Origin of the sequence: Aquabacter albus (genome assembly GCF_040049275.1) — a bacterium.
Taxonomy (GTDB): domain Bacteria; phylum Pseudomonadota; class Alphaproteobacteria; order Rhizobiales; family Xanthobacteraceae; genus Aquabacter.
The window spans coordinates 503,554-602,959 of the sequence record NZ_JBDZDT010000005.1 but is presented as its reverse complement, the minus strand read 5'-3'; the positions used below and the strand labels follow the sequence as shown (position 1 = coordinate 602,959).

The window sequence follows — 99,406 nt, the reverse complement described above, 5'->3', positions numbered from 1 at the left end:
GCCCCGGTCCTTCACCAATCTTACAGCCTCAAGCTTGAACTCGCGGCTGAACCTCCGTCGTTGCATTCCAGCTCTCCAGTCCCGTTGAACACCTTATCTCGGTGTCCACGAAACCGGCAGCAGGCCACCCACCTTCGCGCGCGGATCGGAAAGATGTTCGGGCTTTCCGCGGCGGTGATCGACGAGGTGGTGCGGCAGTCGCCTTATGCGCCTAAGCCGGCCGGGATGGTGCGCAACGACCGAGCAGAAGCAGATGGGGCGCTGTATGCGGTCTATTGGAAAAAGGACGTGACGGCCACGTTTGGCCGCTTCGTCGAAGAATGCGTCTCCGTTACGCCGACCATGTTCACCCATCCCTTCATCGAGGGGCGCTTCCGCTGTTCGGGAAAGGGCTCGGCATGACCTGCGTCACCGAGCCCCCGTCCGCCGGCCGCGATAGCCTCGAGGAGCGCGCCCGCCGCCTTGAAGCCCTGGAAGGCTTCGAGACCGAGCTCTACGACCTCGTGAACATGGCTGGAATCGCGGTCGCCCTCGCGGAACACGCCTTCTGCGATGTGACCTCTCACCGAGAGCTCAGCGGCGGGCAGCGCGATGTCTACCATCTCGGGCGGCAGGAGGTGGATCGCCTGCTGTTCGCCGGCTCGCACACCCTCCGCATGATGTCGGGCTTCAAGGACCGATATCTCGCGGCGATGGGGCTGGGCGGCTGACCGCAGCCCGATTTGTGGGCGCATGCTTTGCACAAGCTAAGCGCGGATAGCATCGGATTGGCGCCAGCCCCCCGAAACACGACTGCTGGCACTGCCATGCGCCCCGCTGGGCACAATCTCAGCGGGGCGCAATTGCAAAGGCAGAAAGCGGAAGGCGGGGAGCCACCAAAAAGGTCGTATTGGTGGTTATTTTGGTGGTTTGTACCAAGGTGGTGCCGGATAACTCATTGAAAAGATTGGTGGGCCCGGCAGGACTCGAACCTGCAACCAGACCGTTATGAGCGGCCGGCTCTAACCATTGAGCTACAGGCCCCACCTCCGGCGCGGCGACGCGATGCGGGCGCCGGCCATATGGCGCTCTAGCAATTCCGGAGGCGGGGAACAACCGCGCGTCGTCATTGCGCCCCATTGGCGCCGCGTTCGCGGGGTGGTGTGGCGGCCCCATCCCGTCCGAGCGGAGACCTCCATGATTGTCCGAAGGCTGCACCAGCAGGCCGCTGCCGTGCTCCTGATGTCCCTGTCGCTGGCGCTTTCCGCAGCCGCGCCGGCCCGTGCCCAGGAGGCGGGGCGCACGACGCTCAGTGTCGTTGGCGCAGGCGAGGCGAGCGCCGTGCCGGATATGGCGACGTTTTCCACAGGCGTCGTCGCGGCGGCCAAGACGGCGGAGGAGGCGCTGGCCGCCAATTCCAAATCCATGGCGGACCTCATCGCGGCCATCAAGGAGACGGGGATCGAGGCCAGGGACATCGCCACCTCGGGCTTTTCCATCCAGCCGCAATATTCCCAGCCGCCGCAGAACTCCCGCGAGGCACCGCGCGTGACGGGCTACGAGGTGCGCAACACGGTGACGGTGAAGGTGCGCGACCTCGCCCGGCTCGGCGCGCTGCTGGACCGCATGGTGCAGGCGGGGGCCAACCAGGCGGGCGGGCTGCGTTTCGGCGTTGCCGACAGCGGTGCGCTGGAGGAGAAGGCGCGCGTCGCCGCCTTGCAGGACGGCATGGCGCAGGCGAAGGTCCTGGCCGAGGCGGCGGGCATGCGCCTCGTCCGGCTGCGCCGCATCGCTCCGGCGGAGCGCGGCGGCATCGTCTCGCCCGCGCCCATGATGATGAAGGCGGATGCCCGCGCTGTGCCCATGGAGGCGGGCGAACTCTCCGCCTCGGCGCGCATCAGCCTCGTCTATGACGTGGAGCCGCTCTGAGCCTCAGCCGGCGCCGCGCTCCAGGCCCTTCGCCTCGACCCACAGGGCCTCCATCTCGTCCAGGCTGGCGTCTGCCGGCTTGCGCGCGGCGGCGGCGAGGCGGTCCTCCACATAAGCGAAGCGGCGGGTGAACTTGTCGTTGGTCCCCCTGAGCGCCGCCTCGGGGTCGACGCCTGCATGGCGGGCAAGGTTCACCACCGCGAAGAGAAGGTCGCCGATCTCGTCCTTGATGGCCTCCGTGCCGCCTTCGTCCAGGGCTTCTCCCACCTCCTCGGTCTCCTCGCGGATCTTGGCGAGCACCTGGCGGGCATCACGCCAGTCGAAGCCCACCTTGCCGGCCTTCTCCTGGAGCTTGAGGGCGCGGGTGAGGGCGGGCAGGGGGACGGGCACGCCGTCCAGCACGCGGCCATTCCCGTCCGGCGGCAGCCCGGCCTCGGTGCGGCGCTGCGCGCGCTCGGCCTTCTCCTGCGCCTTGATCTCTCCCCAGAGCGCCTTCACCGCATCGGGGGCGAGGTCCCGGGTGTCGCCGAACACATGGGGGTGGCGGCGGATCAGCTTTCCGGTGATGGCCTCCACCACGTCGCCGAAATCGAAGAGGCCCGCCTCCTCGCCCATGCGGGCGTGGAACACCACCTGGAGGAGGAGGTCGCCCAGTTCCTCGGTGAGGTCACCCATGTCGCCGCGCGCGATGGCGTCGGCCACCTCATAGGCTTCCTCGATGGTGTAGGGCGCGATGGTGGAGAAATCCTGCTCCAGGTCCCAGGGGCAGCCGGTGTTCGGCGTGCGCAGCGCGGCCATGATGTGGAGGAGGCGCGCGATGTCGCGGGAGGGCTGCATGGGAATCTCCGGTCGTGGGGGCGGCGTCCGCTCCTTTCCTCTATGATGGGTGCATGGCGGAGTGCAAAGCATGCGTGCGGTGGCGGTGCCGGATATGACCGATCTTCGGCCGGGCGAGGTGGGCGTGGACCTGCCGGGCGGCTACGATGCGGGCCTCTATTTCATCGGCCGCATCCGCACGCCCTGGGCGCGGCGGGAGGATTGCCCGCGCCGGGGCGCGCCCGACGGGCCAGTTTGCCGGCTGGAGATTGATCCGCGCTGGGCGCAGGCGCTGGAAGGCGTTTCGGACGCGCCGCGCCTCCAGGTGCTCTATTGGATGGACCGGGCGCGTCGCGATCTCGTGCTCCAGAGCCCGAAGCGGGACGGGGCCACCCGCGGCACCTTCTCCATCCGCTCGCCCGTGCGGCCGAACCCCATCGCCTCCTCCGTGGTGGAACTGGTGGGGGTGGAGGGGCTGGTGGTGTCGGTGCGCGGCCTTGACTGCGTGGATGGCACGCCGCTGCTGGATCTGAAGCCGGAATATTGCGCTTTCGCGCCGGAGGTGCCTTAAGGGCAGCCTCCTCGTTTGCGGACCCATGGCATGAGCGAAATCGAAGCATCGACCGAAGCGGACGGCCTCGTCTATGCCGCGCGCCCGAAGATGATGGGTCCCGGCTCGCGCTTCCGCCTGCATGACGGGGTGCTCGACTGGACGGTCGGCCCGCGCTCCGGCCGTCTGGCGCTGGCGGATGTGGCCTCCGTGCGCCTCTCCTACCATCCGGGGCAGCTTGCTTCACCCAATTACGAGATGCGGCTGAAGGGGCGGGGCGGCGAGGATCTGAAGATCGGCTCGCTCTCGCGCACATCCGTCACCGGCATCGAGGACAATCGCCGGGCCTATGCGGCGTTCGTGCGCGCGGTCCATGGCGCCCTGCCGCCCGCGGCTTCCATCCGCTTCGACGGCGGCCTGCCGTCCTGGCGGTGGGGGCTGATGAGCGTGCTCGGCGCGATCACCGCGTGCGGGCTCCTCGCGGTGTTGGCGAGCGCGGTCCTCAGCGGGCAATGGCCGGTGGCGGCGCTCATGGCGGTGCTCACTCCGCTGCTCGGCTGGCCGCTGGCGGAGACGCTGTGGCGCAACAAGCCGGCGCCTTATTCGCCGAACGACTTGCCCACGCGCTTGATCCCCGGCTGAAGCCCGGTTTCCTCATTCTCCGCCGAGCGCACCAGGCCCGTCGCCACATCGGTGATGCGCGGCGCCGGCAAAGCGGCGAAGGGCAAAGGCCGCGTCACGGCAATGGCGGCGAGGCCGAGGCGAGCGGTGAGGAGGCCGTTCACTACGCCCTCGCCCAGCCGGGCGGAAAGCCGGGCGGCGATGCCGTGGCCCACCAGCTGCTGGACGATGCTGTCGCCCGCCGCCATGCCGCCGGTGACAGCGAGATGGCTCACCACATGCCGGATCAGCCGCACGGTGCCCAGCGCGCCGGGCCGGCCGCCATATAATTGAGACAGGCGTCTCATGAGATTGAGGGCCGTGTAGAACACGAACAGCAGATCCACCGCCGCCCGGGGCGACACCGCCGTCACCACTGAGACACGCTTTGCGGCATCCGACACCATCTGGCGCGCCTTGGCGTCCAGCGGCGCCATCAGGGTGCGCTCGGTGAGGCGGATGAGGTCCGCGCCGTCGATGATGGCGCCGAGATGGGAGGAGAGCTCGGTCCGCGCCCGTGCCAGGGTCGGCGTGCCCGCGGCGAGGCGGAGAAGGTCCCGCGCGACGCCTTCGGCTTCCGGCCGGTCGTCCGCCTCGAGCGCGGCCATGGCGCGGGTTCGGATGGCATCGAGGCTGGAGAGGCGTGCCAAAGCGAGGATTTCCCGCCCGGCAATGGCCAGCCCGGCGACGGCGAAGAGGCCGGCCAAGGCAAGGCCGAGATAGCCGAGCCATTCCGCCCGCGCGAACAAATCCTCCACCAGCTTGGAGACCGCAAGGCCGACACCGAGGCTCACAAGCCCGCCCAAGGCGGACCAGAACACCGCGCCGAGCCCGATCCCCCGGCGCGGCGGCGCAGGCTCCACCGGTACGGGGACGGTGCCGCCAAGCGCGTCCGGCGCTTCCTTCTCAGGTTCCGCCTCGGTGAAGGTGATGCCGGCCTCGTCCAGGCGGAACACCTGCGGGCGCGAGGTGTCCATGGGGGCTGTGCGCGTCTTGGTGGCTTTCGCCATCTCGCCTCCTTAACCGAGCCGGTCGGCCAGCAGGAACTGAAGCGCCCGGTCCAGGCGGATATGGGGCAGGGGGGCATCCGTGCCAATGCCCGCAGGCGGCCGGAAGCGCAGGAAGCGGAAATCCGCATCCCCGCTGGAAAGGCCGCGGAAGCCCGCCGCGCCCGTCTCGAACAGCACGTCGGGGGAGGAGGGCAACTCGCCGGGGAACAGCGCCACTTCCTCTATGCCGTCGAACACGTGCTTTCCGGCCTGCTGGCCCTTTTCCGGCGTGCCGACGATGGCGGCGAGGCGCTTTCCGTCCCGCGTCACCTCCGCCTCGCGCGTGGCGCGCACGGCGGCGAGGGCCGCCACATCGATATGCGCGCCGCTCTGGCGGGCGCGGGCATGGGCCCGCTCAACGAGGCGCCGCAGGATCGCTTCCAGCCGGTCGTGGCTGGTGCGGTGCAGATGGTCGGCCTTGGTGGCGGCGAACAGCACCTTCTCGATGCGCGGGCGCCAGAGCGAGGAGAGGAGGCTGTTCCGCCCCACCCGGAAGGCGAGGAGGATGGAATCGAGCGCCCGCTCCAGGTCGGCCAAGGCGTCCGGCCCCGCATTGAGGGCGGCCAGCACATCCACCAGCACGATCTGCCGGTCGAGCCGGGCGAAGTGCTCGCGGAAGAAGGGGCGGACCACGGCGCTCTTATAGGATTCGAACCGCCGCTCCATCATGGCGCCGAGCGAGCCGGAGGGCGCAGGCTCCGTGCCCGGGTCGAGGGGGGCGAAGGTGAGGGCGGGGGAGCCGTCCAGGTCGCCGGGCAGGAGGAAGCGACCCGGAGGCAGGAGGCTCATGGCCACCCGCTCGCTGCGGCAGGCGGCGAGATAATCCTTGAACCGCGCCGCAAGGCCGCGCGCGATGGTCTCATCGGCGGGCGCAAGCGGGTCGACGCCCGCGAGCCCCTCCAGCATCTGCGCCGCCTCCGCCGCCCGTGCCGGGGCGCGGGCCAGGGTGAGGCTTTCGCGGCTGAAATCGGCGTAGCTCATCTCCAAGAGCGGCAGGTCCAGCAGCCATTCGCCGGGATAGTCCACGAGGTCGAGGGTGAGCGAGCGCATGCCGCCGCGCTTCGGCGCGTAGCGCATGCCGAGGCGCAGCTCGCTCACGCGCGAGGTGGAGGCCGGCCATTCCCGCGCCTCCGCGAGAGTGCGGAAATGGTCCTCGAAGGGGAAGCGGGGCACCGCGTCATCGGGCTGCGGCTCCAGGGTCGCGGACCCGATGCGCCCCGAATTCAGCGGCTCGAACACCGGCATTCGCCCGCCCTGCGTCAGGGCCTGGACCAATGCGGTGGTGAAGACGGTCTTGCCGGAGCGGGCGAGGCCCGTCACGCCGAGGCGCAGGGTCGGGTGCGCAAGGTCTTCGAAGCGGTCGGCAACGGCGCGCAGGCCGATCCGCGCCTCGTCCAGCAGGCGCGTGGTGGTGGACATGGCTTTAGGTTTCGTCCGCGAGCGTGCGCGGCGTCACGAAACGGTCGAGCCGCCCGCTCTCGGGGGCGATGGCGGACCAGTCGTCCACCGGCAGGTCGATCACCGCCACGGCGCCGGTGGGGAATTTCTCGTCCATGGCGTCGCGCGCGGCGGAGGAGCCGTGCTGCACCAGGGTCTCGGCCAGGTCTTCCAGGCCGGGATTGTGACCCACGAGCATGAGCGTATGGATCTCGGCCGGCTGGTCCCGCAGCACGGCGAGGAGGCGGGTCGCGCCCGCCTCATAGATGCGTGGCTCGCTCATGCCGGCGGGCACGCCCGGCATCTGGGCCGAGACCAGCTCCCAGGTCTCGCGGGTGCGCCGGGCGGGGGAAACGAGAATGCGGCCGGGGATGAGGCCTTCCGCGGCCAGATACCGGCCGATGCGCGGTGCCGCCTGGCGCCCGCGGGGGGCCAGGGGCCGCTCGGGATCGGCGATGCCCTCGGGCCAGTCGGACTTCGCGTGGCGGAGCAGGATGAGGCGGCGCATCACACCATCGGTGACATGAGAGCGACTCACATTTTAGAGGGCGGGGCCGCCTGAGGGAAGCGAAGGCCGAATCCCGTGTGGCCGCTTCATTTTCGCTTCTGGCGCAAAGACGAAGCTTCTGCCAATGAAGAAGCCTGCGACAAGAGGCGCCATGAGCTTCAGCAAGGGACAATCCGTACCTCCGGGCGGCAGCCGGCGTGGCCCGCAGGAGGATCTCGATTGCGACGTCTGCGTGGTGGGCGCCACGCTGGCGGGGCTGTGGGCGGCTGTGTCTCTGGCCCTGCGCGGCCGCAGCGTCGTGCTGCTGGATGCGGGCGGGATCGAGCCTTACCGGGGCAGCGGGCTGGTGCGGCCGGGGCTCGGCCTCTCCGCGGTCCGGCTCTGCGCCCGCAGTGACCGCGCCTCGGTGCGGCGCCTTTATGATCTCTCCGCGGGCGCGGCCCGCAGCGCCACCCGGCTGCTGGACGTGCTCGGCATGGAGGCGCGGGCGACGGGCCTCCTCCAGCTGCCGGGGCCTTTGGGAAAGCCGGATGTGCTTGAGGAAGCCGCCGCCCGGGACGTGCTCGGCCTCCACGAACTCGTCCGCCTCAGCCCGGCCGACATGTCGGATGCCCTTGGCATCGAATCCTTCGCCGGCGGGCTCTATGATGCCGAGCCCAGTACATACGACGCCGAGGACCTCCCCCTCGTCCTGACCTCCGCCGCACGCGCCGCGGGGGTCCGCATCTTCGAGCATGCGCCCCTCGTGGATACCGATCTCGACGGGGTGCGCAAATATCTCCACACGGCGACGCATCGCGTGCGGGCGGAGCATGTGGTGTTCTCCACCGACCGCGGCCTCGGAACGGCCGCGCCCTGGATTGCCCGCGCCCTCGGAGAAGCCTGTTTCGTGTCGGGCTCTTTCTCTCTCGGCGGGGGGCGGGCCATGCCGTCTGAAACGGTGGTGGAGGGGGGCGCACGGGGCGTCCGGTTCGCCTGGGACGGCACCACCCTTGCCTTCACCGCGCCCACCGCCTCGCTCGTGCGGGGGGAAGTGGCGGCGGCTTGCGCCCTGCGCCGGCACGCCGCCCGCTTTTATCCCAAGCTGCGGCACGCCGTGGCCGGGCATGCCCGTGGATTTCGCGTCCGCACGTCACGCCATGGCCTGCCGCTCATCGGCGCGTTCCGGCCCGGTGTCTGGTACGGCATCGCGCTCGGCGCCGAGCCGCTCGCCAATGCCAGCCTCGCGGCCGACCTCATCGGCGATGCCATCATCGAGCGGGACGACCGCATCGAGGCCTTCGCGCCCTTCGGCCCTTCATTCGCCTGGGGTTTTGCGGGCCGCCTTGCCGGCCGCGCCGCCTATTGGGCCGGCCGGCTCATGGATTCCTCCGACCGGAGCACGGCGGAGCGGGAAGCGCGGGCGGAAGCCATTTTGCCGGCTGAGCCTGCAGGCCGGACCGCGGAAACATAAGGCAGCTGCCGCTGCGTCGGCACTGTGGCGATCCGGCGGCAATTGTGGCTTCCGTGCAACCAAGTTTAAAGGCAGACGCGCTAGGATGCAGGCTGATTGCGGCTGGGGCGTATTGTGATGGGTGGTCGGATACTGATGCGGCTTTGCGCCGGCACCGTGTTGGCGCTTACCGCCGCGTGCCCGGCTTTCGCCCAGGAAAACAACCTTTTCCCCGGCTTCAAGGCGCCCGATTTCATCTTCGTGGAAGACAATTGGTATCTGACCCTGGGCCTCGGCGTCCGGGTCGAGCCCTCCTATCCCGGCAGCAATGAATACCGGGGCATGCCCTTTCCGGTGATCAGCCTCAGCAAAGGGCGCGAGCTGTACGATTTCCAGAGCGTGGACGACAGCTCCTCCATCGGCCTGTTCGACAATGGGTTTTTCTCCGGCGGCCTCGCCTGGAGCCTGAACTGGGGTCGGGAGGAGGACGACGCCTCCAAGCTCGTCGGCCTCGGCAATGTGGATCCGACCATAGAAATCGGCGGCTTCCTGCAATGGTTTCCGGTTTCCTGGTTCCGCATGCGGGGCGAGATGAGATACGGCGTCGGCGGCTTCAGCGGCTGGGTCGGCGATGCGGGCGCGGACTTCATCGCCCCCTACGGCCCGTGGCGCTTCGCGCTCGGCCCGCGCGTCTCCTTCTCCGGCTCGGGCTATATGGATGCCTTCTACGGCATCTCGCCCACCCAGTCGGCGGTCTCGTCCTATTTCATCAATCCGCTGCCGGTCTACCAGCCGGGCGGCGGCATCGAATCCTGGGGCGTCACCGCCCAAATGACCCGTAACCTGGGCAACGGCTTCATGTGGGGCATGTACGGCACCTACAGCCGCCTCGTGGGCGATGCCGGCAGCTCGCCGCTGACCACCAACGAGAATCAGTTCGAGGCCGGCATGTCGCTGAGCTATTCGTTCAACCTCGGCAAGGCGTGGTGGTGATGCCGCGCGGCGGGGAATTCACCGCCGCGTGACCACGTCCGGCGCCCATTCTCTGCCGCCAATCGGTTCAGCTCCCGCATATTTTGCGTGCAATCCGCCCATTGTATCGCCGCGCGGCCGCTTCGTGGCCGGAGCCCTGTTGTCGACGGGCGAGGGGATGGCTATAAGCGCGGCGACCTGACGGGATCAGCGACGGCGTATCGAGGACATTGCTGATGTCGATCCAAATCGACGAGGACTACCGCCCCCGCGAGGACGAGGCCTTCATGAACGACAGGCAGCGGGAGTATTTCCGCGTGAAGCTGTTGAACTGGAAGGACGACATCCTGAAGGAGGCTCGCGAGACCCTGCAGCACCTTCAAGACGAGAACCAGAACCACCCGGATCTTGCGGATCGCGCCTCCTCGGAGACCGACCGCTCCATCGAGCTGCGGGCCCGCGATCGCCAGCGCAAGCTCATCGCCAAGATCGATGCCGCCCTTCAGCGCATCGAGGATGGCAGCTACGGCTATTGCGAGGATACGGGAGAGCCAATCTCCCTGAAGCGGCTGGAGGCTCGCCCCATCGCGACCCTCTCCGTGGAGGCCCAGGAGCGCCACGAGCGGCGCGAGCGGGTCTATCGCGACGATTGACGCAAATCGCCCACGCGGCCCGGCCCCTGCGGCATCCGCCGCGTTGCCAGTTGCGTGGGCGCTAAGCTAGAACGATTGAAGTTCGAATTTTGATGGCGCCGGACGAGCGGTCCGGCGCGCGAGCGGGGATGGGTCGAGCGATGGTGGCACGCATCTTCAGGCCGGCGCGCAATGCGATGCAGTCCGGCGTCGCCAAGACCAAGCTTTGGGTGCTGGAATACGAGCCCGAGCAGCCGCGCTCCGTGGAGCCGCTGATGGGCTATACCTCTTCCGGCGACATGCGCAGCCAGGTGAAGCTGCATTTCGAGACCAAGGACGAGGCGATCGCCTATGCCGAGCGGCATAACATCGCCTACCAGGTGTTCGAGCCTCACGAGCCGGTCCGCCGCCGCATGGCCTATTCCGACAATTTCACCTATCGCCGCGCCGGGCAGTGGACCCACTGAGCCCGTTCCGTGCTGTGGGTTGCGGGCTTTCGGCGTTTTGATCCCGCCCCGTGGGTGGGGTAAAAGCGGTGCATCGGCCCCGTAGCTCAGCTGGATAGAGCAGCCGCCTTCTAAGCGGCAGGTCGCAGGTTCGAGCCCTGCCGGGGTCGCCAGCAATATCAATGATCTAGCGATAATAATGTCGCGAAACTTGTTGATGAGCCGGCTAGGCGCGGGTGGGGCGCGCGCACCCCGGTGACCATCGCAATGCCATCGCTCGAGATGATTCGTGGAGGGGAAGCTGGCGAACAACCCACAGGATCTGAAGGCCCGGGCCGAGGCGGCGTTTAGCCGGCCAGCGGCCTCTTCCACCATTCCAGAGGTGGACGCAGTTCAAGCGAAGACGGCGCGCCTGAAGGCCCTCCGGGAGGCCAGGGAAAAGGCCGAGGCGGAGCGGGCGGACATCGCGCAGGAGAAGGCGCGCAGGGCACGGGAACTGCGGAAGAAGTGAAGGCCGCGCCGCCGCGGGATATGGCTGCCATCTCCAATGGCCGGTGCTATATGCGCCAGCGCGGCACGCGCCGCGTCCTTCCAGTTTCGCCCGCAGCGCCTTCGCGGGCCTTCAGCAGGAAACGAAGATGACTATTGTCCGCCTCGATAAAGGCCCCCGCATGAGCGAGGCCGTCATTCACGGCAACACCGTGTATCTCGCCGGCCAGGTGGCTGACGGCCCGGACGTGGCGACGCAGACCCGTGGCGTTCTCGCCTCCATCGACGATCTGCTCCAGCGTGCCGGAAGCAGCAAGGCGAACATTCTCTCCGCCACCATCTGGCTCGCGGACATCAATGATTTTGCTGAGATGAACAGCGTGTGGGACGCCTGGGTGGACAAGGAGAATCCCCCGGCGCGCGCCACCAGTGAGGGCAAGCTGGCTGCGCCCAAGTTCAAGGTCGAGATCATCATCGTCGCCGCCAAGGCCGGCTAGAGCGCGCCGAGACCGCCATGCACCAGGACCTCGCGCGGGCGAGCCTCTCTCCCGTCGAGGTTTTGGTATGGTGAGGTCGCTGCGGCGGAAGCTCTCCGCCGATCGGGGCGCTCCTGTTTCCGTACGAAGCGCCCCATCCCCTCTCCGTTCAAATAGTCGATGCTCACCTCTTCCACGGGCGCCGCGCCGTTCTGCTTGAACGTCACCGCGGTGCGGGAGCCGCTCGCTTCGTTCTCGCCGAAGGGGGAGAAAGCGAACACATTCCCGTCCCAGTGGGAAAGGGTCTGGTGCACCTTCGCCGGGCCCACGGTCAGCTCCAGGCGGCCATCCTTCACCGAGATGTCGAGCGGACCGAAATAATCGTTGGCATAAGTGCCGGCATAGGTGGAGAGGGCGGCGGCGGGCTTGGGGTCCTTGGGCGGCGTTTTCCCGGAGAGCTCGCCGCTGGGGGTCATCAGCCCGGCCATGACGGCCCCATAAGCATCAAACCAATCGCGCGAGGATCGTCCGAGTTCGACGCGGTCAAAGAAGTCGGCGCCCACGGCCTCGGCGGCGCCCACGGGCATTGCGTTGGTCAGCACCGCAATGCCGAGACCGAGTGCGGGCAGCATCCGGTAATGGGTGCCCGCGCCGAGGGTGAAGGCGCCGGAATGGCTGAGCATGACCCGCCCCGTGGAGGTGATGCCGACCCCTATTCCGTATCCATAGAAGCCAGGTCGCGTATCTGCCGTGGCTGAATGCGAGGAAATCACCTCCGCCCGCACGGCGGGCAGCAGGGCCGCGGCGGGAATGATCTCGCGGCCCTCGAACGTGCCGTTCTGGAGCACCAGGGTCATCCAGCGGGCGAGGTCGTTGACGGAGGAGCTTGCGCCCCCGGCCGGCGACTGGGCGTCCGGCTCGCGCTGGAACTTCGCCACATAGGCCCCGTCGATCTTCACGTGCGGCGTGGCGCGGTTCGCCTGCTTCATGAAATCCGAAAAGCGGGAGCTGGTGGATGCCATGCCGAGCGGCCGGTAGAGGGCATCCTCGGAAAGCGTCGCCCAATCCTTTCCGGAGGCGACGGCGACGGCTTCCGCGCCCGCCGTCAGACCGAAATTCGTATAGTCATAGGTGTCCCGGAAGCTGCTCAGGGGCAGGAGGCGCAGGCGCTCCAGGATGGCGCGGCGGTCAAAGCCGAAATCCTCCAAATGATCGCCCGCATGGTCCGGCAGGCCCGAGCGATGGCTGAACATGTCGGCCACAGTCACATGGGTCGAGACCCAGGGGTCCTTCAACTGGAACCAGGGCAGGTGCTTGACGAGCGGCGTATCCCATTGCACGGCGCCGGCGCCCACCTGTTGGGCCACCACCGTTCCCGCCAGGGATTTCGACAAGGACGCGAGCTGGAACACCGTATCGGCACCGACGGGCTCGTTTCCGCCCGCCTTCCGGACACCAAAGCCTTTCGCGTAGACCGTCTTTCCGTCCCTGACGACGGCGACCGCCATGCCGGGGATCCCGCTGCGCTTCATGATGGTCGCGGCAATGTCGTCGAGCTCGGCGAGCGCCTTGTCGATCTGCTCGGGCGGAACGGCCATCGCCACGACCTGGGCGGGGGACGTATCGGCAAGGGCGCAGCGAAGCCCCGGAGCCATGCAGAGCCCGATGACCGGCATGGTGAGCACGAGGCGCCTCAAGGCCCAGGGCGTGCGGACAGGTGCGGGCATGGTGGATTGCTCCGGCTGCGGGGGAGGAGGCGACAAGAGATGCGCTTTAGCTTAGCAGCTAAATGACATGCACGCGCAGCGCCGATGGGCAGCCTTGGCAGCAGAGGACACCGGCACTCAGCCGCTCAACACGTTGATGGTGAAGGCGAGAACGCCGAGGTTGAACACGAAGGCGGCGAGGCAATGGAGCGTCACCACGCCGCGGAAATGGGTGCTCGTTATGTTGACGTCGGAGGTCTGGAAGGTCATGCCCAGACAGAAGGCGAAATAGATGAAGTCCCAGTAGTTCGGCTCTTTGGTCTCCGGAAATACGAGGCCGCCGGTGTCGCTCTTTTCCTCGTCCGCCGTGTAGTACATGTGCGCGTAGTGGATGGCGTAAACCGTGTTGGCGAACAGCCACGCGGCGACCAGCGTCACGACGATCACCACGATCATGGCCGAGCTGGCTTCCCCCTTGTCCATCAGCACGTTGGCCACCACCGCAAGGATCACTAGGACGACCAGGACGGTGATTGCCAGCAGCCCTGCGCGGTTCGCATCGTTCCGCGTGGCGGTCTCGCGCATGTCGTTGGGATTGTCGTCGAACAGCGAATGGCAGGATGCGAGGAATACGAGGCTCGCCACGTCGAACCCGATCATCAGCCCCAGCCGCCAGCCCCAAAGCCACACTGCGGCGGCGCTGGCGGGCAAGAGCACGCATGCGAACAGGATGAAGCGCGGCGGTGCGATGACGTTGCCGATGCCGCGCGGCCGGGAAGAAAGAGCGTTCGCTTCCATCTGCTGAACCCCTCGCTCGCAGCGGACGTCCAGCTAAACCCACCGGAGCCGGCTTTTGTTCGCTCGCCCCGGCCCTGGCGTGCGGCGGCGGGGTTTGCTTTGATGGCGGCATTCCGCAGCGAAAGTCCGCTCATGACCGCCCTTCGCGCCCTTGCCGCACTCGTTCTCTGCCTCCTCGCGCCGGCGGCGATGGCGCAGCAGATCCGCGTGCCGGGACAGGACCTTGCCATGGTTGGCCGCGCCGCGGTGATCGACGGCGGCACCATCGAGATCGGCGGCAACAGCATCCGCCTCGCCAATCTGGAGGCGCCGCCGAGCAGCCAGACCTGCACGGAGAAGAACGGCAAGGCCACATGGCGGTGCGGGGATCGCGCCTCGATCTTTCTGAACACGTTCGTGGGGATCGCCACCGTCACCTGCTTCCCCCACGGGATCGACGCCTATACGCGGGAAGTGGCGCACTGCTTCGTGAACGGCCAGGATATCGGCGCCGCCTTGGTGCGGGCCGGCTGGGCGCTGCCGCGATTTTCCGATGAATATGCCGCCGAGGCGGCGCAGGCGAAGGCCGCCGGGGCCGGTCTCTGGGCCTTCGACTTCGTCCCGCCGTGGGAATGGTCGAAGCGCAGGGGTTCGTGAGGCGCGGGCGGGCATCATGGAAGAGGCGTGGGCAAACTTCTTCAGTGCTCAGGTGGGCGCTTCGTCCGCGCTGCTGGGCCTCCTGTTCGTGGGCGTCTCGCTGAACCTGCCGAAGATCCTGGCCTCGCCGGGCCTGCCCAACCGGGCGCTGCTGGCCCTCATCCTTCTGCTGATCGTGTTGATCCTCTCGCTGATCTTCCTGGTCCCGAACCAGGGACTTCGCCTGCTGGCGGTCGAGGTGCTGTTCTTCGCCGTCCTGATGCTCGCCGTCGGCACGGCCATCGAGATCTCGCTGACCAAGGCGGCCAGGGTTCTTCGCAAGGCCTATTTGCTCAATTTCGTCCTGTTTGAGCTCTCCGCGCTTCCCTATCTCGTGGCCGGCGTGCTGCTCGCCATGGGCGATGCTGCCGGCGTCTACTGGCTCGCGGCGGGGATGATCCTCTCCATCGTCAAGGCGGTGACGGAGGCCTGGGTCCTTCTGGTGGAGATCAACAGATAAGCCACTTCAGGGCCGCGTCCCGCAGGCGTCCGGCGGGCATCTTTATGCATTCCTTATGCTGGTTCCCCCAAGGCCATATCGCACCTTTAGAGGGTCGGGACTAACTGCTGAGGCCTCGATGAGAGGTTTCAAACCATGCTCGACATTCTCTACCTGGCCCTTGGCCTTTTCTTCTTCGCGCTGATGGCGCTCTACGCCCGCTGGGCGGCTCAGGCGTGAAGGCGACGCCATGATCGATCTCATCCTCGCGGCGGCCGTCTCGCTGGGCCTTGCGGCCTACCTCCTGGCCGCGCTGCTGCAGCCTGAGCGCTTCTGAGCGCCCCTTCACACAACAACACACCTGGAACCAACTGCCATGACCTCCAACGGCTGGCTTCAAATCGCATTGCTCTTCGTGGTGGTGATCGGCACCGCCGCGCCGCTCGGCGCCTTCATGGCACGGGTCTATGCGGGTGAACGCACCTTCCTCCATCCCATTCTCGGTCCCGTCGAGCGGCTCGTCTACCGTGTCGCCGGGGTCAATCCGACCTCCGAACAGGGATGGGTCGCCTATACGCTCGGCATGCTGGCGTTCAACGCCGCCGGCTTCGTGCTGCTCTATGCGATCCTGCGCCTGCAGGACCTGCTGCCGCTGAACCCCCAGGGCTTTGCCGGCACCACGCCGGACCTCGCCTTCAACACGGCGGTCTCGTTCGTGGCCAACACGAACTGGCAGTCCTATGTGGGCGAAGCCACCATGAGCAACTTCACCCAGATGTTCGGGCTCGCGGTGCAGAACTTCCTCTCCGCCGCCACAGGGCTTGCCCTGGCGGTCGCGCTGGTGCGGGGCTTCGCTCGGTCCAATGCCACGGGCATCGGCAATTTCTGGGTGGATATGACCCGTTCCACCCTCTACGTGCTGCTGCCGCTGGCCTTCGTCACGGCCATCGCGCTCATCGCCCTCGGCATCCCGCAGACCCTGGACGCCTCCGCGACCGCGACCACGCTCGATGGCGCGCAGCAGACCATCTCCCTCGGCCCGGTGGCCTCCCAGATCGCCATCAAGCAGCTCGGCACCAATGGCGGCGGCTTCTTCAACGCCAACGCCGCGCACCCGTTCGAGAATCCGAACGCCCTCGCGAACATGCTCGAGATCTGGCAGATGCTGGTGATCGCGGTGGCCCTCGTCTTCGCCTTCGGCCGGCTCATCGGCTCGAAGCGCCAGGGCTATGCCCTCCTCGGCGTCATGATGATCCTGCTCGTGGCGGGCGTCGCGGCCTGCTACTGGGCCGAGGCCACCGGCACGCCGGTGCTCCAGGCCGCCGGGCTCGATCCGGCCGGCGGCAACATGGAGGGCAAGGAGGTGCGTTTCGGCATCGCTCTGTCCTCCCTGTGGGCGACCGTGACCACGGGCCTGTCCACCGGCGCGGTGAACTCCATGCACGGCTCGTTCACGCCGCTCGGCGGTATGGTGCCGCTCGTCATGATGAAGCTGGGCGAGATCCTGCCCGGCGGCGTCGGCTCCGGCCTCTATGGCATGCTGGTGATGGCGATCATCGCCGTGTTCGTGGCGGGCCTCATGGTGGGCCGCACCCCGGAATATCTCGGCAAGAAGATCGAGGCCAAGGAAGTGAAGATGGCGGTGCTCGCCAGCCTCGTCCTGCCGGTCTCGGTGCTCGGCTTCTCCTCGCTGGCGGCGGTGCTGCCCGGGCCCCTCGCGGGCCTTGGCAATGCCGGCCCCCACGGCCTGACGGAGATCCTCTATGCCTATGCCTCCGGCACCGGCAATAACGGCTCCGCCTTCGCCTCGCTCTCGGCGAACACGCCCTGGTGGAACACCACCATCGGCTTCGCCATGCTGCTGGGGCGCTTCGCCTACATCGTGCCCATGATGGCCATCGCCGGCTCGCTGGCGGCCAAGACGCGGCTCGCGCCTTCGAGCGGGACGTTCCCCACCGACGGCCCGCTGTTCGTCGCCCTCCTGATCGGCGTCATCCTGATCCTGGGCGGCCTTCAATTCTTCCCGGCGCTCGCCCTCGGCCCCATCGCCGAGCAGGTGCAGATGCTCGCCGGCCAGACCTTCTGATCCCTCGGGAGCTTAGTCCCATGTCCCCAAAAACCGTCGCCTCCGTCGCGACACCTGAAATCTTCTCCCGCGCGGCCTTGGACGCCCTGAAGAAGCTCGATCCGCGCCTCCTGGTGAAGAACCCCGTGATCTTCGTCACCGAGGTGGTGGCGGCCCTCGTCACCGTGCTGTTCCTCCGCGATCTCGCGCAGGGGGCACCAGTGGCCTTCACCGGGCAGATCATGGCCTGGCTGTGGTTTACCGTCCTGTTCGCCAATTTCGCGGAAGCGGTGGCGGAAGGGCGGGGCCGCGCCCAGGCGGAGAGCCTGAAGCGCGCCCGCGTCGATGCGGTCGCCAAGCGCCTCGCGGTGCCCGGCGACCTCAACGGCTTTACCCGTGTCTCCGCCCTCGATCTGAAGGTGGGCGATCATGTGCTGGTGGAAGCCGGCGATCTGATCCCCGGTGACGGCGAGATTGTGGAGGGCATTGCCTCCGTGAACGAGGCGGCCATCACGGGTGAATCCGCCCCGGTGATCCGCGAGAGCGGCGGCGATCGCTCGGCGGTCACCGGCGGCACCACTGTTGTCTCCGACCATATCGTGGTGCGCATCACCGCCGCGCCCGGCTCCTCCTTCATCGACCGCATGATCGCCCTCGTCGAAGGCGCCGAGCGGCAGAAGACGCCGAACGAGATCGCCCTCACCATCCTTCTGGTGGGCATGACGCTGATCTTCCTGATCGCCGTCGTGACCCTCTACGGCCTCGGCCTTTATGGAGGCACGGCGCTCGCCATCCCGGTTCTGGTCGCGCTGCTGGTGACGCTCATCCCCACCACCATCGGCGGCCTGCTCTCGGCCATCGGCATCGCCGGCATGGACCGCCTCGTGCGCCACAACGTGCTCGCCATGTCCGGCCGCGCGGTGGAGGCGGCGGGCGACATCGACACGCTGCTTTTGGACAAGACCGGCACCATCACCTTCGGCAACCGCATGGCGACCGAGATCATCCCGGTGCCGGGCGTGTCCGAGCGGGAGGCCGCCGAGGCCGCCATGCTCGCCTCGCTGGCGGACGAGACGGCGGAGGGCCGCTCCATCCTCGCGCTCGTGCGGGAGAAGAACGGGCTCGACGTCACCCGCATGCCTGAGAATGCGAGCTTCATCCCCTTCTCGGCCCAGACCCGGCTTTCGGGCGTGGACCTTGAGGGACGCAAGCTCCGCAAGGGCGCCATCGACGCGGTGCGCCGCTTCGCCTCCGAGACGGCCGGCGGCCGGAAGGTGGCGGAGGCGTCCGAGTTCGCCGCGGCGGTGGAGCGCATCGCCCGGTCCGGTGGTACGCCGCTGGGTCTTGCGGAGAATGGCAAGCTTTTGGGTGTCATCCACCTGAAGGACGTGGTGAAGCCGGATATCAAGGACCGCTTCGCCGAGCTTCGCCGCATGGGCATCCGCACGGTGATGGTGACGGGCGACAACCCCATCACCGCCGCCGCCATCGCCTCCGAGGCGGGCGTCGACGATTTCATCGCCGAGGCCACCCCGCAGGACAAGCTCTCCTACATCCGCAACGAGCAGCGTCAGGGCCGTCTCGTGGCGATGTGCGGTGACGGCACCAACGACGCGCCTGCCTTGGCGCAGGCCGACGTTGGTGTCGCCATGCAGACCGGCACCCAGGCGGCGCGCGAGGCGGGCAACATGGTGGATCTCGACAGCGATCCCACCAAGCTCATCGAGATCGTCGGCATCGGCAAGCAATTGCTGATGACGCGCGGCGCGCTCACCACCTTCTCCATCGCCAACGACGTGGCGAAATACTTCGCCATCATCCCGGCGCTGTTCATCGCCGCCATTCCCGAGCTGGGGGTGCTCAACATCATGGGGCTCTCCACGCCCCAGAGCGCCATCCTCTCGGCGGTGATCTTCAACGCGCTCATCATCATTGCGCTGATCCCGCTCGCTTTGCGCGGCGTCAGCTACACCCCGGCGAGCGCCTCGGCGGTGCTCACCCGCAATCTCATCATCTACGGCTTCGGCGGCGTGGTGGTGCCCTTCATCGGCATCAAGCTCGTCGACATGGTCGTGACCGCACTCGGCCTCGCCTGAAGGAGGAGGCACACATGCTCAACCAATTGCGCCCCGCACTCGTGGCCCTGGTCGCCCTGTCGGCCATCACGGGCCTCGCTTACCCCCTCGCTCTGACCGGCATCGCCCAGGCGGTGATGCCGGGAAAGGCGAACGGCAGCCTCATCGTCCGCGACGGCAAGGTGGTGGGCTCCGCGCTCATCGGCCAGGCGAATGCGGGGGAGGGGTATTTCCATCCTCGCCCGTCCGCCGCCGGCAACGGCTATGATGCGGCCGCCTCCTCGGGCTCCAACCTCGCCCCCACCAGCGCCAAGCTGAAGGACCGCATCGTCGCCGACGTGGCGACCCTTCGGGAGGGCGGGGCTGCCGGCCCGATCCCGGCGGATGCCGTCACCACCTCCGGCAGCGGCCTCGACCCGGACATCTCGCCGGACTTCGCTCTGCTACAGGTGGCCCGCGTCGCCAAGGCGCGGGGCCTGCCCGAGGCGCGGGTGCGGACCCTGGTGGCCCAGCAGACGCAGGACCGGGACCTCGGCGTGTTCGGCGAGCCCCGCGTGAACGTGCTGAAGCTCAATTTGGCGCTCGATGCGCTGAAGTGAGCGGTACTTGTCCGAGGTCGCTGCTAGACTCCCTCTCCCGCTTGCGGGGGAGGGCTGGGGAGGGGGCAGAGGCGACCTCTCCTATTTCCCAGCGTCCTCCGGCCTGCGGCCGGCCCCCTCCCTAACCCTCCCCCGCAAGCGGGAGAGGGGATAGCGTAGCGCCCGGCCGGGATCCTGTCCCCGCTTGGCAACCGCATGTAAAACCGCAAAGGTCGATCAGGAAGGATCGCTCGGACACCCATGAACCTGGAGGACAAACCGCGCGCCTCGCCCGATGCCCTGCTCGCCATGGCGGAGCGGGAGGGCAGGGGGAAGCTGCGCGTCTTCCTCGGCGCGGCGCCCGGCGTCGGCAAGACCTTCGCCATGCTCCAGGCCGCCCGCGCCGCCAAGGCCGGCGGCGGGGACGTGGTGGTGGGCATCGTCGAGACCCACGGGCGCCAGGAGACCGAGGCGGCCATGGAGGGCCTCGAACTCCTGCCGCGCCGCTCCATTCCCTATCGCGGCCATCTGGTGCCGGAATTCGACCTGGAAGGCGCTCTGGCACGGCGTCCCCGCCTGCTGCTGGTGGACGAATACGCTCATTCCAATGTGCCCGGCAGCCGCCATCCCAAGCGCTGGCAGGATGTGCGGGACCTGCTGGACGCAGGCATCGACGTCTGGACCACGCTCAACATCCAGCATCTGGAAAGCCTCAACGAGGTGGTGCAGCGCATCACCGGCGTCCGGGTCCGCGAGACCGTGCCGGACACCGCGCTTCAGGATGCGGACGAAGTGCTCCTCGTGGACCTGCCCCCCGAAGAACTGCTGAAGCGGCTTGGCGAGGGCAAGGTCTATGTGCAGGACACGGCAGCCCGCGCCATCGAGCGCTTCTTCAAGCCGTCCAACCTCACCGCCCTGCGCGAGCTGGCGCTGCGCCGCGTCGCCGCGCGGGTGGACAGCGACCTTGTGGAGCACATGCAGGGCGGCGCCATCGAGGGGCCGTGGGCGGCGGGCGAGCGCATCCTGGTCTGCGTCGGCCCCGACATCTCAGGGGAACGGGTCGTGCGCGAGGCGAAGCGCCTTGCGGATCTGGCCGACGCGCCCTGGTTCGCCGTGACCGTGGAGCGCCCCGGCGCCACCATGGACGCCGCCGGCCGCCAGCGCGTGGACGCGGCGCTGCGCCTCGCGGAGAGCCTGGGCGCCGAGACGCGCTCCCTCGTGGGGTCCGACCTCGTGGACGAACTGCTGCGCATGGCGCGGTTCGAGAATGTCACGCAGATCGTGGTGGCGCAGGCCCGGCCTTCTCGCCTCAAGCGGACTTTCGTCCGCACCCTCGCCGATGCCCTGGTGCGCAAGGCGAGCGGCATCGCGGTCCATGTGGTGACCTTCTCCGCCGAGCCGGGCGAGGGGGCCTCCCCGCGCCGCCTGCCGCCGATCGGGCTGCCGTCCGCATACTTCGCAGCCACCCTGAGCGTCGCCATCGCGACCGTGGTGGGGGAGAAGCTCACCGAGCTCGTGCCGCTGCCCAACGTCTCCATGGTCTATCTGCTGGCGGTGGTGGTGCCGGCCATCATGTACGGCGTCTGGCCGGCCATCTTCTCGTCCGTGCTCTCGGCGCTGGCCTACAATTTCTTCTTCATCGAGCCGATCTACACCTTCACCGTGGCGAAGCCCTACGAGGTGCTGGCGCTCATCGCCTTCCTCGTCATCGCGGTGCTCATGTCGGCGGTGGCCGGGCGGGCGCGGGAGCAGGCCAAGGCGGCGATCCAGCGGGTGCGGGCGTCCCGGCGCCTGTTCGAGTTTACCCGCAAGCTGTCCGCCCTGGCGGACACTCATTCCATCGCCGACGGGGCGGCGTCCGAGGTGCACGCCATCCTCGGCCGCCCGGCCACTGTCCTGGTGGCGCGGGACGGCAACCTCCAGCTCGCCGCCGCGTGGCCGCCGGAAGACCGGCTCGACACCGCATCGCTCAGCGCCGCCCGCTGGGCATTCGAGCGCGGCGAGCCGGCCGGTGCGCGCACCGGCACGCTGCCGAGCGTGCCCTGGCTGTTCCTGCCGCTGCGGGGCCAGCAGGGAAACGTTGGCGTGCTCGGCATCGAGCATCTGGCGAGCCGCCCCGGGCTCGATCCCGAGGAGCGCGTGCTTCTCGACACGCTCGCGGACCAGACCGCCTCGGCCTTGGTGCGCGCGGCGCTGGCGGACGAGATGGCGGGGGTGAAGAGCGCGGCGGAGGCGGAGCGGGTGCGCAACATTCTTCTCGCCTCCATCAGCCATGATTTCCGCACCCCGCTCTCCTCCATCCTGGGGGCGGCCTCCAGCCTCTCCGACTATGGCGACCGCATCGATCCCGAGCAGCGGCGCGATTTGCTGCTCCAGGTGCGCGAGGAGGCGGAGCATCTGGACGGCATGGTGCGCAACCTCCTCGCCATCACCCGCCTTGAGGCCGGCGCCCTGGACCTGCGCCGCGACTGGACTGATCTTTCCGAAGTGGTCCATCAGGTGGTCGCCGCCGCGCGCCGCCGCTGGGGGCGTCCCGACATCTCGGTGGAACAGGAGCCTGATTTGCCCTTGATCGTCGCCGACCCCATCCTGCTGGGCCAGGCCTTGTCGAACGTGGTGGGGAATGCGGTGGTGCATGCGGGGGAGGGGGCGGCGATCAATGTGGCGACCCGGCGCGAGGGCGCGCACATGGTGCTCTCCGTGACCGATACCGGCGTCGGCATCGCGCCCGAGCTGCTGGATCATGTGTTCGAGAAGTTCGTCCGCGCCGCCCGCGAGGGGGCCGATGGCGGGGAGGGGGCGGGGCTCGGCCTCGCCATCGCCAAGGGGATCATCGAGGCCCATGGGGGCACGGTGCGCGCCGAGAGCCCGGTGCCCGGGCAGGGGCGCGGCCTGCGCATTTCCTTCCTGCTGCCCGTCGCGGAGGAGGCGCCATGAGCGACCCCCTGGTCCTGGTGGTGGACGACGAGGCGGCCATCCACCGTTTCCTCGCGCCCGCGCTGTCCGCCGCCGGCTATCGCGTGGCGCGGGCGGATGACGGGACGAGCGGCCTGCGCGAGATCGCCACCCACCCGCCCGAAGTGGTGCTGCTGGATCTGGGCCTGCCTGACATGGACGGCAAGGAGGTGATCCGCCGCCTCAGGGAATGGTCGCGCATCCCCGTCATCGTCCTCTCGGCGCGGGACAGGGAGGCGGAGAAGATCGAGGCGCTGGACCTCGGCGCCGACGACTTCGTCAACAAGCCCTTCTCCGTGGGCGAGCTGATGGCCCGCATCCGGGTGGCCCTGCGCACCGCGTCCGGCGGCACCCACGAGGAGCCGGTGCTGCATGTGGGCAGCGTGGAGATCGACCGCGCCCGCCATCGCGTGACCCGCGACGGGGTGGAGGTGAAGCTGACGCCCAAGGAGTTCGACCTGCTCTCCTTCCTCGCCCGCCATGCGGGGCGCGTGCTCACCCACCGCCAGATCCTCCAGGCGGTGTGGGGGCCGGCCCACGTGCACGACACGCAATATCTGCGCGTCTATGTGGGACAGCTGCGCCAGCGGCTGGAGAGCGACCCCGCCGCCCCGTCCCTCATCCTCACCGAGCCGGGCATCGGCTACCGCATCGGCGAATGAGCCAGCCTCATTGCGGGCGTTATTGGCGGAGACATATGCGCCATGCTTTGCGCTGAATGCCCCCGTTGCCGCCGCCGCTCCATCATCGGCCTGAACAAGGACCGCCTTCCGCTCGACGACGGGTCCGATCCCGCCGCCGTCAAGCTGAGGTGCGATATCTGCGGCAGCAAGAGCGTGCGTGTCCTGCGCTTCCGCTCAGCCATCGAGGCCATGCGGTACGCGAACGGGCGCGGCTGAGGTCCCGCCAGCGCGAGATGCGCTCCCTCTCCCGCTTGCGGGGGAGGGCTGGGGAGGGGGCTCTTCAAGCAGAACCCGCGCCGGAAAACCTGAGAGACAGCCCTTCCCCTCCTTAAACCCTCCCCCGCAAGCGGGAGAGGGAATAAGGTTGAACCACTCAGGAGAGGGTAATCTGGCCTTCAAGCAACCGCAGCGTGTGGGTATTGCATCGCCGTGGAGACTGCCAGCGGCACCGGCATGCCATGGCTCACCAGCGGGAAATCGGCCAGCAGGCCCCCATCCACGCCCAGAGCATAGACCGCAAGCCCGGCAGCATAGGTGCGGTCGGTTTCGGCAATTTCCAAAGCCAGATCAAGATCAAAGCAGACTGTGTCGGGTTCCGGCAGAAGCGCACCGGATGAGGTAAGCAAGTAAGCTTTTACCAAATAAGCATAGGCGGAGGAATCCATGGACATGGCTTCGTTTCCCCACCCAATCATGGCGGCGCTCCCCCCGGAACGACTTTCAAGCGCATGACAGGGTCGCGGGCACCATACGCTTCATAAAGCGGAGCGGCTACTGTCGAATCCCCGTAATGTTTGGTCGGATGTCTCGGTCCGGGGGTGATGCCGTAGATGGATGCCGTTTTCCTGTCCAACCTGGTTCTGCTGGTGTGCGCGGCCCTGGTGGTGGCGGGTACGGTGTCGAGCCTCGTCGCCGCGCGGTTCGGGGCGCCGATCCTCCTGGTCTTCCTCTTGGTCGGCATGGTGGCGGGCGAGGACGGACCGGGCGGCATCCATTTCGCTGATTACTGGCTCACCTACATGGTGGGCTCCGCCGCCTTGGCGGTGATCCTGTTCGACGGCGGGCTGCGCATGCGCCTTTCCAGCATGCGCGGCGCCATCGGGCCGGCGGCGCTGCTTTCGACGGTCGGGGTGGTGGCGACGGCGGGGCTCGTGGCGCTCGCCGCCATCCCGCTGCTCGGCCTCTCTTTGCTCCAGGGCCTTCTGGTGGGCGCCATCGTCGCCTCCACCGATGCGGCGGCCGTGCTGTTCCTGGTGCGCGCGCAGGGCCTCAAGCTCGGTCGCCGGCTCGACGCGGTCATCGAGATCGAATCTGCCACCAATGACCCGGCCGCCGTGTTTCTCGTGGTGCTGCTGGTGGAGCTGATCACCGAGGGCACGGGCGACCTCGGCTGGGCCATCGTCGCCGGCGCCGTCACCGAGATGGCGGTGGGCGCGGTCATGGGCGTGGTCGCCGGCCTTGTGCTCGCCGTCTTCCTCAACCGCGTGGACCTTCCCGGCGGGCTGCAGCCGGTGCTGGTGGTGGCCTTCGCCGTGCTCACCTTCGCCTTCACCTCGCTGCTGCACGGCTCCGGCTTTCTCGCCGTCTATCTGGCGGGCATCGTGCTCGGCAACCGGCCGGTGCGCGGCATCGCAGGCATCACCAGCTTCCACGACACGGTGACATGGCTCTGCCAGATCGTGATGTTCACCATGTTGGGCCTTTTGGTGACGCCGCACCGCCTCATGGTGATGGTGCCGGCCGGGCTCGCCATTGCGGCCTTCCTGATCCTGGTGGCGCGCCCAGCCGTGGTGTTCGCCTGCCTGACCCGATTCGGCTTCTCGGTCCGCGAGAAGATCTTCGTGTCCTGGGCGGGGCTGCGCGGGGCGGTCTCCATCTTCCTCGCCACCATCCCCATGCTCGCCCACGTGGAGATGGCGGACGTTTTCTTCAACATCGCCTTCATCGTGGTGCTGGTGTCGCTGCTGCTGCACGGCACCACGCTGGTATTCGCCGCGCGCCGGCTCGACGTGGCCCTGTCCGAGCCCATGCGCGAGCCGCAGCGCTTCGAGATCGACCTGCCCGGCCAGAGCGAGCACGAACTGGTGGGCTATCCCGTGGCGTTGGACATGCCGCCCATCACCCCCGGCCTGCTGCCGGCCTGGGCCCGGCCCGTCCTGGTGGTGCGGGGCGGCCACATCCTCGACGCCACTGAAGCGGGGACGCTGGTGGCGCGGGACTATGTCTATCTGCTGGTGCCGCCGAAGCGTGTTCCGCAGCTCGACCGGGTGTTCATGACCGCGCCGCAGGTCTGGGCGGATGCCGCCGCCTTTCCCTTCTCCGGCGACGTGCGCATCGGCGATGTGGCCGATCTCTACGGCCTGCCCGCATCCGAGGCCGAACGGCACCTCACCATTGCCGACGTGTTCGCCGACCGCACCGACGACCGTCCCCTTCCCGGCATGCGGTTTCCGCTGGGCCACGCCACCATCGAGGTGCGCGCTGTCGACGCGGGGCGGGTGACGCAGGTGGCCCTGCGCTTCGAGCAGGCCGCTGGGGAAAACGGCGGGGGCAAGGTGGGGCGCTTCATGCGGCGTGCCCGGCGCATCGCTTCCCGGGCCTCAGATCGCATCGACGGGGGGTGAGGCCGCGCCTATCTTCCGTTATCCTTCGGGGCCGGGGCGTTCGGAGGAGCGTATGGTGCGTTTGTTCATGCGGGGCCGTGCTGACGGGCAGGGCGCCCGCACCGCGGCGCGGGATGCCGCCCGCGACCTTGCGGACAAGGTCCGCCATGTGCTCGGCCTGGATGAAGAGGCCACCGTCTCCGTTACCGAGATCGCCTGCGGCGACCCGGCCTGCGGCGGCGCGGAAACCGTGATCCTGGTGATGCGTGCCGGCCGGCGCACCGAGGCGGCGAAGCTGATGAAGCCGCTCTCCACCGTCACCGAGGACGAACTCGTCGCCGCTTTGGAGCCACTTGGGGCGCCGCAGGTGCGTTCCGCCTAGTGGATTGAGGTCGACTGAGAGTCCGTGTCCGTCTGGCGAGACGCGCGATCAAGCAGGAACGTACGTCAGCCTCATCACGCCCTCGCCAACGGGATCGATGGAAACAAAGCGGAGTGGTGGCCGTGGGCCGGCGAAGAATGGCTTGCCGCGACCAAGCACGACGGGGTGAAAATAGAGCCGATACTCATCAATAAGACCAAGGTCGGTCAGACTTTGCGCCAGGTCCGGTCCGGAAACTGTAATCTCCCCGGTAAGCCTGTCCTTCAGGCCACGTATCACCGCCTCGATGTCGTCTTCGATAAGTGTGGCGTTGGGGCCCACCGACTTCAACGAGCGCGACACGACCCATTTCGGCTGGCGCCGCCACGCTGCCGCGAACTCGCGTTGCTCCGCACTCCACTCAGGACGATCTTCGTCCCAATAACGCATGGTCTCGTACATGCGGCGACCGTACACACTGCCCGCCAGGCCGCGCACATGCTCTATCCAGTGACGAAAGAGGGCGGGGCCTGTCGACATTTCCTGGTGGTCGACGTAGCCGTCCAGGGACTGGTTCATTCCAAAGACGAGCTTCGCCATGCTGCAAAATCCTCACCGCAGGGGATTCAGAATAGCTTGAGGCCGCATGAAGTCGCAATTTTACCGCCTGTATGCGACCCGGCGTCCCCATCCGCTTTGCGTGCTTGCCCTTCAGGATTCGCGAACTTCCCCGCACCCTGCAAACCAGTTAAACATCCCCCGCCATGACCCTCGCTGCTGCCTCGCGCCAGAGCGCGCGCACCTTCAATCCGGTGTTCGCCGACCTTCCCACCACCGTGTTCGAAGTGATGTCGGCGCTGGCGCGCGAGCATCAGGCCATCAATCTCGGCCAGGGTTTCCCGGACGATCCCGGCCCCGCCGACGTGCGCGCCAAGGCGGCCGAGGCGGTGGTGGACGGCTGGAACCAGTATCCGCCCATGATGGGCCTTCCCGAGCTGCGCCGGGCGGCGGCGGCGCATTATCGCCACTGGCAAGGCGTGGAGCTCGACCCGGACAGCGAGGTGATGGTCACGTCAGGCGCCACCGAAGCCTTGGCGGGCGCGCTGTTCTCGCTCATCGAGCCGGGCGACGAGGTGGTGCTGTTCCAGCCCCTCTACGATGCCTATCTGCCCCTCGTCCTGCGCGCCGGCGGCGTGCCGCGCCTGATCCGGCTGGAGCCGCCGCATTGGCGCATCACACCCGCGGCGCTGGAGGCGGCATTCTCCCCGCGCACCAAGCTGGTCCTGTTCAACAATCCGCAGAACCCCACCGGCATCGTCCATAGCCGGGAGGAAATGCAGCTCCTCGCGGATGCCTGCATCGCCTTTGATGCGTTTGCCGTGTGCGACGAGGTCTGGGAGCACGTCATTTTCGACGGCCGGCGCCATGTGCCCATGATGTCCCTTCCCGGCATGCGGGAGCGCACGGTGAAGATCGGCTCCGCCGGCAAGATCTTCGGCATGACGGGCTGGAAGGTGGGCCTCGTCTGCGCCGCCCCGCCCCTCATGAAGGTGCTGAGCAAGGCCCACCAATTCCTCACCTTCACCACCCCGCCGAACCTCCAGGCGGCGGTGGCCTATGGGCTCGGCAAGGAAGATGCCTATTTCGAGGGCATGCGGACCGAGCTCCAGCGGGCGCGCGACCGGCTTGCCGACGGGCTGAAGGCGCTGGGCTTCCCGGTGCTGCCCAGCGCGGGCACCTATTTCCTCTCCGTCGATCTTGCCGCCATCGACTCCAAGCTGGACGACGAGGCGTTCTGCCTCGACCTCGTGAAGCGGTATGGCGTGGCCGCAATCCCCGTTTCCGCCTTTTATGCGCAGGACGCCGTGCGCTCCGTTGTGCGCTTCTGCTTCGCCAAACGCGACGCCACCTTGGACGGTGCGCTGGAGCGGTTGGCGGGCGCGTTCAAGGGCTTAGGCTGACGTTGCGGCACGCGGCGGGCTTGGAATTTATATCAAAAGTGACAAGAATGCGGCCGGCCACGAACAATATCGTGATCGCGTATACACTCGTGCGCGTGTAAATTCGAAGCTGGGGGCGTGCCTGCTGTGCGGGGCGGGCCAAAGAGGGGGTCGGAGACCTTATGGCAGCGGGGACACGATCGCGGGGTTTGAGGGTCATCCTCACCCTTTGCATCCTGGCGGCATTCGGCGCCGCGGGCTGGGCTTGGTCTAACGGGATGCTGGGGGGCAAAAATCCCACCGCAGCCAACGCACAGACATCACCCTCACAGAACGGCGTCCCAGTGATGGTGGCGACCGCCGTGCGCAAGGCCATGCCACTGCGCGTGGAGGCGCTGGGTACCGTCGAGCCGCTGGTGACCGTGACGATCCGCACCCGCGTTGCGGGCCGCGTCGATCAGGTGAAGTTCGAGGACGGATCGGCGGTCAAGGAGGGCGACGTCCTGTTCGTCCTCGACGCGCGCGAGATCGACGCCCAGATCCTCAACTCCAAGGCCACCCTTTCCAAGGACAAGACCCAGCTTGAAAAGGCCCTGCGCGACGTGGACCGCTATACCGGCCTGCTGGCGCGCAGCGCGGTCTCCCAGGTGCAGGTGGAGGACGCCAAGACCACGGCGGACATGCAGAAGGCCACCGTCCAGCAGGACGAGGCCAATCTCCAGAACCTCGAGGTGCAGCGCACCTATTATGAGATCAAGGCGCCGGTCACCGGGCGCATGGGCGTCTCGGGCGTGCGGCCCGGCGCGGTGATCCGGGTGGACGACACCCTCGCCACCATCCGCCAGATCAAGCCCATCTACATCGCCTTCGGCGTGCCCGAGCGCTATCTCGCCGAACTGCGCACCAATATGAGCCAGGCCGGCGTCCAGTTCCGCCTCCAGGGCAGCAACGAGCGCGTCAGCGGCGGCAAGGTGGTGGCCCTCGACAACACCATCGACCCGCAGACCGGCACCCTGATGGTGCGGGCCATGTTCGAGAATGCCGACGAGCGGCTCTGGCCCGGCACGCTGGGCGACGTCACCGTGACGCTCCGCATGGAGCCCAACATGGTTGCGGTGCCGGCCGAGGCGATCCAGAGCGGGCAGACCGGCACCTTCGTCTTCGCCGTGGAGAACGGCGCCGCCAAGGTGAAGCAGGTCACCGTCAACCGCACGGTGGACGGCGAGGCGGTGATCACGGCCGGCCTCTCGGGCGGCGAGGTGGTCGTGACCCAGGGCCAGCTTGCCCTGCGCAACGGCGCCAAGGTGGACATCAAGAGTCAAACCGGGACGGCAACCGCCGGGAGCTGACGTCATGTTCTCGGAAATGTGCATCCGCCGCCCGGTCATGACGAGCCTCATGATGCTCTCGCTGATCGTGGCGGGCCTGTTCGCCTATCGGCTCCTGCCCGTGGCGGCGCTGCCGCGGGTGGACTTTCCCACCATCAACATCACCGCGACCCTTCCCGGCGCGAGCCCGGAGACCATGGCTTCGGCGGTCGCCACCGTCATCGAGCGCCAGCTCTCCACCATTTCGGGCATCACCTCGCTCACCTCGTCGAGCACCCAGGGCTCGACCTCCATCACCATCCAGTTCGACCTGTCCCGCAACATCGACGATGCGGCGCTCGACGTGCAGTCGGCCCTGTCGGTGGCGCAGCGGCAATTGCCTGACGAGATGACCACGCCGCCGAGCTTCCGCAAGGTCAATCCGGCGGACGCGCCAGTGATCCTTCTGGCGGTCTCCTCGGACACGCTGCCGCTCTCGTCGGTGAACGAATATGCCGACACCATCATCGGCCAGCAGATCTCCCAGCTTCCGGGCGTCGCCCAGGTGCAGATCTTCGGCACCCAGAAATATGCCGTGCGCGTCCGGGTGGATCCGGCGGCGGCTGGCGTGCGCAACATTTCGGCGGCGGATATCCGCACCGCCATCGAGGCGGCCGCTTCCAACACCCCCATCGGCCAGCTTTCCGGCCCGAAGCAGAACCTCACCATCGACATGGGAACGGCGAAGGCCTCCGCCGAGCCCTTTCGCCGAATTGTCGTGGCGTGGCGCAATGGCGCTCCGGTGCGCCTCGACGAGATCGCGCGGGTAACCGACGGCGTCGAGAACGAGCGCGTGGCGAGCTGGTTCAATGACGACCGCTCCATCGTGCTCGCCGTGGTGCGCCAGCCCGACGCCAATACGGTGGCGGTGGTGGACGAGGTGCGCGCTCATCTCGCCCAGTACCGCGCCCAGGTGCCCGGCGCGGTGAACATCGAGGTGCTGAACGACCGCTCCGTCTCCATTCGCGACGCGGTTCACGACGTCCAGAAGACGCTGATGGAAGCCATCGTCCTCGTGGTGATGGTGATCTTCCTGTTCCTGCGCAACGTGCGGGCGACGCTGATCCCGTCTTTGGCGCTGCCCTTATCCATCGTGGCCACCTTCGCGGCCATGTGGGTGCTGAACTTCTCCATCAACAACATGACGCTGCTGGCGCTCACCTTGTGCGTCGGCTTCGTGGTGGACGACGCCATCGTGGTGCTGGAGAACATCTACCGGCACATCGAGATGGGCGTGAAGCCGTTCAAGGCGGCCATCATTGGCGCGCGGGAGATCGGCTTCACCATCATCTCCATGACCCTGTCGCTGGTGGCGGTGTTCATCCCCGTCCTGTTCATGGGCGGCGTGGTGGGGCGCGTGTTCCGCGAATTCGCGGTCACCATCTCCGTCGCGATCCTGGTGTCCGGCTTCGTCTCGCTGACGCTCACGCCCATGCTGTGCGCGCGCTTGCTGAAGCCGGTGGACCACCACAAGAAGCCCAATGTCTTCTTCCGCGCCAGCGAGCGCATGTTCGACCTGTGGCTCGCCGGCTATCGCAACAGCCTGGACTTCGTGCTCCGGCACCGGCCGATCATGCTGGTGGTGACGTTCATCACCGTCGGCCTTGCCGGCTATCTCTATGTGGTGGTGCCCAAGGGCTTCTTCCCCGTCGAGGACACCGGCTTCATCACCGGCACGGTGGAAGCGGCAACGGACATCTCGTTCGACGCCATGGTGGAGCGCCAGAAGGAAGTGGCGGCGGCCGTGCGCGGCGATCCCAACGTTGCCTATGTGGTGTCCACCGCCGGCGCCACCGGCAGCAGCCGGACCACCAATAGCGGCCGCCTGTTCGTCGCGCTGAAGCCCCAGGACGAGCGCGACCAGAGCGCCTTCCAGATCATCCAGGAATTGCGCAAGCGGGTGTCCAGGCTTCCCGGCGTGAAGGTCTTCTTCCAGCCGGTGCAGAACATCAATATCGGCGGCGTCGCCTCCAAGAGCCAGTACCAGTACACACTCCAGAGCTCCGATTCCGCCGCGCTCTACCCCGCCGCATCGAAGATGGAGGAGATCCTCTCCCATCTGCCCGGCCTGCGCGACGTGACCTCCGACCTGCAGATCACCAACCCGCAGCTCACCATCGACCTCGAGAAGGACAAGGCGGCGGCGCTGGGCATCACCGAGGACCAGCTGCGCAACGCGCTCTACACCCAGTTCGGCACCCGGCAGGTGGCGACCCTCTACACGCCCACCAACCAGTACGCCGTCATCGTGGAGGCCCAGCCGCGCTTCCAGCAGGATGCCGCCGACCTCGGCCGGGTCTATCTGCGCACGTCGAGCGGCGCGGTGGTGCCGCTGGAGACCGTGGCAGACATCCGGCGCACGGTGGGCCCGCTCCAGATCGCCCATCAGCAGCAGCAGCCGGCGGTGACCATCTCCTTCAACCTCGCCCCCGGCGTCTCGCTGGGCCAGGCGGTGGAGGCGATCGGCGTGGCCCAGCGCGACGCGAACCTGCCGGCGACCGTCTCCACCGGCTTCCAGGGCACCGCCCAGGTGTTCCAGGATTCGCTGTCGAACCAGCCCTTGCTGATCCTCGCGGCGGTGGTGGTGATCTATATCGTGCTCGGCATCCTGTATGAGAGCTTCGTCCACCCCATCACCATCCTCTCCGGCCTGCCGTCCGCCGGCATCGGCGCGCTGCTCACCTTGATGCTGTTCAAGGTGGAGCTGTCGGTGATCGCCCTCATCGGCATCGTCATGCTGGTGGGCATCGTGAAGAAGAACGCGATCATGATGATCGACTTCGCGCTGGAGCGACGACGCCAGGGCGCTGACGCGGTGGAGGCGATCCGCGAGGCGTGCCTGCTGCGCTTCCGTCCCATCATGATGACGACGCTCGCCGCCATCTTCGGCGTGCTGCCCATCGCGCTGGGGGGCGGGGCGGGCGCCGAGCTACGCCAGCCGCTGGGCATCGCCGTGGTGGGCGGCCTCCTGGTTTCGCAACTCCTTACCCTCTACATCACGCCGGTCATCTACGTGTATCTCGACCGCTTCGACCGCATCGTCTCCCGCGCGGTCTCGGGCGATGAGAAGGGCGGCGAGGCGCCGACCCCGGCGCCGCATCCCGCGGAATAGCGGGACCGCATTGACGCAGAACGCCATTTGAACGGGCGCCGGCGGTCTTCGCCGGCGCCCGCTTCGTTTCGGCTCGCGTGATCGGGGATTTTCTCCACCGTAGAGGATGCCGTCCGGCTGCGTTGATTTTTACAGTCGTGTGTATTAATTCATGTTCATGGCAAGAACAGACAATATTGAACTGTTCTAAACAAGGTCGAGAGCTTGGCGAAGCGGATGTTTCTGGCCTTTTTAATTTGGAGTCGTTCAAATGACCAAGCATGAACACAGAGCCCCGGCATGGTCATCGCACAGCAAGGCCCGCGTCATCCCCATGGTCGAGGAGCAGATGGACAGCCGCGACCTGTTCGCCTCCTCGCGGGTCATCACCATTGCCCACGGTTCCCAGGTCTATCAGCTGCGGCTGACCGCGCAGGACAAGCTCATTTTGACGAAGTGAGGGGCGCCTGAGCGCCTCTGTGCTTTTCATTTTCGTCGGTTGTCGTCTCCGTCGCTGTGACCCCCGCGCCTGACCCGGGGGATTTCTCTTTCATGCTCGCCTTCTCCGCCAACACCACCGTCAAGGACGGGCTTGTTCCGTCCATCCACGCTGCTCTGCTGGGTGGCGCTTAAAGGAGAGGCGTGGATGCCCGGGACAAGCCCGGCCATGACGGACTGTGTGAGCGGGGACGGGCCGCTGCGAGCCGTTATCCCTTCATTGGCTGTCATCTCCGGGTTTGACGCCCCGGGGATCCCGCTTTCGTGCCCAGCCCCTCCGCCAACACCACCGTCATGGCCGGGCTTGACCCGGCCATCCACGGGGCTCCGCCGAGTGGGTGCTTAAGGGAGAGGCGTGGATGCCCGGGACAAGCCCGGGCATGACGGCTGAGAAGAAGCGGAGAGGTTGAGAGAAAATAATCCTAAGGACTATATTCCTTTCTGTGTGAACCCCTTGCTATGATCCCCTCACCTTGCACCAAGGAGGGGCGCGTCCGGAGCGGCCTGACGGGTGGTGCAGGGCAGCGGGTGTCCGACCCGGTGGGGAGTAACGCACTCCGCCGGGCGAGAAAGGAGGCCGAAGGGGTCTGCGCACCGATCCGGAACTGGTTCGTCCGGTCGTGATGGGAGAACCGTAATCCACCCACGCGGCGCAGCCGACACGCCATAAATCCCCGCGCGGGAGCGGACGGAGCACCGGCTCCGACGTCACCTGTACTCCCAAGGCATGCCTGCCGGCGTGCCGACCGCTCCCGCATCCCTCCACCCCGCCGGGAACGGCGGGGGTAGGGGCGCTGGCCAAATCCAGGCCCTCCGCCATCTTTCCGCCCAGCTCCATCGCCAGTTGTCCCGTCCCGCCGGGAGCGGAGCGGGCCGTTCCGGGAAGGCATCTATCCGCGCGGGGCGTTTCTGCTATTGTCCCGCGCCCAAAACAGACCGGACCCGAACTTACGCATGGCCCTTTCCGAGCCCGCCGGCAGTGGACGCACGGCATCAAGCCTGTCCTTGCCGGATCACGTCGTGCGCGGCTTGGACCTTGCCAGCGCCAGCCACGCCCGTGCGAGCTTCCTGCTTGTTGTGGTTGCGCTCATCGCCTTCCTGCCCGGCATCTTCACCCTCTCGCCCATCGACCGCGACGAGGCCCGCTTCTCGCAGGCCACCAAGCAGATGCTCGAAAGCAGGAACTTCGTGGACATCCGCTATAAGGAGCAGGCGCGGCACAAGAAGCCCGTGGGCATCTATTGGCTGCAATCGGCCAGCGTCGCCTCCGCAGAGGCCGTGGTCGGCCCGTCCGCGCTGACCACCATCTTCTTCTATCGCATCCCCTCGCTGCTCGCGGCCATCGGCGCCGTGCTGCTCACCTATTGGACCGCGCTCTCCTTCGTTTCCCGGCGCGGCGCCCTGCTGGCCGGGCTGATGATGGCGAGCTGCGTCCTCTTGGGCGTCGAGGCGCGCCTCGCCAAGACCGATGCGGTCCTTCTCTTCACCACGCTCGCCTCCATGGGTGCGCTGGCGCGGGCCTATATGTCCCGCCCGCTGCCCGCAAAGGGCGAGATCGGCCTTGCCGCTCTGTTCTGGACCGCCATGGCCGCCGGTATCCTGGTGAAGGGGCCGCTGGCACCCATGTTCGTGGGCTTGCCCATCCTCGTCCTCGCCATCGCCGACCGCTCCGCCGCCTTCATGCGCGTGCTGATGCCGCTGCCGGGGCTTCTGTGGTGCGCGCTGCTCTGCCTGCCCTGGTTCATCGCCATCTATTACGTCACCGGCGGCGCCTTCTATGAGCATGCGGTGGGCGTGGACATGCTGGGCAAGGTGGCAGAAGGGGCGGAGGGCCATTGGGGGCCGCCGGGCACCTATCTCCTGGCCGCCTGGGGCACCTTCTGGCCGGCGATTGTACTGGTGGCCATGGCCGTGCCGTTCGCCTGGCGCAACCGGCGGGAGCGGGGGGTGAAATTCCTCCTGGCGCTGGTCGTGCCGAGCTGGCTGGTGTTCGAGATCGCCGTCACCAAGCTCCCGCATTACGTTTTGCCGCTTTATCCGGGCCTCGCCATCCTCACCGCTCTGGCGGTGGAGCGCGGCGCCGTCGCGGCCGTCGGCCGCCGGCTCGGCGACCTGCGCGGGCTGTGGTTCTTCCTCGGCCTGGCGATCATGGGCGTGATGGCGGCCGGGTTCGTCTGGTTCGGCGGGCCGTGGGCCTATGGGGTGGCGGCCGTGCCGTTCCTCGCCGCGTCCTTGTACGTCCTCTTCATCGCGGCAATTCGCTTCCGCGCCGTGGGGCCGGAGGCGGCATTCGTCACCGCCGTGTGCGGCGCGCTGCTGCTTTATATCGGCGTCTACCAGTTCCTGCTGCCGCAGATGCGCTCCGTGTGGATCTCGCAGCGTCTGGCGGAAATCGCCCGGGAAAGCGGCTGCCCCGCCTCCAATATCGCCACCGTTCCCTATCAGGAGCCGAGCCTTGCCTTCCTAGTGGGCACGGACCTGCGCTTCACCGATCCCGTCCAGGCCGCCGACCTCCTGAAGCAGGGCGGCTGCACCATGGCCTTTGTCGGCTCCAGTTTCGTGCCCCTGTTCGAGCAGCGCGCGCGGGAGATCGGCCTGCGGTATAAGGCGACATCGAGCATTTCTGGCTTCACCTATAATGGCGGGCGAAATGTCGTGATCACCGTGTTCCGGCCGCAGGAGGCGACCCGTTGACGAGCCGCGCCGCCAGCATCGGTGCCAGTGTGACCGCCGCGCTCACGGGGCTTGCGGCGGCGTGGGCCTATCTGTGGCGGCGCCCCGCGCGCGGCGTGCGTCCGCGCATCGGCATGGCGGGCGTGGTCGAGTTCCTCTCGCTCTCCATCCTGATTGCGAGCCTCGTCGCCGCCTCCATGATCCTGCTGGATCCCCTGGTGCCGGGCCTCCGGCTCTCGCTGCCGCTCGGCGTGGTGCACTTCTTCGAGCGCATCACCGATCTCGGGCTCGGCGGCGTGGTGCTCTGGCCCGTCGGCCTCTGCCTTCTTTTGGTGCTGGGCCTGACGCCCCGGCTCGATGACATGGGCCGCCGCATCGCCGCTGCCACCGCGGCCCGGCTCGGCTTCCTGTTCATCTCCGTTGCCGGCGCGGGCCTTCTCGTCCTGGTGATGAAGTACGTGCTGGGCCGGGCGCGCCCTTATGTAATGGTGCATCTTTCCGGCCCGAACGCGCAGCTCACCTTCGACTGGCTCGCCATGAAGTCCGGCTATGCCAGTTTTCCCTCCGGCCACAGCGCCATCGTCTTCGCCAGCGCGGTCGCCTTTGCGGCGCTGTTCCCACGCGCGCGGGCCATCCTCATCGCGCTTGCGGTCCTGGTCGCCTCCTCGCGCGTCGTGCTCGGCTCCCATTATCCCAGCGACGTGCTGGCCGGCGGCGCCATCGCGGCCGGCTTCACGCTCGCCATGGTGAAGGTGTTCGCGGCGCGGCGCCTTGTTTTCTCGGTGGCCGCCGACGGCGCCATCTCCCCCAAGCCCGGGCCGACGCCCCGGCGCCTTGCGCGCCTCGTCCCGCCGTCCGCTCCGGAGCACGCCCTTAAAGAGGCTAGACCTTGAACCTTGCTGCTCCCGGCGCACCCGTTGCGGCGCGCCTTTCCGTCGTCATCGCGGTGCGGGACGAAGCCGAGAATATTGCGCCCCTGATCGAGGAGATCGACCAGGCTCTGCCGGCCGGGTCGTTCGAGCTGATCTTCGTGGATGACGGCTCCAGCGACGGCACCGCCGAGGAACTGGTGAAGGCGGCAGCGCGCCGTCCCTATATGCGCGTCCTCACCCACGGCCAGTCCTGTGGGAAATCGGCGGCGGTCGCCACCGGCGCCTGGGCGGCGGAGGGCGAGATCCTGCTGCTGCTGGACGGCGACGGCCAGAACAACCCGGCCTATCTGCCGCCCATGGTGCGCCTTTTGGATGAAGGCGGGGTCTCCGCCGGCATGGTCCAGGGCGAGCGCCAGGGCCGCAAGGACACGACCTTCAAGCGCTTCCAGTCGCGCCTTGCCAATGCGGTGCGCGGCTTCATGCTGCGCGACGGCACGAAGGATACGGGCTGCGGCCTGAAGGTGGTGAAGCGCGACGTCTATCTTCGCCTGCCGCATTTCGATGCGGTCCACCGCTTCACGCCTGCTCTCGTGGGCCGCGAGGGCTACGAGGTGCTCACCTTTCCGGTGGTCGACCGGGCGCGCTGGCACGGCACGTCGAAATACGGTTTCTGGAATCGGCTCTGGGTCGGCATCGGCGACATGCTGGGCGTGTGGTGGCTGACGCGGCGGCGCAATGTTCCCAAGGTGGTGAAGGTCTATCCGGATGCTCGTTGATCTCGCCCATCTCGTCGGGGATTATCTCCACGACGTCTTCATCAACCAGCTCGACTGGTGGGTGATCCTGGGCTTCGTCGCACAGATCGCCTTCACCATGCGCTTCGTGGTGCAATGGATCGCGAGCGAGCGGGCGGGCAAGACCGTGATTCCCTTCGCTTTCTGGACCTTCTCCCTGGGCGGCGGCACGCTGCTCCTGGTCTATGCGCTCTACCGGCGCGACCCGGTCTTCATTGCCGGGCAGGCCCTCTCCACCTTCATCTATATCCGCAACCTGCAGTTCGCTCTCCGGGAGCGCAGGCGCGAGAAGGAAGCGGCATAGCTCACCTCAACCTCCTGGCCGGGCCCGAGCCCGGCCAGGAGGGAGTAGGGCATCAGGCGGCCGCGCCCATCCTCTCGAATCCGCGTGCGAGGTCGGCGATCAGGTCCTCCGGCTCCTCCAGCCCCACATGCAGGCGGATGGCCGGGCCTTCCACATTCCACGTGGTCGCCGTGCGGTAGTCCGTGCAGTCGAAGGGGATGATGAGGCTTTCGAAGCCGCCCCACGAATAGCCCATGCCGAACAGCGCGAGGGAATCGAAGAAGGCGGCCACCGCGCGCTCCGGCACCGGCTTCAGGATGGCGCCGAACAGGCCGCAGGCACCGGAAAAGTCGCGCCTCCAGATGTCGTAGCCCGGATCCCCGTCCATGGCCGGGTGCAGCACGCGCGAGACCTGGGGCTGGTTCCGCAGCCATTGCGCCACCGCCAGCCCCGAGCGCCAGTGCCGCTCCAGCCGCACCACCAGCGTGCGCAGGCCGCGCGCGCCGAGCGCCGCATCGTCCGGGCTCACGCACAGGCCGAGGTCGCCGTGGGTCTCCAGCACCTTCTTCCAGGCCGGGCCCCTGGCGGCGATGGTGCCGATATTGAGATCGGCATGGCCGGAGAGATATTTCGTCCCCGCCATGATGGAGATGTCGATGCCGTGGTCCAGCGGCTTGAAATAGATAGGCGTCGCCCAGGTGTTGTCGATGAGCGTGGTGATGCCGCGTTCGCGGGCGACGCGGGCGATGGCCGGCACGTCCTGCATCTCGAAGGATTGCGAGCCGGGCGATTCCAGGAAGATCGCTTTGGTGTTCTCCTTCAGGAGACCGGCGATCTGCGCGCCCACCAGAGGATCGTAATAGGTCACCTCGATGCCGAGCCGGGAGAGCACCGTGTCGCAGATGCGCCGGGTGGGACGGTAGGCGGTATCCACCATAAGCAGATGATCGCCGGCCTTCAGCACGGAGAGCAAAGCGGTGGAAACGGCGGACAGGCCGGAGGGGGTGAGCACGGTGCCGTCGGCGCCCTCAAGGGCGGAGAGGGCGCCCTCCAGCGCCTCGCTCGTGGGATTGCCCCGGCGCCCGTAGCTGTAGCGGCCGGTATGGCCGACGAGGTCTTCATAAGTCGGTGAAAGCACGGTGGAGCCGCGTACCACCGGGGGGTTCACGAAGCCATCGAAGCGGAACGGGTCGCGGCCCAGACGCACCACTTCGGTGGCCGGCGCGAAACTTGCTTCGGGGGAGGGGGATTTCATCCTGAGCTCCGGGTAACGATGGTTGTATGCCCAAACGTTGGGCGAGCTATTGACCACCCGCCCGCAACGGACTGAGATACATCCATACGACGTCCCGGATGACGGCGTCGATCCCGCCACGGGATCGGGTTGGGGGTTCGTCCGGACTGGCCTGGGAGCGAAGACAGATGGGACCTTCCTTCAAACGCATCCTGCTTGCTGCCGGAATGCTCGCGCTGGGCGTCGGCGCGGCCGGCGCCGGCACCCTCGACGACGTAAAAGCCAGGGGCGCGCTCAATTGCGGCGTTTCCCAGGGCCTGCCCGGCTTCTCCAACCCTGACGACAAGGGCAATTGGACCGGGCTCGACGTGGATTTCTGCCGCGCCGTCGCGGCCGCGATCTTCAACGATGCCAGCAAAGTGAAGTTCTCGCCGCTCTCGGCGAAGGACCGCTTCACCGCGCTCCAGTCGGGCGCCATCGACGTGCTCTCGCGCAACACCACCTGGACCATGTCGCGCGACACGACGCTCGGCTTCAACTTCATCGGCGTCATGTATTATGACGGCCAAGGCTTCATGGTGCGCAAGTCGCTCAACCTGAAGTCGGTGTCGGAGCTCAACGGCGCCTCCATCTGCGTTCAGACCGGCACCACCAACGAGCTGAATGTCGGCGACTACTTCCGCACCAACAATCTGAAGTACGAGCTGATCGCGTTCGCCACCATCGACGAGACCATCAAGGCCTATGATTCCGGCCGGTGCGACGCCTTCACCTCCGACCAGTCGCAGCTTTATGCCGTGCGTCTGAAACTCACCAATGCCTCCGACCACGTGGTTCTGCCCGACGTCATCTCCAAGGAGCCCCTCGGCCCGTTGGTGCGCCATGGCGACGACCAGTGGTTCGACCTCGTGAAGTGGACCTATTTCGCGCTGCTCGACGCGGAAGAGCTGGGCGTCAACTCCAAGAATGTCGACCAGATGGCCTCCTCTCCCAACCCGGAGATCAAGCGCCTGCTCGGCACCGACGGCAAGTTCGGCGAGGCCGTCGGCATCTCCAACGACTGGGTTGCCCGCATCGTCAAGCTGGTGGGCAATTACGGCGAGGTGTTCGACCGCAATCTCGGCCCCTCGACCCCGCTCAATATCGACCGCGGCCTGAACAAGCTGTGGAACAAGGGTGGCGTGCAATACGGCATGCCGGTCCGCTGACGTGACCGGGCCCGGCGCCTCATGGCGCCGGGCCTTTTTTCTGGCGTATCGGCCGGCCGCGGGGGCACCGTTCGTATTCGCGTAACGAAAAAGGGCCGCAAGAGCCCTGTGGGATTGAGGGGCTTATGACAGACGCTCGTTGGTCGGAGCCTGCTCCGGCGCGCCGATGGTCGTGGACCGACCCGGCCCTGAGGTCCGCGGTGATCCAGATCACCCTTGCCATCGCGCTCGTCTGGATGGCGTGGTCGTTCTTCGCCAACGCGCAGGCCAACCTCGCCCGCCAGGGCATCGCCTCGGGCTTCGGCTTCCTCGACAATTCCGCCGGCTTCGGCATCACCCAGACGCTCATTCCCTATTCGGAATCCATGAGCTATGGCCGCGCCTTCCTGGTGGGGCTGCTGAACACGCTCCTCGTGGCGGTGCTGGGCATCATCCTCGCCACCATCATCGGCTTCCTGGTGGGCGTGGCGCGGCTCTCCAAGAATGTGGTGATCAAGCTGCTCGCCTCCGCCTATGTGGAGGTTACGCGCAACCTGCCGCCGCTGTTCCAGATCCTGTTCTGGTACCTCGCCGTGCTCTCCACCATGCCGAACCCGCGCCAGAGCTGGGGCTTCGGCCTCCAGCCGCTCCTGACCTGGCTGTCGAACGCGGCGGCGGGCCTCGGCCTCGCGCCCCTGGCGGACATGCTCAAGTCGCTGGCGGGGGATGTCTCCGGGCCTAGCGTCTTCCTCTCAAATCGCGGCCTCGTGGTGCCGCGCCCGCTGTTCGAGGCGGATTTCTCCATCGTCTTCGGCATCTTCGTCGCCGGCATCGTCGCTGCCTTCCTCGTCTCGCGCTGGGCGCGGCGGCGGCAGGAGAAGACCGGACAGCAATTCCCCTCCTTCTGGGTGGGGCTCGGCCTCATCGTCGTGCCGGCGGTCATCGCCGGCTTCGTGCTAGGCTGGCCGGTGAGCTTCGAGAAGCCGGAACTGCGCGGCTTCAACTTCGCGGGCGGCATCCGGGTGATCCCCGAATTCGTCTCGCTCGTGGTGGCGCTGTCCATCTATACGGCGGGCTTCATCGCCGAGATCGTGCGCGCCGGCATCCTGGCGGTTTCGAAGGGGCAGACGGAGGCGGCGCATTCCCTTGGGCTCAGGTCCGGGCCGACCTTGCGGCTGGTGGTCATTCCCCAGGCCATGCGGGTGATCGTGCCGCCGCTCACCAGCCAGTATCTGAACATCACCAAGAACTCGACGCTGGGCGTCGCGGTGGGCTACCCGGACCTGTTCGCGGTGTTCGCCGGCACCACGCTGAACCAGACCGGCCAGGCCATCGAGATCATCGCCCTCACCATGGCGGTCTACCTCGCCATCTCGATTTTCACCTCGATCGTCATGAGCTGGTACAACAAGCGCGTCGCGCTTGTGGAACGGTGAGGAGGCAATGATGGACGCCCGCACCGTTTCCTACGTCGCCCCCAAGGACCTGCGCCCGCAGGAGCCGGCGCCCGTCTCCACCCGCGGCATCTTCGGCTGGGCCCGCGCGCACCTGTTCGGCTCGGTCGGCCAGGTGCTTCTCACTGTGTTCGGCATCCTGGTGGTCTGGGCGGTGGTGCCGCCCATGGTGAAGTTCTTCATCACCGACGCGGTCTGGACCGGCAGCGGCCGCGAGGCCTGCCTGCCGGAGAATGTGGGGCGCCCCGTCGGCGCCTGCTGGCCCTTCATCGCCGCCAAGTTCAACCAGATCCTCTATGGCTTCTATCCGGCCGAAGAGCGCTGGCGGGTGAACATCGTCTACATCCTCGGCATCGTCCTGCTGGTGCCGCTGCTGTTTCCCCGCGTGCCGTACAAGCGCACGAACGCGCTCGCCTTCTTCGGCCTCTATCCGCTGCTGTCCTTCGTGCTGCTGACCGGCGGCGACCTGGACATGCGCAACTTCCTTCTGGGCTCGTTCGGCCTCGATTTCGGCATCACCGGAGCGGCCGGCGGGCTCCGGGGAACGTTCTGGCTGCAATTCCTCATCGTCGCGGCCATCTGCGTGGGCATCGCCATGCTGGTCTGCCCATTCTTCGGCGGGGAGCGCAGGGGCGTGGCGCTCGGCATCGCGAAGACGTTCGCCGTGCTGGGCGGCGTGCTGCTGTTCGTGGATATCGATTTCGGCCTCCGGCAGGTGGAGACCCGGCAATGGGGCGGGCTTCTGGTGACGCTGGTGATCGCGGTCACCGGCATCGTCGCCTCCCTGCCGCTGGGCATCCTCCTGGCGCTCGGGCGGCGCTCCGAGCTGCCGCTGGTGAAATATTCCTCCATCATCTTCATCGAGTTCTGGCGCGGCGTGCCGCTCATCACGGTGCTGTTCTTCGCCACCTACATGCTGCCGCTGTTCCTGCCCGGCCGTTTCACCATAGACGGGCTGCTGCGGGCGCTGGTGGGCGTCGCACTGTTCGCGTCCGCCTACATGGCGGAAGTGGTGCGCGGTGGGCTCCAGGCGATCCCGAAGGGGCAGTATGAGGGGGCGCAGGCATTGGGGCTGAGGTCCGGCCTGATGATGCGCCTCGTGGTGCTGCCCCAGGCGCTGAAGCTGGTGATCCCCGGCATCGTCAACAACTTCATCGGCTTGTTCAAGGATACGACCCTGGTGCTGATCGTCTCGATCTTCGACCTGCTCGGCATCCTGCGGGCCTCCTTCACCGACCCGGCCTGGGCGACGCCCACCACGCTCTTCACCGGCTTCGGCTTTGCCGGCATCGTCTATTTCGTCTTCTGCTACGGCATGTCCCGTTACTCGATGGCGCTGGAAAAGCGCCTCGACCGCAGCAACCGTCATTGAGGGAGCGACCCATGACCCCGCAAACCCAGACACAGGCCGCAAGCTCCCCCGGCGCCGAATATGCGGTCGAGCTGATCAGCGTGAACAAGTGGTACGGCGACTTCCACGTGCTGCGCGACATCAACCTCTCGGTGAAGCGCGGCGAGCGCATCGTGGTGTGCGGGCCGTCCGGCTCCGGCAAATCCACCATGATCCGCTGCATCAACCGGCTGGAGGAGCACCAGAAGGGCCGGATCATCGTCGACAATATCGAGCTCACCAACGACCTGAAGCGCATCGACGAGGTGCGCCGCGAGGTGGGCATGGTGTTCCAGCACTTCAACCTGTTCCCGCACCTCACCATCCTGGAGAACTGCACGCTCGCGCCCATGTGGGTGCGCAAGATGCCCAAGAAGGAGGCGGAGGAGGTGGCCATGCACTTCCTCACCAAGGTGAAGATCCCCGAGCAGGCGCTCAAATATCCCGGCCAGCTCTCGGGCGGTCAGCAGCAGCGCGTCGCCATCGCCCGCGCGCTCTGCATGCGCCCGCGCATCATGCTGTTCGACGAGCCCACCTCCGCCCTCGACCCGGAAATGGTGAAGGAGGTGCTCGACACCATGGTCTCGCTCGCCCACGAGGGCATGACCATGCTGTGCGTGACCCACGAGATGGGCTTCGCCCGTCAGGTGGCGGACCGGGTGATCTTCATGGATGCGGGCCAGATCATCGAGATGAACGAGCCCGAGGCCTTCTTCTCGAACCCCCAGCACGAGCGCACGCGCCTGTTCCTCTCGCAGATTCTGCATTGATCCCAAGTGGACTCCCTCTCCCGGTTGCGGGGGAGGGGACGGCGATGGCGCCTGCGATGCGCCCCGCCCTCACAGAGGGAGATGCGGCAGCAGCCGGCGCTGCTCCTGGACGACGGCCTGGAGTTCGGCCGCGGGCAGGGAGGTCGAGAACAGGAAGCCCTGTCCCGAGCGGCACCCCATGGACATGAGCGCCTGCCGCTGCTCCTCCGTCTCGATGCCTTCCGCCGTCACCGAGACGTTGAGCGTGCGGGCAAGGCCCAGGGTCATCTCGACGATGGACCGGGAGACGATGTCGGACGTGATCTTCCGCACGAACGAGCCATCCACCTTCAGCTCGTCGAAATTCATCAGGTTCAGGTAGCTCAGCGAGGAATAGCCGGTGCCGAAATCGTCCAGCGAGACGCGCACGCCCGTCTCGCGGATGCGGTTGATCTTGGCGACGGTCTCCTCAAGGTGAAGGCTGAACACGGATTCCGTGAGCTCGATCACCACGAGGTCCGGCTTTATTCCATAGCGCCGCAGATGGTCCGCGAGCGCGATATCTACATTCTCCCGGTCGAACTGGGCGGGCGAGACATTGATGGAGATGGGGACCGGGCCTTCGCCCGTCTGAGGCCAGGAGGCCAGCATCCGCATCACATCGCGCATCACCCAGTCGCCGATGGGCACGATGAGCCCGCTCTCCTCCGCCATGGGGATGAAGCTGGATGGCGGCTGGAGGCCGAAGATGGGATGGCGCCACCGCACCAGCGCCTCGGCACCGACCACCGCGCCGGTGGCGAGGTCCACCTTGGGCTGGAACTCCAGCTCGAATTCCTGGTCGGCGATGCCCTTCTGGAGCGACTCGTAGAGGCGGACCCGCTCGTGGGCGTCCGCCTCGATCTTGGCGTTGAAGAAGGCGGAGGAGGCTGGCCCCCGGCGACGCGCGAGGCCGTGCGCGATCTCGGCCGCCTGGACGAGCTTCTCCGCATCCTGCCCCACATCCGCGACCCGGGCGCCGCCGACCGTCATGCGCACGTTGAAGGTGTGCCCGCTGAGGCGATACTCGTGGGCGACATGCCGCACCAGGTTCTGGAGGCGCTCTGCCGGGGTGGCGCCATTTGCGGCGCCGGGCATGAAGACACAGAATTTCTCGCTGTCGATGCGCCCGGCGATGCAGCCGAGGTCCGCCAGCGCTCCCACCTTCGCGCCCACCGCGGAGAAGGCTTCGTCGCTGACGTCGAAGCCGCGGATCTCCTTCAGCTCCGCAAGGCCCACAATGTCGAACACGAACAGGCAATCCTCGCCGACGGCATTGGGGATCAGGGCCGCGAGGGCGGCAAGGAAGCCTTCGCGATTGGCGAGCCCGGTCTGGGAATCCATCACAAGCTGGGAGCGCAGGCGCAGCTCCAGCGCCCGCTGCTTGGAGATGTCCACCACGAGGACGGCAAAGCCCCTGGCCTCGCGGCCGGCGACGAGGGCGAAGCGGCTGATATTGACGGTGAAGTAGCGGTCGGCGTCCTCGTGGACGCATCGCAGCTCCAGCACCCCGTTGTCCTTGGCGCCCGCCGTGACCGCGTTGATGTCGTGCAGCGCCTTCTTGCGGCCCTTGGTCAGCCCGCTGTCGCCGCTTTGCCGGACCGCATGCCGGAGCGTCTGGAAGACGTCGCCGCGGATGTCGGCAGGGACGTCGAACAGGTCGTTCAATGCGGTCCAATTGTCGTTGCACTTGATGAGGGTGCCGCCGCTGCCGGCGAGGGCGATGCAGGCCGGGGTCTGGGTGAACATGGTGTCGAGGAGGGAGGACGTCTCCTCCTGCCGGCGGATGCTGCGTGCGCCCGCGACCCCGGCAAAGACGATGAAGGCACTCATCCCGCCCGCGAGCGATAGCAGCAGGCGGCTATGCGCGCTCCATTGCGCATAGAGACGCTCGGTTGGCACCGAGACCGTGAGGATGAGCGGCAGCTCCGGCACCTTCTTGACGACGCTGAAGCGCTCGATTCCGCTGATATAGCCGGGCGCGATCATCGAGACCTCGTCGCCACCGGACGCCTGCAATTGCTGGAAGATCTTGCTCAATGCGAAGGAGATGCCGAACTGGGACGCTTCACTGGGCGCGCGGGCGATCAGCTTAAAATCCGTCGTGAACAGTCCGATCACGATGTCCGGGTCGGGCCGGTAGGAGCCCAGGACCTCCTGGAACAGATCCGTGTCGATGGAGGCCGTGATGACACCAAGCCTGTTCCCGTTGCCGTCAATCACCGGGCGGCTGGCGAAAAACTGCCATTTGTTCATCACGCGGCTCATCATGGTCTCGGAAATGACGAGCCGGCTCTCCTGCGAATTCATCGCGTTTATGAAATAGGAGCGATCGGAAAACCTGGCGTTGGGCAGGGGTTGCATGCGCGAACCTGCAACCACGGCCCCGTCCGGGTCCAAGGCGAACAAGGCGGAAAGGCCGTTGATGCCCAGGGCATAGTCGGCGAATTTCCGCTCCAGCGGGCTCCTGGCGGGCCCATCGCCGACGGAGATCACCTCCCGGCTGCTCTCGGTCAGGACACGGTCGATGCCCAGGATTGTTTTGCCCACGAATTCCATGAGCACCGCGCTCGCATTTTCGATGCGCGTGCGGTTGTATTCGAGAGCAAATTGCTTGTCGTAAGACACATAAAGAATGGCACTGGCCATCAGCAACAGGGCAAGGCTGACGGACGCTCCGACAATCAACTTTGCCTGGCTAAACTTCATGTGGACTTTTTCGACTGACCCAGCGCGAACATCGCGCCTTCCATCAATGGGGCTGAGGACTAGTCTGTCAATAGAGGTATCAAGTTAGTCACCATCCCCGCTCTACTCACGGTTGATCTAACAAAATAATGCCACCCCACGAAGGTGGAAGCGAACCAGATTGCGGGCTCAAGCGTTTTCTCTTCGTTAGCGTGCGTAGGAGAAAGCGATGCAGGATCCTCAAGAGCGGCGCCAGGAAAGGGAATTCCACGGTCCCGACGCCGAAGGGCCGCAGGGCGAGCCCGTGAAGCCCGCCGCGCAGGCGCGGCAAGGCGTCTATTCGGGCCGCGTGGCCACCATTCTGCTGGCCGGCGTCATTCTCGTGATCATCGGCTTTGCGGTGAGCTATCTGGGCGCGGTGTAGCCCCTCACGCCGGCATGTTGTCGATGAGCCGCGTCTTGCCTAGCCAGGCGGCGGCCAGGAGCCGTATGGGCTCACCGAGGCCCTCGGGCGGCGCCAGTGTCTCTGCGTGCCGCGCTTCCACATAATCCACGTTCAGGCCGGCGGCTGCGATGGTCTGCCGCGCTTCTTCCACCGCCGCCTGCGGCTGCGTCCCCGCACGGATGGCGGCGGCGGCGGCGTTCAGGGCGCGGCTGATGACGGGGGCGACGGCGCGCTCCTCCGGAGTGAGATAGCGATTGCGGGAAGAGAGGGCGAGGCCGTCCGGCTCGCGCACCGTGGGCAGCGGCACCACCTCGATCTTCAGATCAAGGTCCCGGGCCATGCGGGTCACCACCTTCAACTGCTGGTAGTCCTTCTCTCCGAACAGGGCGAAGTCCGCCTCGCTCTGGAGAAACAGCTTCGCCACCACGATGGCGACACCGGAGAAGAAGTGCGGGCGGAAATCGCTCTCCAGGCCCTCGGCCGGCCCCGACAGCGCGATGCGCGTGGCAAAGCCCTCCGGATACATCTCCGCCGCCGAAGGCAGATAGACGAGGTCCGCGTCCACCTCCGAGAGGAGGGCAAGGTCCCGCTCCAGGGTGCGGGGATAGCGGGAAAAGTCCTCGTTTGGGGCAAATTGCGTGGGATTGACGAAGATGGAGACCACCACGCGCCGGGCCAGCGCCTTGGCCTGCTTCACCAGCGCGATATGCCCCTCGTGAAGGGCGCCCATGGTGGGGACGATGGCGAGCTTGGACCCCTCGGCGCGGTAGCGCGCGGTCTCCTCGCGCAGCGCGGCAACTGTTTCCACCACCTTCGGCGTTTGTCCCATTTTTATCTCCCGGCCCGTTCGCCGCGGAACCTAAAGCCCTCCGCGCCCGGAGGAAAGGATGCAGCCGGGCGGGAGAGGCGAAGCCTGGACCTTGTGCGAAAGGCGCGGGGCCTTATCTTGCCGCCATGAGGCACACCCTCCCTTCCATCCGGCCCCGATTGCGGGGAAAGAAGCGGCAATGATCCGCAAGCCCCTCTCGCCCAAGGGCTCCCTGCCCAGCGGGGCGCTCTCCAGCACGTCGGAACTGGATGCTTTCCTCACCGCCGCCAAGAGCCGCGCGCCCCTGGCCAGGAGCGAAGGCGGCGGGCGGCTGGTCTTTGCCATGGACGCCACCGCCTCGCGCCAGCCCACCTGGGACCTTGCGCGCGAGATCCAAGCGGATCTGTTCCACGCGGCGGCCGAGCTCGGCGGGCTCGAAGTGAAGCTGGTCTATTATCGCGGCACGGACGAATGCCGCACCTCCAACTGGGTGTCGGACCCGCATGTGCTCGGCGCGCTCATGAAGCGCATCGACTGCCGGGGCGGCCTCACCCAGATTTCCCGCGTTCTCGGCCATCTGTCGCAGGAGGTGGAGCGCTCGGGGGTGAAGGCCGCTGTGTTCGTGGGCGACGCCATGGAGGAGAACCCGGCGGCGCTCTGCGACAAAGCCGGCAAGCTCGGCCTCATGGGCCTGCGGCTCTTCATGTTCCAGGAAGGCGAGGATGCCCGCGTGGAGGGTGTCTTCAAGGAGATGGCGCGCCTGTCGGGCGGCGCCTGGTGTCGCTTCGCGCCTGGCGCGGGCGAGGAATTGCGGGCCCTCCTGCGCGCCGTCGCGGCCTATGCCGCGGGCGGCCGGACGGCATTGTTGAAGGCGCAGGATGCGGGCGCGGTCCGCCTCCTCGCCGCCATGGGAGATCGCACATCGTGACCCTGATCGCCGGAGCGATCGCACTCGCCCTTCTTCTCTATCTGTTCAACCTCTGGACCAAGGCCAATCCCAAGGCCCTGGCGCGCCGGCTCATGCAGTTCGGCGGCGTCTCGGCGCTGATCGGAGCAGCCGGCCTCCTCGTGACGGGACGGTTCATCGCCGCGGCGGGGCTGGCCAGCGTTGGCCTCGCGCTGCTGGGGCGTGCCGGCGGTGGTTTTCAGAATCCGTTCGCGCCGCAGCCGCCGCGCGTCTCGCGGGTCCGCTCGCCCTGGTTCGAGATGGAACTGGATCACCGCTCCGGGGCGCTCACGGGAACCATCATTGCCGGCCCTCGGGCGGGCACGTCCCTGGATGCTCTGGATGTGGAGGCGCTGGTGGGGATGCGTCCGACGCTCGATCCGCAGTCGCTGGCGCTAATCGAAGCTTATCTCGACCGCCGGGCGCCCGCATGGCGTCAGAACCGTGAGGGAGATGCGGGTGGCGGGCAGCGGGGAGGGAATGCTCCGAACGGCAGCGCGATGACCGAGCAGGAAGCCTATGACGTGCTTGGCCTTGAACCGGGGGCGAACGAATCCGCCGTGCGCGGCGCCCATCGGGCCTTGATGAAGAAGCTCCACCCCGATCATGGCGGGTCCAGTTATCTCGCGGCGCGTGTCAATCAGGCCAAGGATGTCATCCTGCGCAAACATCGCTGATTCTTCCGCTACGCTCTACCTTCAATTCCTCAGAGTCATGCAGGCGAAGTCGTTGCGTTGCAGTAAACGGCACGCCTCCTTGGCGCCCTTTTCGTCGAGGCCGGCGAAGCGCGCCCGGTAGATGTCGGACGAGCCCTTGCTGGCCTTCTCCACGAAGGGCTGGGCGCCGCCCAGCACGGACTTCGCCTTGGACTGGGCGAGGTCGAGCTGGCTCTTTGCTTCCTTCTCGCCGCCGAAGGCGCCGATCTGGATCATCCAGCCGGGGCGATGGCTCGCCGCCGGGGTTTCGGACCTTACGGGCGTCGCCGCAGGCATGGCCGATGCGGGGAGCGCCACGGGGCCGGCGGAGGCGGTGCGCACGGGCTGCTGGGCTGGTGCGGGGGTGAGCGCCTGTGCCTGCGCCTGGAGCGTGTGAGGGGCGGCGACGGGGGCGCTGGCAACGGGAGGCGCGACGGCGGCAACCGGGGCGGGCGCCAGGGGGACGGGCGCGGGGGCCTGCACGGCAGCGACCGCTGCGGGTGGCATGGGCGCGCCGGTAAAGGTTGGCGCCGGGAGCGCCTGGGTGGGCGGACGGGAAATGGCGGTGGTCTTCACGGCCGTTGGCTTGATGGGCTCGGTGGAGCCGACCGTCTGGCTGCGGGGGGCGATGGCGGCGGTGGTCACCGGGTCGGCGGCATAGGCCATGCGCTGCGGCGAGGGCAGGGGCGCCACCGGGGTGGCAGCCTCGCGGCGCGCTTGAGCGGGGGCAGGGGCCGGAGCGGCGGCAGGCGCAGGCTCGGCAGCCGCCACTTCCGTCGTCTTCGGCATGGTGCGGCGGCCGGCATAGGCGCGGCCCAGATTGCTGGTGATGAGGTTCGCCATGCGGGCATCGCGCGAGCCGCCGCTGGAGCCGCCCAGAACCACGCCGATCAGGAACTTGTCGTCGTCGTGCACGGAGGTCAGCAGGTTGAAGCCGGAGGCGTTGGTGTAGCCGGTCTTGATGCCGTCCACGCCCTCGATGCGGCCGAACATGCGGTTGTGGTTCGCGATGGCTTCGCCCCGGTAATAGAAGGTCCGGGTCGAGAAATATTTGTACTGCTTGGGGAAGCGGTCCTGGATGGCGAGGCCGAGCGTGGCAAGATCGCGCGCCGTGGTGAGCTGGCCCTTGTTTGGCAGGCCCGAGGCGTTGCGGAACTGGGTGTTCTCCATGCCCAGGGCGCGCGCCTTGCGGGTCATCATGGTGGCGAAGGTCGCCTCGTCGCCGCCGATGGCCTCGGCGATCACCACCGCCACGTCATTGGCCGAGCGGGTGACGATGGCCTTGATGGCGTCCTCCACCTCGATGGTGGCGCCGGGCCGCAGATTGAGCTTGGAGGGGGACTGGGCGGCGGCGCGCTGGGACACCACCAGCTCGCTGTCGAGCTTCAGGCGGCCGGCCTCGAGCTGCTCGAACAGCATGTAGAGCGTCATCACCTTGGTGACGGAGGCGGGGTGGCGCAGGGAGTCGGGATTGTCCTCGTAGAGGACCTTGCCCGTGTTCCCGTCGATGATGATGGCGGCCTGGCCGCGCCGCCAGCCGGTGCCGGTATTGTTGTCGTCGTCGTCGCTGGTGTTTTTCTTCGCAGTCTGGCTGCTCGTCGACTTCGCCTTGGCCTGCTTCTTCGGCTTCGCCTCCGCGACGCTTGCCGTGAAGCACAGGGAAGCCGCGAGCGCGGCGGCAAGAAGTTTTGCCGAGAAAGTGCCGTTCGCCAGCGCCATACGCATGAAAATCGTTCCGTGTCAGTCCTGGTGGGCCGCTATGACCGATGTCTGCGGCAACGCACCGGACGCGCCGCATCAACCGGGAGAGCGAGGGAGTGACCGCCTTTGAAGTTAGAAACCCGCGGTTACCAAGGCGTAAATCCGGCAGGATATTGGATTTGTGCACCGCACAATTTTCTTGACGATTTTGTTGCAGTGCATATTATACAGTCCGAGCAGGGTAAACCGCGCCCTGCGTATGTCGGCGAAAGCGGACATCTGGAAAGGAATCCCCAATGGTGCAGATGCAGAATGCCGAAGAGCTGCAGAAGCTCGGCAAGGAGAATGTGGACCTCGCTCTGAAGAGCTTTGGTGCCTGGTCCAAGAGCGCGCAGGCCATCGCCATCGAGATGGCGGACTACACCAAGAGCTCGTTTGAGCTCGGCACGTCCACGCTGGAGAAACTGCTGGGCGTGAAGACCATCGACCAGGCGGTCGAGATCCAGCAGGCTTACCTCAAGACCTCCTATGAGGCCCTGGTGGCCGAGGTGACCAAGATCGGCGAGCTCTATGCCGATCTCGCCAAGGAAGCCTACAAGCCCTACGAAGCGGCCTTCGCGAAGGTCCACTGAGGCTGCAGGCCAGCCATGATCCTCGGATATGATCCGGGGATCTCCTCCCGCCGTGCATGGAGCGGGGAGATGGCCGGATCAGACCCGGCCATCACAGCGGAACGGTTAAAAAAGAGCGGTGCCGGGCGCCAAATTCGAGCTTCCGGCGTCGCACGGTCTGGCGAAGACGGGCCGATCTTCCTATTATTTGGCAAGCGCTGCGGTGACGGACCGTTCGGTCGCGTCTTGAGAAGCCAGGCGTAGAATTGCCAATGTCACAGAACGATACAGACACTCCCTTCCCTCGTCCCGTCTCGCTCCAGCCCTTCATGGCGGACGGAGACAAGCCGCGCCGTGGCGCCGGGACAGGTCCGGGGACCGCGGTCATCACCCGCACCAAGCCGCAGACCAAGCGGCCGAGCCTCTATCGCGTGCTGCTGCTGAACGACGACTACACCCCCATGGAGTTCGTGGTGCACGTGCTCGAGCGGTTCTTCAGCAAGGACCGCGAGGCAGCGAACGCGATCATGCTCCACGTCCACAATCAGGGCGTCGGCGAGTGCGGCATCTACACCTATGAAGTCGCCGAGACAAAAGTCACGCAGGTGATGGACTTCGCGCGCAAACACCAACATCCTCTTCAATGTGTGATGGAGAAGAAATGACGCGGCCATAAGGCGAAGCGTCATCCGAACGGGGGAGAGGCGAAGAGGGGGCCTTGCGCGGGGCGGGAGCAGGTACGAAGTTTAAGGGAGCGCGTACACGTCCGGGGCCGTCAGATTGGCCGGGCTCGGGGCGGGGTACGAGATAGAGGTCTAGATGCCAACTTTCTCACGCAGCCTCGAACAGTCGCTCCACAGGGCCCTCGCTCTCGCGAACGAGCGCCACCACGAATACGCGACCCTCGAGCATCTGCTTCTGTCCCTCGTCGACGACCAGGACGCCGCCGCCGTGATGCGCGCCTGCAACGTCGATCTGGACAAGCTTCGTCGCAATCTCATCGAATATGTCGACAGCGAGCTGGAGAACCTGGTCCAGCAGAGTGGGGATGACAGCAAGCCCACCGCCGGCTTCCAGCGGGTGATCCAGAGGGCCGTCATCCATGTCCAGTCCTCGGGCCGCGAGGAAGTGACGGGCGCCAACGTGCTCGTCGCCATCTTCGCCGAGCGCGAGAGCCACGCCGCTTATTTCCTGCAGGAGCAGGACATGACGCGGTACGACGCGGTCAACTACATCTCCCACGGCATCGCCAAGCGGGCCGGCATGTCCGAGAGCCGCCCCGTGCGCGGCGCCGAGGACGAGACCGAGACCAAGTCCGGCGAGGACGGGAAGAAGAAGGCCGACGCGCTCGACGCCTATTGCGTGAACCTCAACAAGAAGGCGAACGAAGGCAAGATCGACCCCCTCATCGGCCGCGACAAGGAAATCCAGCGCACCATCCAGGTGCTCTGCCGGCGGCAGAAGAACAACCCGCTCTTCGTGGGTGATCCCGGCGTGGGCAAGACCGCGATCGCGGAAGGTCTCGCGCGCCGCATCATCAATGGCGACGTGCCGGAGGTGCTCGCCACCGCCACCATCTTCTCCCTCGACATGGGCGCGCTGCTCGCGGGCACCCGCTATCGCGGCGACTTCGAGGAGCGCCTGAAGCAGGTGGTGAAGGAGATCGAGGCTTATCCCAACGCCATCATGTTCATCGACGAGATCCACACGGTTATCGGTGCCGGTGCGACCTCGGGCGGGGCCATGGATGCGTCGAACCTCCTGAAGCCGGCTTTGGCCTCGGGCTCGCTGCGCTGCATGGGCTCCACCACCTACAAGGAATACCGGCAGTATTTCGAGAAGGACCGCGCTTTGGTGCGCCGGTTCCAGAAGATCGACGTGGCCGAGCCCACCGTGCCGGACGCCATCGAGATCCTGAAGGGCCTCAAGCCCTATTTCGAGGACTACCACAAGCTGCGCTACACCAACGAGGCCATCAAGGCCGCGGTGGAGCTCTCGGCCCGCTACATCCATGACCGCAAGCTGCCCGACAAGGCGATCGACGTGATCGACGAGAGCGGCGCGGCCCAGATGCTGATGCCCGAGAGCCGGCGCAAGAAGATCATTGGCCTGAAGGAGATCGAGGCCACCATCGCCACCATGGCGCGCATCCCGCCCAAGTCCGTCTCCAAGGACGACGCCGAGGTGCTGGCCAATCTGGAGACGACCCTCAAGCGCGTCGTCTACGGGCAGGACAAGGCCATTGAGGCGCTGGCGGCCTCCATCAAGCTGGCGCGGGCGGGCCTGCGCGAGCCGGAGAAGCCCATCGGCTCCTATCTGTTTTCCGGCCCCACCGGCGTCGGCAAGACGGAAGTGGCCAAGCAGCTCGCCTCCATCCTCGGGGTGAACCTCCTGCGCTTCGACATGTCGGAATATATGGAGCGCCACACGGTCTCGCGTCTCATCGGCGCGCCTCCCGGCTATGTGGGCTTCGACCAGGGCGGCCTGCTCACTGACGGCGTGGACCAGACCCCGCATTGCGTGCTGCTGCTGGATGAGATCGAGAAGGCCCATCCGGACCTCTTCAACATCCTCCTCCAGGTGATGGACCACGGGAAGCTCACCGACCATAACGGCAAGTCGGTGGACTTCAGGAACGTGATCCTGATCATGACCACCAATGCCGGCGCGGCGGATCTCTCCAAGGCGGCTTACGGCTTCACCCGCAACAAGCGGGAAGGCGACGACGTGGAGGCGATCAACCGCACCTTCGCGCCGGAATTCCGCAACCGGCTCGACTCGGTCATCACCTTCGCCCATCTGCCCACCGAGGTGATCGGCCAGGTGGTGGAGAAGTTCGTGCTCCAGCTGGAAGCCCAGCTGGCCGACCGCAACGTCACCATCGAACTCTCCGACGAGGCGACCGCCTGGCTGGTGGAGCGCGGCTATGACGAGCAGATGGGCGCCCGGCCTATGGCCCGGGTGATCCAGGAATACATCAAGACCGGGCTTGCCGACGAGGTGCTGTTCGGCCGGCTCAAGGGCGGCGGCCATGTCCGCGTCGTGGTGGAAGGGGAAGGCCCGGCTTCGAAGCTCGTCTTCGAATTCCCGGAAGGCCCCATCACGCCCAAGCCGGACAAGATCGTGCCTTCGGTCAAGCGTGCGCCCCGCCGCAAGGCCGAAGCATCCCGCAGCAAGCCCGTGCGCCCCGGCACCAAGCCCGGCAAGCCTGGGCCGAAGGCGGGACCCAAGGGCGGCTCGGGCGGCTCCGGCCGCGGCAGCCATGTCCCGAAGGTGCCTTTGGTGAAGGCCTGAGCGAAACGACCGGGCGCCCCTTGGGCGCCCGGTTCGCATTTCACAGGGCAGCCCTGCTTCCGGCGAACTCGACGTTCGCGCGCGCGGACGCTACATCTGGCGAATACCACCGCACCAAGCGGAAGATGGCACGCAACGCATGGTCACCGTCGTCAACACGCTGAACAGGCCCCGCCACCCGGAAAAGGCGCACCGCCCCGAAAACGAGGTGCTGCGCAAACCGGATTGGATCAGGGTCAAGGCCCCCGGCTCGGCCGGCTGGTCCAAGACTGCGGAGATCGTCCGCGCCAACGGCCTCCACACCGTGTGCGAGGAGGCGGGCTGTCCCAATATCGGTGAGTGCTGGGAGAAGAAGCACGCCACCTTCATGATCATGGGCGACACCTGCACCCGCGCCTGCGCCTTCTGCAATGTGCGCACCGGCCTGCCGAACGCGCTCCATCAAGACGAGCCGCAGAAGGTGGGCGAGGCGGTCGCCAAGCTCGGCCTCTCACACGTTGTCATCACCTCGGTGGACCGCGACGATCTCTCCGACGGCGGCGCCGAGCATTTCGCCCGCACCATCCGCGCCATCCGTGCCGCGAGCCCCGGCACCACCATCGAAATCCTCACCCCCGACTTCCTGCGCAAGCCGGGCGCGGCGGAAGTGGTGGTGGAAGCGAAGCCCGACGTCTTCAACCACAATATGGAAACCGTGCCGGCGAAGTACCTCACGGTGCGTCCCGGCGCGCGCTATTTCCACTCGCTGCGCCTGCTCCAGCAGGTGAAGGAGTTGGACCCGTCCATCTTCACCAAGTCCGGCATCATGGTGGGCCTCGGGGAAGAGCGGAACGAGGTGCTCCAGCTCATGGACGACCTGCGCGCCGCCGACGTGGATTTCATGACCATCGGCCAGTATCTCCAGCCCACCCGCCGCCACCACAAGGTGGAGCGCTTCGTGACGCCGGACGAGTTCAAGGCATTCGAGACGGTGGCCTATGCCAAGGGCTTCCTGATGGTGTCATCGAGCCCGCTCACCCGGTCCTCGCACCATGCCGGCGAGGATTTCGCGCGGCTGCGCACCGCGCGGGAAGCCAAGCTCGGCCGGAGCTGATCGCGTGCCCTCCTTCTCCTCGAGCCGTGTGGTGAAGCACAGCGCTGCCGACATGTTCGCCCTGGTGGCGGATGTGGAGCGCTATCCCGAATTCGTGCCGCTTTGCGAGGCGCTGCGGGTGCGCCGGCACAATAAGAGCGATGAGGGGGTGGAAATCCTCGTGGCCGACATGACGGTCGCCTACAAGGTGATCCGCGAGACCTTCACCTCCCGTGTGACACTGGACCGCCCGCGCTTCGTCATCCATGTGGAATATCTCGACGGCCCCTTCAGCCGCCTCGACAATCGCTGGGAGTTCCGCGACGTGGAGGCCGGCGCGTGCGAGGTGAAGTTCCACATCTCCTACGAATTCCGCTCGCGCACTCTGGGCCTGCTCATGGGCGCCATGTTCGACGCCGCCTTCCGCCGCTTCGCCGATGCGTTCGAGAAGCGGGCGGACGAGGTTTATGGAGCGAAGGCGGGGGCGTGAGGATATTTGTCCTGGGCGCATGAAACGAAGCGCAGCGCAGTGGAATACGACCCGGGACCCAGCGCAAGGGACCGCCGAAGGCGCTTCACCTCATCTCCGACGCCACGCGGCGGAGATGCTCTTTTCGCTAGTCGCGGGTTGACGGCTTCGCCGGACTTTTGCGCTGGGTCCCGGATCTGCGCTCAAGCTGCGCTTTCGCTTGTCCAGGACAAAGGGCGCGCTTGAGCGCGTCCCTCTTTTCTCACCGCATCACATAGACCGTCGCGCCGACCCTCACGCGATTGTAGAGGTCGGTCACGTCGTCATTGGTCATGCGGAAGCAGCCCGAGGAGACCGCCTGGCCGATGGTCTCCGGCTCGTTGGAGCCGTGGATGCGGTAGAGGCTGGAGCCGAGATACATGGCGCGGGCGCCGAGCGGGTTGTCGATGCCGCCGGGCATGTAGCGCGGCAGATCGGGGCGGCGCTTCAGCATCTGGGCGGGGGGCGTCCAGCCCGGCCATTCGCGCTTGGCGGAGACCGTCTTCACGCCCGACCACTGGAAGCCGTCCCGGCCGACGCCGATGCCGTACTGGATCGCCTGGCCGCGCGCGGTCACGTAATAGAGCCGCCGCTGGCTGGTATTGATGATGATGTTGCCCGGCGCGTACTTCGGATCGACGGAAACCATCTGCCGCGGGACGGGCGAGGTGCCGGCGGTGACGCCATAACCGCCACCGAAAAGATTGTTGAAATTGAAAATCTCGTAGCGATCGTCCGCATGCGCCGGAAGAGCGGCGGCGCTGGCCAGGGCCACAGCGGCCGCGGCGAAAATCTTCACCCTCAGGGAGCTCATGTCACGTCCTCATGCCGCTGTCGAACGGCGCTCCGCGCCATCGCGATGTCGCCGCAAATGCGGCGCTCCTGCAACCACTTTGTGGCTGCGCAGGTTCCGTTCGCACGCGGCTGTGATCGCTCGGGCACGTCTCACGTAACGGCATGTGTGAAGGCGGCTAGAAGCGCGTTGAACTCGGCGGGGCATTCGAGGAACGGCGCATGTCCGGCGCCGGCAATCATTTCCAGCCGCGCGCCCGGAATGCACGCAGCGATGTGCTCCGCCATGGCGGGGGCGATCACCTGGTCTTCCACTCCGTGGATCACGAGGGCCGGCACATCCACGGCCGAGAGCACGCTGCCATAGTTCGCCGGCCGGACCATGGCGGCCCGCACTTCGGACGGGGCCATCATCGAGGCCGCAAGCTGCGTCTCGTAGAGGTCGGGCTCCGGCGGGTTGTGGAAGCAGGCTTTGAGGAAGGCGCGGGTGCCGGCAATGTTGGTGGCCGGGTCGGCGTCCGCCATCATCCGCATGAGATGGTTGCAGGAGCCATAGAAGTGCCGGGCGCTGTCCGTCACCGCATCCACGAAGACGAGGCCGGAGAGGCCGGAGGCGCCGAAGGCGGTGAGATAGTCGCCGATGATGCGGCCGCCATAGGACCAGCCTGCCAGCACCGGCCGCTCGAGCGCGCATTGCGTGATGATGGCGGCCACTTCATCCGCCCAGCGCCGGCCCTCTTGGTAGAAGGGCGGGTCGAGCGGCTTCGACGATGCGCCGTGGCCCCGCAGATCGTAGGTGACGAGCCGCAGATGGGTGAGGGCGGGGTCGGCCACCTGCCGTTCCCAGCACAGGCCGGACTGTGCATAGCCATGGATGAACAGCACCGGCCGCCCGGCCGGATCGCCCCATTCCCGCACGGCGATGGAGAGCCCATCGGGGGTCGTCGCGTGATGGCTGCGCGGGGGAGGGGTGTCGAGCATGGCGCCAATTTAGACCGCCCGCCGCGCGCCGCAAAGCTCACGATGGAACCGCCGCGCCTCCGCCGCCTTGATGGCGCATCATGGTCCCAGAGAGGACGCCCATGCCCATGCTCCGGCTTTTCGTCATTCTCGCCGCTGTGTGTGCGGCGCTGCCGGCGGACGCCAGGCCCGCCAGCTACAAGATGGCCTGCACCAGCGCGGCCGGCCTCGTGGCGCGGCAGGGCGGGGTGGTCATGGACACGTCTCCCACCACCTTCGACCGCTACGTGGCCAATGTGCGCTTCTGCATGCCGGGCCAAGTGCTCAAGCCCGAATGGGTGCGCGCCCGCGACACGCCGCAATGCTTCGTAGGCTACACCTGCATCGAGCCGGAGCGCGGCTGGTACCGCCGGGGGTTCTAAGCGGCGGCGCATGGGAACAATGGCGCATGGGTGCGGGTTTCCCGGGCAGCGTTGAAACGAGGACCGCCCCCATGAGCGCTGCTGCAAAGGCCTTGTCCGACGAGGAGATGAAGAAGGTCGAGGCGCTGGCGGTGGACCTTGCGCGGCTTGCCGGCACGGAGATCACCGCCGCCCTCGGCGGCACGCTCGCCGTGCGCTACAAGCCCGGCGCCGACAAGGAGGCGCTCTCCCTTCGCGATCCCGTCTCGGAGGTGGACACGCGCGTGGAGCAGCTGATCCGCACGCGGGTCTCGGAAGCGTTTCCCGATCACGAAATCCTCGGCGAGGAGTTCAATGACGAGCGGGTCTACGGCTCCGGCTTCATCTGGGCGGTGGACCCCATCGACGGCACCACCAATTTCGTCAACGGTTTCCCGTTGTTCGCTGGCTGCATCGGGGTTCTCTACGAGGGGCGGCCGGTGGTGGGCGCGGTGTGGGTCTCCACCAGCCACGCGCTGCGGCCCGGCGTCTATCATGCCCGGCAGGGCGGACCGCTGACCTTCGAGAACGACATCATCAAGCCGACGCCCAACGCCGCGGTGCGCCGCCGTCTCGTCGGCCAGCCCGGCGTGGGCGAGCGGCTCGACATCCCCGCCGATGCGCGCAAGACGGGGTCCGCCGGCATCGAATGCGCCTTCGTGGCCGCCGGCCTCATGCAGGCGGCGTGGTTCCAGGCGCCCAATGTGTGGGACGTGGCGGCGGGAATCGCCCTGGTCCAGGCGGCGGGCGGCGAGGTGCGCACGCACGCCGCCGCCGGCTGGGAGTCTTTCGGCTCGTTTGCCGCGCCCAACGGCAAGGACGATGTGCCGAATCTGCGCGGCTGGCGCCAGCCGCTCGCCATCGGCGATGCGGCCATGGTCCAGGATATCTGCGCGAAGGCGGCGTGAGCCGCTTCAGATATCCACCGGCTGGGACGCGGCGGCGGGGTCGCGCCACGTGCGGATCTCCACCTTTCCGCGCACCGTCTCCTCAATGAAGCGGCCATCGGGCGTGGTGCGGATCTCCCCCGTGGCGGACGACGCCGAAAAGCGCACCACGACGCCTTCCCCCTCGTCGGCGGTCAGCGTGTAGCGCTGTTTCACCCCGTCCAGGAATACGTCCACGCGATAGCCCTGGTCGACGAGCTGCTGGTAATTCACCTGCCCCGGATCACCTTCCACCACGGAGATGCGAATTCCGGCGGTGCTGAAAGCGGATGATGCGGACAAAAGAAAAGCAAGCGCCAAAGCGGCGCGAAAGCCAGATCGGATCAACATGAAACTCCCCTCTTGATGGAGGGGATAAAAGCAAGTTCTGCGCCAGACGTCATCCCGTGATGAAAAAATAAGTGGCGCAGATCTCAAGCTAAAGCGAAGCGGTTTCCAAAGAGTGCCAAAGTCAAGATCAAGGTTTCGGGGCAGCCTTCACCCATGCTCGTTGCGGGTTCCGGCTGTCCACCGGTCACAACAGCCGTGATGATCGGCGGCCGTCGCGTTTCCATCCTGCCATCAATGGTGCGCGGCATGTTCCGCATTGCGTTTGCGCGTGGCGGCGGCCTTCTTGGCCGATGCGGAGCGCTCCGCTGAGGTCCGAGATGCCGTGGCCTTGCCGCCGGCATGGCCACCTTTATGGGCCGCCGGGTGGCCGGTCTCCTTGCCCCGGCCGGAGCCTCCGGGCTTCTTGCCGCCCCCGTCATCCTTGTTGACGGTCGCCCAGGCCCGCCGCTCGGCCTCCTTCTCGGAGACCCCCCGCTTCTCATAGCCTTCCGCAATATGGTCGGCCTTGCGATCCTGCTTGTCGGTGTATTTGGATTTGTCTCCGCGCGGCATGGGAGCCTCCTTGCATCGCGTTTCGAATGAAACGGGCCCACCCCGCGGCTGTTCCCGCTCCCGCAACGGGAAGCCTCAACATTTCCAGGCCCTTCCTTCGAGCGAACCTGAGGGTGGAGCTTCCCATCCCCACGTCGCCTAGCCGGCGGGAGCGGTCTTCAGCGCGTCGAAATTTGGCGGGTATTGTTTGCGGATGCCGGCGCAAAGGGCCTTGACACTGCGACACCGGCCGCACTACATCGCGCCTCTCGCCATTGGCGCGACCATGGCAGGGCGATTAGCTCAGCGGGAGAGCACTCCCTTCACACGGGAGGGGTCGCAGGTTCAATCCCTGCATCGCCCACCATTTCCTTCCCATCTCCGCACGATGCCCGCGACCTTGCGGCGCGGCCCCGCAGACGCGAGCTGCGCCTTGACGCTTGACGTATGGCCGTGGTCTCTCGCCGGCACATAACGGGAAGCGCCAGACCATGTTGCTCTATCTCTCCACCCGCTCGCCCCATCCCCGCCGCGTGCAGTTCTTCCTTGCGGAGAAGGGCATCGAGGTGCCCTCCGTCATGGTGGACCTGGGGAAGAAGGAGAATATGGAAGGCGACTTCCCGCGGCTCAATCCCCGCAAGAAGCTGCCGGTGCTGACACTGCCGGACGGGACGGTGCTGGCCGAGAGCATCGCCATCTGCCGCTATTTCGAGGCGGTGCATCCCGAGCCCAACCTGTTCGGCCGCACGCCGCAGGAGCAGGGCCTTGTGGAGATGTGGGTGCGCCAGAGCGACATCGAGCTGATGCTGCCCGTTCAGTTCGCCTTCCGCCATCTGCACCCGGCGCTGGCGGAGCGGGAAGTGCCGCAGGTGAAGGAATGGGGCGAGGCGAATAAGCCCAAGGTATTGGATTTCCTCAACTATATGGACTGGCGCCTGAGCGACAGCCCCTATCTCGCGCTCGATCGATTCTCCATGGCGGACATCGTCGCCCTGGTGGCCGTCGATTTCATGCGGGCCGCGCGCATCGCCGTGCCGGAGGGCCTGACCCATCTCGCCCGCTGGCGGGCGGAAGTCTCCGCGCGCCCGGCGGCCCAGATCGGGGCCTGAACGCGGGCGTGGCCCGCCTGACGGAACCGATGCGAAACGCCGCCGTCCTCCCCATATGAACGATGCCGCAAGGCACGCGGTGGAGGATGATTTCGGTTTCCATGTCAGACGGGGCGTTCGTGGAGCAGGAGGGCCTTGATGGGCTGGTTGCGGAAATCCGCGCCTGCCGGGCGTGTCTCGATGCGCCCCTCGGCCCCCCGCTGCCCCACGAGCCACGCCCGGTGCTGCGGGTGTCTTCCACCGCCCGCATCCTCGTGGCGAGCCAGGCGCCGGGCACCAAGGTGCATCTCTCCGGCCTGCCCTTCACAGACGCATCCGGAGACCGGCTGCGCAAATGGCTGGGGGTGGACAAGAAGACGTTCTACGACGTCTCCCGCATCGCCATCGCCGCCATGGGCTTCTGCTTTCCCGGCCAGGATGCGAAAGGCGCCGACCTGCCGCCGCGCCGCGAATGCGCTCGGCTCTGGCATGATCGGCTGTTCGCGGCCCTGCCGGAGTTCGACCTGATCCTCACCATCGGCCGGCCGGCGCAGGCCTATCATTTGAAGCGACTCGGCCTCGGCCATCTGCTGGGAACCGGGCTCACGCAGACGGTGGCGTCCTGGCGGCAGGTGCGGGCTTCGCGGAACGACACGCGGGTGTATGCGCTGCCCCATCCTTCCTGGCGCAACACCGGCTGGCTGAAGAAGAATCCCTGGTTCGAGGCTGACCTTCTGCCGGAACTCCAGGCCGACATCGCCGCCAGCCTCGACCGCGCGGAACGGGTGTGCAAAGGAAGGGACAAATCGGATCGGGAGACGGCGACATGGCCGAAGTAACGGAAGACGGCGTAAGGCAAGCGCTGGCCAAGGTTCGCACGCCGGAAGGCGTGCCGCTGTCCGCGTCCCCGGCGCTGTCGGGAATCGTCGTCACCAGCGGCAAGGTCTATCTCTCCATCAATGTGGACGCCGCGCAGGCCCGCGCCTGGGAGAGCGTGCGCATCGCCGCCGAAGAGACGGTCAAAGCCATCCCCGGCGTCGGCTCGGCCCTCGTGGCGCTCACCGCCGAGCGCAAGGCGGGCGCGGCCAAGCCCGCCCCTGCACCGCATGTCCCCCACGCGCCGCACGGCGGCGGCAAGGCCATCGAGGTGCCGGGCGTCGCCTCCATCATCGCGGTGGCCTCGGGCAAGGGCGGCGTGGGCAAGTCCACGCTGGCCATCAACCTCGCTCTCGGCCTGCGGGATCTGGGCCTGAAGGTGGGCCTTCTGGATGCGGACATTTACGGCCCGTCCGTCCCGCGCTTGTCGGGCATCCACGCCAAGCCGGAGGTGATCGAGGGGCGCACCATGCTCCCCCTGGACAATTTTGGCCTCCAGCTCATGTCCATCGGCTTCATGGTGGAGGAAGACACCCCCATGATCTGGCGCGGGCCCATGGTCATGTCCGCCCTCTCGCAGATGCTGCGGGAGGTGAAGTGGGGGCCGCTCGACATCCTCGTGGTGGACATGCCCCCCGGCACGGGCGACGCCCAGCTCACCATGGCGCAGCAGGTGAACCTTGCCGGCGCAGTCATCGTCTCTACCCCCCAGGATCTCGCGCTGATCGACGCGCGGCGCGGCGTTGCCATGTTCCAGCGGGTGAATGTGCCGATCCTCGGCGTGGTCGAGAACATGTCCTATTTCATGTGCCCCCATTGCGGCGGGCGCTCCGACGTGTTCGGCCATGGCGGCGCGCGGGACGAGGCGCAGAAGCTGGGCGTGCCGTTCCTCGGCGAGGTGCCGCTCAACATGCGCATCCGCGAGATGTCCGACGCGGGGCTGCCCATCCTGGTCTCGGACCCGCAGAGCCCGCAGGCGGAAACCTATCGCGAGATCGCCAGGGGCGTGCGCGCCTCCCTGGAGCGCACCGGGGCAAGCGCGCGCAAGGCGCCGCGTATTGTGATCGAATAGGGGGCTTCCCACACCCTCGCATTCGCCTTTGGGATAAAGGCGGAGCGCTTCCCTCTACGCCTTTGGCACTCTAGAAGAGCCTTGGGTGAACGTTCACTACGCGTTCTAGCCAGCTAGCCAGAAGAGTTTTTCAGGGAGTCGCCCACATGAAACGCCGTGAGTTCCTGACCGCCGCCGGCGCGGGTGTCGCCGCTACGACGGCCGTCGCCATGCCCGCCATCGCGCAGACCGCGCCCGAAGTGAAGTGGCGCTGCACCTCCTCCTTCCCGAAGTCCCTCGACACCATCTACGGCGCCGCCGAGTTGATGGCGAAGACGGTCTCGGAGGCCACCGACGGCAAGTTCCAGATCCAGGTGTTCGCCGCGGGCGAGATCGTCCCGGGCCTGCAGGCGCTCGACGCCACGCAGAACAACACCGTCGAGATGTGCCACACGGCCTCTTATTATTATGTGGGCAAGGATCCGACCTTCGCGTTCGGCTCTGCCTTCCCGTTCGGCCTCAATGCCCGCCAGATCAACGCCTGGTTCTACCATGGCGGCGGCCTTCAGCTGCTGAACGACTTCTATAAGAAGTACAACGTCTACATGCTCCCCGGCGGCAATACGGGCGGCCAGATGGGCGGCTGGTTCCGCAAGGAGATCAAGACGGTCCAGGATCTCCAGGGCCTGAAGATGCGCATTGCGGGCATTGCCGGCCAGATCATGGGCAAGCTCGGCGTGGTGCCCCAGCAGCTCGCCGGCGGCGACATCTACCCGGCGCTGGAAAAGGGCACCATCGACGCGGCTGAGTGGGTCGGCCCCTATGACGACGAGAAGCTCGGCCTCCAGAAGGTCGCGCCCTATTATTATTATCCCGGCTGGTGGGAGGGCTGCGCCTCGCTGACCTTCTTCTACAACCAGACCAAGTGGAACGAGCTGCCCAAGAGCTATCAGGCCATCCTGACCAGCGCCGCCGCCCAGGCGAACGAGAGCATGCTGGCCAATTACGACGCCAAGAACCCGGCCGCCATCCAGCGCCTGGTGAAGGCCGGCACGCAGCTCCGCCGCTTCCCGAACGAGGTGATGGACGCCTGCTACAAGGTGGCCCAGGACCTCTACGAGGAAATCGGCCAGAAGAACCCGGACTTCAAGAAGATCCACGATGCGGCCAAGGCGTTCCGCAACGAGGAATATCTGTGGTGGCAGATCGTCGAATACACCTACGACGACTACATGGTCCGCGCGCGCACCCGCGGCTGATCGGAACCATCACCGGGACGACAGGAACTCCGGGGCGCAGTGCGCTCCGGAGTTTTTCTTTGCCGCGCGGCCGATGGCCAGCACAGGAAAAACCCCGGAGCACGAATGCTCCGGGGTTCTGTTTCGAGGCCGTCAGACCCGGAATCCCGTTAGCGGGTCGGTCCGGGAGTTGCGTTGGTCCGGCCGCCTTCCTGGGCGCCGCCCTTGTGCGTGTCCGCACCCGGAGCGGTGCCGGAGCGCGGGACCACGGAGCCGGTGGTGTCGATGGTGCCGCCGCTGGTGCTGCTGGCGCCGGGCGAAGCGCTGGTGCGTCCGCCCTCCTGGGCGCCGCCCGCCTGGGTATTGGGGTTGGACGTCACGCCGCTGCGGGTGGGCTGCGCGGCGGGATCGGCCGGATTCACCATGCCGGAGCCGCTGGCGCCCGGAGTGGCCTGGGTGCGGCCGCCTTCCTGCGCGGCGCCCTTATGGGGATCCTGCCCCGGTGCCGTGCCGCTCATCTGCGCGGACGCGCCGATGGTGGACAGGGCAAGCAGCGCTGCGGTGGCAAGGGTTAGCTTACGCATGCGAATATCTCCTCTTCGCCTCCCGTTGCCCTGACAACTCGGCGCAACCCATTGGGTTCATTCACGCAAAGTTAACCGATGGGAGCACGGGGACGGGGAACCTTTCGCCGGCGCCATATCCCGTGCGCCGCCGTGCCGCTTGATCTCACCTGAGGGCCCAACTAGTGTCCGCCCGCACCCGAAACGGCGCCCTCAGGCGAAAATCCCGATAGGAAGACATGATGGATTCGGCGCTGCCGCCGCATATGCGCCCGGACAAGTCCTTTCAGGGCTTGCTCCTGACCTTGCAGCGCTTCTGGGCCGACCAGGGCTGCGTGATCCTCCAGCCCTACGACATGGAGGTCGGGGCCGGCACCTTCCATCCCGCGACCACGCTGCGCGCTCTGGGGCCGAAGCACTGGAAGGCGGCCTATGTGCAGCCCTCGCGCCGCCCGAAGGACGGGCGCTATGGCGAGAACCCCAACCGGCTCCAGCACTATTACCAGTTCCAGGTGATCCTGAAGCCGTCGCCGGACAATCTCCAGGAGCTTTATCTGCGCTCGCTGGAGGCCATCGGCATCGACACCCGACTGCACGACGTGCGGTTCGTGGAGGACGATTGGGAGAGCCCGACGCTCGGCGCCTGGGGCCTGGGCTGGGAATGCTGGTGCGACGGTATGGAAGTCTCCCAATTCACCTATTTCCAGCAGGTGGCGGGCTTTGAATGCGCGCCGGTTTCCGGCGAGCTGACCTACGGCCTTGAGCGCCTCGCCATGTATGTGCAGGGCGTGGAGAACGTCTACGACCTGAACTTCAACGGACGCGAGGGGGCCGAGAAGGTCACCTATGGCGACGTGTTCAAGCAGGCCGAGCAGGAATATTCCCGGCACAATTTCGAGCATTCCGACGCCGACATGCTGCTGGAGCAGTTCCGCATGGCGGAAGGCGCCTGCGCCCGCTATCTCGCCGCAGGCGATGCGGGCGAGAAGCATCTGATGGTGCTGCCGGCTTACGACCAGTGCATCAAGGCATCCCACGTTTTCAACCTGCTTGACGCCCGGGGCGTCATCTCGGTCACCGAGCGGCAGAGCTATATTCTGCGTGTGCGCGAACTGGCGAAGGCCTGCGGCGCTGCTTGGTTGAGGACCGAGGCCGGCGGCGTGGCGTGACCGCCACCATCCACGCCCTCGGGGCGCGCGCGGCACCGGCTGAGAAGCCCCGCGTGATGACGCCGCGCATGGTCGCCGCCGGGGCGCTCGGCAACCTGCTGGAATGGTATGATTTCGCGGCCTATGGCTTCCTGGCCAGCATCTTCGCGAAGAACTTCTTTCCCGCGGCCAGCCCGTTCATCGGCCTGATCTCGGCCTTCGGCATCTTCGCCGCATCCTTCCTCATGCGGCCGCTGGGGGCGGTGGTCTTCGGGCATATCGGCGATCGCTACGGCCGCCGGCTGGCGCTTTACGTCTCGGCCGGCATGATGACGGTCTCCACCGTCGTCATCGGGCTTCTGCCGACCTACGCGACCATCGGCGCCCTCGCGCCCGTTCTCCTTTTGGTGCTGCGCCTGCTGCAGGGCGTGTCCATCGGCGGCGAGTACACCACCGCGGCCATCTTCCTCGGCGAGAACACCCATCCCAAGCGCCGCGGCTTCATCACCGCCTTCGCCGGCATGGGCGCCACGGGCGGCACGCTCCTCGGCTCCGCCGCTGCCTCGCTGACCGCCTCGCTGCTCACGACAGACCAGCTCGTTGAATGGGGCTGGCGCCTGCCGTTCCTGGCAGGCGTATTCCTCGGCGGCTTCACCCTGTTCCTGCGGGGCTCCGTGGGCGATGAGGCGGCGCCCGCCGCCCATGCCGAGGCGCCGCTGGTGGAGGCGTTCCGCGAGGACTGGCGCAACATCCTGCGGTCCATTGCGCTTAACGCCATGCTGGGCGCGGGCTTCTATCTGATCTTCGTCTATCTCACCACCTACATGCACCAGGTGGACGGGATGCCGGAGCGCCAGGCACTGCAGGTGAACACCGCCAGCATGGTGGCGCTGCTGGTCTTCGTCTTCATCTTCTCCACCCTCACGGACAAGGTGGGGCGCAAGGTCGTGGTGGTGTCGGGCCTTGTGGGGCTGCTCCTGTTCTCCTGGCCCTTGTTCCGGCTGCTCTCCAGCGGCGATCCGCTCTGGGTTCTGGTGGGCCAGATGGGCTTTGCCGTGCTGATCGCGGCTTATGCCGGGCCCATGCCGGTGGTTCTGGTGGAGATGTTCCGCCACAAGACCCGCTGCTCGGCGCTCTCCGTCAGCTACAATATCGCCATGGGCCTTGCCGGGGGCACCGCGCCCATGGTCGCGGTCTATCTGGTGAACCGCACCCAGGACGACATGGCGCCGGCCTTCTACCTCATGGTGCTGGCCGCCATCTCTCTGGTGGCCGCCCTCACCATGGAAGACCGCACGGGACGATCCCTGAATTGACTGGTCTCGACGGGGCCGGCGAAACCCTCTAGGCAGTCCCCAGCCCTCCAATCCCAACCGGCGCGCAATCCTAACCGGCGCGTCCGCGCCGAGCGAAGCCATGCCCGATCTCCTCCTTGAACTGTTCAGCGAAGAAATCCCGGCCCGCATGCAGGCGCAGGCGGCCGACGCCCTGCGCAAGCTGGTGACGGACGCGCTGGTGGAACGCGGTCTCATGTATGAGGGCGCCAAGGCCTTCGTGACGCCGCGCCGGCTGGCGCTGGCGGTCCATGGCCTGCCCGGCCGACAGAGCGACATGCGGGAAGAGAAGAAGGGGCCGCGCGTCGGCGCGCCGGAGGGGGCGATTCAGGGCTTCCTGAAGAGCGCGGGGCTCGCCTCCATCGAAGAGGCGACCATCCAGTCGGACCCCAAGAAGGGCGACTTCTACGTGGCCGTGGTGGAGCGGCCGGGCCGCGCGACGACGCAGGTGGTCGCGGAGATCGTGCCCGAGATCGTGCGCGCCTTCCCCTGGCCGAAATCCATGCGCTGGGGCGCGGGCACGCTGCGCTGGGTGCGCCCGCTCCATTCCATCCTCTGCACCTTCGGCACTGAGATGGAAGACCCGGAGGTGGTGCGCTTCGAGGTGGACGGCATCGCCGCCTCCAACATCACCTATGGCCACCGCTTCCTGGCCCCCGGCGCCATTGAGGTGCGGCGGCTGGACGACTGGCTCACGAAGCTCGAAGCCGCAAAGGTCATCGCCGACCGCGACCGCCGCAAGGCCGCCATCATGGCCGACGCCCGCGACCTTGCCTTGGTGCACGGGCTGGAACTGGTGGAGGATGAGGGTCTGCTGGACGAGGTCTGCGGTCTCGTGGAATGGCCGGTGGTGCTCATCGGCACCTTCGAGGAAGCCTTCCTAGACATTCCCGACGAGGTGATCCGCGCCACCATCCGCGCCAACCAGAAGTGCTTCGTGCTGAAGGACCCGCGCACCGGGCGCCTCGCCAACCGCTTCATCCTGATCTCGAACCTCGCCGCCACCGACCAGGGCGCCGCCATCGTCGCCGGCAATGGCCGGGTGATCCGCGCGCGCCTGTCGGACGCGAAATTCTTCTGGGATACCGACCGCCGCACCAAGCTCGAGGAGCGGCTCGGCAAGTTCAAGCAGATCACCTTCCACGAGAAGCTGGGCTCGCAGGCCGAGCGCATCGACCGCATCGCGGCCCTGGCGCGGGAGATCGCGCCGAAGGTGGGCGCAGACCCGGCGCTGGCCGAGCGCGCGGCGCGGCTCGCCAAGGCGGACCTCCTCACCGAGGTGGTGGGCGAATTCCCTGAGCTTCAGGGGCTGATGGGCCGCTATTATGCGGAAGGCGAGGGCCTGCCGGCGGAGATCGCGGCGGCCAGCGAGGAGCATTACAAGCCCCAGGGTCCGTCCGACCGTGTGCCCTCCGCGCCGGTCTCCATCGCCGTGGCGCTGGCGGACAAGATCGACACGCTGGTGGGCTTCTGGGCCATCGACGAGAAGCCCACAGGCTCCAAGGACCCTTATGCGCTGCGCCGCGCGGCGCTGGGGGTCATCCGCATCGTGCTGGACAATAACCTGCGCCTGCCGCTCCAGCCGTTGCTGGTGGATGCCACACGGCCGATCCTGGGCGAGGCCCATTACGACACCCATCCCCACGATGTGTTCCACCTGGAAGCGCTGGCGGACAAGGTGGTGAGCAACCTTTTGAGCAATCTTGCGCGGCGGCTGGTGAAGGCGCCGGCGGATGCCCCCGCGGCCGAGATCGCTCGGGTGGAGGGGCTGTCCCTGTCGGCGGACCTTGCCGTCGACCTCCTCTCCTTCTTCGCCGACCGTCTTAAGGTGCATGTGCGCGAGCGCGGCGCCCGGCATGATCTCGTGGACGCGGTGTTCGCCCTTCCGGGGCAGGACGACCTGCTCCTCATCGTCCGTCGCGTGGAGGCGCTCCAGCGCTTCCTGGAGACCGAGGACGGCCGCACGCTGCTCGCCGGCTACCGGCGTGCGGTGAACATCCTGCGCATCGAGGAGAAGAAGGACGGCGCCCGCTATGAGGGGCCGGCCGACGCCCGCCTCCTTGCCGAGCCCGCCGAGGAGCGTCTCGCCGCCGCCATCGAGACGGTGAAGGCGCAGGTGAAGGAAGCCGTCGCGGCCGAGGATTTCGAGCGCGCCATGGGCGCTCTTTCGCACCTGCGCGCCCCGGTGGACGCGTTCTTCGAGGCCGTCACCGTGAACGCGCCCGACCCGGTGCTGCGCATCAACCGGCTGAAGCTGCAGGACGAGATCCGTTCGGCAACGCGCGCCATTGCGGATTTCGACCGCATCGAGGGGTGAGGGCTACCCCTCGTTTCCCTGTACACCGTCATGCTCGGGCTTGACCCGGGCATCCACGGCGCTCGCAAGGACAATACTAACACGTAGGCGTGGATCCCCGGGTCGAGCCCGGGGATGACGGCTTTTATTGACCACCATTGCCAATACCTTGCGTAAGCATTCGTAAACACTTTCGTCCCCGCGCTTCATCCTTCGTTAATTCCCGCTTCATTTCCCGTTAAGACAAGTAAATAACATCTTCTATTTGTCCTTTAGGGAAATCTTCATCGCCATCGCTCACAATTGCTCCAGGTTGGGTTGAGTAATGGGTGAGCGTAACAATGACCGATGCCTATCGGCCGAGGGCGAAATACGTCATAGGCCCCGACGGGAGCCCACTGACCGTCGCGGACCTGCCGCCGCCGGACACCCGTCGCTGGGTGATCCGCCGCAAGGCCGAAGTGGTTGCAGCGGTGCGCGGCGGCCTCATCAGCCTGGAAGAGGCGTGCAAGCGCTACACGCTCACGGTCGATGAATTCCTGTCCTGGCAAGCGTCCATCGAGCGTCACGGCCTGCCGGGGCTGCGCACCACCCGCATCCAGCACTATCGGCAGTGAGGCTCAGGCCGTTACGCGGGCGATGAAATCCGCGAGGCGGCGGCCACCGTCTTCCGGCGTCCCGACATTCTCGATCTCCATGTCCGGCACCGTGTCCAGCGCCGGCGCACGCGACAGCCGCTCCAATATGTCCCCCTCCGCCTCACGTCCGCGCGCCGCCAGCCGGCGCGCGCGGATTTCCGGAGGGGCGGTGACATGGACCACCAGAAGGCGGGAGAACCGCGCGCGGGCGAGGGGAAGCGTCGCGCGCGAGCCGTTGGCGATCACCGTCTCGCCCGACAGAAGCCACTGGGCCACTTCCTCTCCGAGCGCGTAGGACAGCCCGTGGGCATCCCAGGACAGCGCGAAGCGCGGGCGCAGCGCCGCAAATTCTTCCGGGCTCAAAGTGCCGTGGGCCTCTCCCGCGCCTGCCGGGCGGGTCACGAGGCGACGGGCGAAACGGATGCGCGGGTGGCCCTCAAGGCGGGCACGCGCCGCGTCGATCAACGTGTCCTTGCCCGCGCCCGAGGGGCCGACCACCAGGATGAGGGCGCCGGGGCCGATCACGTCCGCCGCACCCGTCATGCCACGCGCCGCCCCTCCCGCCAGACAGCCTTGACCACCGGCATGTCGCCGGCCAGCGCCACCTGGATGAGGTCGGCCCGCTTGCCCGGAGCGATCTCGCCGCGGTCGTCGAGGCCCGCGGCCATGGCCGGCGTGCGCGAGACCATGCGCACCGTTTCGGGCAGAGCGATCGCGGGATTGCGGCGGTTGAGGTCGAAGGCGGCCCAGAGGAGGCTGGAGGGCACATAATCCGACGACAGGATGTCGAGGAGCCCCGCGCCGGCCAGCGCCTCGGCCGAGACGTTGCCCGTGTGGGAGCCGCCGCGCACCAGGTTCGGCGCGCCCATGAGCACGCGGATGCCCGCGCGGTGGGACAGCCGGGCGGCTTCCTCGGTGGTGGGGAATTCGGCGATGGCGACGCCGTCGTCGATGGCCTCGTCCACATGGGCCTTCGTGCCGTCATCATGGCTCGCCAGCACGATGCCCCGCGCATGGGCGGCCTTCACCAGCCGCGCGCGGTTGTCGCGGGCATAGCGCTGGTGAAAGTCCAGGCGGGTGGAGACGATGACGTCCATTTCCGCTTCCGAGATGCCGCTCTTCTTCATGTAATAGGAGCGGAATATGTCCACGCTCAAGAACTGCCGCTGGCCGGGCGTATGGTCCATGAGCGAGACGAGGCGCACCTCGTGCTGGTCCATGAGTGCCTCCGCATCCTCCACCACCGTGTCGGTCGCCACCTCGCAGCGCAAATGGATAAGGTGGTCGGCCCGAAGCGCATTCGCCGCCTTCGCTTCGGCCAGCGCGCCGGCAAGGAGGGGTGCATCGCCGTCTATCCCCACCGCCCGCTTGTCCGGCCAGACCCGGAGCGAATCGAAAACCGTGGTGATGCCGGAGGCGGCCACCTGCGCATCATGGGCGAAGATGGCGGCCAGGGGATTCCAGCGCACCTTCGGGCGCGGGATGAGGTGGCCTTCCACGTGGTCCGTGTGCAGCTCCACGAGGCCGGGCAGCAGATAGTCGCCGCCAAGATCCTCCGCGCCTGAAGGCACCGCGCCGGCGCCCACCTCGGCGATGCGCCCGTCCACCATGCGCACATGGCCGGCGCGCATGTCGTCGGCGAGCACGAGGCGGGCATTGGCGAGGATAGTTTCGGTCTTGCTCATGTGCTGGCTCCGAAGCGGGTGACGTCCACGATGCGGTCGGCCACCGCCTCGCGCACCTGGGCGTCGTGGAAGATGCCGAGCAAAGCGGTGCCCTCGGCCTTCTTCTCGGAAATCAGGGACACCACCGCCGCGCTGTTCTGCGCGTCCAGCGATGCGGTGGGTTCGTCCAGCAGGAGGAGATCGCGCCGGGCGATGAAGCCGCGCGCCACGTTCACCCGCTGCTGCTCGCCGCCGGAGAAGGTGGCCGGCGGCAGCGCCCAGAGTCGCTCCGGCAGATTGAGGCGGGCGAGGAGGTCGCGCGCCTTGCGGGCCGCCTCTTCCGCCGGCACCCCATCGAGCCGCAAGGGCTCGGTGACGATGTCCAGGGTCGAGACGCGGGGGATGACCCGCAGGAACTGGCTCACATAGCAGATGCGCTCGCGCCGGAGTTTCAGGATGCGGCGCGGGGCAGCGCGGGCCACATCCACCGTCTCATGCCCATCGGCAATGAGGATCGACCCGCTGTCCACCCGGTAATTTCCGAACACCATCTTGAGGATGGAGCTTTTGCCGGCGCCCGAGGGGCCGCCCAGGGCCACGCACTCGCCCTTGGCCACCTCGAAGGAGGCGCCGTCCACCACCGGCAGGCGCACGCCGTCTCTGAGATGGAGGGTGAAGGTCTTGGCGAGGCCGGACGCCCGCAGCATCACATGGCCGTTCAAGGGGCGCGGCGGGGCGGCATGGCTGAAGGCAAGGTCGGTCATGCGGCGAGCACCGAGGCGACGAGAAGCTGGGTATAGGGCTCGCGCGGGTCGTCGAGCACCTGGTCGGTGAGCCCGGTCTCGATGACGCGGCCCCGGCGCATCACCATGATGCGGTGGGAGAGCAGCCGCGCCACGGCGAGATCATGGGTGACGATGATGACCGCGACGCCCAGGTCCGCCACCAGCGAGCGGATAAGGTCCAGAAGCCGCGCCTGCACCGAGACGTCGAGCCCGCCGGTGGGCTCGTCCATGAAGACGAGGCGCGGTCGGGTGACGAGGTTGCGGGCAATCTGCAGGCGCTGGCGCATGCCGCCGGAAAAGGCGCGCGGATCATCGTCGATGCGATCGCTCGCGATCTCCACGCGGGAGAGCCAGCCTGTGGCCTCCTCGCGGATGTCCCCATAATTGCGCCAGCCCACGGCCATCAGCCGCTCGCCCACGTTTCCGCCGGCCGAGACCGCCATGCGCAGGCCCTGTTCGGCATTCTGGCGCACGAAGCCCCATTGGGTGCGCAGCAGCAGCCGGCGTTCGGCCTCGGTGAGCGTCGCGAGGTCGCGCAGGGCGTTATCGCCCATGCGGTAGCGCACGCGGCCGGAGGTGGGAGCAAGCTCGGTGGCCAGCAGCGAGAGAAGGGTCGACTTGCCCGAGCCGGATTCCCCGACAATGGCCAGAACCTCGCCGGGATGGACCTCCAGGTCCACCTCCAGGCAGCCGGGGCGGGCGCCGTAATATTTGGTGAGGCCCTCGGCCACCAGCAGGGGCATGTCCACCATGCTCATGACTTTGCCTTCCCAGGGGTGGTGCCTGTCCCGGCCGTGCCCATCTCGCCCTGATGCCCGTCGGCGCGCCGGCTGTCGCAGAAATCAGTGTCGGAGCACACGAACATGCGCCCGCCTTTGTCGTCCAGGATCACCTCGTCCAGATAGACGTTTTCCGCCCCGCACAAGGCGCAGGGCTTGTCGAAGCTCTGCACCCGGAAGGGATGGTCCTCGAAATCCAGGGAGACCACCTTGGTATAAGGCGGGATGGCATAGATGCGCTGCTCGCGCCCGGCGCCGAAAAGCTGGAGGGCCGGGCTGTCGTCCATCTTCGGATTGTCGAACTTCGGAATGGGCGAGGGGTCCATCACGTAGCGCCCCGCCACGGAGACCGGATAGGCATAGGTGGTGGCGATGTGGCCGTGGCGGGAAATGTCCTCGTAGAGCTTCACATGCATCAAGCCGTAATCGGCCAGCGCGTGGAGCTTGCGCGTCTCGGTCTCGCGCGGCTCGAGGAAGCGCAGCGGCTCGGGGATGGGCACCTGATAGACCAGCACCTGATGCGCGGAGAGCTTCGCCTCCGGGATGCGGTGGCGGGTCTGGATGACGGTGGCGTCTTCGGTCCGCGTGGTGGTGGCGACGCCGGCTGTGGCCTGGAAGAAGCCCCGGATGGCCACAGCATTGGTGGTGTCGTCCGAGCCCTGGTCGATCACTTTGAGAACATCGTCGGCGCCGAGGATGGCGGCGGTGACCTGCACGCCGCCTGTGCCCCAGCCATAGGGCATGGGCATCTCGCGGCTGGCGAACGGCACCTGATAGCCGGGGATGGCGATGGCCTTCAGGATGGCGCGCCGGATCATCCGCTTCGTCTGTTCGTCCAGATAAGCGAAATTGTAGGTGATGGCCGGCATCGCGCTCATTGGGCCGCCTCCTCCAGATCCTCGTCGGCTTCGCCCGGCACCTCGTGCTCGGTGCGCATGCGGCGCACCAGATCCAGCTCCGCCTGAAAGTCCACGTAATGGGGCAGCTTCAGGTGCTCCACGAAGCCGGTGGACTGCACATTGTCCGAATGGGAGAGCACGAATTCCGCGTCCTGCGCGGGGGCGGTCTTCTCCTCGCCCAGCTCCTCCCAGCGCAGCGCCCGGTCCACCAGCGCCATGGACATGGCCTTGCGCTCACTCTGGCCGAAGACGAGGCCGTAGCCGCGGGTGAATTGCGGCGGCGCCTCGGCGGTGCCCTTGAACTGGTTCACCATCTGGCACTCGGTGAGGGTGATCTCGCCGAGCGGGACGGCGAAGCCCAGCTCCTCCACGAACATCTCCACCTCCACTTCGCCCATGCGGATCTCGCCGACGAAGGGATGGGTGCGGGCATAGCCGCGCTGGGTGGAATAGCCGAGCGCCAGCAGGAAGCCCTCGTCGCCGCGCGCCAGATTCTGAAGGCGCGTTTCCCGTTCCGCCGGGAAGGCGAGGGGGCTGCGGGTGAGGTCGGGCGGCTCCTCGCCCATATCGGGCGGGGAGGGCTCGATTAGGCCTTCGTCGCCGAGCAGGTCCGTCACCCGGGCCATGGGGACAGGTGGGTCCTGCACGGATGTGGGCTTGGCCTTCGCGGCCGCTGTCGTCTTCGCAGCCGGTGATGCACGGGTGGCGAGCGAGGGGTCGAGGAGGCGGTGGGTATAGTCGAAGGTCGGCCCCAGCACCTGGCCGCCGGGCAGGTCCTTATAGGTGGCAGAGATGCGCCGGCGCACCCGCATGGCGCCCGTATCCACCGGCAGGGCCGCGCCGAAGCGGGGGAGGGTGGTGCGCAAGGCGCGCACCAGGAAGATGGCCTCGATCATGTCGCCGCGCGCCTGCTTCAGCGCCAGCGCCGCAAGGTCTCGGTCGAACAGGCTGCCTTCCGCCATCACCCGGTCCACCGCCAGGGCCAGCTGCTCGCGGATCTGGTCGATGCCGATCTCCGGCACCGCGGGATCGCCGCGCCGCACCTCGGCGAGGAGGGCATGGGCATTGCGGATGGCGGTCTCGCCGCCTTTCACCGCCACATACATGGCTCAGGCCTCCTCAATCAGGCGGACGGAGCGGGGCAGGCCCAGGATCGCGCCCGGTGCCGCAAGGACGAGGTCGAGGCCGAGAGGGAAGAGTGCCCGGTTGGCTGCAAGGCGCGTGCTCATGTCGGCGGGCAGCGGCTCCGCGCCGAAGCCGACATGGCCCTTAATGCCCGGCCCCTCGATTTGAAACGGCGCCTCCGCCAGGCGCTGCACAGCCACGATGAGGGTCGTCGAACGATCGGGATAATCGGGCTCGCCCTGCGCGAATGCCGTGAAGTCCGGCAGGTCCGAGGCGTTCGAGATCAATGCGAACTGCGCCTCCTGCGGCGCGGAGACGATGCGGGCCGAGGTGTGGAAGCGCAGGAACTCCACCACTGCCGTCTGCTGGGCCAGAGGCGCATCGAGCCAGACGGTCGTCTCATAATCGAGGAGCGTCAAAGCAAGGGCGGCCAGCTCCGGTGTCAGCGGCGCGGGGGGCGTGAGATGTGAGACAAATGTCTCGGGAAGTCCAGGCCGCGCCATGGCCCACATGAGCGCCTTGAAGGCGCGCTGGGACTCGCGGGCCGGATCGGCGAAGCCTCGGGCGAGACCTTGCGCGCTCATCAATCCTCTCCCCGCACGAGGGTGAAGAAGTTCACGCGCGTGGCGTCGGTCTTCTCGCGCGTGGCCGCCTCTGCACCGGCGATTCGCTTGCGCACAGGCCCCAGCGCCTCCTCCACGGCAAACCGCACCGCTTCGTCCTGCCACAGCGCATCAAGAACGGCAGCGGCGCGGGCGCGCTCGGGGGCGCGGCCCAGAATGTAGGAGACGCCGGTGGCCGCGTTGAGCCGCACGGCGGCGCGGGTCACGGTGGCCTCGCCGAGATTGAACGGCGCGCCGTCACCGCCGACCCGCCCGCGCAGCATGGCGAGGCCCACTTCCGCAGGCCGTGGCTCATCGATGGGGGGCAGGGGGGCGAAGCGCTCCAGGGCGCTCTCCAGCTCCGGCAGCGTGGCCCGCGCCAGGACGCCCATCAGAGCCTGTCTGCGCTGCGTCATGTCGGCTTCTGGCGGCATGGCGATCCCTTGTCCTTCCGGTGGCCCGGCAGGCTTCGGGGCAGAGCCATAGCGCGCTGGACTTTATTTGTATAGTTAAATATACAAATACGCAGGTTGTAGCGAGGGAAGTGCGGTTGTGCCGGGGAGCGAAAATAATATGGATGCCTTCGATCACGTCTCGATGACGGACATGGACGAGGCGGATGTCACCCGCGGCAGCGGCGTCGCCTTGTGGAAGCAGATCGCCGGGCGGTTGGAATGGCAGATCGGCAGCGGCCTCTATCAGCCGGGCTCGCGGCTTCCCGTGGAGGCGGACCTCTCGGCGAAGTTCGGGGTGAACCGCCACACGGTGCGGCGCGCTCTGGCGGTGCTGGCCGAGAAGGGCCTGATAGAGGCGACGGCGGGGCGCGGCACGTTCGTGAAGGAGGCGCCGCTGCGCTATCCCATCGGCGCGCGCACCCGCTTCAGCGAGATCGTCTCCGCGGGAGGACGCGAGCCGTCCGGCCGCTGCCTCGGCTCCCAGGTGGAAGAAGCGCAGGGCGAGGTGGCCCGCGAGCTGATGGTGGCGGACGGCACGCCGGTGCTGCGCATCGACACCATCCATGAGGCCGACGGCGTGCCCATCTCCTTCGGCCGCTCCTATTTTCCCGAGGCCCGGTGCCGCGACCTCGACCTCGTCTATTCCGCCACCGGCTCGCTGACGCGGGCTCTGGCGACCCTCGGCATCCAGGATTTCCGCCGACGGGAAACCCGGGTCACTGGCCGCGTCGCCAATGAACGGGAGCAGGAAATGCTCTCGCTTGCCCCCGGCCGGTCCGTGCTGGTGGTGGAGCGGGTGGATGTGGAGGTGAACGGCACGCCGCTCCAATGGGGCCGCTCCAGCTTCGCGGCGGACCGGGTGCAATTGGTGATCAGGCCATGAGCCGGGTTCAGACGCTGGAAGAGTTGCGGACGCTCTACGCCGAGCCGAAGGGCCGTTCGGTCGATAAGGTACTGCATCTATTCGAGCGCCACTGCCGGCATTTCATTTCGCTGAGCCCCTTCGCGCTCCTTGCGACGTCCAGCGCGGACGGCGCCATGGACGTCTCGCCGCGCGGCGATCATCCGGGCTTCGTCAGCGTGGAGGATGACCGGACGCTCCTGCTGCCGGACCGTCCCGGCAACAATCGGCTGGACAGCCTTGAGAACATCCTCGCCAATCCCGGCGTCGGCCTTCTCTTCCTCATCCCTGGCGTGGACGAGACACTGCGGGTCAACGGCACCGCCGAGATCCATGCCGATGCGGACCTGCTGGCGCGCTTTGCCATCGGCGGGAAGAAGCCGGCGACCGTGCTGCGCATCACCCTGACCGAAGCCTATCTCCATTGCGCCAAGGCGCTCATGCGCTCGCGCCTGTGGGACCCCGAGGCGCGCATCGAGCGCACCGCGCTGCCCTCCATGGGCGAGATGCTGAAGGACCAGATCTGGGGCCTCGGAGAGGTGGAGAGCCAGGAAGAGATGGTGCGGCGCTATCGCGAGCTGCTGTACTGAGGGGGCGACGCCCGACGCCGGAACACCCGTCATCCCCGGACTTGATCCGGGGATTCACGGCTCTCCTTAGTCTGATGCCAGCGGAGCCCCGTGGATGGCCGGATCAAGTCCAGCCATGACGAATGGGGCAAGGCAACTTCAGGAACCCTCAGAACGTCACGTCGCGCCGGCCGATGATGGCGAAGCGCAGGCGGGAGGAGATGAAGTCGATCACCGCCACCATGATCAGCATCATCAGGATGAGGAAGCTGACCTTCTGCCATTCCAGCACGCGGATCTGCTCGGCAAGGTGAAGGCCGAGCCCGCCGGCGCCGACAATGCCGACAATGGTGGATTGCCGGGAATTGCTCTCGAAATAATAGAGCACCTGGCTGGCCAGCACGGGGAGCACCTGGGGCAGCATGCCGAAGCGCACCGCGTCCGGCTTGGAGCCGCCCGTGGAGACGATGCCTTCCACCGGTTTGCGGTCGGAGGCCTCCACCGCCTCGGAGAACAGCTTGCCCAACTCACCGATGGATGAGGTGGCGATGGCGAGGATGCCGGCGAACGGGCCGAGGCCAACCACCGTCACGTAGATCAGCGCCCAGATGAGCTTATCGACGCCGCGCAGCACGTCCAGCACCCGGCGGATGCCGAGATGGAAGACCGGGTTGGCGATCACGTTCTTGGCCGCGAGGAAGCCGAAGGGCAGGGCCAGCACGGCGCCCGCCAGGGTGCCCAGGAAGGCGATGGCAAGCGTCTCGCCCAGCGCGTCCATATAGAGGTGAAGCTGCGTGCCGGGATTGGGCGGCAGCATGAGCGTGACGAAATAGAACAGCTGGCCGATGCCGGTGCCGAGGCGGCTCACCGAGAAGCCGAGGTGCCAGAGCGAATAGACCGCAAGGAGCGCGAGCCCGACCAGGAGGGCGATGGTCGCGATGCTGCGGCCATGCACATTGGTGGCGAGCTGGGGGTGCAGCGCCATGAGGCGTGCGCGGTCCTCGGGGGAAGGGGAGATGCGGGCCCGGCTCATCGGCCTTGCTCCATGCCGATCAGCGAATGGCGGATGCGCTCTGTCACCAGGTCAATGATCATGACGGTGGCGATGATGAGGAGGAGGATGGCGGAAACGTCAGAATAATAGAATTTGCGGATCGCCTCCACGAGGTCCTGGCCGATGCCGCCGGCGCCCACGAAGCCCATGATGGCCGCTTCGCGCACGTTCACCTCGAAGCGCAGCAGGCCGTAGGAGGTGAAGTTGGAGAGCACCTGCGGCACCACGGCGAGGCGCACGGTCTGCGTCCAGCTCGCGCCGGCGGCGGTGGCGCCATCCACCGGCTTCATGTCGATATTCTCCACCACCTCGGCGAACAGCTTGCCGAGCGCGCCCATGGTGTGGATGGCGAGCGCCATCACGCCGGGCATGGCGCCGAGGCCGAAGGCCACCACGAACAGGAGCGCGAACACGATCTCCGGCACCGTGCGGCAGAATTCCAGGACGCGGCGGGCCGTGAAGCGGATCCACGGCGAGCGCACGAGGTTGGCGCTGGCGAGGAAACACAGGCAGAAGGCGCCGATGCCGCCGAACAGGGTGCCGAGATAGGCGATGAGGATGGTGTCGAGCAGCAGCTTCAGCCAGCCGTCGAGGTTCCAGTACCATTCGGCGAGGTCGGCGCCGAGGCTGTCCCAGCGCAGGGTCGGCAGGATGTTCCAGAAATACTCGCCGAGCCTGTTGGCATTGGCCATGAAGACGCCCGGCCGCACCTCGCCCGCCCAGCAGGACAAGGCGATGCAGACCAGGATCACGCCGCCCGCGATAAACGTATGCCGCCGGCGCGCCGCCACCGCCTCGTCATAGAGACGGGCGAGGGGCGCGATCTGCTCGGGCGGGAGCTGGACGACGGCGTGGGGCAAAGTTGGTTCCTAAGCTTCCTTCATTCGTCATCCCCGGGCCTGACCCGGGGATCCCCTCGGCCTCCGAGAGATGCCCAGGTCAAGCCCGGGCATGACGTCTCTTGAAAAAATGAGATGGCCGGGCTCAGCCCGGCCATATGATCCCGGAAAGGCTCAGGAGCCCTTCTTCTTGCGCAGCTCGTCCACGAACTTGTTGAGTTCGATGATGGTCTCGTAGGAGGCGTTGGTCACCGGCTGCCACACGAGCTGCTTGCCTTCATAGATCTTATCGAAGGCGGCCTTGTCGTTCTTCTCGACGTTGAAGAAGGCGTCGCGGATCTTCGCCTTCAGGTCGGCCGGCAGGCTGTCCAGATAGGCCAGCGGCGAGTTCACGATCTGGTCGGACTTGAAGATGATGCGGTAGTCCGAGTACTTCGCCATCCCCTTGCGGTCCATGCGCATGAGGTTGGATTCCTGCTCGTCGTTCCACCAGTTGAAGGCGGCATCGCAGGTGCCCTGCTGCACGCCGATCACCGCATTTTCATGCGAGCCGGCATAGACCACCTTGCCGAAGAACTGGTCGGGCGTGATGCCCATCTTGTTGAGGGCGAAGCGCGGCACGTTGTTGCCGGAGGTGGAGTTGGGGTCCACCAGGCAGAGGTTCTTGCCCTTCAGGTCGTTGATGGTCTTGTAGGGGCTGTCGGCCTTCACGTAGAGCACCGAATAATAGCCCTTGGTGCCGTCCGCGTTCACCTCGATGGCGAAGGCCTCGATCTTCGCGCCGGTCATGAGCGCGCGGGCGAAGGAGGAGGGGCCGTAGGAGGCGATCTGGATGTTGCCGGCGCGCTGGCCCTCGATCACCGCCGCATAGTCGTTGGCGATGCGGAGCGTCACCTTGGTGCCCAGCTCCTTGGTGAGGTAGTTCATGAGGGGGGTGTAGCGCTCGGTGACGCCGGAGGCGTTTTCCGCCGGGATGATGGCGAAGACCAGCTCGGGATACTGCGCTTTCCAGTCCTGCGCGCCGGCGGCGCCGGCGGAGAAGGTGAGCGCCGCGGCGGCGGCGATCAGGGTACGACGGGTCAGCATGTCTCGCTCCTTGAGGATGCGGGGATAAGGAAACGCGCGAAGAACTCGGGAACCGACGCTCACATTGCAATGGCGGCCCCGGCCGCCATCGCGTCCACGCCCCGGCTGGGGGCGCTCTGCTCCACCTCCATCACCTCGCCGGCCTCCAGGCCGTAGAGGTCGCGGGCGACCGCGTCGGTGAGCATGTCGGGGGCTCCGTCGAACACCACGCGGCCTGCGGCCATGCCGACCAGCCGGTCGCAATAGGTGCGGGCGATGTCGAGGGAGTGCAGGTTGCACAGCACGGTGATGCCGAAATGCTTGTTGATGCGCAGCAGCGCATCCATCACCACCTTGGTGTTGCGCGGGTCGAGCGAGGCGATGGGCTCGTCGGCAAGGATCAGGCCCGGCTCCTGCACCAGCGCACGGGCGATGGCGACGCGCTGCTGCTGGCCGCCGGAAAGGCTATCGGCGCGCTGCGAGGCGAGCTGGGCGATGTCGAACTGGTCGAGGGCGGACAAAGCGAGCGCCTTGTCCTCCATGCTCCAGGCCTTGGTGAAGGCGCGCCAGGACGGCATGGTGGAAAGCCGCCCCATGAGCACGTTGGTGAGCACGTCGAGCCGGCCCACCAGGTTGAACTGCTGGAAGATCATGGCGGCCTGGGCGCGCCACAGGCGCAGCTGCCGGCCCTTGAGGGCGGTGACGTCCTGGCCCTCGAATCGGATCTGGCCGCCGGTCGGCTCCTGTAGCCGGTTCACCATGCGAAGGAGCGTGGACTTGCCGGCGCCGGAACGGCCGATGACGCCGACGAAGGCACCTCCCCCGACTTCAAGATTGACGTCGGACACGGCGAGCTTGTCGCCGAACCGGCAGGTCAGTCCTTCGATCACCAGCATGAGGTCGCTCCGCTGCGCTCGTGAACCCAATAGGTGCGGCGGACTACAGGCGTGTGACGACTGGGTGAAGGTGCTGCCGACTTTGGAGGCAGGCCTCATGAAAGTGTCATAAACGGCGAAAAGCTTGGCGGTATCAATATCCGCGCGGCTTTTCGGTCGGCGCAAAGTGTAAGTAGAATCAATGCTGCTTTGGCGAGTGTCGGCTAGGTACCGGGCGGCGACAAGCGGGGCGCGACGAGACTAAAGATTGACACCCCATTCTCCACTTTTCTGGGGAAGACGGCGCGTCAGACATGATAAGTCGGTGACGCTCAGCCACCTCTCCCTGTCCGCTCCCCGGCGGGGAGCTGAGTTGCATGTGTCAGCCGTGAAATAAGAGCGGCGCCGGAGAGATGTCTCTCCGGCGCCGTCCGATCGGCCTATCCTTCTTCTTCTTATGGTTGTGCGAAGGTCGCCTGGGTGTGTGCGTCCGCGCTTAGATCATGCCCATGACCACCGCGCCGATCACGGCTAAGGCGGCACAGAGCTTCATCAGATCCAGCGTCGAGCCGAGGTTCACGTCCCAAGTCCTCTCCTTGGCCGATCTTCCACCTAAGCTTAACAAAGACTTCATTCTAGAAAAGCAAATAAATGTACTGCATTGCATGAAATGATCATGCAGTGCAGCACGCTCCACTCGCATCTTCTTTATAATCAGAGGCTAAGCGATACCGCGCCGCAGGAAGCCTTCCAAAAAATATACGATCTCAGGCGGTAAGCGCGCGCTCCACGAAGGCGGCGGCGAGCAAAGCGGCGCGGTCGCGCCCGAACCGGCCTACAACCTGGACGCCCACCGGCAGGCCGGAGGCATCTGTGAGGCCGGGCACGTTCACGCAGGGCGAGCCCATCAGGGTCCAGAGGCGGTTGAAGGCCGGCGAGCCTGTGGAGGCAAAGCCCTCCGGCGCCGCGCCCGGCGCCGAGAAGGTGAGCAGCACGTCATGGTCCGCAAACAGGTCACCAAGGCACTGGCGCGCCCGCTTGGCGGAGCGCCGGGCCATGTCATAGACGTCGGTGGTGATGGCGGACGCAGCTTCGAGATGGGCGACGAGCCCCGGGGAAAGCTTGTCACGGCCCCGGTCGTAATCGTCGGCGAGCGTGATCCAGGCCTCGAAGTCCTGGATCACGGGGTGGATCGCGTCCGCCGCCTCCACCTCCTCCGGCAGGTCGATCTCCCGCACATGCGCCCCGGCCCGCTCTGCGGCTCTTACCGCAGCATCGAGCGCCGCATGAGCGTGGGCGTCGGCGAGGGCGGCGCGGGCGGTGCGCACCACGGCTATGCGCGGTGCATCGGCCACGCTGTCGGCGATATCCAGGTTTCGGCCCGTCAGCGCGGCGACGGCGAAGGCCACATCCCGCACCCGCGCACCGAACAGGCCCATGGTGTCGAGGTGCCAGGAGAAGGTCTTCATGCCCACCGTGGGCAAGGTGCGGAACGTGGGCTTGTAGCCGGCGACGCCGCAGAAGGCGGCGGGGCGGATTACGGAGCCGCCGGTCTGGGTGCCGATGGCCAGCGGCAGCATGCCCGCCGCCACCGCCGCCGCCGAGCCGGAGGAGGAGCCGCCCGGCGAGTGGGTGAGGCGGCGGGGATTGCGCGTCTTGCCGGGGTGCATGTGCGCCAGCTCGGTGGTCACGGTCTTGCCCAGGACGATGCCGCCCGCCCGCTTCACCTGCCGCACCACGGGCGCATCCGCCGCCGGCCGGTGGCCTGCATAGAGCGCCGAGCCGTATTCGGAGGGAAAGTCGCGGGTGTCGATGATGTCCTTCACGCCCACCGGCAGGCCGGCGAGCGGGCGCGCGCCGCGGCCGGGCTCGCCTGCTTCCGCACGGGCGGCTTCGAGGTCCAGCGCCACGAAGGCGCGCACGTCGTTCTCCTGCGCAGCGATGGCCTCGGCGCAGCGCTCCACCAGTTCGGCGGGAGAGAGGCGTCCGGTATGGATGTCGAAGGCGAGGTCGCGGGCAAGCAACATGTGGGGGATCTTGCGGCTGGAACGACAGGGAAGATGGGCTTGGCATGGCGCCTGCCGGGGCGCAAGGGCAGGGCGCAACGACACGGGGGCTGCACAGATCATCGCAATTGCTGGAGCCGATCAGCAGAATCCATTTGTCGGCAGGGGATTTGCGCGATAGCTGCCCTCGACGCCTCATCAAACCCGGCTTCCCGGCAATGAACATCCTCTCCATCCAGTCCCACGTCGCCTACGGGCATGTGGGGAACTCCTCCGCCGTGTTCCCGCTCCAGCGCCTCGGCGTGGAGGTGTGGCCGATCCATACGGTGCAGTTCTCCAACCACACCGGATACGGCGCGTGGCGGGGCCAGGTGTTCGAGGCCGGCGTCATCGGCGATCTCATCGAGGGCATCGCCGAACGCGGCCGGCTCGGCGCCTGCGACGGCGTGCTCTCGGGCTATATGGGCTCGGCGGATATCGGCGCGGCCATCCTTGATGCTGTGGCGCGGGTGCGGGCGGCCAACCCGAACGCAAACTATTGCTGCGACCCGGTGATCGGCGATGTGGGGCGCGGCATCTTCGTGCGGCCGGGAATCCCAGAATTCATGCGGGACGCGGCGGTGCCGGCGGCCGACATCATCACGCCCAACCGGTTCGAGCTGGAACTGCTCTCGGGCATGACCGTCGCGACGCGGGAGGATGCGGCGGCGGCCTGCGATGCGCTCCATGCGCGGGGGCCGAAGGTAATCCTGGTCACCTCGCTGCACACGTCCGACACCCCGTCCGACGCCATCGACCTCTTCGCCTCGGGTCCCGACGGCCGGTTCCTGCTGCGCACGCCGCGGCTCGACGTGTCGCTGAACGGGGCAGGGGACGCCATCGCGGCGCTGTTCTTCGTCCATTACAAGCGCATGGGCACCACGGCAGGGGCGCTCGGGGCCGCGGGCTCCTCCATCTTCGGGCTGCTGAAGCGCACCCACGAGGCCCATTCGCGCGAATTGTTGTTGGTGGAGGCCCAGGAGGAGTTCGTTCGGCCATCCAATGTCTTCACGCCGCAGGCCATTTGAGGCCAAACTGTGACATTCCGCGCCTGAGCCTTGGGGGCAAGGCGGTCTAAACTGGCTCTAGGGAACCCGGATCACGCCATGCCGCGCCGTTACGTGACGCTCGATGTCTTCACCTCACGTCCGTTCGGCGGCAACCCGCTGGCGGTGGTCCTCGATGCGGCGGGCCTCGACGATGCGGCCATGCAGCAGATCACCCGTGAGTTCAACGTCTCCGAGACGGTATTCGTGTTGCCGCCGAAGGACCCGGCCCACCGGGCGCGCATCCGCATCTTCACCACCGCCCACGAAATGCCCTTCGCCGGCCACCCCACGGTGGGCGTCGCGGTGCTGCTGGCGCTGGAGGACAAGCTTTCCAAGGGTTCGTTCCTGCTGGAGGAACAGATCGGCGTCGTGAAGTGCGAGGTCTCCACCGAGGGGGCGGGCTCGCGCAAGGGCGCGGCCACCTTCATCGTGCCCCGCAAGGCGGAGCTGGAGGAGGCGGAGATTTCACGCCGGGACTGCGCGGACGCGCTGAACCTCGCCGTCTCCGATATCGGCTTTGACGCGCATCGCCCGCTGGTTGCCTCCGCCGGCGTGCCGTTCCTGTTCGTGCCCATGGCGGACCTCACCGCGCTGGCCCGCGCCCGGCCGGACGAGGCCGCCTTCATCCGCAGCCTCGGCTCCTACGGTGAGGCACTCTTTCTCTATACGCCTGACGAGGAGGGCGATGCTGACTACCGCGCCCGCATGTTCTCGCCCGGCCTCGGGACCGAGGAGGACCCCGCCACGGGCGCCGCCGCTGCCGCTTTCCCGGCGGTGCTCATGGATGCCGAGGCGCGCGTGGATGGCCATCATAAGGTGCGCATCGACCAGGGTTTCGAAATGGGCCGGCCGAGCCGCATCAATCTCGGCTTCCAGGTCGCCAGTGGTCGCGCCAGCGCGGCCACCATCGGCGGCAGCGCTGTGGTGGTGGCCGAAGGGCTCCTGCATTTGTGAACCATAAGGGCCCCGAACTTTCTTCTGTGTCCCCCCTTGGCGAGCGGAAGCGCTGGCTTATCTCTACCGCATCGCACCATCTCCATTCGGCGGTTCCCGCCCGAAAGGCCTGTCCATGACTGAAGCGACGCCTTCGCTGTTCGACAGCTACACCCTCGGCAAAATCACCCTTTCCAACCGCGTCGTCATGGCGCCGCTGACCCGCAACCGCGCGGGCGCGGGCTTCGTGCCCGGCGATCTTGCGGTGGAATACTATGCCCAGCGTGCCAGCGCGGGCCTCATCATCACCGAGGCGACGCAGATCTCGCAGCAAGGCCAGGGCTATCAGGACACGCCCGGCATCTATTCGGAGGCGCAGGTCGCCGGCTGGAAGAAGATCACCGAAGCCGTCCATGCCAAGGGCGGGCGCATCGTGGCCCAGCTCTGGCACGTGGGCCGCGTCTCCCATACCTCGCTCCAGCCGAACGGCGGCGCCCCGGTGGCGCCTTCCGCCATCACCGCCAAGACCAAGACCTTCGTGAACAACAGCTTTGCCGAGACCTCCGCGCCGCGCGCGCTGGAGCTGTCGGAAATCCCCGGCCTCATCGAGGATTATCGCCGCGCCGCCGCCAATGCCATCAAGGCGGGCTTCGACGGCGTCGAGATCCACGGCGCCAACGGCTACCTCATCGACCAGTTCCTGCGCGACGGTGCCAACAAGCGCACCGACGCCTATGGCGGCTCGATTGAAAACCGCGCCCGCCTCCTCATCGAAGTGATGGCGGCGGTGATTGCCGAGATCGGCGCGGCACGCACGGGCCTGCGGCTCTCGCCGGTAACGCCCGCCAACGACCTGTCCGACAGCAACCCCCAGGTGCTGTTCAACCATGTGGTGGACGAGCTCGAAAAGCTGCACCCGGTCTATATCCATGTGGTCGAGGGCGCGACCGGCGGGCCGCGCGATGTCGCCCCGGACTTCTCCTTCGAGGAGCTGCATCGGCGCTATTCCGGTACCTGGATCGTGAATAACGGCTACGACCTCGACCTCGCGCAGACGGTGATCGCCGCCGGCAAGGCCGATCTCATCGCCTTCGGAAAGCCGTTCATCTCGAACCCCGACCTCGTGGAGCGCTTCAAGCGCGCCGCGCCGCTCAACGAGCTGGACCGCGACACGCTCTATGGCGGCGGCGCCAAGGGCTATATCGATTACCCGGCCCTGGAGCCGGTTGGTTGAGCCGAGCGCCGGCACGCATCTTTCCGGTTTCCCGCCTCGACCTCAGGGTCGGGGCGGGGGGCTGGCATGAGGCCGAGGCGCATCGCGCGGAGATCGACGCGCATTTCCAGGGGCTTCAGGCGAAGAACCCGCATTTGTGGAACGGGCGCATCATCCTGTTGCGCGACCATGTTCTGGAGGACGGCGTCCTCAGCGGCACTTGCTTCGAGACGGATTTCGCCGCCTTCAACTGGTGGCGTGCGCGGGGCATCAATGATCTCGGCGCCCTGAACATCTTCGCCCCCGCAGCTCTTGAAGGCTCGGACGGCGCCTTCGTCATGGGCGAGATGGGCGACCACACGGCGAGCGCAGGCGCCATTTATTTTCCCGGCGGCACCCCCGCCCCCCAGGACGTGAAGCATGGCGTTCTCGACCTTCGCGGCTCCGCGCTTCGGGAGATGGAGGAGGAGACCGGCCTTTCGCTCCAAGACGTGCGGGAGGAAGGCGGCTGGGATCTGGCGTGGGACGGGATCTATTTCGGCCTCATGCGGCGTTTGATCTTCAACGAGACGGGCGCCGCGCTTGCCGCACGCATTTGCGATTTTCTTGCAGCCGAGAAGAAGCCGGAGCTGAAGGCTGTCCGGGTGATCGCCTCGGAGGCGGACCTTGTGCCCGCCGTTGCGCCTTACGCCGCCGACTATGCCCGCTGGCGCTGGAGCTTGGCCTAACTCCCGCAGCGGTTGGAGAACAAGGTGTAGCGCCGCCCGTTGCTGGCGGACTGCTGCTTCGCCATCCAGCCCGTGCGGCCGTTATACTGGACGCGGCACCAGTCGGTGTCGCCATATCGGCCGCAGCTGTCTGCCCGCACGCAGCTATTGACCGGAATCTGCCCGACAATCCCGCTCGAGAAGCTCGGCTCCTGCCGGACATTGTTGGTCCCCAGCACGCGGATGATCGCGGTGGCATTGGCCAGCAGAACGGGGGCGTCGAGGTCGTTGGACGGCGCGCATTTGGTGCCGTTCCAGCCGTAATAGACGCGGCAGCCGGAGCCCCCGCTTGAACCGAAGCCCGGCGGGGTAATGCTCATGTTGAATCCTGGAGGCGTGATGCCGAGGCCGCCGGCAGAGCCGCCCGAGCGGGTCATGCGCACGCTGGAGCCGTCCGACGTGCCGCCGCTCAGCCCGCCCCGGTTCGGGCCGACGCTTGCCAGAATCTGGCCGTTGCCGTCCATGAGCACGATGTTGTAGCCGGCGATATTCCACCGGCTCAGCGACATCAGGCTGCCGCCGCACCCCTGGGAGGAGGCGCCATAGCCGCCGAAAATGGTCGTGTTGGCGGTGAGCCGGATCGTGCAGCCCCCATGCCCGCCATTGGTGCTGGTGCTGTAGGTGCCGGCGAAGCGCATGGCATCCGGGGATTGGGCGGCAGCGGGGAAGACGAGGAGGACAAATGCACTAGCAAGGAAAAAGCGCGACAGCGGCATGGGATGAACTCGGCTGGCTAAGAAGCGGCGGCACCTTAGCAGCGCGGGCCGCGCACGAAAATCACGCCGGGCGGCAGGCTCACGGATAGCCGTAGCGTGCCCGCACCGAAGCGAGCGCGGAGCGCGCCTGGGCATCGCGTCCCGCCTGGCACTCGGCGCGGGCCGGGGCGAGATCCTTGTTGATCCGGGCATAGACCGAGGCATTGACGTTGCCGGTGGAGTTGTCGGCGTCCACCACCTTCTGGAAATTCGCGAGCGCGGCCGCGCAGCCGCTGGCACCCCCGGTCGCATCCGCCACGCCGAGGCCGGGCGGCGGTGGCACGGCGGTGTTCGGGGCGGGCGTCTGCGCCGTGGTACAGGCGGCGAGAATGAGCAAGAGGGGAGCGGCGAGGAGAAAGCGCATGGGGGGCGACTCCGAGGCGGGGGGCAAGCCTGCCGCCAAGCTGGCCTTGCTGCAAGAGGGCTTGCGCCTTGTGCCCACGCGCTAATTCGGTTATCAGCCGTAGTCGAGAGCTTAATGTGAGAGCGAGCCTGAAGCCCGTGTCGTCCCGTTCGACGATCAGCGCCGGTACCGCCCCCCGCACCCACTGGGTGACGGGAAACGCTCTTATTCTGCGCGCGCTCCTTCTTCTTAGCCGCCCCTGAGGGCCGGCCGGGCGCTTGCGCCTGGGCACTCAGGGGATGCCGCTAAGAGACACCTGAAAGCGCATTCCGGCCTGTCCCAAAAGAGCGCGACGGCCGAGACCCCAGAAGGACGCAAGACATGAGTTCGCAGCAGCCGGCCCCCTCCGAGAGCCCCGCCCCGGTATCCGAGAAGGACCGCGTCGTCATCTTCGACACCACCTTGCGCGACGGCGAACAGTGCCCCGGCGCCTCCATGACCTTCGAGGAAAAGCTCGAAGTGGCGGAATTGCTGGACACCATGGGCGTGGACATAATCGAGGCCGGATTCCCCATCGCCTCGGTGGGCGATTTCGAATCCGTTGCCGAGATCGCGCGGCGCACCAAGCGCGCGGTGGTCGCGGGCCTCGCCCGCGCCGTTCCTATCGATATCGCCCGCGCCGGCGAAGCGGTGCGCCATGCGCGGCGCGGCCGCATCCACACCTTCGTCTCCACCTCGCCGATCCATCTGGAACACCAGATGCGCAAGTCGCAGGAAGAGGTGCTGGAGATCATCACCGCCACGGTCACCCAGGCGCGCAATCTGGTGGAGGACGTGGAATGGTCCGCCATGGATGCGACCCGCACCCCGCTGGACTATCTCGCCCGCTGCGTCGAGGCGGCCATCAAGGCCGGCGCCACCACCATCAACCTGCCCGACACGGTGGGCTACGCGACGCCGGACGAATATCGCACCATGTTCCGCACCATGCGGGAAAAGGTGCCGAACGCGGACAAGGCGGTGTTTTCCGTCCATTGCCACAATGACCTGGGCCTCGCGGTGGCGAACTCGCTCGCGGGCCTGGAAGGCGGTGCGCGGCAGATCGAATGCACCGTGAACGGCATCGGCGAGCGGGCCGGCAATGCGGCGTTGGAAGAGGTCGTGATGGCGCTCTCCGTGCGCCGCGACGTGCTGCCCTACACGACAGGCATCGACGCCTCCATGCTCACCCGCGCCTCCCGGCTGGTGTCGGCGGTGACGTCCTTCCCGGTGCAGTACAACAAGGCCATCGTGGGCCGGAACGCCTTCGCCCATGAGAGCGGCATCCACCAGGACGGCATGCTGAAGCACAACCAGACCTACGAGATCATGACCCCCGAGAGCGTGGGCGTCTCCAAGACCTCGCTGGTCATGGGCAAGCATTCCGGCCGCGCCGCCTTCCGGGACAAGCTGAAGGCGCTGGGCTACGAGCTGGGCGAGAACGCGCTCAACGACGCCTTCACCCGCTTCAAGGACCTCGCCGACCGCAAGAAGGTGATCTACGACGAGGATATCGAGGCCCTGGTGGACCAGGAGATCGCTGCCGCGCACGACCGCATCAAGCTGGTCTCGCTCTCGGTGATCGCCGGCACCCGCGGCCCCCAGCGTGCCACCATGCGCCTGGAGGTGGACGGCCGCACCTTGACCGAGGAGGCGGAGGGCAACGGCCCGGTGGACGCCACCTTCAATTGCATCAAGGCGCTGGTGGCGCACACGGCGAAGCTGGACCTCTATCAGGTCCACGCCGTGACCGAGGGCACGGACGCGCAGGCCGAAGTGTCTGTGCGGCTGGAGGAGGACGGCAAGGCCGTGACCGCCAAGGCGGCCGACCCCGACACGCTGGTCGCCTCGGCGCAGGCCTATATCACCGCGCTCAACAAGCTCATGCGCAAGCGCCAGAGCCTCAACGCGCAGGCCGCTGCCGGCTGATTCCCGGCTGACGCGATCGATAAGAGAAAGGCCGGGCGATTGCCCGGCCTTTCCTTTTTCAGCGTCCCTGCTGAGGCGCGTCGCCGCCACCGCCGCCACCCCCACCGTTTGGACCCCCACCGCCGCCTGATCCGCCCGCTCGATCACCGCCACCCTGCGGCTTCTGCGCCGCGGCAGGGGGCGCAGCCTGCGGTCCGGGCCGCGGTCCATCCGACTGCGACTGGCGCGGCGAAGGCTGGGACGGCTGCTGCGGCGCGGACCGCTGCTCCGATGACGCAGGGCGTTGCGGCTCCTGCTGGCGCTGGGGCTGCTGGGCTTGCGGCGGCGCCTGGGGCGGGCGCTCGGCCTGTGCAGGGCGCGGCTGGTCGGGGCCGCGGTCTCCCGGATTGGGCCGCTGCTGCTGCGTCCTGTCCGGCGTGCGCTCGGCCTGCGGGGTCTGGGGCTGCTGAGGCCGGTCGGCGCGCGAGGGGGCATCGTCCTGCCGTCCATCGCGCTTGGGATCGCGGTTGGACGGAGGCTGATTGCGATTCGGCGCGTCGTCGCCGGGCTGGTTGCGCCTCGCCTCGCTGGGCGGCGGAGGTGCGCCCGGCTGCTGGCGCTGGCCAGCCGGCGTTTCGCGTGCAGCGCCCTGGGGCGGGGGCGCCGATTGGGGGGGCGGAGGCGGCGTCCGGGCGTCCGGCCGTCCCGTGGATCCGGTATTGTCGGCGTTGGGCGCCGCCTGTGGCGTGCGGGCCTGCGCGTTCGGCGGCTGGCCGGCGGGCGCCGTCGGAGCGGCGGGTGTCTGGGCCGCATTCGGGGCCGGCGTGGGCGCAGCGGCGCCGGGAGCCGACGAAGCGTTGGGCGGGGGAGCGCCGGGCGTCGCCGCGTTCGGTGCGGGCGCATTCGGGGCTGCTGCATTGGGCGCCTGAGCCGGTGCCGCGGTGGGCTGGACGTTCAGGCGCTGCATGACTTCGCCTGCGCGCTGCTCCCGCTGCTGAAGGGCCTGCTGCTGGCGCCGCATGCGCTGCTGGATCCCGTCGCGGCGGCGCTCCTCGAACGCCCGCTGGTCCCGCTGCGCCTCCTGCCGCTCCCGGGCAATGGCATCGCGCTCGCGCTCTTGGAACTGCTGGATATCGCGGCGATAGGCCTGCTCGTCTCCCCGCCAGCGTGCCTGGCGCAAATCGCGCCGCTGCTCAACGCCGAGGGCTCCGAGGAGGGCGGCGGACGGTCCCGCACCGATGAAGCCGTCGCGGGCATATTGGCGGATGGTCACCCGCTGGTCCGCATTCACCGTGCGCACCACCCGCGCGGGCACCGGAATGCTGGCGGCGGTGATCTGGGTGATGGTCGGCCGGTAGATGCCGATGCGGGTGCCGCCGCTGTCGATGAACTCCTGATCATAGCGGTTCACCTGGACCACCTGGCGGGTCACCACCTCTGTCCGGGTCACGCGGGCGATTTCCGGCCCGTCGATGAAGCGCGTCACCACGATCCCATTGTCATAGACGGGCTCGTAGACCTGCGGGCCGCTGTCCCACCACACGGAGAGCTCGGACACGGGCTCGGCGCGCAAAGCGAGATCCTCCGCGAGGATGTCATTCTCCCGAACCACCACCCAGCTCTCCGCCACGGGGGCGTCGTAGCGCTTCGGCACGCCCATGGCGTATCCGGCGCCTTGCGGGGCGATGGGCGCCCAGCCGATCTGCCCGCCGCCGCGGCGCCATGTCACCCAGGCCGGCGCCCAGGTGTCGCCGGGAACCCAGAACCAGCCATAATCGGGGTCATAGCCCCAGCGGCCGTAATGATAGGTGGCCCAGGCGAAGGGCTCGCCCGATTCCCAGTACCAGCCGGCGTCGGTCCACAGCCACCGGCCTTCCTGATAGGGGCGCCAGCTTGCGTCCATGCCCTTGGGCACCCAGACATATTTATAGTCGGGATGCTCCACCCACGTCCCGTGCTCGGCGAGCGGCTCATAGAAGACGTTGATGTCCACCTTCTGCTGCGCCGAAGCCATGGCCGGCTGCGCCTGCTGGGCAAAGGCGGGCGATGCGAAAGGAACGACGACGAGGCTCGCGGCAAGGCCCGCGATTGCGAAGGGTCTGCTGGCGCGCATGGTCAATCCTCCTGGGTGGTGGAGGGCTTAACCCGTCTCAAGGCGGAAGGTTCCGATAAGTTATCTCAATGAAATTGAAGATAAATCAGAACAGGATAAGTTGAAAAATGGTCTAGTTCCGGCATTTTCATGTCGCCTTAGCATTTATGCTGCATTGCAACATGCGCGCCGCACTGATGCTAAAGTTATGACGCTAAAGTAACAGTCGCACTTGACGGATGCCCCAAAGACATTCTTGAACAAAGGCGGGCGTTCGCTCGAAATATGACAAGGGCCGACCTGAGGGCTCCAGGAGGTTGCCAATGAAATTGAAGCACGCGATTGTCGCGTTGGCTGCGCTTTTTGGCGTGGCTGCTACGGGCGCGGAAGCGCAGCAGGCTTATCCCACCCGGCCGATCACGGTCATCGTTCCCTTCGCGGCCGGAGGCCCCACCGACACGGTGGCGCGCCTCATCGCGGAATCCATGACGAAGACCCTCGGCCAGCAGGTTCTGGTGGAGAATGTGGGCGGCGCCGGCGGCACCCGCGGCGCGGGCCAGGTGGCAAAGGCGGCGCCGGATGGCTACACGCTGCTGATCCACCATATCGGCCACGTGACCGCCGCCACCCTCTACCGCAAGCTGCCCTACAGCGTGGTCAACGACTTCGAGGAGGCGGGGCTCATCACGCCCGTGCCGATGACCATCATCGGCAAGCCCGGCATGGAGCCGAAGAACATCACGGACCTGATCGACTATGTGAAGAAGAATAAGGAGAAGGTTACCTACGGTAATGCCGGCGTCGGCTCGGCCTCGCACCTGTGCGGCATGCTGTTCATGTCCAAGGTGGGCGCGCAGATGACCACCGTTCCCTATCAGGGCACGGGCCCCGCCATGAACGATCTGGTGGGCGGCCAGATCGACCTCCTGTGCGACCAGACCACCAACACCACCGGCCAGATCAGGGGCGGCAAGGTGAAGGCCTATGCGGTGACCACCAAGGACCGCGTGAAGTCGCTGGGCGACCTGCCCACGCTCCAGGAGAGCGGCATGAAGGACTTCGAAGTGACCATCTGGCACGGCATGTACGCGCCGAAGGGCACGCCGAAAGACATCATGGACAAGCTCAACGCCGCCCTCAACACGGCGCTCGAGGACCCCAAGGTGATCGCCCGCTTCGCCGACCTCGGCACCGAGCCGGAAGCCAAGGATCGTCGCAGCCGCGAATTCCACAAGCAGTTCGTCGCGTCCGAAGTGGCGAAGTGGAAGCCCATCATCGAGGCGGCCGGCGTCTACGCCGACTGAGGGCGGGTAGCCACCGCCTTGTATCCAAAGAAGTTTTGGGCGGGCGCCTCGGCGCCCGCCTGCGCATTGGGCATGATGTCGGGTTGCCTATTGAGTTGAGCGACCGCAGAAAATGCCGCAACGGCATGCTGTTACTGGGGGACACCACGAAGTTTTGTTCGACTTTCGCAGCATAGCTATTATGTTCTGCGCGCGGGTCTGAGGCCCAGCTGAGGTGGGGCCCCGGCCCAGCCAAGGCATAAGCAAGATTTTTTTCCCGGGGGAGAGGGGTCAATGAGTTTCATCCGCAGTCCTAAGGACGTGTTGTCCGGTCTAGTGTTCATCGCGCTTGCGCTCATCTTCGCGTGGCAGGCGAAAATCCTGCCCATGGGCTCGTCGGTGCGCATGGGGCCAGGCTACTTCCCCATGGTCCTGTCCGGCCTCATGGGCCTGCTCGGCCTCATCGTCCTGATCAACGGGCTGAGGTTCGATGGTGATCGGACCACCTCCATCGCCTGGCGCGGCGTGTTTTTCCTCACGCTTTCGACGGTGTTCTTCGGCTTCGCCATGCGCCCCCTCGGCTTCCTGCCGACGCTGGCCGTCACGGTGTTCCTGAGCTGCCTCGCCAGCCAGAAATTCCACCTCGTGACCGCGCTCGCCATCACGGCGGTGATGGTGGCGTTCTCGTGGGGCGTGTTCATCGTTGGACTCGGCCTCCCCATCCAGCTCATCGGCCCTTGGCTCGGCGGATACTGAGGAGGCGGCCGTGGAACTTTTCGACAATCTCGCGCTCGGATTCTCTGTCGCTTTCTCGCTTCAGAATCTCCTTTATTGCTTCATCGGCTGCCTTCTCGGCACGCTGATCGGTGTGCTCCCGGGCCTCGGTCCGGTGGCGACCATCGCCATGCTGCTGCCGATCACCTTCGGCCTGCCGCCGGTCTCCGCGCTCATCATGCTGGCGGGCATCTATTACGGTGCCCAGTATGGTGGCTCGACCACTGCCATCCTCATCAACCTGCCGGGTGAATCATCATCCGTGGTGACCGCCATCGACGGCCATCAGATGGCGAAGCAGGGCAGGGCCGGCGCGGCGCTTGCGACCGCGGCGCTCGGCTCCTTCTTCGCCGGCACGGTCGCCACCTTCCTGCTGGCCCTGTTCGCGCCTCCGCTTGCGGATCTCGCGCTGCAGTTCGGCCCGCCGGAATATTTCGCGCTGATGGTGCTCGGCCTTGTCGCCTCGGTGACCCTGGCCTCGGGCTCCGTGGTCAAGGCGCTGGCGATGATCGTGCTCGGCCTGCTCCTCGGCCTCTCCGGCCAGGACATCTACACCGGCACGCCGCGCTTCACCTTCGACGTGCAGGAACTGGCGGACGGCTTCGACTTCGTGGCGCTCGCCATGGGCATGTTCGGCGTCGGCGAGATCATCCGCAACCTTGAGGATGAATCCCAGCGCACCCTGGTGGCGGCGAAGGTGTCGAGCCTGATGCTCACCAAGGCCGAGTTCAAGCAGATCATCGCGCCCGTCCTGCGCGGCACGATTCTCGGCTCGTTCCTCGGCATCCTGCCCGGCGGCGGCGCCATGCTATCCTCGTTCGCCTCCTACTCTATCGAGAAGAAGTTCGCCAAGGACTCGCGGCGCTTCGGCAAGGGCGCGATCGAGGGTGTGGCGGGACCGGAGAGCGCCAACAATGCGGGCGCGCAGACCTCCTTCATCCCCATGCTCACCCTCGGCATCCCGTCGAACCCGGTGATGGCGCTCATGATCGGCGCTCTCATCATCCAGGGCATCACGCCCGGGCCGAACGTGGTGACCGAGAAGCCGGACCTCTTCTGGGGCGTCATCGCCTCCATGTGGATCGGCAATCTGATGCTGGTGCTGCTCAACCTGCCGCTCATCGGCATGTGGGTGCGCCTGCTCACCGTGCCCTACCACGTGCTGTTCCCGGCGATCATGGCGTTCTGCTGCATCGGCGTTTACAGCGTGAACAACAACACGTTCGACGTGTACACCATGGCCCTGTTCGGCCTCGCCGGGTACATCCTGGTGAAGCTGGAATGCGAGCCGGCACCGCTGCTGCTGGGCTTCGTCATCGGGCCCATGCTGGAGGAGTATCTCCGGCGCGCCATGCTGATCTCGCGCGGCGACCCCCTGGTGTTTGTCACCCGTCCCATCTCCGCCGGCCTGCTGCTGGTGGCCGTGGTGGCGCTCGTGGTGGTCCTGCTGCCCTCGGTGAACAAGACACGCGAGGAAGCCTTCAAGGAGTGATGCGGCGGCCCCGTTTCCGGGGCCGCCCTTGTCTCCGCCAAGCTTTTGAGGGCGCGACCGCAAGGCCGCGCCCTTTTTGTTTTTTCAGCGGATTTCGCCTCAGCTGTGGACACAGGAACGGCATGTGAAAAACAGGCCATATGGCTCTGGACACCGCGGGGGGGCTTTGCTACATGACCACCTCCCTGAGGGCCGACGGCCCCGGAGGGCGCATAGCTCAGTTGGTAGAGCAGCTGACTCTTAATCAGCGGGTCCTAGGTTCGAGCCCTAGTGCGCCCACCAAACTTTCCAAGCACTTGTGCCGAAAGCTTGGTGTTACCCACCAAAAGCCATCACCGGCTTTTCCAACACTTCACCCTGTTTCGTTCACGCGGCAAGGCGCTCCCAGGCGCTGCGCACGGTTGCTTTGGCCTGGAGCCGGCTCCTCGGCCTCGTGACGCCGAATCGGCCGCCTACGGCCCTTCCAGCCCGAAGGGATGGGCGCATGAGCCGTTCGCCGGATTTCCCTGCGCAAACAGTCGTTTGCCTTCGATACCAAGGTTGGGTGTGACACCTCGTCTACACCTGCCGATGTGCGGCCAAGCTGGCGCATTTCGGACAATATTGCTGACCTAATCACGGATGGCGCTGCCCCAGACCCCCGGTGGCAGCGCTCCGCGCGCGGCGTGCCGTCTTCTGCGCATTTTGCAGAGGGCGGCACGGCACTGATCTCCATGATTCCCATGCCGTTCGCGCGCCTTCGCTGCGCCACGCCGGTTCGCTCACCCGACACCAGCTCTCTGACGAACACGTTTTGGAACAACAGTTCGCGCACGAGCATGGGTGCGCGGTGCAGCACCTGCATCATACAACCCACCCCGCACGGTCGCCCGTGTCGGCGAAGGCGCCACGGTGGGGGTGCTGCCCTGACATCAGCCCCCCTCGTGGCGCCTTCCACCCCCGCGGCGGGCGCCCATTCCAACCACATGGTGCCGGCGCCCGGTCCCGGCCTCGGTCAGGCGATGAAGGCGCCGAGGCGCGTTATCGATGCGTGACGGCCGCCCTAGACCGCAGCCACAGCGTCCGGCGCCGCATAGACCCGGTCTGTATCATCGGTATAGACCCACGCCTTCTTGGCGATGAGGTCGGCGGTCTCACCGGACGACAGGGCCTTCAGATAGGGGTCGGGTATCAGGAACTTGGTGCCCTGGATTTTCTTGATCGACGTGCCCTCTTCGAGCAGGCGCTTGCGGATGGTGAGCGCGCGCGTGACGTCGTCAAAGATGTAGAGGGCGATCTCATTCGCGTTGTGCTGATGCGGGTGCCCGGACATCAGGCCGACGCGAAGGGTGTTGCAGAAGATGAAGATCGCGGACTGGTCTTCCTGAAGGATCGAATCGTAGAGCGAGGTCAGGATGTCCGTGCGATGCAGCTGGCTCTGCAGGCTGTGCGTCTTCAAGGTCCGATCCGGGTCGGTCTCGGGAAGGCTCTTCAGATCGAGCCACGCAGCGTAGATCTCCCGAATGGTCGCCAGGTATCCGGTGATGCGGCGAACGGCGGCGTCACGGTTTCCGGCGGCATGGCTGTAGAGCACCCCGAGATAGGCGAGGCCGCCGGCCGTGACGGTCGCCAGCGCTCCGAGCATGGCGCCGGTGAAGCTCAGCCAGTTCGAAAGCTTGTCGTCATTGATGGTGACGAGGAGCCGATCCCAGAACGTTGCGGCCAGGGCGAAGCCCAAGCCGATGCCGATGGCCATGCAGAGGATGCCGACCATCAGCGCCTTCAGCGCATCTCTCACGCGACCCCCCTCGCTTCAGCCGACGCCGCACCCCTGTGACGCATTTTTGGTGTTTGCGCTAGGCGACCTTCATCCACCGCGTCCGGATCCCGAAACGCAAGCGCGGCGCGCGGCTCAGGACAAAAGGTGGCGGGGGAGGATCTCACCAATCAATGCGAGGAAACTCCTCCCGGACTGATTCCGCGGCCGCGTGGATGGCTTCGACGCGCTTCACCTCCGCTTCGTTCCTCAGGCGGTCTTCAGGCGGCACAAGCTCCCAATTGTAAGGCAGAGCGCTCACGTCGATCGGCGTGATCTGCAATTCATGATCGGAGACGGTTCCGACGGTCGGTGCTGCGGCTTCGCGGATCTTCGCGGCGATAAACTCTTGCGTGGGCATGCTGCGACTCCTGCTGGTGATGAGAGCACTATATCGCAGCAAATATCCCGTCCCTTATCGG

At 66.9% G+C, this 99,406-nt stretch carries 99 protein-coding genes and 4 tRNA genes (1 of these 103 cut by a window edge); 65 read left to right on the top strand and 38 right to left on the bottom strand.

What is annotated here, in order from left to right; all coding sequences use genetic code 11:
- Both ABLE91_RS15630 and ABLE91_RS15625 read left to right on the top strand, forming a co-directional pair.
- On the top strand, positions 1-402 hold a 402-nt coding region (locus ABLE91_RS15630), incomplete at its 5' end, for a hypothetical protein (protein ID WP_348932041.1).
- Positions 399-710 (top strand): hypothetical protein, encoded by a 312-nt coding sequence (locus ABLE91_RS15625; RefSeq protein ID WP_348932040.1) that lies wholly within the window; start codon positions 399-401, stop codon positions 708-710. The genes ABLE91_RS15630 and ABLE91_RS15625, both read left to right, overlap by 4 nt.
- Positions 711-947: 237 nt before the next feature.
- On the opposite strand, the gene ABLE91_RS15620 is transcribed toward ABLE91_RS15625, so the two are convergent.
- A tRNA-Ile gene (locus ABLE91_RS15620) sits at positions 948-1,023 on the bottom strand.
- A 153-nt stretch (positions 1,024-1,176) separates the two neighbouring features.
- Between ABLE91_RS15620 and ABLE91_RS15615 the strand changes: the two genes are divergently transcribed.
- Positions 1,177-1,908, top strand: coding sequence for an SIMPL domain-containing protein (locus ABLE91_RS15615; protein ID WP_348932039.1), 732 nt, complete (start codon positions 1,177-1,179; stop codon positions 1,906-1,908).
- 3 nt (positions 1,909-1,911) lie between these two features.
- Here ABLE91_RS15615 and mazG read toward each other — a convergent pair whose 3' ends face one another.
- A complete protein-coding gene (mazG, locus tag ABLE91_RS15610; RefSeq protein WP_348932038.1) occupies positions 1,912-2,745 on the bottom strand; it encodes a nucleoside triphosphate pyrophosphohydrolase in 834 nt (277 codons plus the stop codon).
- Positions 2,746-2,815: 70 nt separating this feature from the next.
- Between mazG and ABLE91_RS15605 the strand changes: the two genes are divergently transcribed.
- Both ABLE91_RS15605 and ABLE91_RS15600 read left to right on the top strand, forming a co-directional pair.
- The gene (locus ABLE91_RS15605; protein WP_348932036.1) at positions 2,816-3,295 is read left to right on the top strand and encodes an SAM-dependent methyltransferase; all 480 of its coding nucleotides are present in this window, start codon (positions 2,816-2,818) and stop codon (positions 3,293-3,295) included.
- A gap of 30 nt (positions 3,296-3,325) precedes the next feature.
- Complete coding sequence (locus tag ABLE91_RS15600; RefSeq protein ID WP_348932035.1) at positions 3,326-3,916, top strand: hypothetical protein; 591 nt, start codon at positions 3,326-3,328, stop codon at positions 3,914-3,916.
- Here ABLE91_RS15600 and ABLE91_RS15595 read toward each other — a convergent pair.
- Genes ABLE91_RS15595 through ABLE91_RS15585 form a run of 3 tightly spaced genes read right to left on the bottom strand, consistent with a single transcriptional unit; the run spans position 3,874 to position 6,928 of the window.
- Complete coding sequence (locus ABLE91_RS15595; RefSeq protein ID WP_348932033.1) at positions 3,874-4,944, bottom strand: YcjF family protein; 1,071 nt, start codon at positions 4,942-4,944, stop codon at positions 3,874-3,876. The genes ABLE91_RS15600 and ABLE91_RS15595 overlap by 43 nt on opposite strands.
- Positions 4,945-4,953: 9 nt before the next feature.
- Complete coding sequence (locus ABLE91_RS15590) at positions 4,954-6,402, bottom strand: YcjX family GTP-binding protein (RefSeq protein WP_348932031.1); 1,449 nt, start codon at positions 6,400-6,402, stop codon at positions 4,954-4,956.
- Positions 6,403-6,406: 4 nt separating this feature from the next.
- Positions 6,407-6,928 carry a SixA phosphatase family protein gene (locus tag ABLE91_RS15585; protein WP_348932029.1) on the bottom strand — a complete coding sequence of 174 codons (522 nt, stop codon included), beginning with the start codon at positions 6,926-6,928 and terminating at the stop codon, positions 6,407-6,409.
- Positions 6,929-7,079: 151 nt separating this feature from the next.
- Here ABLE91_RS15585 and ABLE91_RS15580 point away from each other — a divergent pair, with 151 nt between their 5' ends.
- The 7 genes from ABLE91_RS15580 to ABLE91_RS15550 all read left to right on the top strand — a co-directional run bounded on the left by ABLE91_RS15580 (position 7,080) and on the right by ABLE91_RS15550 (position 11,396).
- Positions 7,080-8,381 (top strand): NAD(P)/FAD-dependent oxidoreductase, encoded by a 1,302-nt coding sequence (locus ABLE91_RS15580; protein ID WP_348932028.1) that lies wholly within the window; start codon positions 7,080-7,082, stop codon positions 8,379-8,381.
- A 117-nt stretch (positions 8,382-8,498) separates the two neighbouring features.
- A complete protein-coding gene (locus ABLE91_RS15575; protein WP_348932027.1) occupies positions 8,499-9,353 on the top strand; it encodes a MipA/OmpV family protein in 855 nt (284 codons plus the stop codon).
- A 215-nt stretch (positions 9,354-9,568) separates the two neighbouring features.
- Positions 9,569-9,985, top strand: a complete 417-nt coding sequence (gene dksA, locus ABLE91_RS15570) for an RNA polymerase-binding protein DksA (protein ID WP_348932025.1) — start codon at positions 9,569-9,571, stop codon at positions 9,983-9,985.
- Positions 9,986-10,125: 140 nt separating this feature from the next.
- Entirely contained in the window at positions 10,126-10,431 is a 306-nt protein-coding gene (locus ABLE91_RS15565) for an ETC complex I subunit (RefSeq protein WP_348932023.1), read from the top strand.
- 75 nt (positions 10,432-10,506) lie between these two features.
- A tRNA-Arg gene (locus tag ABLE91_RS15560) sits at positions 10,507-10,583 on the top strand.
- 209 nt (positions 10,584-10,792) lie between these two features.
- Positions 10,793-10,921 carry a hypothetical protein gene (locus ABLE91_RS15555; protein ID WP_348932021.1) on the top strand — a complete coding sequence of 43 codons (129 nt, stop codon included), beginning with the start codon at positions 10,793-10,795 and terminating at the stop codon, positions 10,919-10,921.
- Between the two features lie 127 nt (positions 10,922-11,048).
- Positions 11,049-11,396, top strand: coding sequence for a RidA family protein (locus ABLE91_RS15550; RefSeq protein WP_348932019.1), 348 nt, complete (start codon positions 11,049-11,051; stop codon positions 11,394-11,396).
- Here ABLE91_RS15550 and ABLE91_RS15545 read toward each other — a convergent pair.
- Both ABLE91_RS15545 and ABLE91_RS15540 read right to left on the bottom strand, forming a co-directional pair.
- Entirely contained in the window at positions 11,393-13,102 is a 1,710-nt protein-coding gene (locus tag ABLE91_RS15545; protein ID WP_348932017.1) for a serine hydrolase, read from the bottom strand. The genes ABLE91_RS15550 and ABLE91_RS15545 overlap by 4 nt on opposite strands.
- Before the next feature lie 117 nt (positions 13,103-13,219).
- Positions 13,220-13,879: a DUF1345 domain-containing protein gene (locus ABLE91_RS15540; RefSeq protein ID WP_348932016.1), complete on the bottom strand. Its 660-nt coding sequence runs from the start codon at positions 13,877-13,879 to the stop codon at positions 13,220-13,222.
- Positions 13,880-14,011: 132 nt separating this feature from the next.
- Here ABLE91_RS15540 and ABLE91_RS15535 point away from each other — a divergent pair, with 132 nt between their 5' ends.
- From ABLE91_RS15535 to ABLE91_RS15495, 9 genes are all read left to right on the top strand, one after another.
- Positions 14,012-14,515 carry a thermonuclease family protein gene (locus ABLE91_RS15535; protein WP_348932014.1) on the top strand — a complete coding sequence of 168 codons (504 nt, stop codon included), beginning with the start codon at positions 14,012-14,014 and terminating at the stop codon, positions 14,513-14,515.
- Positions 14,516-14,531: 16 nt separating this feature from the next.
- Positions 14,532-15,014 carry a hypothetical protein gene (locus ABLE91_RS15530; RefSeq protein WP_348932013.1) on the top strand — a complete coding sequence of 161 codons (483 nt, stop codon included), beginning with the start codon at positions 14,532-14,534 and terminating at the stop codon, positions 15,012-15,014.
- A 229-nt stretch (positions 15,015-15,243) separates the two neighbouring features.
- On the top strand, positions 15,244-15,330 hold the full coding sequence (gene kdpF / locus ABLE91_RS15525; protein ID WP_348932082.1) for a K(+)-transporting ATPase subunit F: 87 nt from the start codon (positions 15,244-15,246) through the stop codon (positions 15,328-15,330).
- A gap of 39 nt (positions 15,331-15,369) precedes the next feature.
- Positions 15,370-17,079 carry a potassium-transporting ATPase subunit KdpA gene (gene kdpA / locus ABLE91_RS15520; RefSeq protein WP_348932012.1) on the top strand — a complete coding sequence of 570 codons (1,710 nt, stop codon included), beginning with the start codon at positions 15,370-15,372 and terminating at the stop codon, positions 17,077-17,079.
- Between the two features lie 20 nt (positions 17,080-17,099).
- On the top strand, positions 17,100-19,154 hold the full coding sequence (gene kdpB / locus ABLE91_RS15515; RefSeq protein WP_348932010.1) for a potassium-transporting ATPase subunit KdpB: 2,055 nt from the start codon (positions 17,100-17,102) through the stop codon (positions 19,152-19,154).
- Positions 19,155-19,168: 14 nt separating this feature from the next.
- On the top strand, positions 19,169-19,732 hold the full coding sequence (gene kdpC, locus ABLE91_RS15510) for a potassium-transporting ATPase subunit KdpC (RefSeq protein WP_348932008.1): 564 nt from the start codon (positions 19,169-19,171) through the stop codon (positions 19,730-19,732).
- A gap of 240 nt (positions 19,733-19,972) precedes the next feature.
- Positions 19,973-22,648, top strand: coding sequence for a DUF4118 domain-containing protein (locus ABLE91_RS15505; RefSeq protein ID WP_348932007.1), 2,676 nt, complete (start codon positions 19,973-19,975; stop codon positions 22,646-22,648).
- Positions 22,645-23,328, top strand: coding sequence for a response regulator (locus ABLE91_RS15500; protein ID WP_348932006.1), 684 nt, complete (start codon positions 22,645-22,647; stop codon positions 23,326-23,328). The genes ABLE91_RS15505 and ABLE91_RS15500 overlap by 4 nt, the downstream gene beginning before the upstream one ends.
- Before the next feature lie 42 nt (positions 23,329-23,370).
- Positions 23,371-23,565: a hypothetical protein gene (locus tag ABLE91_RS15495; RefSeq protein ID WP_348932005.1), complete on the top strand. Its 195-nt coding sequence runs from the start codon at positions 23,371-23,373 to the stop codon at positions 23,563-23,565.
- A 179-nt stretch (positions 23,566-23,744) separates the two neighbouring features.
- Here ABLE91_RS15495 and ABLE91_RS15490 read toward each other — a convergent pair whose 3' ends face one another.
- Positions 23,745-24,020: a hypothetical protein gene (locus ABLE91_RS15490; protein ID WP_348932004.1), complete on the bottom strand. Its 276-nt coding sequence runs from the start codon at positions 24,018-24,020 to the stop codon at positions 23,745-23,747.
- A gap of 159 nt (positions 24,021-24,179) precedes the next feature.
- On the opposite strand from ABLE91_RS15490, the gene ABLE91_RS15485 reads away from it, so the two are divergent.
- Both ABLE91_RS15485 and ABLE91_RS15480 read left to right on the top strand, forming a co-directional pair.
- A complete protein-coding gene (locus ABLE91_RS15485; RefSeq protein ID WP_348932002.1) occupies positions 24,180-25,973 on the top strand; it encodes a potassium/proton antiporter in 1,794 nt (597 codons plus the stop codon).
- A 52-nt stretch (positions 25,974-26,025) separates the two neighbouring features.
- Complete coding sequence (locus ABLE91_RS15480; protein WP_348932000.1) at positions 26,026-26,334, top strand: hypothetical protein; 309 nt, start codon at positions 26,026-26,028, stop codon at positions 26,332-26,334.
- 48 nt (positions 26,335-26,382) lie between these two features.
- On the opposite strand, the gene ABLE91_RS15475 is transcribed toward ABLE91_RS15480, so the two are convergent.
- Positions 26,383-26,913, bottom strand: coding sequence for a dihydrofolate reductase family protein (locus ABLE91_RS15475; protein WP_348931999.1), 531 nt, complete (start codon positions 26,911-26,913; stop codon positions 26,383-26,385).
- 164 nt (positions 26,914-27,077) lie between these two features.
- Between ABLE91_RS15475 and ABLE91_RS15470 the strand changes: the two genes are divergently transcribed.
- The 8 genes from ABLE91_RS15470 (at position 27,078) to ABLE91_RS15435 (ending at position 37,852) form a co-directional block, all read left to right on the top strand.
- Positions 27,078-28,274, top strand: coding sequence for an aminotransferase (locus ABLE91_RS15470; RefSeq protein ID WP_348931998.1), 1,197 nt, complete (start codon positions 27,078-27,080; stop codon positions 28,272-28,274).
- Between the two features lie 326 nt (positions 28,275-28,600).
- Positions 28,601-29,602 (top strand): efflux RND transporter periplasmic adaptor subunit, encoded by a 1,002-nt coding sequence (locus tag ABLE91_RS15465; protein ID WP_348931996.1) that lies wholly within the window; start codon positions 28,601-28,603, stop codon positions 29,600-29,602.
- Between the two features lie 4 nt (positions 29,603-29,606).
- Positions 29,607-32,732: an efflux RND transporter permease subunit gene (locus ABLE91_RS15460; RefSeq protein ID WP_348931994.1), complete on the top strand. Its 3,126-nt coding sequence runs from the start codon at positions 29,607-29,609 to the stop codon at positions 32,730-32,732.
- 250 nt (positions 32,733-32,982) lie between these two features.
- Entirely contained in the window at positions 32,983-33,171 is a 189-nt protein-coding gene (gene hemP, locus ABLE91_RS15455; protein WP_348931992.1) for a hemin uptake protein HemP, read from the top strand.
- Between the two features lie 1,043 nt (positions 33,172-34,214).
- The gene (locus ABLE91_RS15450; protein WP_348931990.1) at positions 34,215-35,903 is read left to right on the top strand and encodes an ArnT family glycosyltransferase; all 1,689 of its coding nucleotides are present in this window, start codon (positions 34,215-34,217) and stop codon (positions 35,901-35,903) included.
- Complete coding sequence (locus ABLE91_RS15445; RefSeq protein ID WP_348931989.1) at positions 35,900-36,775, top strand: phosphatase PAP2 family protein; 876 nt, start codon at positions 35,900-35,902, stop codon at positions 36,773-36,775. The genes ABLE91_RS15450 and ABLE91_RS15445 overlap by 4 nt, the downstream gene beginning before the upstream one ends.
- On the top strand, positions 36,772-37,530 hold the full coding sequence (locus tag ABLE91_RS15440) for a glycosyltransferase family 2 protein (protein WP_348931987.1): 759 nt from the start codon (positions 36,772-36,774) through the stop codon (positions 37,528-37,530). The genes ABLE91_RS15445 and ABLE91_RS15440 overlap by 4 nt, the downstream gene beginning before the upstream one ends.
- Positions 37,520-37,852, top strand: a complete 333-nt coding sequence (locus ABLE91_RS15435; protein WP_348931986.1) for a lipid-A-disaccharide synthase N-terminal domain-containing protein — start codon at positions 37,520-37,522, stop codon at positions 37,850-37,852. The genes ABLE91_RS15440 and ABLE91_RS15435 overlap by 11 nt, the downstream gene beginning before the upstream one ends.
- A gap of 52 nt (positions 37,853-37,904) precedes the next feature.
- Here ABLE91_RS15435 and metC read toward each other — a convergent pair whose 3' ends face one another.
- Complete coding sequence (metC, locus tag ABLE91_RS15430) at positions 37,905-39,086, bottom strand: cystathionine beta-lyase (protein WP_348931984.1); 1,182 nt, start codon at positions 39,084-39,086, stop codon at positions 37,905-37,907.
- 167 nt (positions 39,087-39,253) lie between these two features.
- Here metC and ABLE91_RS15425 point away from each other — a divergent pair, with 167 nt between their 5' ends.
- From ABLE91_RS15425 to ABLE91_RS15410, 4 genes are all read left to right on the top strand, one after another.
- Positions 39,254-40,273: an amino acid ABC transporter substrate-binding protein gene (locus ABLE91_RS15425; protein ID WP_510181955.1), complete on the top strand. Its 1,020-nt coding sequence runs from the start codon at positions 39,254-39,256 to the stop codon at positions 40,271-40,273.
- Between the two features lie 125 nt (positions 40,274-40,398).
- Complete coding sequence (locus tag ABLE91_RS15420) at positions 40,399-41,688, top strand: amino acid ABC transporter permease (protein ID WP_348931981.1); 1,290 nt, start codon at positions 40,399-40,401, stop codon at positions 41,686-41,688.
- A 10-nt stretch (positions 41,689-41,698) separates the two neighbouring features.
- Positions 41,699-43,078, top strand: a complete 1,380-nt coding sequence (locus ABLE91_RS15415) for an amino acid ABC transporter permease (protein WP_510181954.1) — start codon at positions 41,699-41,701, stop codon at positions 43,076-43,078.
- 11 nt (positions 43,079-43,089) lie between these two features.
- Positions 43,090-43,866 (top strand): amino acid ABC transporter ATP-binding protein, encoded by a 777-nt coding sequence (locus ABLE91_RS15410; protein ID WP_348931978.1) that lies wholly within the window; start codon positions 43,090-43,092, stop codon positions 43,864-43,866.
- Positions 43,867-43,935: 69 nt separating this feature from the next.
- Here ABLE91_RS15410 and ABLE91_RS15405 read toward each other — a convergent pair whose 3' ends face one another.
- A complete protein-coding gene (locus tag ABLE91_RS15405; protein WP_348931977.1) occupies positions 43,936-46,593 on the bottom strand; it encodes a bifunctional diguanylate cyclase/phosphodiesterase in 2,658 nt (885 codons plus the stop codon).
- Between the two features lie 208 nt (positions 46,594-46,801).
- Between ABLE91_RS15405 and ABLE91_RS15400 the strand changes: the two genes are divergently transcribed.
- On the top strand, positions 46,802-46,996 hold the full coding sequence (locus ABLE91_RS15400) for a hypothetical protein (RefSeq protein WP_348931975.1): 195 nt from the start codon (positions 46,802-46,804) through the stop codon (positions 46,994-46,996).
- 4 nt (positions 46,997-47,000) lie between these two features.
- On the opposite strand, the gene panC is transcribed toward ABLE91_RS15400, so the two are convergent.
- Positions 47,001-47,846: a pantoate--beta-alanine ligase gene (gene panC / locus ABLE91_RS15395; RefSeq protein ID WP_348931972.1), complete on the bottom strand. Its 846-nt coding sequence runs from the start codon at positions 47,844-47,846 to the stop codon at positions 47,001-47,003.
- A 178-nt stretch (positions 47,847-48,024) separates the two neighbouring features.
- Here panC and ABLE91_RS15390 point away from each other — a divergent pair, with 178 nt between their 5' ends.
- Positions 48,025-48,753, top strand: a complete 729-nt coding sequence (locus ABLE91_RS15390; protein ID WP_348931971.1) for a VWA domain-containing protein — start codon at positions 48,025-48,027, stop codon at positions 48,751-48,753.
- Positions 48,750-49,448 carry a J domain-containing protein gene (locus ABLE91_RS15385; protein WP_348931970.1) on the top strand — a complete coding sequence of 233 codons (699 nt, stop codon included), beginning with the start codon at positions 48,750-48,752 and terminating at the stop codon, positions 49,446-49,448. The genes ABLE91_RS15390 and ABLE91_RS15385 overlap by 4 nt, the downstream gene beginning before the upstream one ends.
- Before the next feature lie 21 nt (positions 49,449-49,469).
- On the opposite strand, the gene ABLE91_RS15380 is transcribed toward ABLE91_RS15385, so the two are convergent.
- Complete coding sequence (locus ABLE91_RS15380; protein ID WP_348931968.1) at positions 49,470-51,191, bottom strand: serine hydrolase; 1,722 nt, start codon at positions 51,189-51,191, stop codon at positions 49,470-49,472.
- Positions 51,192-51,463: 272 nt separating this feature from the next.
- On the opposite strand from ABLE91_RS15380, the gene ABLE91_RS15375 reads away from it, so the two are divergent.
- From ABLE91_RS15375 to ABLE91_RS15355, 5 genes are all read left to right on the top strand, one after another.
- Positions 51,464-51,799, top strand: a complete 336-nt coding sequence (locus ABLE91_RS15375) for a phasin family protein (protein WP_348931966.1) — start codon at positions 51,464-51,466, stop codon at positions 51,797-51,799.
- Between the two features lie 308 nt (positions 51,800-52,107).
- The gene (gene clpS / locus ABLE91_RS15370) at positions 52,108-52,443 is read left to right on the top strand and encodes an ATP-dependent Clp protease adapter ClpS (protein WP_348931964.1); all 336 of its coding nucleotides are present in this window, start codon (positions 52,108-52,110) and stop codon (positions 52,441-52,443) included.
- Positions 52,444-52,597: 154 nt separating this feature from the next.
- Complete coding sequence (gene clpA, locus ABLE91_RS15365) at positions 52,598-55,072, top strand: ATP-dependent Clp protease ATP-binding subunit ClpA (RefSeq protein WP_348931962.1); 2,475 nt, start codon at positions 52,598-52,600, stop codon at positions 55,070-55,072.
- A gap of 139 nt (positions 55,073-55,211) precedes the next feature.
- A complete protein-coding gene (lipA, locus tag ABLE91_RS15360; RefSeq protein WP_348931960.1) occupies positions 55,212-56,165 on the top strand; it encodes a lipoyl synthase in 954 nt (317 codons plus the stop codon).
- Between the two features lie 4 nt (positions 56,166-56,169).
- Positions 56,170-56,634 carry a type II toxin-antitoxin system RatA family toxin gene (locus tag ABLE91_RS15355; RefSeq protein ID WP_348931959.1) on the top strand — a complete coding sequence of 155 codons (465 nt, stop codon included), beginning with the start codon at positions 56,170-56,172 and terminating at the stop codon, positions 56,632-56,634.
- A 241-nt stretch (positions 56,635-56,875) separates the two neighbouring features.
- Here the strand turns inward: ABLE91_RS15355 and ABLE91_RS15350 are convergent, their stop codons facing one another.
- Both ABLE91_RS15350 and ABLE91_RS15345 read right to left on the bottom strand, forming a co-directional pair.
- Positions 56,876-57,466 (bottom strand): L,D-transpeptidase, encoded by a 591-nt coding sequence (locus ABLE91_RS15350; protein ID WP_348931957.1) that lies wholly within the window; start codon positions 57,464-57,466, stop codon positions 56,876-56,878.
- A gap of 131 nt (positions 57,467-57,597) precedes the next feature.
- Positions 57,598-58,425 carry an alpha/beta fold hydrolase gene (locus tag ABLE91_RS15345; RefSeq protein WP_348931956.1) on the bottom strand — a complete coding sequence of 276 codons (828 nt, stop codon included), beginning with the start codon at positions 58,423-58,425 and terminating at the stop codon, positions 57,598-57,600.
- 107 nt (positions 58,426-58,532) lie between these two features.
- Between ABLE91_RS15345 and ABLE91_RS15340 the strand changes: the two genes are divergently transcribed.
- Positions 58,533-58,826: a hypothetical protein gene (locus ABLE91_RS15340; RefSeq protein WP_348931955.1), complete on the top strand. Its 294-nt coding sequence runs from the start codon at positions 58,533-58,535 to the stop codon at positions 58,824-58,826.
- Between the two features lie 71 nt (positions 58,827-58,897).
- Entirely contained in the window at positions 58,898-59,752 is an 855-nt protein-coding gene (locus tag ABLE91_RS15335; protein ID WP_348931953.1) for an inositol monophosphatase family protein, read from the top strand.
- Between the two features lie 6 nt (positions 59,753-59,758).
- On the opposite strand, the gene ABLE91_RS15330 is transcribed toward ABLE91_RS15335, so the two are convergent.
- Positions 59,759-60,121 carry a hypothetical protein gene (locus tag ABLE91_RS15330; RefSeq protein WP_348931952.1) on the bottom strand — a complete coding sequence of 121 codons (363 nt, stop codon included), beginning with the start codon at positions 60,119-60,121 and terminating at the stop codon, positions 59,759-59,761.
- Positions 60,122-60,352: 231 nt separating this feature from the next.
- Positions 60,353-60,673 carry a plasmid stabilization protein gene (locus ABLE91_RS15325; protein WP_348931950.1) on the bottom strand — a complete coding sequence of 107 codons (321 nt, stop codon included), beginning with the start codon at positions 60,671-60,673 and terminating at the stop codon, positions 60,353-60,355.
- Between the two features lie 271 nt (positions 60,674-60,944).
- On the opposite strand from ABLE91_RS15325, the gene ABLE91_RS15320 reads away from it, so the two are divergent.
- The 5 genes from ABLE91_RS15320 to ABLE91_RS15300 all read left to right on the top strand — a co-directional run bounded on the left by ABLE91_RS15320 (position 60,945) and on the right by ABLE91_RS15300 (position 64,926).
- Positions 60,945-61,019, top strand: a tRNA-Val gene (locus ABLE91_RS15320).
- A 124-nt stretch (positions 61,020-61,143) separates the two neighbouring features.
- Positions 61,144-61,761, top strand: a complete 618-nt coding sequence (locus ABLE91_RS15315; protein ID WP_348931947.1) for a glutathione S-transferase — start codon at positions 61,144-61,146, stop codon at positions 61,759-61,761.
- Between the two features lie 101 nt (positions 61,762-61,862).
- Entirely contained in the window at positions 61,863-62,579 is a 717-nt protein-coding gene (locus ABLE91_RS15310; protein WP_348931945.1) for a uracil-DNA glycosylase family protein, read from the top strand.
- Complete coding sequence (locus ABLE91_RS15305) at positions 62,567-63,688, top strand: Mrp/NBP35 family ATP-binding protein (RefSeq protein WP_348931944.1); 1,122 nt, start codon at positions 62,567-62,569, stop codon at positions 63,686-63,688. Before ABLE91_RS15310 ends, ABLE91_RS15305 begins: the two co-directional genes overlap by 13 nt.
- 146 nt (positions 63,689-63,834) lie before the next feature.
- Complete coding sequence (locus ABLE91_RS15300; RefSeq protein ID WP_348931942.1) at positions 63,835-64,926, top strand: TRAP transporter substrate-binding protein; 1,092 nt, start codon at positions 63,835-63,837, stop codon at positions 64,924-64,926.
- 149 nt (positions 64,927-65,075) lie between these two features.
- Here ABLE91_RS15300 and ABLE91_RS15295 read toward each other — a convergent pair whose 3' ends face one another.
- Positions 65,076-65,489: a hypothetical protein gene (locus ABLE91_RS15295; RefSeq protein ID WP_348931941.1), complete on the bottom strand. Its 414-nt coding sequence runs from the start codon at positions 65,487-65,489 to the stop codon at positions 65,076-65,078.
- Between the two features lie 221 nt (positions 65,490-65,710).
- Between ABLE91_RS15295 and ABLE91_RS15290 the strand changes: the two genes are divergently transcribed.
- From ABLE91_RS15290 to sciP, 4 genes are all read left to right on the top strand, one after another.
- A complete protein-coding gene (locus tag ABLE91_RS15290) occupies positions 65,711-66,637 on the top strand; it encodes a glycine--tRNA ligase subunit alpha (RefSeq protein ID WP_348931939.1) in 927 nt (308 codons plus the stop codon).
- Positions 66,634-67,932 carry an MFS transporter gene (locus ABLE91_RS15285; RefSeq protein ID WP_348931937.1) on the top strand — a complete coding sequence of 433 codons (1,299 nt, stop codon included), beginning with the start codon at positions 66,634-66,636 and terminating at the stop codon, positions 67,930-67,932. The genes ABLE91_RS15290 and ABLE91_RS15285 overlap by 4 nt, the downstream gene beginning before the upstream one ends.
- A 100-nt stretch (positions 67,933-68,032) precedes the next feature.
- A complete protein-coding gene (gene glyS, locus ABLE91_RS15280; RefSeq protein WP_348931935.1) occupies positions 68,033-70,267 on the top strand; it encodes a glycine--tRNA ligase subunit beta in 2,235 nt (744 codons plus the stop codon).
- Positions 70,268-70,587: 320 nt separating this feature from the next.
- Positions 70,588-70,863: a CtrA inhibitor SciP gene (sciP, locus tag ABLE91_RS15275; RefSeq protein ID WP_348931932.1), complete on the top strand. Its 276-nt coding sequence runs from the start codon at positions 70,588-70,590 to the stop codon at positions 70,861-70,863.
- A gap of 3 nt (positions 70,864-70,866) precedes the next feature.
- Here sciP and phnN read toward each other — a convergent pair whose 3' ends face one another.
- The 8 genes from phnN to phnG are packed head-to-tail and all read right to left on the bottom strand — an operon-like array spanning position 70,867 to position 77,154.
- Positions 70,867-71,427, bottom strand: a complete 561-nt coding sequence (gene phnN / locus ABLE91_RS15270; RefSeq protein ID WP_348931930.1) for a phosphonate metabolism protein/1,5-bisphosphokinase (PRPP-forming) PhnN — start codon at positions 71,425-71,427, stop codon at positions 70,867-70,869.
- Entirely contained in the window at positions 71,424-72,569 is a 1,146-nt protein-coding gene (locus ABLE91_RS15265) for an alpha-D-ribose 1-methylphosphonate 5-triphosphate diphosphatase (protein ID WP_348931928.1), read from the bottom strand. Before ABLE91_RS15265 ends, phnN begins: the two co-directional genes overlap by 4 nt.
- A complete protein-coding gene (phnL, locus tag ABLE91_RS15260; protein WP_510181953.1) occupies positions 72,566-73,312 on the bottom strand; it encodes a phosphonate C-P lyase system protein PhnL in 747 nt (248 codons plus the stop codon). Before phnL ends, ABLE91_RS15265 begins: the two co-directional genes overlap by 4 nt.
- A complete protein-coding gene (gene phnK, locus ABLE91_RS15255) occupies positions 73,309-74,085 on the bottom strand; it encodes a phosphonate C-P lyase system protein PhnK (RefSeq protein WP_348932075.1) in 777 nt (258 codons plus the stop codon). Before phnK ends, phnL begins: the two co-directional genes overlap by 4 nt.
- 2 nt (positions 74,086-74,087) lie before the next feature.
- A complete protein-coding gene (locus ABLE91_RS15250) occupies positions 74,088-74,981 on the bottom strand; it encodes an alpha-D-ribose 1-methylphosphonate 5-phosphate C-P-lyase PhnJ (protein ID WP_348932073.1) in 894 nt (297 codons plus the stop codon).
- 5 nt (positions 74,982-74,986) lie between these two features.
- Positions 74,987-76,117, bottom strand: a complete 1,131-nt coding sequence (locus ABLE91_RS15245) for a carbon-phosphorus lyase complex subunit (RefSeq protein ID WP_348931927.1) — start codon at positions 76,115-76,117, stop codon at positions 74,987-74,989.
- A 3-nt stretch (positions 76,118-76,120) separates the two neighbouring features.
- Positions 76,121-76,720, bottom strand: a complete 600-nt coding sequence (gene phnH / locus ABLE91_RS15240; RefSeq protein WP_348931925.1) for a phosphonate C-P lyase system protein PhnH — start codon at positions 76,718-76,720, stop codon at positions 76,121-76,123.
- Positions 76,720-77,154 (bottom strand): phosphonate C-P lyase system protein PhnG, encoded by a 435-nt coding sequence (gene phnG / locus ABLE91_RS15235; RefSeq protein WP_348931924.1) that lies wholly within the window; start codon positions 77,152-77,154, stop codon positions 76,720-76,722. The genes phnH and phnG overlap by 1 nt, the downstream gene beginning before the upstream one ends.
- A 157-nt stretch (positions 77,155-77,311) precedes the next feature.
- Between phnG and phnF the strand changes: the two genes are divergently transcribed.
- Positions 77,312-78,076, top strand: coding sequence for a phosphonate metabolism transcriptional regulator PhnF (gene phnF / locus ABLE91_RS15230; RefSeq protein WP_348931923.1), 765 nt, complete (start codon positions 77,312-77,314; stop codon positions 78,074-78,076).
- Positions 78,073-78,684, top strand: coding sequence for a pyridoxamine 5'-phosphate oxidase family protein (locus ABLE91_RS15225; protein WP_348931921.1), 612 nt, complete (start codon positions 78,073-78,075; stop codon positions 78,682-78,684). Before phnF ends, ABLE91_RS15225 begins: the two co-directional genes overlap by 4 nt.
- A 148-nt stretch (positions 78,685-78,832) precedes the next feature.
- Here the strand turns inward: ABLE91_RS15225 and phnE (ABLE91_RS15220) are convergent, their stop codons facing one another.
- The 6 genes from phnE (ABLE91_RS15220) to ABLE91_RS15195 all read right to left on the bottom strand — a co-directional run bounded on the left by phnE (ABLE91_RS15220) (position 78,833) and on the right by ABLE91_RS15195 (position 84,523).
- Complete coding sequence (gene phnE / locus ABLE91_RS15220; RefSeq protein ID WP_348931919.1) at positions 78,833-79,696, bottom strand: phosphonate ABC transporter, permease protein PhnE; 864 nt, start codon at positions 79,694-79,696, stop codon at positions 78,833-78,835.
- The gene (gene phnE / locus ABLE91_RS15215; RefSeq protein ID WP_348931917.1) at positions 79,693-80,577 is read right to left on the bottom strand and encodes a phosphonate ABC transporter, permease protein PhnE; all 885 of its coding nucleotides are present in this window, start codon (positions 80,575-80,577) and stop codon (positions 79,693-79,695) included. Before phnE (ABLE91_RS15215) ends, phnE (ABLE91_RS15220) begins: the two co-directional genes overlap by 4 nt.
- Positions 80,578-80,730: 153 nt before the next feature.
- Positions 80,731-81,642 carry a phosphonate ABC transporter substrate-binding protein gene (phnD, locus tag ABLE91_RS15210; protein WP_348931915.1) on the bottom strand — a complete coding sequence of 304 codons (912 nt, stop codon included), beginning with the start codon at positions 81,640-81,642 and terminating at the stop codon, positions 80,731-80,733.
- A 59-nt stretch (positions 81,643-81,701) separates the two neighbouring features.
- Entirely contained in the window at positions 81,702-82,517 is an 816-nt protein-coding gene (gene phnC, locus ABLE91_RS15205) for a phosphonate ABC transporter ATP-binding protein (protein WP_510181952.1), read from the bottom strand.
- Between the two features lie 475 nt (positions 82,518-82,992).
- On the bottom strand, positions 82,993-83,130 hold the full coding sequence (locus ABLE91_RS15200; protein ID WP_348931914.1) for a hypothetical protein: 138 nt from the start codon (positions 83,128-83,130) through the stop codon (positions 82,993-82,995).
- Between the two features lie 133 nt (positions 83,131-83,263).
- Positions 83,264-84,523, bottom strand: coding sequence for an amidase (locus ABLE91_RS15195; protein WP_348931913.1), 1,260 nt, complete (start codon positions 84,521-84,523; stop codon positions 83,264-83,266).
- Between the two features lie 197 nt (positions 84,524-84,720).
- Between ABLE91_RS15195 and pdxY the strand changes: the two genes are divergently transcribed.
- The 4 genes from pdxY (at position 84,721) to ABLE91_RS15175 (ending at position 88,464) form a co-directional block, all read left to right on the top strand.
- Positions 84,721-85,569, top strand: coding sequence for a pyridoxal kinase PdxY (gene pdxY / locus ABLE91_RS15190; RefSeq protein ID WP_348931912.1), 849 nt, complete (start codon positions 84,721-84,723; stop codon positions 85,567-85,569).
- A 78-nt stretch (positions 85,570-85,647) separates the two neighbouring features.
- Entirely contained in the window at positions 85,648-86,544 is an 897-nt protein-coding gene (locus ABLE91_RS15185; RefSeq protein WP_348931911.1) for a PhzF family protein, read from the top strand.
- Between the two features lie 115 nt (positions 86,545-86,659).
- Complete coding sequence (locus tag ABLE91_RS15180; protein ID WP_348931909.1) at positions 86,660-87,757, top strand: alkene reductase; 1,098 nt, start codon at positions 86,660-86,662, stop codon at positions 87,755-87,757.
- A complete protein-coding gene (locus tag ABLE91_RS15175) occupies positions 87,754-88,464 on the top strand; it encodes an NUDIX hydrolase (protein ID WP_348931908.1) in 711 nt (236 codons plus the stop codon). The genes ABLE91_RS15180 and ABLE91_RS15175 overlap by 4 nt, the downstream gene beginning before the upstream one ends.
- On the opposite strand, the gene ABLE91_RS15170 is transcribed toward ABLE91_RS15175, so the two are convergent.
- Both ABLE91_RS15170 and ABLE91_RS15165 read right to left on the bottom strand, forming a co-directional pair.
- Positions 88,461-89,219, bottom strand: coding sequence for an SH3 domain-containing protein (locus ABLE91_RS15170; protein WP_348931906.1), 759 nt, complete (start codon positions 89,217-89,219; stop codon positions 88,461-88,463). The genes ABLE91_RS15175 and ABLE91_RS15170 overlap by 4 nt on opposite strands.
- Before the next feature lie 79 nt (positions 89,220-89,298).
- The gene (locus ABLE91_RS15165; RefSeq protein WP_348931904.1) at positions 89,299-89,622 is read right to left on the bottom strand and encodes a hypothetical protein; all 324 of its coding nucleotides are present in this window, start codon (positions 89,620-89,622) and stop codon (positions 89,299-89,301) included.
- Positions 89,623-89,982: 360 nt separating this feature from the next.
- On the opposite strand from ABLE91_RS15165, the gene ABLE91_RS15160 reads away from it, so the two are divergent.
- On the top strand, positions 89,983-91,569 hold the full coding sequence (locus tag ABLE91_RS15160; RefSeq protein ID WP_348931902.1) for a 2-isopropylmalate synthase: 1,587 nt from the start codon (positions 89,983-89,985) through the stop codon (positions 91,567-91,569).
- A 58-nt stretch (positions 91,570-91,627) separates the two neighbouring features.
- On the opposite strand, the gene ABLE91_RS15155 is transcribed toward ABLE91_RS15160, so the two are convergent.
- Positions 91,628-93,661: a DUF6600 domain-containing protein gene (locus ABLE91_RS15155; RefSeq protein WP_348931900.1), complete on the bottom strand. Its 2,034-nt coding sequence runs from the start codon at positions 93,659-93,661 to the stop codon at positions 91,628-91,630.
- A gap of 302 nt (positions 93,662-93,963) precedes the next feature.
- Between ABLE91_RS15155 and ABLE91_RS15150 the strand changes: the two genes are divergently transcribed.
- The 4 genes from ABLE91_RS15150 to ABLE91_RS15135 all read left to right on the top strand — a co-directional run bounded on the left by ABLE91_RS15150 (position 93,964) and on the right by ABLE91_RS15135 (position 97,471).
- Entirely contained in the window at positions 93,964-94,944 is a 981-nt protein-coding gene (locus tag ABLE91_RS15150; protein WP_348931898.1) for a tripartite tricarboxylate transporter substrate-binding protein, read from the top strand.
- A gap of 273 nt (positions 94,945-95,217) precedes the next feature.
- Positions 95,218-95,679, top strand: coding sequence for a tripartite tricarboxylate transporter TctB family protein (locus ABLE91_RS15145; protein ID WP_348931897.1), 462 nt, complete (start codon positions 95,218-95,220; stop codon positions 95,677-95,679).
- Positions 95,680-95,689: 10 nt separating this feature from the next.
- Entirely contained in the window at positions 95,690-97,189 is a 1,500-nt protein-coding gene (locus ABLE91_RS15140; protein WP_348931895.1) for a tripartite tricarboxylate transporter permease, read from the top strand.
- 206 nt (positions 97,190-97,395) lie between these two features.
- Positions 97,396-97,471, top strand: a tRNA-Lys gene (locus tag ABLE91_RS15135).
- Positions 97,472-98,231: 760 nt separating this feature from the next.
- On the opposite strand, the gene ABLE91_RS15130 is transcribed toward ABLE91_RS15135, so the two are convergent.
- The 3 genes from ABLE91_RS15130 to ABLE91_RS15120 all read right to left on the bottom strand — a co-directional run.
- A complete protein-coding gene (locus ABLE91_RS15130) occupies positions 98,232-98,966 on the bottom strand; it encodes a type III PLP-dependent enzyme domain-containing protein (protein ID WP_348931894.1) in 735 nt (244 codons plus the stop codon).
- A gap of 142 nt (positions 98,967-99,108) precedes the next feature.
- Positions 99,109-99,345 carry a hypothetical protein gene (locus ABLE91_RS15125; RefSeq protein WP_348931891.1) on the bottom strand — a complete coding sequence of 79 codons (237 nt, stop codon included), beginning with the start codon at positions 99,343-99,345 and terminating at the stop codon, positions 99,109-99,111.
- A gap of 54 nt (positions 99,346-99,399) precedes the next feature.
- Positions 99,400-99,406 carry the 3' portion of a threonine/serine exporter family protein gene (locus tag ABLE91_RS15120; RefSeq protein WP_348931889.1) on the bottom strand. The gene runs 1,283 nt beyond the window's last position, so the window shows 7 of its 1,290 coding nt (coding positions 1,284-1,290); its start codon lies beyond the right edge, outside the window; its stop codon occupies positions 99,400-99,402.

What these genes read in the sequence shown, in the direction of transcription:
- ABLE91_RS15625 (WP_348932040.1), top strand. Translation starts at nt 399, where the DNA reads ATGACCTGCGTCACCGAGCCCCCGTCCGCCGGCCGCGATAGCCTCGAG.
- ABLE91_RS15615 (WP_348932039.1), top strand. Translation starts at nt 1,177, where the DNA reads ATGATTGTCCGAAGGCTGCACCAGCAGGCCGCTGCCGTGCTCCTGATG.
- mazG (WP_348932038.1), bottom strand. Translation starts at nt 2,745, where the DNA reads ATGCAGCCCTCCCGCGACATCGCGCGCCTCCTCCACATCATGGCCGCG.
- ABLE91_RS15605 (WP_348932036.1), top strand. Translation starts at nt 2,816, where the DNA reads ATGCGTGCGGTGGCGGTGCCGGATATGACCGATCTTCGGCCGGGCGAG.
- ABLE91_RS15600 (WP_348932035.1), top strand. Translation starts at nt 3,326, where the DNA reads ATGAGCGAAATCGAAGCATCGACCGAAGCGGACGGCCTCGTCTATGCC.
- ABLE91_RS15595 (WP_348932033.1), bottom strand. Translation starts at nt 4,944, where the DNA reads ATGGCGAAAGCCACCAAGACGCGCACAGCCCCCATGGACACCTCGCGC.
- ABLE91_RS15590 (WP_348932031.1), bottom strand. Translation starts at nt 6,402, where the DNA reads ATGTCCACCACCACGCGCCTGCTGGACGAGGCGCGGATCGGCCTGCGC.
- ABLE91_RS15585 (WP_348932029.1), bottom strand. Translation starts at nt 6,928, where the DNA reads ATGCGCCGCCTCATCCTGCTCCGCCACGCGAAGTCCGACTGGCCCGAG.
- ABLE91_RS15580 (WP_348932028.1), top strand. Translation starts at nt 7,080, where the DNA reads ATGAGCTTCAGCAAGGGACAATCCGTACCTCCGGGCGGCAGCCGGCGT.
- ABLE91_RS15575 (WP_348932027.1), top strand. Translation starts at nt 8,499, where the DNA reads ATGGGTGGTCGGATACTGATGCGGCTTTGCGCCGGCACCGTGTTGGCG.
- dksA (WP_348932025.1), top strand. Translation starts at nt 9,569, where the DNA reads ATGTCGATCCAAATCGACGAGGACTACCGCCCCCGCGAGGACGAGGCC.
- ABLE91_RS15565 (WP_348932023.1), top strand. Translation starts at nt 10,126, where the DNA reads ATGGTGGCACGCATCTTCAGGCCGGCGCGCAATGCGATGCAGTCCGGC.
- ABLE91_RS15550 (WP_348932019.1), top strand. Translation starts at nt 11,049, where the DNA reads ATGACTATTGTCCGCCTCGATAAAGGCCCCCGCATGAGCGAGGCCGTC.
- ABLE91_RS15545 (WP_348932017.1), bottom strand. Translation starts at nt 13,102, where the DNA reads ATGCCCGCACCTGTCCGCACGCCCTGGGCCTTGAGGCGCCTCGTGCTC.
- ABLE91_RS15540 (WP_348932016.1), bottom strand. Translation starts at nt 13,879, where the DNA reads ATGGAAGCGAACGCTCTTTCTTCCCGGCCGCGCGGCATCGGCAACGTC.
- ABLE91_RS15535 (WP_348932014.1), top strand. Translation starts at nt 14,012, where the DNA reads ATGACCGCCCTTCGCGCCCTTGCCGCACTCGTTCTCTGCCTCCTCGCG.
- ABLE91_RS15530 (WP_348932013.1), top strand. Translation starts at nt 14,532, where the DNA reads ATGGAAGAGGCGTGGGCAAACTTCTTCAGTGCTCAGGTGGGCGCTTCG.
- kdpF (WP_348932082.1), top strand. Translation starts at nt 15,244, where the DNA reads ATGATCGATCTCATCCTCGCGGCGGCCGTCTCGCTGGGCCTTGCGGCC.
- kdpA (WP_348932012.1), top strand. Translation starts at nt 15,370, where the DNA reads ATGACCTCCAACGGCTGGCTTCAAATCGCATTGCTCTTCGTGGTGGTG.
- kdpB (WP_348932010.1), top strand. Translation starts at nt 17,100, where the DNA reads ATGTCCCCAAAAACCGTCGCCTCCGTCGCGACACCTGAAATCTTCTCC.
- kdpC (WP_348932008.1), top strand. Translation starts at nt 19,169, where the DNA reads ATGCTCAACCAATTGCGCCCCGCACTCGTGGCCCTGGTCGCCCTGTCG.
- ABLE91_RS15505 (WP_348932007.1), top strand. Translation starts at nt 19,973, where the DNA reads ATGAACCTGGAGGACAAACCGCGCGCCTCGCCCGATGCCCTGCTCGCC.
- ABLE91_RS15500 (WP_348932006.1), top strand. Translation starts at nt 22,645, where the DNA reads ATGAGCGACCCCCTGGTCCTGGTGGTGGACGACGAGGCGGCCATCCAC.
- ABLE91_RS15495 (WP_348932005.1), top strand. Translation starts at nt 23,371, where the DNA reads ATGCTTTGCGCTGAATGCCCCCGTTGCCGCCGCCGCTCCATCATCGGC.
- ABLE91_RS15490 (WP_348932004.1), bottom strand. Translation starts at nt 24,020, where the DNA reads ATGTCCATGGATTCCTCCGCCTATGCTTATTTGGTAAAAGCTTACTTG.
- ABLE91_RS15485 (WP_348932002.1), top strand. Translation starts at nt 24,180, where the DNA reads ATGGATGCCGTTTTCCTGTCCAACCTGGTTCTGCTGGTGTGCGCGGCC.
- ABLE91_RS15480 (WP_348932000.1), top strand. Translation starts at nt 26,026, where the DNA reads ATGGTGCGTTTGTTCATGCGGGGCCGTGCTGACGGGCAGGGCGCCCGC.
- ABLE91_RS15475 (WP_348931999.1), bottom strand. Translation starts at nt 26,913, where the DNA reads ATGGCGAAGCTCGTCTTTGGAATGAACCAGTCCCTGGACGGCTACGTC.
- ABLE91_RS15470 (WP_348931998.1), top strand. Translation starts at nt 27,078, where the DNA reads ATGACCCTCGCTGCTGCCTCGCGCCAGAGCGCGCGCACCTTCAATCCG.
- ABLE91_RS15465 (WP_348931996.1), top strand. Translation starts at nt 28,601, where the DNA reads ATGGTGGCGACCGCCGTGCGCAAGGCCATGCCACTGCGCGTGGAGGCG.
- ABLE91_RS15460 (WP_348931994.1), top strand. Translation starts at nt 29,607, where the DNA reads ATGTTCTCGGAAATGTGCATCCGCCGCCCGGTCATGACGAGCCTCATG.
- hemP (WP_348931992.1), top strand. Translation starts at nt 32,983, where the DNA reads ATGACCAAGCATGAACACAGAGCCCCGGCATGGTCATCGCACAGCAAG.
- ABLE91_RS15435 (WP_348931986.1), top strand. Translation starts at nt 37,520, where the DNA reads ATGCTCGTTGATCTCGCCCATCTCGTCGGGGATTATCTCCACGACGTC.
- metC (WP_348931984.1), bottom strand. Translation starts at nt 39,086, where the DNA reads ATGAAATCCCCCTCCCCCGAAGCAAGTTTCGCGCCGGCCACCGAAGTG.
- ABLE91_RS15425 (WP_510181955.1), top strand. Translation starts at nt 39,254, where the DNA reads ATGGGACCTTCCTTCAAACGCATCCTGCTTGCTGCCGGAATGCTCGCG.
- ABLE91_RS15420 (WP_348931981.1), top strand. Translation starts at nt 40,399, where the DNA reads ATGACAGACGCTCGTTGGTCGGAGCCTGCTCCGGCGCGCCGATGGTCG.
- ABLE91_RS15415 (WP_510181954.1), top strand. Translation starts at nt 41,699, where the DNA reads ATGGACGCCCGCACCGTTTCCTACGTCGCCCCCAAGGACCTGCGCCCG.
- ABLE91_RS15410 (WP_348931978.1), top strand. Translation starts at nt 43,090, where the DNA reads ATGACCCCGCAAACCCAGACACAGGCCGCAAGCTCCCCCGGCGCCGAA.
- ABLE91_RS15405 (WP_348931977.1), bottom strand. Translation starts at nt 46,593, where the DNA reads ATGAAGTTTAGCCAGGCAAAGTTGATTGTCGGAGCGTCCGTCAGCCTT.
- ABLE91_RS15400 (WP_348931975.1), top strand. Translation starts at nt 46,802, where the DNA reads ATGCAGGATCCTCAAGAGCGGCGCCAGGAAAGGGAATTCCACGGTCCC.
- panC (WP_348931972.1), bottom strand. Translation starts at nt 47,846, where the DNA reads ATGGGACAAACGCCGAAGGTGGTGGAAACAGTTGCCGCGCTGCGCGAG.
- ABLE91_RS15390 (WP_348931971.1), top strand. Translation starts at nt 48,025, where the DNA reads ATGATCCGCAAGCCCCTCTCGCCCAAGGGCTCCCTGCCCAGCGGGGCG.
- ABLE91_RS15380 (WP_348931968.1), bottom strand. Translation starts at nt 51,191, where the DNA reads ATGCGTATGGCGCTGGCGAACGGCACTTTCTCGGCAAAACTTCTTGCC.
- ABLE91_RS15375 (WP_348931966.1), top strand. Translation starts at nt 51,464, where the DNA reads ATGGTGCAGATGCAGAATGCCGAAGAGCTGCAGAAGCTCGGCAAGGAG.
- clpS (WP_348931964.1), top strand. Translation starts at nt 52,108, where the DNA reads ATGGCGGACGGAGACAAGCCGCGCCGTGGCGCCGGGACAGGTCCGGGG.
- clpA (WP_348931962.1), top strand. Translation starts at nt 52,598, where the DNA reads ATGCCAACTTTCTCACGCAGCCTCGAACAGTCGCTCCACAGGGCCCTC.
- lipA (WP_348931960.1), top strand. Translation starts at nt 55,212, where the DNA reads ATGGTCACCGTCGTCAACACGCTGAACAGGCCCCGCCACCCGGAAAAG.
- ABLE91_RS15350 (WP_348931957.1), bottom strand. Translation starts at nt 57,466, where the DNA reads ATGAGCTCCCTGAGGGTGAAGATTTTCGCCGCGGCCGCTGTGGCCCTG.
- ABLE91_RS15345 (WP_348931956.1), bottom strand. Translation starts at nt 58,425, where the DNA reads ATGCTCGACACCCCTCCCCCGCGCAGCCATCACGCGACGACCCCCGAT.
- ABLE91_RS15340 (WP_348931955.1), top strand. Translation starts at nt 58,533, where the DNA reads ATGCTCCGGCTTTTCGTCATTCTCGCCGCTGTGTGTGCGGCGCTGCCG.
- ABLE91_RS15335 (WP_348931953.1), top strand. Translation starts at nt 58,898, where the DNA reads ATGAGCGCTGCTGCAAAGGCCTTGTCCGACGAGGAGATGAAGAAGGTC.
- ABLE91_RS15330 (WP_348931952.1), bottom strand. Translation starts at nt 60,121, where the DNA reads ATGTTGATCCGATCTGGCTTTCGCGCCGCTTTGGCGCTTGCTTTTCTT.
- ABLE91_RS15325 (WP_348931950.1), bottom strand. Translation starts at nt 60,673, where the DNA reads ATGCCGCGCGGAGACAAATCCAAATACACCGACAAGCAGGATCGCAAG.
- ABLE91_RS15315 (WP_348931947.1), top strand. Translation starts at nt 61,144, where the DNA reads ATGTTGCTCTATCTCTCCACCCGCTCGCCCCATCCCCGCCGCGTGCAG.
- ABLE91_RS15310 (WP_348931945.1), top strand. Translation starts at nt 61,863, where the DNA reads ATGTCAGACGGGGCGTTCGTGGAGCAGGAGGGCCTTGATGGGCTGGTT.
- ABLE91_RS15305 (WP_348931944.1), top strand. Translation starts at nt 62,567, where the DNA reads ATGGCCGAAGTAACGGAAGACGGCGTAAGGCAAGCGCTGGCCAAGGTT.
- ABLE91_RS15300 (WP_348931942.1), top strand. Translation starts at nt 63,835, where the DNA reads ATGAAACGCCGTGAGTTCCTGACCGCCGCCGGCGCGGGTGTCGCCGCT.
- ABLE91_RS15295 (WP_348931941.1), bottom strand. Translation starts at nt 65,489, where the DNA reads ATGCGTAAGCTAACCCTTGCCACCGCAGCGCTGCTTGCCCTGTCCACC.
- ABLE91_RS15290 (WP_348931939.1), top strand. Translation starts at nt 65,711, where the DNA reads ATGGATTCGGCGCTGCCGCCGCATATGCGCCCGGACAAGTCCTTTCAG.
- glyS (WP_348931935.1), top strand. Translation starts at nt 68,033, where the DNA reads ATGCCCGATCTCCTCCTTGAACTGTTCAGCGAAGAAATCCCGGCCCGC.
- sciP (WP_348931932.1), top strand. Translation starts at nt 70,588, where the DNA reads ATGACCGATGCCTATCGGCCGAGGGCGAAATACGTCATAGGCCCCGAC.
- phnN (WP_348931930.1), bottom strand. Translation starts at nt 71,427, where the DNA reads ATGACGGGTGCGGCGGACGTGATCGGCCCCGGCGCCCTCATCCTGGTG.
- ABLE91_RS15265 (WP_348931928.1), bottom strand. Translation starts at nt 72,569, where the DNA reads ATGAGCAAGACCGAAACTATCCTCGCCAATGCCCGCCTCGTGCTCGCC.
- phnL (WP_510181953.1), bottom strand. Translation starts at nt 73,312, where the DNA reads ATGACCGACCTTGCCTTCAGCCATGCCGCCCCGCCGCGCCCCTTGAAC.
- phnK (WP_348932075.1), bottom strand. Translation starts at nt 74,085, where the DNA reads ATGGTGGACATGCCCCTGCTGGTGGCCGAGGGCCTCACCAAATATTAC.
- ABLE91_RS15250 (WP_348932073.1), bottom strand. Translation starts at nt 74,981, where the DNA reads ATGCCGGCCATCACCTACAATTTCGCTTATCTGGACGAACAGACGAAG.
- ABLE91_RS15245 (WP_348931927.1), bottom strand. Translation starts at nt 76,117, where the DNA reads ATGTATGTGGCGGTGAAAGGCGGCGAGACCGCCATCCGCAATGCCCAT.
- phnH (WP_348931925.1), bottom strand. Translation starts at nt 76,720, where the DNA reads ATGAGCGCGCAAGGTCTCGCCCGAGGCTTCGCCGATCCGGCCCGCGAG.
- phnG (WP_348931924.1), bottom strand. Translation starts at nt 77,154, where the DNA reads ATGACGCAGCGCAGACAGGCTCTGATGGGCGTCCTGGCGCGGGCCACG.
- phnF (WP_348931923.1), top strand. Translation starts at nt 77,312, where the DNA reads ATGGATGCCTTCGATCACGTCTCGATGACGGACATGGACGAGGCGGAT.
- ABLE91_RS15225 (WP_348931921.1), top strand. Translation starts at nt 78,073, where the DNA reads ATGAGCCGGGTTCAGACGCTGGAAGAGTTGCGGACGCTCTACGCCGAG.
- phnE (WP_348931919.1), bottom strand. Translation starts at nt 79,696, where the DNA reads ATGAGCCGGGCCCGCATCTCCCCTTCCCCCGAGGACCGCGCACGCCTC.
- phnD (WP_348931915.1), bottom strand. Translation starts at nt 81,642, where the DNA reads ATGCTGACCCGTCGTACCCTGATCGCCGCCGCCGCGGCGCTCACCTTC.
- phnC (WP_510181952.1), bottom strand. Translation starts at nt 82,517, where the DNA reads ATGCTGGTGATCGAAGGACTGACCTGCCGGTTCGGCGACAAGCTCGCC.
- ABLE91_RS15200 (WP_348931914.1), bottom strand. Translation starts at nt 83,130, where the DNA reads ATGAAGTCTTTGTTAAGCTTAGGTGGAAGATCGGCCAAGGAGAGGACT.
- ABLE91_RS15195 (WP_348931913.1), bottom strand. Translation starts at nt 84,523, where the DNA reads ATGTTGCTTGCCCGCGACCTCGCCTTCGACATCCATACCGGACGCCTC.
- pdxY (WP_348931912.1), top strand. Translation starts at nt 84,721, where the DNA reads ATGAACATCCTCTCCATCCAGTCCCACGTCGCCTACGGGCATGTGGGG.
- ABLE91_RS15185 (WP_348931911.1), top strand. Translation starts at nt 85,648, where the DNA reads ATGCCGCGCCGTTACGTGACGCTCGATGTCTTCACCTCACGTCCGTTC.
- ABLE91_RS15180 (WP_348931909.1), top strand. Translation starts at nt 86,660, where the DNA reads ATGACTGAAGCGACGCCTTCGCTGTTCGACAGCTACACCCTCGGCAAA.
- ABLE91_RS15170 (WP_348931906.1), bottom strand. Translation starts at nt 89,219, where the DNA reads ATGCCGCTGTCGCGCTTTTTCCTTGCTAGTGCATTTGTCCTCCTCGTC.
- ABLE91_RS15165 (WP_348931904.1), bottom strand. Translation starts at nt 89,622, where the DNA reads ATGCGCTTTCTCCTCGCCGCTCCCCTCTTGCTCATTCTCGCCGCCTGT.
- ABLE91_RS15160 (WP_348931902.1), top strand. Translation starts at nt 89,983, where the DNA reads ATGAGTTCGCAGCAGCCGGCCCCCTCCGAGAGCCCCGCCCCGGTATCC.
- ABLE91_RS15155 (WP_348931900.1), bottom strand. Translation starts at nt 93,661, where the DNA reads ATGCGCGCCAGCAGACCCTTCGCAATCGCGGGCCTTGCCGCGAGCCTC.
- ABLE91_RS15150 (WP_348931898.1), top strand. Translation starts at nt 93,964, where the DNA reads ATGAAATTGAAGCACGCGATTGTCGCGTTGGCTGCGCTTTTTGGCGTG.
- ABLE91_RS15145 (WP_348931897.1), top strand. Translation starts at nt 95,218, where the DNA reads ATGAGTTTCATCCGCAGTCCTAAGGACGTGTTGTCCGGTCTAGTGTTC.
- ABLE91_RS15125 (WP_348931891.1), bottom strand. Translation starts at nt 99,345, where the DNA reads ATGCCCACGCAAGAGTTTATCGCCGCGAAGATCCGCGAAGCCGCAGCA.